Annotated in this window: 125 protein-coding genes and 1 tRNA gene (2 of these 126 running past the window's edge); 41 read left to right on the top strand and 85 right to left on the bottom strand. The window is 63.8% G+C overall.

Going from position 1 to position 108,196, the window contains the following annotated elements; translation table 11 throughout:
• The 10 genes from ACTJKX_RS03430 to ACTJKX_RS03385 all read right to left on the bottom strand — a co-directional run.
• A protein-coding gene (locus ACTJKX_RS03430; RefSeq protein WP_440724377.1) for a GMC family oxidoreductase crosses the window boundary here: on the bottom strand, positions 1–125 show its 5' end (the start). The gene continues 1,480 nt to the left of window position 1, outside the view; 125 of the gene's 1,605 nt are visible here — the first part of the coding sequence; its start codon is at positions 123–125; its stop codon lies beyond the left edge, outside the window.
• A gap of 66 nt (positions 126–191) precedes the next feature.
• Positions 192–1,052: a metallophosphoesterase gene (locus ACTJKX_RS03425; protein ID WP_311933215.1), complete on the bottom strand. Its 861-nt coding sequence runs from the start codon at positions 1,050–1,052 to the stop codon at positions 192–194.
• Positions 1,053–1,179: 127 nt separating this feature from the next.
• Complete coding sequence (locus ACTJKX_RS03420) at positions 1,180–1,734, bottom strand: hypothetical protein (protein WP_440724376.1); 555 nt, start codon at positions 1,732–1,734, stop codon at positions 1,180–1,182.
• 88 nt (positions 1,735–1,822) lie between these two features.
• On the bottom strand, positions 1,823–2,707 hold the full coding sequence (locus ACTJKX_RS03415; RefSeq protein WP_440724375.1) for a metallophosphoesterase: 885 nt from the start codon (positions 2,705–2,707) through the stop codon (positions 1,823–1,825).
• A gap of 218 nt (positions 2,708–2,925) precedes the next feature.
• Positions 2,926–4,311 carry a class II 3-deoxy-7-phosphoheptulonate synthase gene (locus ACTJKX_RS03410; RefSeq protein ID WP_440724374.1) on the bottom strand — a complete coding sequence of 462 codons (1,386 nt, stop codon included), beginning with the start codon at positions 4,309–4,311 and terminating at the stop codon, positions 2,926–2,928.
• Positions 4,312–4,568: 257 nt separating this feature from the next.
• Positions 4,569–5,771: a tetratricopeptide repeat protein gene (locus tag ACTJKX_RS03405; protein ID WP_311933219.1), complete on the bottom strand. Its 1,203-nt coding sequence runs from the start codon at positions 5,769–5,771 to the stop codon at positions 4,569–4,571.
• Between the two features lie 117 nt (positions 5,772–5,888).
• Positions 5,889–7,250, bottom strand: a complete 1,362-nt coding sequence (gene gor, locus ACTJKX_RS03400) for a glutathione-disulfide reductase (RefSeq protein WP_415082825.1) — start codon at positions 7,248–7,250, stop codon at positions 5,889–5,891.
• A 273-nt stretch (positions 7,251–7,523) separates the two neighbouring features.
• Positions 7,524–8,156, bottom strand: a complete 633-nt coding sequence (locus ACTJKX_RS03395) for a DUF2059 domain-containing protein (protein WP_440724373.1) — start codon at positions 8,154–8,156, stop codon at positions 7,524–7,526.
• Positions 8,157–8,173: 17 nt separating this feature from the next.
• Entirely contained in the window at positions 8,174–8,872 is a 699-nt protein-coding gene (gene rpiA / locus ACTJKX_RS03390; protein WP_440724372.1) for a ribose-5-phosphate isomerase RpiA, read from the bottom strand.
• Positions 8,873–9,117: 245 nt separating this feature from the next.
• Positions 9,118–9,471, bottom strand: a complete 354-nt coding sequence (locus ACTJKX_RS03385) for a hypothetical protein (protein ID WP_440724371.1) — start codon at positions 9,469–9,471, stop codon at positions 9,118–9,120.
• Between the two features lie 192 nt (positions 9,472–9,663).
• Between ACTJKX_RS03385 and gph the strand changes: the two genes are divergently transcribed.
• From gph to ACTJKX_RS03370, 3 genes are all read left to right on the top strand, one after another.
• Entirely contained in the window at positions 9,664–10,362 is a 699-nt protein-coding gene (gph, locus tag ACTJKX_RS03380; RefSeq protein ID WP_311933224.1) for a phosphoglycolate phosphatase, read from the top strand.
• 14 nt (positions 10,363–10,376) lie between these two features.
• Positions 10,377–10,451, top strand: a tRNA-Val gene (locus ACTJKX_RS03375).
• Between the two features lie 193 nt (positions 10,452–10,644).
• The gene (locus ACTJKX_RS03370; RefSeq protein WP_440724370.1) at positions 10,645–10,920 is read left to right on the top strand and encodes a hypothetical protein; all 276 of its coding nucleotides are present in this window, start codon (positions 10,645–10,647) and stop codon (positions 10,918–10,920) included.
• Positions 10,921–11,032: 112 nt separating this feature from the next.
• Here ACTJKX_RS03370 and ACTJKX_RS03365 read toward each other — a convergent pair whose 3' ends face one another.
• Positions 11,033–11,965, bottom strand: coding sequence for a DMT family transporter (locus tag ACTJKX_RS03365; RefSeq protein ID WP_440724369.1), 933 nt, complete (start codon positions 11,963–11,965; stop codon positions 11,033–11,035).
• A 96-nt stretch (positions 11,966–12,061) separates the two neighbouring features.
• On the opposite strand from ACTJKX_RS03365, the gene ACTJKX_RS03360 reads away from it, so the two are divergent.
• The 3 genes from ACTJKX_RS03360 (at position 12,062) to ACTJKX_RS03350 (ending at position 16,177) form a co-directional block, all read left to right on the top strand.
• Positions 12,062–12,685, top strand: coding sequence for a CGNR zinc finger domain-containing protein (locus ACTJKX_RS03360; protein WP_394309933.1), 624 nt, complete (start codon positions 12,062–12,064; stop codon positions 12,683–12,685).
• Between the two features lie 186 nt (positions 12,686–12,871).
• Positions 12,872–14,161 (top strand): glycerate kinase type-2 family protein, encoded by a 1,290-nt coding sequence (locus ACTJKX_RS03355; RefSeq protein WP_415082815.1) that lies wholly within the window; start codon positions 12,872–12,874, stop codon positions 14,159–14,161.
• 156 nt (positions 14,162–14,317) lie between these two features.
• Positions 14,318–16,177, top strand: coding sequence for an ABC transporter ATP-binding protein (locus tag ACTJKX_RS03350; RefSeq protein ID WP_394309936.1), 1,860 nt, complete (start codon positions 14,318–14,320; stop codon positions 16,175–16,177).
• 234 nt (positions 16,178–16,411) lie between these two features.
• On the opposite strand, the gene ACTJKX_RS03345 is transcribed toward ACTJKX_RS03350, so the two are convergent.
• From ACTJKX_RS03345 to ACTJKX_RS03280, 14 genes are all read right to left on the bottom strand, one after another.
• Positions 16,412–18,661 carry an MGH1-like glycoside hydrolase domain-containing protein gene (locus ACTJKX_RS03345; RefSeq protein WP_440724368.1) on the bottom strand — a complete coding sequence of 750 codons (2,250 nt, stop codon included), beginning with the start codon at positions 18,659–18,661 and terminating at the stop codon, positions 16,412–16,414.
• Positions 18,662–18,663: 2 nt separating this feature from the next.
• On the bottom strand, positions 18,664–19,719 hold the full coding sequence (locus ACTJKX_RS03340; RefSeq protein WP_440724367.1) for an ABC transporter ATP-binding protein: 1,056 nt from the start codon (positions 19,717–19,719) through the stop codon (positions 18,664–18,666).
• Positions 19,706–20,485 carry an ABC transporter permease gene (locus ACTJKX_RS03335; protein WP_149254489.1) on the bottom strand — a complete coding sequence of 260 codons (780 nt, stop codon included), beginning with the start codon at positions 20,483–20,485 and terminating at the stop codon, positions 19,706–19,708. Before ACTJKX_RS03335 ends, ACTJKX_RS03340 begins: the two co-directional genes overlap by 14 nt.
• A gap of 9 nt (positions 20,486–20,494) precedes the next feature.
• Entirely contained in the window at positions 20,495–21,262 is a 768-nt protein-coding gene (locus ACTJKX_RS03330; protein ID WP_311933884.1) for an ABC transporter permease, read from the bottom strand.
• Between the two features lie 408 nt (positions 21,263–21,670).
• Positions 21,671–22,735 (bottom strand): ABC transporter substrate-binding protein, encoded by a 1,065-nt coding sequence (locus ACTJKX_RS03325; protein WP_311933233.1) that lies wholly within the window; start codon positions 22,733–22,735, stop codon positions 21,671–21,673.
• A gap of 87 nt (positions 22,736–22,822) precedes the next feature.
• Positions 22,823–23,794 carry a PfkB family carbohydrate kinase gene (locus ACTJKX_RS03320; RefSeq protein ID WP_440724366.1) on the bottom strand — a complete coding sequence of 324 codons (972 nt, stop codon included), beginning with the start codon at positions 23,792–23,794 and terminating at the stop codon, positions 22,823–22,825.
• Positions 23,791–24,837, bottom strand: coding sequence for an ADP-ribosylglycohydrolase family protein (locus tag ACTJKX_RS03315; protein ID WP_440724365.1), 1,047 nt, complete (start codon positions 24,835–24,837; stop codon positions 23,791–23,793). Before ACTJKX_RS03315 ends, ACTJKX_RS03320 begins: the two co-directional genes overlap by 4 nt.
• 503 nt (positions 24,838–25,340) lie before the next feature.
• Positions 25,341–26,444, bottom strand: coding sequence for an autoinducer 2 ABC transporter substrate-binding protein (locus ACTJKX_RS03310; protein ID WP_311933236.1), 1,104 nt, complete (start codon positions 26,442–26,444; stop codon positions 25,341–25,343).
• 160 nt (positions 26,445–26,604) lie between these two features.
• A complete protein-coding gene (locus ACTJKX_RS03305; protein WP_440724364.1) occupies positions 26,605–27,576 on the bottom strand; it encodes an ABC transporter permease in 972 nt (323 codons plus the stop codon).
• A 9-nt stretch (positions 27,577–27,585) separates the two neighbouring features.
• On the bottom strand, positions 27,586–28,581 hold the full coding sequence (locus ACTJKX_RS03300) for an ABC transporter permease (RefSeq protein WP_440724363.1): 996 nt from the start codon (positions 28,579–28,581) through the stop codon (positions 27,586–27,588).
• Complete coding sequence (locus tag ACTJKX_RS03295; RefSeq protein ID WP_440724362.1) at positions 28,581–30,089, bottom strand: sugar ABC transporter ATP-binding protein; 1,509 nt, start codon at positions 30,087–30,089, stop codon at positions 28,581–28,583. The genes ACTJKX_RS03300 and ACTJKX_RS03295 overlap by 1 nt, the downstream gene beginning before the upstream one ends.
• 388 nt (positions 30,090–30,477) lie before the next feature.
• Positions 30,478–31,260, bottom strand: coding sequence for a DeoR/GlpR family DNA-binding transcription regulator (locus ACTJKX_RS03290; RefSeq protein WP_440724361.1), 783 nt, complete (start codon positions 31,258–31,260; stop codon positions 30,478–30,480).
• Between the two features lie 54 nt (positions 31,261–31,314).
• The gene (locus ACTJKX_RS03285; RefSeq protein WP_440724360.1) at positions 31,315–31,956 is read right to left on the bottom strand and encodes a class GN sortase; all 642 of its coding nucleotides are present in this window, start codon (positions 31,954–31,956) and stop codon (positions 31,315–31,317) included.
• Positions 31,953–34,208, bottom strand: coding sequence for a marine proteobacterial sortase target protein (locus ACTJKX_RS03280; RefSeq protein WP_394309951.1), 2,256 nt, complete (start codon positions 34,206–34,208; stop codon positions 31,953–31,955). Before ACTJKX_RS03280 ends, ACTJKX_RS03285 begins: the two co-directional genes overlap by 4 nt.
• 315 nt (positions 34,209–34,523) lie before the next feature.
• On the opposite strand from ACTJKX_RS03280, the gene ACTJKX_RS03275 reads away from it, so the two are divergent.
• Entirely contained in the window at positions 34,524–35,297 is a 774-nt protein-coding gene (locus ACTJKX_RS03275; RefSeq protein ID WP_440724506.1) for a helix-turn-helix domain-containing protein, read from the top strand.
• Between the two features lie 148 nt (positions 35,298–35,445).
• Here the strand turns inward: ACTJKX_RS03275 and ACTJKX_RS03270 are convergent, their stop codons facing one another.
• The gene (locus ACTJKX_RS03270; protein ID WP_440724359.1) at positions 35,446–35,841 is read right to left on the bottom strand and encodes a rhodanese-like domain-containing protein; all 396 of its coding nucleotides are present in this window, start codon (positions 35,839–35,841) and stop codon (positions 35,446–35,448) included.
• Between the two features lie 80 nt (positions 35,842–35,921).
• Positions 35,922–36,248, bottom strand: coding sequence for an ArsR/SmtB family transcription factor (locus tag ACTJKX_RS03265; protein ID WP_367623959.1), 327 nt, complete (start codon positions 36,246–36,248; stop codon positions 35,922–35,924).
• Positions 36,249–36,324: 76 nt separating this feature from the next.
• On the opposite strand from ACTJKX_RS03265, the gene ACTJKX_RS03260 reads away from it, so the two are divergent.
• Positions 36,325–37,071, top strand: a complete 747-nt coding sequence (locus ACTJKX_RS03260; protein WP_440724505.1) for a 3-oxoacyl-ACP reductase family protein — start codon at positions 36,325–36,327, stop codon at positions 37,069–37,071.
• A 182-nt stretch (positions 37,072–37,253) separates the two neighbouring features.
• Positions 37,254–37,838, top strand: a complete 585-nt coding sequence (locus tag ACTJKX_RS03255; protein WP_415082790.1) for a L,D-transpeptidase — start codon at positions 37,254–37,256, stop codon at positions 37,836–37,838.
• A 145-nt stretch (positions 37,839–37,983) separates the two neighbouring features.
• On the opposite strand, the gene ACTJKX_RS03250 is transcribed toward ACTJKX_RS03255, so the two are convergent.
• A complete protein-coding gene (locus tag ACTJKX_RS03250; protein ID WP_440724358.1) occupies positions 37,984–38,772 on the bottom strand; it encodes a 3-hydroxybutyrate dehydrogenase in 789 nt (262 codons plus the stop codon).
• Between the two features lie 279 nt (positions 38,773–39,051).
• On the opposite strand from ACTJKX_RS03250, the gene ACTJKX_RS03245 reads away from it, so the two are divergent.
• Complete coding sequence (locus ACTJKX_RS03245) at positions 39,052–39,795, top strand: acetoacetate decarboxylase (protein WP_311933247.1); 744 nt, start codon at positions 39,052–39,054, stop codon at positions 39,793–39,795.
• A gap of 129 nt (positions 39,796–39,924) precedes the next feature.
• On the top strand, positions 39,925–41,088 hold the full coding sequence (locus ACTJKX_RS03240) for a patatin-like phospholipase family protein (protein ID WP_311933248.1): 1,164 nt from the start codon (positions 39,925–39,927) through the stop codon (positions 41,086–41,088).
• 15 nt (positions 41,089–41,103) lie between these two features.
• On the opposite strand, the gene ACTJKX_RS03235 is transcribed toward ACTJKX_RS03240, so the two are convergent.
• The gene (locus ACTJKX_RS03235; protein WP_311933249.1) at positions 41,104–41,487 is read right to left on the bottom strand and encodes a DUF971 domain-containing protein; all 384 of its coding nucleotides are present in this window, start codon (positions 41,485–41,487) and stop codon (positions 41,104–41,106) included.
• 316 nt (positions 41,488–41,803) lie between these two features.
• Between ACTJKX_RS03235 and moaA the strand changes: the two genes are divergently transcribed.
• The 6 genes from moaA (at position 41,804) to ACTJKX_RS03205 (ending at position 47,296) form a co-directional block, all read left to right on the top strand.
• On the top strand, positions 41,804–42,811 hold the full coding sequence (gene moaA / locus ACTJKX_RS03230) for a GTP 3',8-cyclase MoaA (protein WP_311933891.1): 1,008 nt from the start codon (positions 41,804–41,806) through the stop codon (positions 42,809–42,811).
• 148 nt (positions 42,812–42,959) lie between these two features.
• Complete coding sequence (gene solA / locus ACTJKX_RS03225; RefSeq protein WP_440724357.1) at positions 42,960–44,090, top strand: N-methyl-L-tryptophan oxidase; 1,131 nt, start codon at positions 42,960–42,962, stop codon at positions 44,088–44,090.
• Between the two features lie 113 nt (positions 44,091–44,203).
• Positions 44,204–45,088 carry a DMT family transporter gene (locus ACTJKX_RS03220; RefSeq protein WP_311933251.1) on the top strand — a complete coding sequence of 295 codons (885 nt, stop codon included), beginning with the start codon at positions 44,204–44,206 and terminating at the stop codon, positions 45,086–45,088.
• The gene (locus ACTJKX_RS03215) at positions 45,088–46,017 is read left to right on the top strand and encodes a DMT family transporter (RefSeq protein ID WP_311933252.1); all 930 of its coding nucleotides are present in this window, start codon (positions 45,088–45,090) and stop codon (positions 46,015–46,017) included. Before ACTJKX_RS03220 ends, ACTJKX_RS03215 begins: the two co-directional genes overlap by 1 nt.
• 14 nt (positions 46,018–46,031) lie before the next feature.
• The gene (locus tag ACTJKX_RS03210) at positions 46,032–46,817 is read left to right on the top strand and encodes an enoyl-CoA hydratase-related protein (RefSeq protein WP_440724356.1); all 786 of its coding nucleotides are present in this window, start codon (positions 46,032–46,034) and stop codon (positions 46,815–46,817) included.
• A gap of 266 nt (positions 46,818–47,083) precedes the next feature.
• Positions 47,084–47,296 carry a hypothetical protein gene (locus ACTJKX_RS03205; RefSeq protein ID WP_311933254.1) on the top strand — a complete coding sequence of 71 codons (213 nt, stop codon included), beginning with the start codon at positions 47,084–47,086 and terminating at the stop codon, positions 47,294–47,296.
• Positions 47,297–47,583: 287 nt separating this feature from the next.
• Here ACTJKX_RS03205 and cml read toward each other — a convergent pair whose 3' ends face one another.
• From cml to cobS, 6 genes are all read right to left on the bottom strand, one after another.
• Positions 47,584–48,786 (bottom strand): CmlA/FloR family chloramphenicol efflux MFS transporter, encoded by a 1,203-nt coding sequence (cml, locus tag ACTJKX_RS03200; protein ID WP_440724355.1) that lies wholly within the window; start codon positions 48,784–48,786, stop codon positions 47,584–47,586.
• Between the two features lie 240 nt (positions 48,787–49,026).
• Positions 49,027–49,362 carry a hypothetical protein gene (locus ACTJKX_RS03195; RefSeq protein ID WP_440724354.1) on the bottom strand — a complete coding sequence of 112 codons (336 nt, stop codon included), beginning with the start codon at positions 49,360–49,362 and terminating at the stop codon, positions 49,027–49,029.
• 29 nt (positions 49,363–49,391) lie between these two features.
• Entirely contained in the window at positions 49,392–50,267 is an 876-nt protein-coding gene (locus ACTJKX_RS03190; protein ID WP_394309966.1) for an NAD(P)-dependent oxidoreductase, read from the bottom strand.
• Between the two features lie 166 nt (positions 50,268–50,433).
• Complete coding sequence (locus ACTJKX_RS03185; protein ID WP_440724353.1) at positions 50,434–51,219, bottom strand: transporter substrate-binding domain-containing protein; 786 nt, start codon at positions 51,217–51,219, stop codon at positions 50,434–50,436.
• Between the two features lie 82 nt (positions 51,220–51,301).
• A complete protein-coding gene (locus ACTJKX_RS03180; protein ID WP_440724352.1) occupies positions 51,302–51,550 on the bottom strand; it encodes a DUF1289 domain-containing protein in 249 nt (82 codons plus the stop codon).
• A gap of 35 nt (positions 51,551–51,585) precedes the next feature.
• A complete protein-coding gene (cobS, locus tag ACTJKX_RS03175; RefSeq protein WP_440724351.1) occupies positions 51,586–52,392 on the bottom strand; it encodes an adenosylcobinamide-GDP ribazoletransferase in 807 nt (268 codons plus the stop codon).
• A 186-nt stretch (positions 52,393–52,578) separates the two neighbouring features.
• Between cobS and cobT the strand changes: the two genes are divergently transcribed.
• The 3 genes from cobT (at position 52,579) to ACTJKX_RS03160 (ending at position 55,255) form a co-directional block, all read left to right on the top strand.
• Positions 52,579–53,604: a nicotinate-nucleotide--dimethylbenzimidazole phosphoribosyltransferase gene (gene cobT / locus ACTJKX_RS03170; protein WP_440724350.1), complete on the top strand. Its 1,026-nt coding sequence runs from the start codon at positions 52,579–52,581 to the stop codon at positions 53,602–53,604.
• 241 nt (positions 53,605–53,845) lie between these two features.
• On the top strand, positions 53,846–54,145 hold the full coding sequence (locus ACTJKX_RS03165) for a porin (RefSeq protein WP_068286944.1): 300 nt from the start codon (positions 53,846–53,848) through the stop codon (positions 54,143–54,145).
• 351 nt (positions 54,146–54,496) lie between these two features.
• The gene (locus ACTJKX_RS03160) at positions 54,497–55,255 is read left to right on the top strand and encodes an MBL fold metallo-hydrolase (RefSeq protein WP_394309971.1); all 759 of its coding nucleotides are present in this window, start codon (positions 54,497–54,499) and stop codon (positions 55,253–55,255) included.
• A 119-nt stretch (positions 55,256–55,374) separates the two neighbouring features.
• Here ACTJKX_RS03160 and ACTJKX_RS03155 read toward each other — a convergent pair whose 3' ends face one another.
• Together ACTJKX_RS03155 and dusA are read right to left on the bottom strand one after the other, a co-directional pair.
• Positions 55,375–55,977 (bottom strand): hypothetical protein, encoded by a 603-nt coding sequence (locus ACTJKX_RS03155; protein ID WP_440724349.1) that lies wholly within the window; start codon positions 55,975–55,977, stop codon positions 55,375–55,377.
• Between the two features lie 110 nt (positions 55,978–56,087).
• Complete coding sequence (dusA, locus tag ACTJKX_RS03150; RefSeq protein ID WP_440724348.1) at positions 56,088–57,044, bottom strand: tRNA dihydrouridine(20/20a) synthase DusA; 957 nt, start codon at positions 57,042–57,044, stop codon at positions 56,088–56,090.
• A 170-nt stretch (positions 57,045–57,214) separates the two neighbouring features.
• Between dusA and ACTJKX_RS03145 the strand changes: the two genes are divergently transcribed.
• On the top strand, positions 57,215–58,303 hold the full coding sequence (locus ACTJKX_RS03145) for an integrase (RefSeq protein ID WP_440724347.1): 1,089 nt from the start codon (positions 57,215–57,217) through the stop codon (positions 58,301–58,303).
• 74 nt (positions 58,304–58,377) lie between these two features.
• Here ACTJKX_RS03145 and ACTJKX_RS03140 read toward each other — a convergent pair whose 3' ends face one another.
• Both ACTJKX_RS03140 and ACTJKX_RS03135 read right to left on the bottom strand, forming a co-directional pair.
• Positions 58,378–59,325, bottom strand: coding sequence for a DUF4435 domain-containing protein (locus ACTJKX_RS03140; RefSeq protein ID WP_440724346.1), 948 nt, complete (start codon positions 59,323–59,325; stop codon positions 58,378–58,380).
• Positions 59,318–60,868 carry an AAA family ATPase gene (locus tag ACTJKX_RS03135; RefSeq protein WP_440724345.1) on the bottom strand — a complete coding sequence of 517 codons (1,551 nt, stop codon included), beginning with the start codon at positions 60,866–60,868 and terminating at the stop codon, positions 59,318–59,320. The genes ACTJKX_RS03140 and ACTJKX_RS03135 overlap by 8 nt, the downstream gene beginning before the upstream one ends.
• Before the next feature lie 214 nt (positions 60,869–61,082).
• Between ACTJKX_RS03135 and ACTJKX_RS03130 the strand changes: the two genes are divergently transcribed.
• Entirely contained in the window at positions 61,083–61,358 is a 276-nt protein-coding gene (locus tag ACTJKX_RS03130; protein WP_440724344.1) for a hypothetical protein, read from the top strand.
• A gap of 9 nt (positions 61,359–61,367) precedes the next feature.
• Positions 61,368–62,069 carry an SOS response-associated peptidase gene (locus tag ACTJKX_RS03125; protein ID WP_440724343.1) on the top strand — a complete coding sequence of 234 codons (702 nt, stop codon included), beginning with the start codon at positions 61,368–61,370 and terminating at the stop codon, positions 62,067–62,069.
• On the opposite strand, the gene ACTJKX_RS03120 is transcribed toward ACTJKX_RS03125, so the two are convergent.
• Both ACTJKX_RS03120 and ACTJKX_RS03115 read right to left on the bottom strand, forming a co-directional pair.
• The gene (locus ACTJKX_RS03120) at positions 62,066–62,278 is read right to left on the bottom strand and encodes a hypothetical protein (RefSeq protein ID WP_440724342.1); all 213 of its coding nucleotides are present in this window, start codon (positions 62,276–62,278) and stop codon (positions 62,066–62,068) included. The genes ACTJKX_RS03125 and ACTJKX_RS03120 overlap by 4 nt on opposite strands.
• Positions 62,278–62,595 (bottom strand): hypothetical protein, encoded by a 318-nt coding sequence (locus tag ACTJKX_RS03115; protein WP_440724341.1) that lies wholly within the window; start codon positions 62,593–62,595, stop codon positions 62,278–62,280. Before ACTJKX_RS03115 ends, ACTJKX_RS03120 begins: the two co-directional genes overlap by 1 nt.
• Before the next feature lie 455 nt (positions 62,596–63,050).
• Between ACTJKX_RS03115 and ACTJKX_RS03110 the strand changes: the two genes are divergently transcribed.
• Positions 63,051–63,266: a hypothetical protein gene (locus ACTJKX_RS03110; RefSeq protein ID WP_440724340.1), complete on the top strand. Its 216-nt coding sequence runs from the start codon at positions 63,051–63,053 to the stop codon at positions 63,264–63,266.
• Between the two features lie 126 nt (positions 63,267–63,392).
• Here ACTJKX_RS03110 and ACTJKX_RS03105 read toward each other — a convergent pair whose 3' ends face one another.
• The 16 genes from ACTJKX_RS03105 to ACTJKX_RS03030 all read right to left on the bottom strand — a co-directional run bounded on the left by ACTJKX_RS03105 (position 63,393) and on the right by ACTJKX_RS03030 (position 77,595).
• Positions 63,393–63,722 (bottom strand): hypothetical protein, encoded by a 330-nt coding sequence (locus ACTJKX_RS03105; RefSeq protein ID WP_440724339.1) that lies wholly within the window; start codon positions 63,720–63,722, stop codon positions 63,393–63,395.
• A 210-nt stretch (positions 63,723–63,932) separates the two neighbouring features.
• Entirely contained in the window at positions 63,933–64,286 is a 354-nt protein-coding gene (locus ACTJKX_RS03100; RefSeq protein WP_440724338.1) for a hypothetical protein, read from the bottom strand.
• Entirely contained in the window at positions 64,283–64,882 is a 600-nt protein-coding gene (locus ACTJKX_RS03095; protein WP_440724337.1) for a lysozyme, read from the bottom strand. Before ACTJKX_RS03095 ends, ACTJKX_RS03100 begins: the two co-directional genes overlap by 4 nt.
• Entirely contained in the window at positions 64,854–65,093 is a 240-nt protein-coding gene (locus ACTJKX_RS03090; protein ID WP_149251111.1) for a hypothetical protein, read from the bottom strand. The genes ACTJKX_RS03095 and ACTJKX_RS03090 overlap by 29 nt, the downstream gene beginning before the upstream one ends.
• A 37-nt stretch (positions 65,094–65,130) precedes the next feature.
• Positions 65,131–65,844 (bottom strand): hypothetical protein, encoded by a 714-nt coding sequence (locus ACTJKX_RS03085; RefSeq protein WP_440724336.1) that lies wholly within the window; start codon positions 65,842–65,844, stop codon positions 65,131–65,133.
• Entirely contained in the window at positions 65,841–68,555 is a 2,715-nt protein-coding gene (locus ACTJKX_RS03080) for a hypothetical protein (RefSeq protein WP_440724335.1), read from the bottom strand. Before ACTJKX_RS03080 ends, ACTJKX_RS03085 begins: the two co-directional genes overlap by 4 nt.
• Positions 68,552–68,917 (bottom strand): hypothetical protein, encoded by a 366-nt coding sequence (locus tag ACTJKX_RS03075; protein ID WP_440724334.1) that lies wholly within the window; start codon positions 68,915–68,917, stop codon positions 68,552–68,554. The genes ACTJKX_RS03080 and ACTJKX_RS03075 overlap by 4 nt, the downstream gene beginning before the upstream one ends.
• 99 nt (positions 68,918–69,016) lie before the next feature.
• Complete coding sequence (locus tag ACTJKX_RS03070; RefSeq protein WP_394308430.1) at positions 69,017–69,439, bottom strand: hypothetical protein; 423 nt, start codon at positions 69,437–69,439, stop codon at positions 69,017–69,019.
• Positions 69,440–69,444: 5 nt separating this feature from the next.
• Positions 69,445–69,909, bottom strand: coding sequence for a hypothetical protein (locus ACTJKX_RS03065; protein ID WP_440724333.1), 465 nt, complete (start codon positions 69,907–69,909; stop codon positions 69,445–69,447).
• 6 nt (positions 69,910–69,915) lie between these two features.
• Positions 69,916–70,287, bottom strand: a complete 372-nt coding sequence (locus tag ACTJKX_RS03060) for a hypothetical protein (protein ID WP_440724332.1) — start codon at positions 70,285–70,287, stop codon at positions 69,916–69,918.
• Positions 70,287–70,751, bottom strand: a complete 465-nt coding sequence (locus tag ACTJKX_RS03055) for a hypothetical protein (protein ID WP_440724331.1) — start codon at positions 70,749–70,751, stop codon at positions 70,287–70,289. The genes ACTJKX_RS03060 and ACTJKX_RS03055 overlap by 1 nt, the downstream gene beginning before the upstream one ends.
• Positions 70,744–73,212, bottom strand: a complete 2,469-nt coding sequence (locus ACTJKX_RS03050; RefSeq protein ID WP_440724330.1) for a phage tail protein — start codon at positions 73,210–73,212, stop codon at positions 70,744–70,746. The genes ACTJKX_RS03055 and ACTJKX_RS03050 overlap by 8 nt, the downstream gene beginning before the upstream one ends.
• Positions 73,212–73,619: a DUF6950 family protein gene (locus ACTJKX_RS03045; protein WP_440724329.1), complete on the bottom strand. Its 408-nt coding sequence runs from the start codon at positions 73,617–73,619 to the stop codon at positions 73,212–73,214. The genes ACTJKX_RS03050 and ACTJKX_RS03045 overlap by 1 nt, the downstream gene beginning before the upstream one ends.
• Before the next feature lie 42 nt (positions 73,620–73,661).
• Positions 73,662–74,279 carry a DUF2163 domain-containing protein gene (locus ACTJKX_RS03040; protein WP_440724328.1) on the bottom strand — a complete coding sequence of 206 codons (618 nt, stop codon included), beginning with the start codon at positions 74,277–74,279 and terminating at the stop codon, positions 73,662–73,664.
• The gene (locus tag ACTJKX_RS03035) at positions 74,279–74,929 is read right to left on the bottom strand and encodes a hypothetical protein (protein ID WP_440724327.1); all 651 of its coding nucleotides are present in this window, start codon (positions 74,927–74,929) and stop codon (positions 74,279–74,281) included. The genes ACTJKX_RS03040 and ACTJKX_RS03035 overlap by 1 nt, the downstream gene beginning before the upstream one ends.
• The gene (locus ACTJKX_RS03030) at positions 74,929–77,595 is read right to left on the bottom strand and encodes a tape measure protein (RefSeq protein WP_440724326.1); all 2,667 of its coding nucleotides are present in this window, start codon (positions 77,593–77,595) and stop codon (positions 74,929–74,931) included. Before ACTJKX_RS03030 ends, ACTJKX_RS03035 begins: the two co-directional genes overlap by 1 nt.
• A gap of 192 nt (positions 77,596–77,787) precedes the next feature.
• Between ACTJKX_RS03030 and ACTJKX_RS03025 the strand changes: the two genes are divergently transcribed.
• Positions 77,788–78,159, top strand: coding sequence for a hypothetical protein (locus ACTJKX_RS03025; protein WP_440724325.1), 372 nt, complete (start codon positions 77,788–77,790; stop codon positions 78,157–78,159).
• A 53-nt stretch (positions 78,160–78,212) separates the two neighbouring features.
• Here ACTJKX_RS03025 and ACTJKX_RS03020 read toward each other — a convergent pair whose 3' ends face one another.
• The 13 genes from ACTJKX_RS03020 to ACTJKX_RS02960 form a co-directional block, all read right to left on the bottom strand.
• On the bottom strand, positions 78,213–78,359 hold the full coding sequence (locus ACTJKX_RS03020) for a hypothetical protein (protein WP_440724324.1): 147 nt from the start codon (positions 78,357–78,359) through the stop codon (positions 78,213–78,215).
• Positions 78,359–78,766 carry a gene transfer agent family protein gene (locus ACTJKX_RS03015; protein ID WP_440724323.1) on the bottom strand — a complete coding sequence of 136 codons (408 nt, stop codon included), beginning with the start codon at positions 78,764–78,766 and terminating at the stop codon, positions 78,359–78,361. Before ACTJKX_RS03015 ends, ACTJKX_RS03020 begins: the two co-directional genes overlap by 1 nt.
• Positions 78,767–78,779: 13 nt before the next feature.
• A complete protein-coding gene (locus ACTJKX_RS03010) occupies positions 78,780–79,244 on the bottom strand; it encodes a phage tail tube protein (RefSeq protein WP_440724322.1) in 465 nt (154 codons plus the stop codon).
• Positions 79,245–79,292: 48 nt separating this feature from the next.
• The gene (locus ACTJKX_RS03005; RefSeq protein WP_440724321.1) at positions 79,293–79,691 is read right to left on the bottom strand and encodes a DUF3168 domain-containing protein; all 399 of its coding nucleotides are present in this window, start codon (positions 79,689–79,691) and stop codon (positions 79,293–79,295) included.
• Positions 79,684–80,184, bottom strand: a complete 501-nt coding sequence (locus ACTJKX_RS03000) for an HK97-gp10 family putative phage morphogenesis protein (protein ID WP_440724320.1) — start codon at positions 80,182–80,184, stop codon at positions 79,684–79,686. Before ACTJKX_RS03000 ends, ACTJKX_RS03005 begins: the two co-directional genes overlap by 8 nt.
• A gap of 99 nt (positions 80,185–80,283) precedes the next feature.
• Positions 80,284–80,646, bottom strand: a complete 363-nt coding sequence (locus ACTJKX_RS02995; protein WP_440724319.1) for a phage head completion protein — start codon at positions 80,644–80,646, stop codon at positions 80,284–80,286.
• The gene (locus tag ACTJKX_RS02990; protein WP_440724318.1) at positions 80,646–81,224 is read right to left on the bottom strand and encodes a head-tail connector protein; all 579 of its coding nucleotides are present in this window, start codon (positions 81,222–81,224) and stop codon (positions 80,646–80,648) included. The genes ACTJKX_RS02995 and ACTJKX_RS02990 overlap by 1 nt, the downstream gene beginning before the upstream one ends.
• Before the next feature lie 2 nt (positions 81,225–81,226).
• Positions 81,227–81,412: a hypothetical protein gene (locus tag ACTJKX_RS02985; protein ID WP_440724317.1), complete on the bottom strand. Its 186-nt coding sequence runs from the start codon at positions 81,410–81,412 to the stop codon at positions 81,227–81,229.
• A gap of 63 nt (positions 81,413–81,475) precedes the next feature.
• Complete coding sequence (locus ACTJKX_RS02980) at positions 81,476–82,897, bottom strand: phage major capsid protein (RefSeq protein ID WP_440724316.1); 1,422 nt, start codon at positions 82,895–82,897, stop codon at positions 81,476–81,478.
• Between the two features lie 24 nt (positions 82,898–82,921).
• A complete protein-coding gene (locus tag ACTJKX_RS02975) occupies positions 82,922–83,584 on the bottom strand; it encodes an HK97 family phage prohead protease (RefSeq protein ID WP_440724315.1) in 663 nt (220 codons plus the stop codon).
• Complete coding sequence (locus tag ACTJKX_RS02970; protein ID WP_440724314.1) at positions 83,581–84,822, bottom strand: phage portal protein; 1,242 nt, start codon at positions 84,820–84,822, stop codon at positions 83,581–83,583. Before ACTJKX_RS02970 ends, ACTJKX_RS02975 begins: the two co-directional genes overlap by 4 nt.
• Before the next feature lie 4 nt (positions 84,823–84,826).
• A complete protein-coding gene (locus ACTJKX_RS02965) occupies positions 84,827–86,515 on the bottom strand; it encodes a terminase large subunit (protein WP_440724313.1) in 1,689 nt (562 codons plus the stop codon).
• Positions 86,515–86,880: a hypothetical protein gene (locus ACTJKX_RS02960; protein WP_440724312.1), complete on the bottom strand. Its 366-nt coding sequence runs from the start codon at positions 86,878–86,880 to the stop codon at positions 86,515–86,517. Before ACTJKX_RS02960 ends, ACTJKX_RS02965 begins: the two co-directional genes overlap by 1 nt.
• Positions 86,881–87,150: 270 nt before the next feature.
• Between ACTJKX_RS02960 and ACTJKX_RS02955 the strand changes: the two genes are divergently transcribed.
• Positions 87,151–87,486, top strand: coding sequence for a hypothetical protein (locus tag ACTJKX_RS02955; protein ID WP_440724311.1), 336 nt, complete (start codon positions 87,151–87,153; stop codon positions 87,484–87,486).
• A 6-nt stretch (positions 87,487–87,492) separates the two neighbouring features.
• On the opposite strand, the gene ACTJKX_RS02950 is transcribed toward ACTJKX_RS02955, so the two are convergent.
• From ACTJKX_RS02950 to ACTJKX_RS02900, 11 genes are all read right to left on the bottom strand, one after another.
• Positions 87,493–87,822, bottom strand: a complete 330-nt coding sequence (locus ACTJKX_RS02950; RefSeq protein WP_440724310.1) for an HNH endonuclease — start codon at positions 87,820–87,822, stop codon at positions 87,493–87,495.
• Between the two features lie 429 nt (positions 87,823–88,251).
• Positions 88,252–88,857 carry a transcription termination/antitermination protein NusG gene (gene nusG, locus ACTJKX_RS02945; protein ID WP_440724309.1) on the bottom strand — a complete coding sequence of 202 codons (606 nt, stop codon included), beginning with the start codon at positions 88,855–88,857 and terminating at the stop codon, positions 88,252–88,254.
• Complete coding sequence (locus tag ACTJKX_RS02940; protein WP_440724308.1) at positions 88,854–89,801, bottom strand: helix-turn-helix domain-containing protein; 948 nt, start codon at positions 89,799–89,801, stop codon at positions 88,854–88,856. Before ACTJKX_RS02940 ends, nusG begins: the two co-directional genes overlap by 4 nt.
• On the bottom strand, positions 89,801–90,409 hold the full coding sequence (locus ACTJKX_RS02935) for a helix-turn-helix domain-containing protein (RefSeq protein WP_440724307.1): 609 nt from the start codon (positions 90,407–90,409) through the stop codon (positions 89,801–89,803). The genes ACTJKX_RS02940 and ACTJKX_RS02935 overlap by 1 nt, the downstream gene beginning before the upstream one ends.
• A complete protein-coding gene (locus ACTJKX_RS02930) occupies positions 90,409–92,025 on the bottom strand; it encodes a DNA cytosine methyltransferase (RefSeq protein ID WP_440724306.1) in 1,617 nt (538 codons plus the stop codon). Before ACTJKX_RS02930 ends, ACTJKX_RS02935 begins: the two co-directional genes overlap by 1 nt.
• A complete protein-coding gene (locus ACTJKX_RS02925) occupies positions 92,025–92,294 on the bottom strand; it encodes a hypothetical protein (RefSeq protein WP_440724305.1) in 270 nt (89 codons plus the stop codon). Before ACTJKX_RS02925 ends, ACTJKX_RS02930 begins: the two co-directional genes overlap by 1 nt.
• The gene (locus tag ACTJKX_RS02920; RefSeq protein WP_440724304.1) at positions 92,294–93,292 is read right to left on the bottom strand and encodes a DNA-methyltransferase; all 999 of its coding nucleotides are present in this window, start codon (positions 93,290–93,292) and stop codon (positions 92,294–92,296) included. The genes ACTJKX_RS02925 and ACTJKX_RS02920 overlap by 1 nt, the downstream gene beginning before the upstream one ends.
• A complete protein-coding gene (locus ACTJKX_RS02915; RefSeq protein ID WP_440724303.1) occupies positions 93,289–94,689 on the bottom strand; it encodes a helicase in 1,401 nt (466 codons plus the stop codon). The genes ACTJKX_RS02920 and ACTJKX_RS02915 overlap by 4 nt, the downstream gene beginning before the upstream one ends.
• A complete protein-coding gene (locus ACTJKX_RS02910) occupies positions 94,686–94,829 on the bottom strand; it encodes a hypothetical protein (protein ID WP_440724302.1) in 144 nt (47 codons plus the stop codon). The genes ACTJKX_RS02915 and ACTJKX_RS02910 overlap by 4 nt, the downstream gene beginning before the upstream one ends.
• On the bottom strand, positions 94,826–94,960 hold the full coding sequence (locus ACTJKX_RS02905) for a hypothetical protein (protein WP_256366744.1): 135 nt from the start codon (positions 94,958–94,960) through the stop codon (positions 94,826–94,828). Before ACTJKX_RS02905 ends, ACTJKX_RS02910 begins: the two co-directional genes overlap by 4 nt.
• On the bottom strand, positions 94,957–95,439 hold the full coding sequence (locus tag ACTJKX_RS02900; RefSeq protein ID WP_440724301.1) for a hypothetical protein: 483 nt from the start codon (positions 95,437–95,439) through the stop codon (positions 94,957–94,959). The genes ACTJKX_RS02905 and ACTJKX_RS02900 overlap by 4 nt, the downstream gene beginning before the upstream one ends.
• Before the next feature lie 85 nt (positions 95,440–95,524).
• Between ACTJKX_RS02900 and ACTJKX_RS02895 the strand changes: the two genes are divergently transcribed.
• The 10 genes from ACTJKX_RS02895 (at position 95,525) to ACTJKX_RS02850 (ending at position 100,087) form a co-directional block, all read left to right on the top strand.
• On the top strand, positions 95,525–95,785 hold the full coding sequence (locus tag ACTJKX_RS02895; protein ID WP_440724300.1) for a hypothetical protein: 261 nt from the start codon (positions 95,525–95,527) through the stop codon (positions 95,783–95,785).
• Between the two features lie 144 nt (positions 95,786–95,929).
• A complete protein-coding gene (locus ACTJKX_RS02890) occupies positions 95,930–96,772 on the top strand; it encodes a S24 family peptidase (RefSeq protein ID WP_440724299.1) in 843 nt (280 codons plus the stop codon).
• 101 nt (positions 96,773–96,873) lie between these two features.
• The gene (locus ACTJKX_RS02885; RefSeq protein ID WP_440724298.1) at positions 96,874–97,203 is read left to right on the top strand and encodes a hypothetical protein; all 330 of its coding nucleotides are present in this window, start codon (positions 96,874–96,876) and stop codon (positions 97,201–97,203) included.
• Positions 97,204–97,213: 10 nt separating this feature from the next.
• Positions 97,214–97,390 carry a hypothetical protein gene (locus ACTJKX_RS02880; protein ID WP_187829685.1) on the top strand — a complete coding sequence of 59 codons (177 nt, stop codon included), beginning with the start codon at positions 97,214–97,216 and terminating at the stop codon, positions 97,388–97,390.
• Positions 97,387–97,728, top strand: a complete 342-nt coding sequence (locus ACTJKX_RS02875; protein WP_440724297.1) for a hypothetical protein — start codon at positions 97,387–97,389, stop codon at positions 97,726–97,728. The genes ACTJKX_RS02880 and ACTJKX_RS02875 overlap by 4 nt, the downstream gene beginning before the upstream one ends.
• Positions 97,729–97,734: 6 nt before the next feature.
• The gene (locus ACTJKX_RS02870) at positions 97,735–97,980 is read left to right on the top strand and encodes a DUF2312 domain-containing protein (protein WP_440724296.1); all 246 of its coding nucleotides are present in this window, start codon (positions 97,735–97,737) and stop codon (positions 97,978–97,980) included.
• A gap of 3 nt (positions 97,981–97,983) precedes the next feature.
• Positions 97,984–98,271: a hypothetical protein gene (locus ACTJKX_RS02865; RefSeq protein ID WP_440724295.1), complete on the top strand. Its 288-nt coding sequence runs from the start codon at positions 97,984–97,986 to the stop codon at positions 98,269–98,271.
• A complete protein-coding gene (gene dnaN, locus ACTJKX_RS02860) occupies positions 98,271–99,407 on the top strand; it encodes a DNA polymerase III subunit beta (RefSeq protein WP_440724294.1) in 1,137 nt (378 codons plus the stop codon). The genes ACTJKX_RS02865 and dnaN overlap by 1 nt, the downstream gene beginning before the upstream one ends.
• Positions 99,400–99,687, top strand: a complete 288-nt coding sequence (locus ACTJKX_RS02855; RefSeq protein ID WP_440724293.1) for a hypothetical protein — start codon at positions 99,400–99,402, stop codon at positions 99,685–99,687. The genes dnaN and ACTJKX_RS02855 overlap by 8 nt, the downstream gene beginning before the upstream one ends.
• Before the next feature lies 1 nt (position 99,688).
• A complete protein-coding gene (locus ACTJKX_RS02850; RefSeq protein WP_440724292.1) occupies positions 99,689–100,087 on the top strand; it encodes a hypothetical protein in 399 nt (132 codons plus the stop codon).
• A gap of 2 nt (positions 100,088–100,089) precedes the next feature.
• Here ACTJKX_RS02850 and ACTJKX_RS02845 read toward each other — a convergent pair whose 3' ends face one another.
• The gene (locus tag ACTJKX_RS02845) at positions 100,090–100,335 is read right to left on the bottom strand and encodes a DUF982 domain-containing protein (RefSeq protein WP_440724291.1); all 246 of its coding nucleotides are present in this window, start codon (positions 100,333–100,335) and stop codon (positions 100,090–100,092) included.
• A gap of 65 nt (positions 100,336–100,400) precedes the next feature.
• Between ACTJKX_RS02845 and ACTJKX_RS02840 the strand changes: the two genes are divergently transcribed.
• Together ACTJKX_RS02840 and ACTJKX_RS02835 are read left to right on the top strand one after the other, a co-directional pair.
• On the top strand, positions 100,401–100,757 hold the full coding sequence (locus tag ACTJKX_RS02840) for an HNH endonuclease (RefSeq protein ID WP_440724290.1): 357 nt from the start codon (positions 100,401–100,403) through the stop codon (positions 100,755–100,757).
• A gap of 1 nt (position 100,758) precedes the next feature.
• Entirely contained in the window at positions 100,759–101,019 is a 261-nt protein-coding gene (locus ACTJKX_RS02835; RefSeq protein ID WP_440724289.1) for a pyocin activator PrtN family protein, read from the top strand.
• 239 nt (positions 101,020–101,258) lie between these two features.
• On the opposite strand, the gene ACTJKX_RS02830 is transcribed toward ACTJKX_RS02835, so the two are convergent.
• The gene (locus ACTJKX_RS02830) at positions 101,259–102,197 is read right to left on the bottom strand and encodes a LysR family transcriptional regulator (RefSeq protein ID WP_440724288.1); all 939 of its coding nucleotides are present in this window, start codon (positions 102,195–102,197) and stop codon (positions 101,259–101,261) included.
• A 115-nt stretch (positions 102,198–102,312) separates the two neighbouring features.
• Between ACTJKX_RS02830 and ACTJKX_RS02825 the strand changes: the two genes are divergently transcribed.
• The 3 genes from ACTJKX_RS02825 to ade all read left to right on the top strand — a co-directional run bounded on the left by ACTJKX_RS02825 (position 102,313) and on the right by ade (position 107,419).
• A complete protein-coding gene (locus ACTJKX_RS02825) occupies positions 102,313–104,109 on the top strand; it encodes an adenine deaminase (protein WP_440724287.1) in 1,797 nt (598 codons plus the stop codon).
• A 49-nt stretch (positions 104,110–104,158) separates the two neighbouring features.
• A complete protein-coding gene (locus ACTJKX_RS02820) occupies positions 104,159–105,562 on the top strand; it encodes an NCS2 family permease (protein WP_367623977.1) in 1,404 nt (467 codons plus the stop codon).
• Positions 105,563–105,628: 66 nt separating this feature from the next.
• The gene (gene ade / locus ACTJKX_RS02815; protein ID WP_440724504.1) at positions 105,629–107,419 is read left to right on the top strand and encodes an adenine deaminase; all 1,791 of its coding nucleotides are present in this window, start codon (positions 105,629–105,631) and stop codon (positions 107,417–107,419) included.
• Between the two features lie 24 nt (positions 107,420–107,443).
• On the opposite strand, the gene ACTJKX_RS02810 is transcribed toward ade, so the two are convergent.
• Positions 107,444–108,091, bottom strand: a complete 648-nt coding sequence (locus ACTJKX_RS02810; protein WP_440724286.1) for a glutathione S-transferase family protein — start codon at positions 108,089–108,091, stop codon at positions 107,444–107,446.
• 10 nt (positions 108,092–108,101) lie between these two features.
• Positions 108,102–108,196: the 3' portion of a Rieske 2Fe-2S domain-containing protein gene (locus ACTJKX_RS02805; RefSeq protein ID WP_440724285.1), read on the bottom strand. It continues 1,672 nt past the right edge of the window; the window shows 95 of its 1,767 coding nt (coding positions 1,673–1,767); its start codon lies off the right edge, out of view; the stop codon is at positions 108,102–108,104.

Raw genomic sequence — 108,196 nt, 5'->3', positions numbered from 1 at the left:
TTCATGCGGGCGGGGCCGGCTTCCAGCATCAGGACGCGCTGGCCAAGATCGCGCACGAGCCGCATGGCGGTGACGCAGCCCGACGAGCCGCCGCCGACGATGATGGTGTCGTAAGTCATGGCCATTCGAACCCGCCCCATTTGTCTGACGAGTTCGTTGTGTTTCACAACTTTAGCTGAAGTGCAAACGGATTAGACCGTCGGAGGCGCCCCTGCCCCCAGGGTGATCAGCACGATCTCGGGCGGCACGCCGAAGCGCACCGGCAGACCCGTCATGCCAAGGCCACCCGAGACGACGAGGTGGCGATCCCCCTCGACGATATGGCCATAGGCAAAGCGGTTGCCATAGCGCGAGGGCACATGAATGACCCCGACGCCAGGCAGGACCACCTGCCCGCCATGCGTATGGCCGCAGACCGTCAGGGCGACATGATCGGGCACGTCGACGAAGATGTCCGGTTCATGGGCCAGCAGGATCGCCGGGGCGGTGTCGCCCACCTTGGCAAGCGTACCCGGCAGATCGTCCAGGCCGTAATTGCCATCGCCGAGGCCGAGCAGCCAGAAGGGCCGTCCGTCCTTCTCGAGCCGCAACGCCGCATTCTCCATGACATGGATGCCATGGGCCTTGAAGGCACGGCGGACATTGTCGCCATCATGCCAGCCGATATCGTGATTGCCGAGCACGGCATGCACGCCGAGCGGCGCGCGCAGGATGGAAAGCGCCCTGGCGCATTCGGACATCGGCACGAAGGAACCGACGCCGAAGCGCCCCATGCCGGCCTCGTAGTCACCCGCCAGCAGCACGATGTCGGGTTTGAGGGCATTGGTGGTGTGGGCGATCTGCTCGATGTGGGCCGGGGTCATCCAGGGATTGATGGCATGGATGTCGGCAAGCACGGCAATGCGCAGCGTCGGTCCGCTTCTCCATTGGCGCGGTGCGACTTGGTACTGCGTCGCCAGCAACCGTCGTGGCTCGACCCCGAAGGCGTAGCCGCCGAACAGAAGAGGCGTGGCAAGGCCGGCCTTGAGGAGGAAATTGCGTCTGGAGAGCATGCGGAACCGTGGGGTATTTCAACGAATGGGCACATATTGACGCCTCTTTGTGGCGCTGCGGCAGCAATGATATGCAGAAGCCATGGAAAGAATGCGCAATCGCCATGCGCGAGCCAGACATAAATCGCTAAACGCCGGATCCGAACACCATCAATCTGTGATCCTTGTAGAGGGCGGGCGCGACATACCAGCCACGCCAACCGCGAGGGCGGAGGAGCAAAAGTATAACGTCGTCATCCTGAAACAAATCTCTGAATTCACTGGCTTTATTTGTCCTATTTCGATCGTCGTATCGTGACAGGCAGCTCTTCACACTCCAAAACATTTCGACTAGGACCTCCGACATCACGTCGAGATCGTTCAACCTGTCCATTACATCGAACAAGGATGCTTGAGTGAAAATCAGGTTTTCTCCCTGTCGCGGACGTAGCCCTTGATAGTCTGGAGATCGCTGCCTGAAGGGCACGAGCCTGCTTATCCTGTCCTCAGTTTTGCGTCTGTCATCGGGATTAACGGACGGCTCCTCCAGAACCTCGAACTCGGCGAAGAAGCACCCGGTGCCGGCGATGAAGGTTATTGGGCGACCTAATTTGAACATTGCCGGAACCAATGCGCGTACGTCGGCGGGCGTTGGATCGCGACACATATAGACACCAGCGCAGCCCAGCATGACAACGATCATGATCCTCGCCTTTAGAGACAGTCTTGTTTTGGCTCTCGTTTTTCGCGTTTTCATCATCGCTCGGGAATCCATAGCCATTTGCTCGAGACTAGGTCGCCCCTCCCAACGTGATCATCACGATCTCCGGCGGCACTCCTAAGCGTACCGGAAGACCGGTCATGCCGAGGCCACCCGAGACGACAAGGTGGCGGTTGTCTTCGACGATGTGGCCATAGGCGAAACGCCTGCCATAGCGGGAGGGCACGCCTCTCGGGCCATAGAACGGGAAACTGACCTGCCCGCCATGCGTGTGTCCGCACACCGTCAGGGCAACGCGGCGTTCGCGATCCAGATGCGGCAGCTCGGCAAAGATGTCGGGTTCATGGGCCAGCAGGATTGCCGGCGAGCCATCGCTCATCTGGGCCAGGGTGCCCGGCAGGTCGTCGAGCCTTCTGCGATGAATACCTCCCCACTGGTCTCCCAGGCCGAGCAGCCAGAATCCCCTCCCTTTCTTCTCCAGCCGGACCGCCTTGTTCTCCATGACGGGAATACCGAAAGCGGCGAAAGCGCGCCGGACATTGTCGCCGCCCCTGCCACGGCGTCCCAGATCGTGATTGCCGAGCACGGCATGCACGCCCAAAGGCGCCCGAAGCAGCGATAGCGCCTCGGCGCAATCCTCCATCGAGACATAGGAGCCGACACCATAGAGCGGCATGCTGGCCTCGTAGTCGCCGGCCAGCAGCACGATGTCGGGGTCGAGGGCGTTGGTGGCGCGCGCAATCCGCTCGATGTGGGCAGGGCTCATCCAGGGATTGATGGCGTGGATGTCGGCGAGCACGGCGATCCTGAGGACCAGTGCGGCAGGCCAATTGCCGGGCGAGATTTGGTAGCGTGTCGTCACGAGACGCTGCGGCTCGACGCCGAAGGCGTAGCCGCCGGACAGGAAAGGCGTGGCGAGGCCGGCTTTGAGCAGGAAACGGCGTCTGGACAGCATCGGGATCCACGGAGTTGCGTTGCTTGGCAAGGCAACCCTGCCCCATGGCTATGATGGGACAATCGCTGACAGATGCAGGATTGAAGGAAAGTCGGCGCAATCCCGGCTCGGGCCGGGAATGTCCTCTCGGTCAAAGCCTGAAAAGCCAAGAGGCGGGCCAACGGACCCGCCTCTCGACATATCGATTGTCCGATCGAGGGGAATGACGGCGCGCGCCGTCACTCTGCCGCGATGATGCTCGGCTTCACCTGGCCCGAGCGTTCCTTCTTGACCAGGTCCGCCACCATGAAGGCGACCTCGATGGCCTGCTCGGCATTGAGGCGCGGATCGCAATGGGTGTGGTAGCGATCGGCGAGATCGGCTTCGCTCACGGCACGGGCGCCGCCGGTGCATTCGGTGACGTTCTTGCCGGTCATCTCCAGATGCAGGCCGCCGGCATAGGTGCCTTCGGCCTGGTGCACGGCAAAGAAGCTCTTGATCTCGCCGGTGATCTGGTCGAACGGCCGGGTCTTGTAGCCGTTCGTCGCCTTCACCGTGTTGCCATGCATCGGATCGCAGGACCACACCACCGAACGGCCCTCGCGCTTCACGGCGCGGATGAGTTCGGGCAGATGCTGCTCGACCTTGTCATGGCCAAAGCGGGCGATCAGGGTCAGGCGGCCCGGCTCGTTTTCCGGGTTGAGGATGTCGATCAGCTTGATCAGTTCGTCGGGCTTGAGCGAGGGGCCGCATTTCAGGCCGATCGGGTTCTTGACGCCCCGGAAGAACTCGACATGGGCGTGGTCGAGCTGGCGCGTGCGGTCGCCGATCCAGACGAAATGGCCCGAGGTCGCATAGGGATCGCCCGAGGTGGAATCGATGCGGGTCATCGCCTGCTCATAGCCGAGCAGCAGGGCCTCGTGGCTGGTGTAGAAATCGGTGATGCGCATCTCCGGATGCAACTCCGGATCGATGCCGCAGGCGCGCATGAAGTCGAGCGTCTCGGTGATGCGCTCGGCCAGAGCCTGATATTTCGAGCTCTGCGGCGAGTCCTTGACGAAGCCGAGCATCCACTGATGCACATGGGCGAGATTGGCATAGCCGCCGCTGGCGAAGGCGCGCAGCAGGTTGAGCGTCGCCGCCGACTGGCGATAGGCTTCGAGCTGGCGCCGCGGATCGGGAATGCGGGCCTCGGCGGTGAATTCGGTGCCGTTGACGATGTCGCCGCGATAGACGGGCAGCTCGATCTCGCCGACTTTCTCGGTGGGCGCCGAGCGTGGCTTGGCGAACTGGCCGGCGATGCGGCCGACCTTCACCACCGGCGAGGACCCGGCGAAGGTGAGCACCACGGCCATCTGCAGGAAGACGCGGAAGAAGTCGCGGATATTGTCGGCGCCATGCTCGGCGAAGCTCTCGGCGCAATCACCGCCCTGGAGCAGGAAGGCCTCTCCGGCGGCAACCTTGGCGAGCTGGCGCTTGAGCTTGCGTGCTTCACCGGCAAAAACGAGCGGCGGGAAGGTCGCGAGCGTCGCCTCGACGTCGTTGAGAGCCTTTTCGTCGGGATAGACGGGCGACTGCTGGATCGGTCTGGAACGCCAGCTCTGCGGTGTCCAACGCTCGGACATGAGTATACTTCCTGTTCTCAGGGCGAACCGGCTATAGCCGCCCTGCACGACTATGATACTTTCACGAGGCCGGCGTTTTCCGGCGAAGGCCGGTTCTATACGCGTCCGGCCAATAGAAAACCAGCGTAAAGCCGTGGTTTTCAGTCTCGTTTACGAAATCTTCGAGGAGGTTGGGACCGTTTTTGCCGGATCGCTGGCCTTCAGCCGGCTCCTGGAAACGCGCCGTCGAATGAAGGGGGCGGCTGAATGGCGGATCTTCAATTCTCCCGCCCCGCCAGGATCTTGAGCGCCTTCAAGGTCTCGCGATTGAGCGTACCCTTGGTCTTGCCGCTGTAGAGGCCGCGGTCGACCAGGATCGACTGTACTTCCATGCGGGTATCCAGGCCCCAGGCCCCCCAGTGGTCGGTGAGCTGCTTGAAGCTGTAGTCGTTGCCGGCCGCGAGCGCCCGCATCAACCACAGGGCCGCCGCTTTGCCATCGGCCGGAATGCCGGTGCCATTGGCATAGGCAAAGGCAAGCCCCGCCATGCCGTCGGTGTTGCCGCGATCGGCAGCCAGGCGATAATAGGTGACCGATCTGGCTTCATCCTTGGGCACACCGTCGCCGCTGAGATAGGCATAGGCGATCTTCACCAGCGCATCGTCGTCGCCCTGGTCGGCGGCAGCCTGGAACAGGGCGATGGCTTTGGCGCCATCCTTCGGCACACCCTGCCCGCTCTGATAGGCCAGAGCGAGATTGCGGGCTCCCGCCGGATCGCCCTTGTCGGCCGCCTCCTGGAACTGCCGGGCCGCTTCCGCGAAATCCTGGGTGACGCCCTCGCCATCCCGATAGAGAAAGCCGAGATTGACATTGGCGGCGGCCAGCCCTGCCTCCGCCGCCTTCTTGTAGAGCGCCAGTGCCTCGACCGGATCGACCTTTACGCCGCGCCCGACCTGATATTGATAGGCCAGAGAATTGAGGCAGTCGGCATCGCCCTTGTCGGCGCACAGCTTGAACAGGCGGTTCGCCTCGGCGTCATTGCTCGGAATACCGACACCGTCACGTTCGCGCACCCCGGCCGAAAAGGCCGCGATCAGGCTGCCGAGATCGGCTGCCTTGCGATAGGCTTCGAGAGCGGCCCGATCATTGCCGAGCTTTTCCTGGGCACGCCCGAGCTGGAACTGAAAGCGCGCGACGGCGGGATAGCGGCCAGCGGCCTCCTCGCAGCGTGCCAGGGCCAGCGTACCGTCGAGCGCCTCCATGGCAACGCCATCCACGACTTTCTGGCTGTCCTCGGGACTTGCCGCGAGGCGATCACAGTCCGTAACGGCTTCTTCCGTCTGCGGCTGGACTGGCGCGGCGCGCAAGGGTGGGACATGCCGCCCATGAGGCGGGGTGAGATTGAGCGCCCAAGCCGCGTTCGCCAGCATGACCATGCCAGCGGCGACCGCGCCGAAAATCACCACAGGAGCCCGCATCATGCCCTCCCCGAAGCGCCTGCCCTGCCGCCTTCTGATGCGTAGCGGCCGGATATCCAAGCGGGGGAATCGCCGCTATCGCACGGCGCGCACTCTGCAGCCGGGTTGGTAAAGGCCGGCTTAGCGGACGGGCGTGCGCATCGTCACCAATTCCTCGGCCGCGCTTGGATGCAACGGCATCGTGGCATCGAAATCGGCCTTTGTCGCGCCCATCTTGACGCTGATCGCCAACAATTGGGCCATTTCGGCCGCCCCTTCGCCGACGATGTGCACACCAAGTATCTTATCCGTCACCTTGTCGACGACCAGCTTCATGAAGACACGGTCGCCGCTACCCGACAGGGTGGCCTTCATGGCCCGGAACGAGGTCTGGAAAATGGTGACGCCGCCCCCGCATTCGGCGCGCGCTTCTTCCTCGCTCAAGCCGACGGTACCGATTTCCGGGGTCGAGAACACGGCCGTCGGCACCAGGCGATGGTCGGCGAGCCAGGGCTTGTTGCCGAAGACGGTATCGGCAAAGGCATGCCCCTCGCGGATGGCGACGGGGGTGAGATTGATGCGATTGGTGACGTCGCCCACCGCCCAGATCCCGGGCGCCGTGGTGCGCGACTGGTCGTCGACCGCGATGGCGCCGGCAGTGTTGATTTCCACCCCGACCGTTTCGAGACCGAGACCCGCAGTATTGGGCTTGCGCCCCGTCGCCACCATGATCTCGCCGACGTGGCGCGTCTGGCCGTTGGTGAGGGTGACCCGCCGCCCGCCGGCCTTGTCCTCCTCGATGTGCTTGAGGTCCGTACGGATCAGGATCTCGATGCCGGCTGCACTCATCGCCTCGGTCAACACCCGGCGGACGTCGTCGTCGAAACCGCGCAGGATCGCCTCCCCGCGATAGACCAGGGTCACCTTCACGCCGAGCCTCTGCAGGAGGCAGGCGAACTCGACTGCGATGTAGCCGCCGCCGACGATGATCATCGTCTCCGGCAGGGCCGGCAGGTCGAAGACTTCGTTGGAGGTGATGGCGAACTCGACGCCCGGCACGTTCGGCTTGACCGGCGCCCCGCCGGTGGCGATCAGGATCCGGCCGGCGGTGAAGCTGCGTCCCCCATCGAGCTGCACGGTGTGCGGGGCGGTGATCACGGCACGACTCGGGAAAGTCGCTACCGACGATTTTTCCAGATTGGCCGAATAAGCCCGTTCCAGCCGGCTAATCTCGGCTTCTTTCGCGGCCACGAGCTTGGGCCAGGAAAATTCGGCCTCGGGCACCGTCCAGCCGAAGCCTGCAGCCTCACGGAACTCATCGGCGAAACGGCTGGCCAGCACATAGAGCTTCTTGGGCACGCAGCCACGAATGACACAGGTGCCGCCGACCCGGAACTCCTCGGCGATGGCTACCCGCGCGCCATGCGAAGCTGCGATACGGGCGGCGCGCACCCCACCGGATCCTGCGCCGATCACGAACAGATCATAGTCGAATTGCGACATGGTACAGCCTGATTTCCGGTGCCTCGAGGGCAAAAAAGAAGCCTAGGATTCGCCCGTCAACAAACGAATTGGTTTGGCTCAAGCTTTGTCATTGCCGGGCTTGACCCGGCAATCCAGTTCTTCCCCTCCAGGCTCGAGGAGGGCGTCCCTGGATGCCCGGGTCAAGCCCGGGCATGACAAAGGTCGCGTCAGTTATGTGCGCACAACGCCCTGAACGTAAGAAGCGGGATTGATGCGATCAATCCCGCTTCTTAACAAGTCCGGTATGCGGATTTATTGGGCGGGTTTGGCCGGAGCCTGTGCCTCGGCGGGAGCATCGGCCGGCGACGGGCCGAGCTTGCCGCCCTTCTTCTCCACCTCTTCGCGTACCCGCTTCATCACGCCGTCCTGCAGGTCCCTCGTCCAGCCCTGCACCACCGGCATCGAATCGCGCAGGATGATCTGCTGCTGGGTGGCGAGCTTCTTGCCGACCGGGCTCTCGTAGAACGTGATCAGCTGCTTGAGTTCGTCCTCGCTGAAACGCGTGGTGTAGAACTTGGCGAGGCTGTTATCGAGCTCGACCCGCTTCTTCATGAATTCGGGTACCAGCGAGATCGCGGCCTCGTTGATCAGCTGGCTGAGCTCGGGACGCTGGCCCGTATAGATGGTGGTGGCCTGCTGCAGATATTGCGGAATGATGTCGTCGAAACCGACGGTAAGGCCGGAAGCCTTGAGAAACTGCACGGCCGTCGCCAGCTGCTCGGGCGTGGGCTGGGCGGCGTTGCCAGTCGGCACCTCGGCCGTGGGCGCCGGCGTGGCATTCTGCGCCGAAGCCGGCAGCGCTGCGGCGCTTGCGAGCAGTCCGGCGACCATGGCGGCGGCCAAGACGCGAACCTGCCCACAAACATGGCGTTGACGAAGCATCATGGAACTCCCATCACAAATCAGGCTGGCCCGATGAAGCGGACTCCCGAAGAGCCGGCGACATAAGCGCCTTTGGCATATCCGAGAAACAGTCCGTGTTCGACGACACCGGGAATGGTGGACAGGCCCGCCGCCAGGGCAGCGGGATCGGGGATCTGTTGAAAGTGGCAATCAAGGATGTGGTGCCCGCCATCCGTGACGAAAACAAGGCCGTCAGGCTGATGACGCAGGCGCAATTCACCGGAAAGTCCGAGTTTTGCGGCAATACGTTCCACCGCTGCCCGGGTCGCACCGAAGCCGAAGGGAATGACCTCCACCGGCAGCGGGAAGCGCCCGAGCACGGGTACGACCTTGGATTCGTCGGCGATCACCAGCATCGAAGCCGCCGCCGCTGCGACGATCTTCTCGCGCAGCAACGCGCCGCCACCGCCCTTGATCAACCCGAGAGCCGGACCAATCTCGTCGGCGCCGTCGACGGCCAGATCGAGTTCGGGCGTCTCGTCGAGTGTGGTCAAGGGAATGCCCAGGCCCTTGGCCTGGTCATGGGTGAATTCGGAGGCCGGCACGCAAATGACATCGAGCCCGTCGCGCACCTTCTCGCCCAAAAGGTCGACGAAGTGCTTGGTCGTCGAGCCATGGCCCAGGCCCAGCCTCATGCCGCTTTCGACATGGGCGAGCGCGGCTCGGGCTGCTTCGCGCTTCATGTCGTCAGGGGTCATGGCAACCTTGTGCTGTTCGGGTTATCGGACGATGCGTCCCAAGCGGAGTTCGGTCTTTTACAGATTCCTCCTGATCGCGTCATGGGCGCGATCAGGAGGAATCTGCCTGGGATCAGGCGGCGGTTATAACGGCTTTGCCGCCGATTGCATCAGTTAAGTTTGAGAAGCAAGGGGCTAGACACAAGGAAAATCGGCCTCCCCCCTTAGCCCGGCGAGCCCACCCATGCGCCCATTGCGGCTTCTGCTTATTTCCCCGGCGGCGTGCAGATGACCTGATCCTTCCAGACATAGCACACGCTCATCGTCCCGGTACGCTGTTCCACCCGGAACACCGAACTCTCGCGCTCGTGGCTGGAGGCGATCAGCGTGTAGTCCCCGGGCTCCTGCTTGCCGGCCCCTTCACCGGCCGGGAAACAAAGGGTGACGCCGGTATTGTCCTCCTTGACCCCATATTGGCAGGCCCCCACCTCGCCGGTCAGCCGGTCGACCCGATAGATCCGGTTGAGGTCCTTTTGCGGGGCCGCCACGAAGACATAGTCGGCGGCAAGCACCGGACCGGCGGTAAGAAGGAGGGCTGCAAGGCCTAGCGAACGCTTCATGATGACTGGCTCGTCGTTTCCTCGGCAGAGCGCATTGTCCCGAATGCCTGGGGCGTCGTGTCACACGCCCTGGCGTGATCGAACCCGGTTACATTCGCATGGACGATACGATCCTAGCTCGAATCGTGAATTTTCGAATCTCCGCTTGCCACCCAGACATGGCATTTTCCAGACCAAGCCGGAAAGAACAGCATGATGCAGCCGCGGACGGCGATCTTCGACCTTGATGGAACGCTGGTGGACAGCGCCCCAGACCTGATGGGCACGCTGAACTTCATCCTGGCTCGCGAAGGGCTGCCCGCCTTGCCGCTCGAGAAGGCGCATAGTCTGGTGGGTGCCGGTGCCCGCGCCTTGCTGGAACGCGGCTTTGCCGTGTGTGGCTTGGCGGTCGAGCCGGCCCGCATGGATGTGCTCTTTGGTGATTTCCTCGATCATTATGGCAAACACCTGGCCGACAAGACGGTTGCCTTCGACGGCGTCGAGAAGGCCTTGAAGACATTGAAAGCGCGGGGCTGGATATTGGGCGTATGTACAAACAAGCCGACGGATCTTTCGGTCCGGCTACTGGAAGCCCTGAGGCTGGCCCCCTATTTCAGTGCGATCTGCGGACGCGACGCCTTCGCCTGGTTCAAGCCGGACCCCCGTCACCTCACCCTTTCCATCGAGGCCGCCGGCGGCGATCCCGCCCACGCCATCATGGTGGGTGACAGCAAGACCGACATCGACACGGCCTTGCGCGCCGGGTTGCCGTCGGTCTGCGTGGATTTCGGCTACACCGACATTCCCGCCACGCAGTTGGGGGCAACGCGCGTCATTTCGCATTTCGATCAACTGATTTCTGCGATCGATGCGATTACCGGCTTGACAGCGCAGCCGGCTTTATCCAAATAGGCGCTTCCCTTCGGGGGCGCGTAGCTCAGCGGGAGAGCACTCCCTTCACACGGGAGGGGTCACAGGTTCAATCCCTGTCGCGCCCACCATCCAAACTCCGCAAATTTATCCTCTGATGACCGTATTCGCCGTTCAGTGTTGAGACGCGGTGCGATGGATCAATTTGCGGGTCTGCGGCGATATACATCGTCATCCCATACGGAACTTTCTCCCTGCCCATGCGTTTGATCGAGCGTTTTCGATCAAATGCGTGTTTTCGTTTCATTTCGACAGGAGAGGCCCATGAGATTTCTTATTGCCGCCGCTATCGCCCTGGGCGCCACCTTCGCCCTCGCCACCCCATCCTCGGCCATGCCGGTGTCCCAGCCTGACAATCCTTCGCTGGTGCAGACCGTCAGGGACCGGACCTGCAACGCGCCGTCCCGCACAGCCCGCTGCAAATGGTATGGGATGCCCGGCGTGCATCGCGGGCCGCGCTGGCTGCGTCAACACGGCGGTGAAGGCTACCGGCATCGCCACCATCACCGCCGGAACTATCGCCACCATCGGCGCGCCTGATTTTTCCTGAGAACGCCGGCGAACCATCGCTGGGTGCAAGGCGCGCTTACCGGAATCGCGCCTTGCGTCAACTTTTGGTTCCAGGGCGCTTTTTCCTTCGCCACCACTGCCCTCAGTTCGTGACCGGCTTCAGCCGCGGCTTGGGTTCTGCCATGGCAAGGCCGGCTCCGGCCAACATCACCGCCATGCCGAGAAGGTCGAGCAGGCGAACCTGTTCGCCGAAGCAGATCATGCCGAGCAGTACGGCGATGATGGGAGACACGAACGCATAGGTCCCGGCGCGGGTGGCACCGATCTCCCTGAGAAGCGTCATGTAGATGGTGTAGCCGATCAGCGAGCCGAAGAGCACGAGGAACAGCCACCCCGCCCAGGCTGCCAAACCCCATTGGCCCGCCAAGGCGGGAATTGCTCCAGGCTCGCCGGCAAGCGACAGGGCCAGCAGCAGCAGGCCACCGAAGAGGGTAGTGGTGCCGGCCACGAAGGTCGAGGAATAGAGCCGCAGCAAGGGACGCGCGACCACCGAGCCCCAACCATAGGCCACGGCCGCCCACGACACCGCTGCCGCCCCGGCCAGGCGCAATGCCGCGCCCTCGCCCGCCGCGGCGGACCAGTTTCGAACCGCAGTCGGCCCGAACAGAATGGCCAGCCCTGCCATGCCGAGAAGCAGGGCACCGAAACGCCGCCGGTCGAAACTCTCTTCCCGCAGCCAGAGTGCAAAAGCCATCAGCGCTATCGGCGTCAATGACATTTCGAGCACGGCAGCCGTGCCCGAATCGACATGCGCCACGCCCCAGAACAGCGCCGCGTAACATAGCGTGATCATCAGCAGACTGGTGGCCGCAAGACGCGGCAGGTCCCGCCATGCCATCTGTGGCGGCCCTTCTCGCCAGGCGGCGAACCCCAGCAGCAGCACGCCGGCTGCGATGAAACGCGTTCCGGCGAACAGCAAAGGCGGCACCGCCTCCACGCCGGCCTTGATACCGATCCAGGTGGTTCCCCAGATCACGCAAAGAGCCAGGAACAGCAGTGTGGTGCGGCTAGGCATGTGGAACCTCTGTCGACTTGTTGTAACGGTTATATATCATTATAAGCGTTACAGTGCACGCTTGAGTTTGGAGCCCAGGCGCTGGAAAGTGCGAGGATGAGCCAGACCAGGACCATTGCCACCGCCCGCCTCGTCGGCGGACATCCGGCCTTGGATTTCGTCAACACGGTCGACGCCTGGCGCGACCGCTGGGGGCCGGACCTGCTCGTCGCTTATGGCGACCTCGTCACCTGGGCCGAACGGGTCGATCTGATCGATTCGGCCCTTTCGGCCCGCCTGCGGCACCAGGCCGATACCAAGTCTGCCGAGGCGGAGGCAGCCCTGACGCGGGCCCGGGCCCTCCGCACGACGTTGAGAAATCTCTTCCTCGCCGAAACCATGGACGAAGCGGGATGCGAGGAGGACGGTGTTCGCCTCAATGCCATGCTGCAGAACGCCAACCATCAGCGCGAACTGCGCCTGGTCGCCGGCTCCTTCGAATGGGGGTGGCGCGAGAGCGATAGTCTCGACGCCATCCTTCATCGCATCGCCTTCGCCGCGGCGGACCTGCTCACCAGTCGCAGTGACCGCCGCAATGTGCGGGAATGCCATGGCATCAATTGCGGCTGGCTCTTCCTCGACACCTCGCGGGGCGGACGCCGCCAATGGTGTTCGGAAGAGGCTTGCGGCACTCATATGCGCGTGCGCCGCTTCCGCGAGAAAGGCGGCTCGGACACCTGACCGCCTGTGGTTTTCAAAATTGCCGCCAATGGGCTGGCCTCGCTGCGCCTCCATGGGTTAAGGGACATGGCAAGCCATTGCCTGCCGCCGCCTGGTACCTCACCAGACGGCGGGAGGGCAGATGCAAGGAACAAGCATGGAGCGTTTCCTCGAACGCGCCTTGCCTCGAGGGAGCCCGAAGACGCAATGCCTGACCGTGCCGATGCCCGCCGCCAGACTCTCGACGCCATTTTCACGGGGGCGGTCGCCGCGTCCCATCCGGCTACCTTCCTGCCACAGCATCTGCCCGCGCCACCCAGCACAGGGCGTCTAATCCTGCTCGCCGCTGGCAAGGCGGCCGGCAGCATGGCAGAGATCGCCGAAGCCCATTACACCGCCCTCGGCATCCCGGCCGATCGCATCGACGGCGTCGCCGTGGCCCGGCATGGCTATGGCCGCCCGCTCAAGACCCTGCCCATGATCGAGGCCGGCCACCCTGTGCCGGACCAAGGCAGCATCGACGGCGCCGAGCGCGCGCTGGCGCTTGCAACTGCAGCCGGCGAGGATGATCTGGTGCTGGTTCTGCTCTCCGGCGGCGCCTCCGCCAATTGGGTGGCACCCGCCGGTGCACTGACCCTGGACGACAAGCGCGCCATCACCCGCCATCTTCTGCGCTCGGGTGCCGCGATCGGCGAGATCAATGTGCTGCGCAAGCGCCTGTCGCGCATCAAGGGTGGGCGCCTCGCCCAGGCCGCCTATCCCGCGCGCCTGCTCACCCTGGCCGTCTCGGACGTACCGGGCGATGATCCTGCCGTGATCGGCTCCGGCCCCACCGTGCCGGACCCCGTCAGCAATGCCCAGGCCCTTGCCATTGCCGAGCGCTTCAACACGCCTCTCGGTGCGGCCAGGGCCCTCTTCGAGGATGCCGGCAACGAGACACCCAAGCCGGGCGATGCCGTCTTTGCCAACAGCGAGTTTCGCATCGTCGTCACGCCCGGCGACATGATCGCGGCCGCGACCCGCCTTGCCGAGCAGCATGGCTACGAGCCCGTCGTGCTCGGCGCCAATGTCGAGGGCGAAGCCCGACAGGTCGCCGCCGACCAGGCGAGGCAGGCCCGCGCGCTGAAGGCTGCCGGCCGCCGCGCCGCGCTGATCTCCGGCGGAGAGCTGACGGTGACCATCACCGGCAAGGGACGCGGTGGCCCCAACCAGGAATTCAGCCTGGCCCTGGCCCTCGCCCTCGACGGCGAGACCGGCATCAGCGCGCTCGCCGCCGATACGGATGGCACCGATGGCGGCGGCGGCCTCGCCACCGACCCGGCCGGCGCCATCGTCGACGAGACCACGCTCGCCCGTGCCCGCGCGGCGGGAATCGATCCGGCTGCCTATCTCGCCGATAACGACTCGACCGGTTTCTTCGAAGCCATCGGCGATCTCGTCGCCCCCGGCCCGACCTTCACCAATGTCAACGACCTCCGGGTCATCCTGGTGGATTGAGGCGTTTACGGGAAAGGAAGATGCGGACGTGCCGTCCGCATTTTTGAAATATCCGTCCGCCGCCAAGAAGGCTGGCGCGACTCGTAATTTGACCTGAAACTCCTGCTTTGGTGTCGCCGCTAGCGATTCCAGCATTGTTTCAAGGTCATATTTTCGATGTTTGCGCGCTTATTCCGATTTCTCGAAAGCCGCATAGACATATTCGCCGCTTTCGACGAACACGACACGCCGCCCACCGGAGTGTGGCGTTTCATGTGGCATCACCTCAAGCCCGTGAAGGGCTGGCTCGCCGCCATCATGGCGATCGAGCTGGCCTTCAGCGGCGTGGAGGCCGGCATCTATCTGATGGTCGGCTGGTTCGTGGACCTGCTCAACAAGGGCTCGCCGCAGACCCTGCTGCACGACCACGGACTGCTTCTGGCCGGTGCCCTGTTCGTGATTCTGTTCCTGAGGCCGATTCTGTTTTTCGTGACCCAGGCCGTCACCAATCTGATCGTCGTGCCGCCGCTGACCAACCAGATCCGTTGGCGCAACCACATCTACACGCTTGGCCATTCCCTCACCTATTTCCAGAACGACTTTGCCGGGCGCCTGTCGGCACGCGTGATCCAGGCCGGGCAGTCGATCCGCTCGGCGATCATCGCGGTGATCGGCGACCTCTGGTATGCGCTGGTCTTCGCCGGGGTCACCATCGGCTTCTTCGGCTCGGTCGATGCCTGGCTGGTGCTGCCCGTCGTCCTCTGGCTGGCGGCCTATGCTGCACTGCTCTCCTTTTTCGTGCCGCGGGCCCTCAAGCGCTCGGAAGCCAATTCCCTCGGCCGTTCGACCACCACCGGGCGCATCGTCGATTCCTATACCAACATCCTCACCGTGAAGCTGTTCGCCCGCTCCGACCTCGAACGCTCGGCGGTGAAGGAGGCGCTCAAGCGTTGGAACCAGAGCTTCCTGGACCTGATGCGCCTGATCCTCGGCGCCAGTTTCGCGCTGCAGGTGCTCAACAGCCTGCTGCTGGTGGTGATCGCCGGTATGATCCTCCTGCTGTGGAGCCAGGGCAACATGACGGCCGGCGCCGGTGCGGCAGCCCTCACTCTGGTGCTTCGACTGATCCAGCTCTCGGGCTGGCTGATGTATCTGATCCGCGACGTCTTCGAGAATATCGGCGCGGTGCAGGAAAGCATGCTCACCATCGCCAAGCCGCATGACCTGGTCGACGCTCCCGATGCAGCCACGCTTTCGGTGCCGCGCGGAGAAATCGTGTTCGAGCATGTGCGCTTCGGCTATGGCGGAACGCAGCCGGTGTTCACGGATCTTTCGCTTACCATCCACCCCGGCGAGAAGGTCGGCATCGTCGGCCCGTCTGGCGCCGGCAAGTCGACGCTCGTCAACCTGCTGCTGCGCCTCTATGCGATCCAGTCGGGCCGGATCCTGATCGACGGGCAGGACATTGCCGGCGTCAGCCAGGACAGCCTGCGCCGGCAGATCGGTGTGGTGACACAGGACAATTCCCTGCTGCACCGTTCCATCCACGACAACATCGCCTATGGCCGCATGGAAGCGAATCGGGACGCCATCGAGGACGCCGCCCGGCAGGCCGCCGCGCATGACTTCATCGTCACGCTGGGGGATCAGGACGGCCGCGCCGGCTACGAATCGCGCGTGGGCGAGCGCGGCGTGAAGCTCTCGGGCGGACAGCGCCAGCGCATCACCATCGCCCGCGTACTGCTCAAGAATGCCCCGATCCTGGTGCTCGACGAGGCAACCTCCGCCCTCGATTCCGAGGTGGAGGCAACAATCCAGAGCCAGCTTCGCCGCCTGATGCATGACAAGACGGTGCTCGCGATCGCCCATCGCCTCTCGACCATCGCCGAACTCGATCGCCTGATCGTGCTCGATGGCGGCCGTATCGTCGAGCAGGGACGGCATGAGGAGCTTATCGAACGCGACGGCCTCTATGCCAGGCTGTGGCGACGCCAGTCCGGCGGCTTCCTGGCTTTGGAAGACAGTTCGGCTGCCTGAGTAAGCATACAATTTAGTACCTGGGGGTAGGTTCGTGGGTCGAGCGAGAGGATAGGGGACCGTAAAGGCTCGACATTTGTGCCCCCTCGCCCCGCTTGCGGGGAGAGGATTGAGGTGAGGGGCTACACAGAACTCACATTGCTCGCGCAGCGCTGCCCCTCATCCTCACCTTCTCCCCGTAAGAACGGGGCGAAGGGGTGGCCAGCGTCGCATTTCTTGGCCAGAATTAGCAGTCTATGAGCGAGATGCCTTATGCTTCACTCCCGCACGCCACCTCAGCTCAAAATCAGCCGCCTTAGCGCTCGCGGGAAGGTGAATCAGGATGCCGCCCTCCTCCGTGGTTGCGACCGCCTCGCCGTCGAGGCTCGCCCGGGGCTTCATGCCGGCATGGAGATGCGGGAAGCGCAGGAAGCATGCCCGCTCGAGCGGCGGCAGCCGCAATGACAGCATGCCGTCCATCATCGAAAGCTGGGAGATCCGTCCGGCGACATCGGTGTCCAGCACAGTGCGCTCGCCCTGGATCAGACTCAGGCGGCCCTGTGAAATGGCGAGGCGGACCGGCCCCAGTGGGCTTGCGAAGGGTCCCAACTCGCCCTCCCCGCCCGGATTGGCGATTTCCCAGCCATGCCAGGGCGTGACATCGGTCGCGGCGGCAATACCGAGCTTCGCCATCAACGCCCCCCAGCTGTAGAAGCGCTCGGTGTCGGGCTGGTCGAGCGGCTCACCCGTCTCGGCATTGTAGTTTTCAGGGCAGATACGCCGGCTTTCCCAGGCGGAACGGAACAGCGCAAAACTGCGCTGGGCCAGGGCCGAGGCCCTCTCGTCCAGCCCGTAGCGACGCAGCCCGTGATAGACGAGATAGTTGAAAGGCGGCCAGATCCGGCCACGCCAATAGGAATTGTCGCCGAAGGCGGGATCGGCGCGGCTGACGCCGGGAATGACCGGATCGCCGCCGAAGGCCGAGGGATCGTCGAGATGCTGGCATAGCCGGTCGACCTGCGCGGGCGTCGCGGCACCGGCAAGCATGGGATAGAAACTCGTCGGTGCCAGGCTCCTCACGAAGCCGCCGCCGCGCCGGCGATTGGCGAAGATGCCGCGATCGCCGTCCCATAAAGTCTCGCCAATGAGGTCTTTCGTGGCCTCGGAACGAACGGCATGGGCGGCCGCCGCCTCCTCGAGCCCCAGCTCCGCTGCCATCAAGGCGAGCATCTCGGCATCAAGGGCCAGCAGGCTGTTGAGGCCGACATCCCAGAGATCGAGCGTGCGCGTCGCCTTGTCGTAGCGGGCCTCGTCGTGGACCGGCGAATTGTCCATCGCCGATTCATTGCGCGCCCCGAAATGAGTGCCCTTGTAGAGCCCGTCGCCCATATCCGAGGTGCCGAAGGAGGCAAGCCCCGTCCCGCCCGGATCGCGTTCGCGCCACCACCAGGCATGGTTGCGTGCCAGCGTGGCATAGGCGCCCTCGATCAGGTCGCGGGCGCGAAGGCGCAGATAGAGCTGCCAGACCACGAAGCCACCGATGGGGCTCTGGCTGCGATCGACCCAGGCATCGCTGGCCGTGAGCAGGCAGGGCAGATTGCCCTGCGGCGTCGCGCCCGAAAACACGGCGGCGAGATTGTCGCGCGCCAGGCCGGCATCGAGCTCGCCGGCCATCAGGGCGGCATAGAACTGGTCGTTCAGCCAGACGCCAAAGCCGCCGAACTTCCCGAGGTCCCAATTGCGGCTGATGGCGGTGTAGGGGCGCTGGTTGATGCCGTCCCATACCGTGTTCCAGGCAACGACGTCGCGTAGCGCCGCCAAAGCGGCGGCGGGCTCGCCAACCGGTTGGGGCGGCACCATTTCGAGCCGCGCCAGCAGGGCCCGCGCCTGGGCGATGGCGAGATCCTGCCTGTCGGCCATCGCGAGCGCGAAGCGATTGTCGCGCATCATTTCCAGGTTGAAGCGCAGCACGAGGACGGGCGCGGCCTCGGCCCGGGAGCGGGTATGGAAATAGCCGTGCGTTTCGTAGTCCTGCACCGCATCGGCGAGACTAGCATGTCCAGTCACCTGGACAGGCGGCTCCTCGCTGACGAGCGCCGCGAAGCGATGCCCGACACGGATGACGGCAGCGCCCTGCGTTTCGTCGAAACGAACTTCCTCACCGCTGTCCGACGACAGGCAGAGATTGATCCAGAAGCGCAAACCCCATTCGCCGGCCTTGGCCGTCTGCCAGCTGCCGGTGAGGCTGAATGGATCGGGCTTGGCGTAACGCCAGTCGAGGGTGGTTCCGGCGTGGGAGAGTTGGAGCTCCACCAGCGAGGCATCGAGGGCGTGCCGCCCCAACGTGACGGCATCGCCCGGTTCGAACAGGCAGGCCTTGCCCGTGCTGGCTGCGAAGGCAAGCGGCGTGAGCCGAAGGCCGAGCGGCAGGAACACCATTTCGGCCGGCCGCGATGACCAGCTGTTCCAGGCGCGTTCGAGCGGAATATTGACGCTGACCGGCATTATCAGGCCTGCAACAGAACAGTGTTGGCCGGCGACCAGGCCAGCGTGATGGCCTGCCCGGGCGCGACAGCCGAGACCTCCCGATTCTGCGATAGGACCTTGATGTCACTGCCATCAGGCCCTTCGGCGATGAAGGTCGAGACCGCACCGGCATAGATGATCTCGCGTATCCGCGTGGCGAAGACATTATCGCCGCCGGGGTTTTCTCCCGGCGCCAGAAGCCGCATCTTCTCGGGCCGCACCGCCGCCGTGACCTTGCTGCCGGAGCCCGGCAGCCCATCGCTCGTATGGATGACGCCGCCGTCGATCGCGATGCCGTCGCCGGTCATCGTGCCCTCGAAGAAATTGGCGTCTCCCAGGAAGGAGGCGGCAAAACGCGTGCGCGGGCGCTCATAGATATCGAGCGGCGCGCCCTCCTGCACGATGCGCCCGCCATCGAGGATGGCCACCGTGTCCGACAGGGTCAGCGCCTCCTCCTGGTCATGGGTGACGAAAATGGTGGTGAGCCCGCTCTCGCGCTGGATGCGGCGCAGTTCGATCTGCATGTCCTGGCGCAGGCGCCGGTCGAGTGCGGACAGGGGTTCGTCCAGGAGCAGAACCTTCGGCTTGGTCACGATGGCACGGGCCAGCGCCACGCGCTGCTGCTGCCCGCCGGAAAGCTGCTTGGGCTTGCGCTGCTCGAAGCCGGTGAGATGCACCATCTCCAGTACCCGCGCCACCTCCTTGCGCGCCGCCTCGCCGCGAATGCCCTGGCGATTGAGCCCGAAGATGACATTGTCGAACACGCTCATATGTGGGAACAGTGCATAGGACTGGAACACCATGCCGACCTTGCGCTGCCACAGGGCCACCCCCGTGACGTCCTCGCCCCCGAACAGGATGCGCCCCTCATCCGGATCGACGAAGCCGCCGATGATGCGCAGCAGCGTGGTCTTGCCGGAGCCCGAGGGGCCGAGCAGGCTGGTGAACTCGCCCGCCTTGAAGGCGGTGCTCACCTTGTCGAGCACCCGCAAGGATCCGTAGCCCTTGCTGATCGAAGCGACTTCAACGCCGATCACGACTGCCTCCCAGATTGGACAATTGGGCGAAGATCAGCACGAGAACGGCCGAGACGCCGAGGAAGATGGCGGAGATCGCATTGATCTCCGGCGTGAAGCCCTTGCGGATCGAGGTGTAGATCTCGACCGGCAAGGTGGAGACGCCCGGCGTCGCCAGGAAATAGGAGACCACGAACTGGTCGAGCGAAACCGCAAAGGCGAATAGCAGGGCCGCGATGATGCTCGGTGCCAGCAAGGGCAGCGTCACCGCAAAGAAGGCATGGATTGGCGTCGAGCCCAGACTCATCGCCGCCTCCTCGAGATCGGCCCGCAATGTCTGCATGCCGGTGCCGACGATCAGCACGACATAGGGGATGGCCAAAGCGACATGGCCGATCAGCATGGCATGCAGGCCGCGCCCGATGCCCGTCCAGAAGAAGAACACCAGCATGGCGGTGCCGGTGATCAGCCAGGGAATGGCGATCGGCGGCAGCAGCAGCACCTTGAGCAGCGACTGCCCCCGGAAGGTGCGGCGGTTGAGGGCAAGCGAGGCCAGGGTACCGACAGCCGTCGCGATGACCGAAGTCGCCAACGCGATCATCAGGCTATTGTAGGTGGCCGAGAGCAGCGGCCCGTTCTCGGCGAGGACGCCGAACCAGTGGAAGGTCGGCTCGATCGGCAGGGTGTAGAGGGGTGAGGCGTTGAAGGCCATCGCCACCATCACCGCGATGGGCAGATAGAGGAAGACCAAAGTGGCGGCGAGGAAGGTGCGCCCGAGTGCAATCATGGCGCCCTCCTACGGCGTCGCGGCGCGGCCGGATAGCACGCGCGAGGAGACGGCGAAGATCGCGAGCACCACCGCCAGCATGGTGAAGGACAGGGCCGCGCCCAGCGGCCAGTTGAAAGCCGCGGTGAACTGGTCCTCGATCACCGTGCCCATGGTGACGCCGATGCGTCCGCCCAGGATGCGCGGCTCCATGAAGCTGCCGATCACCGGCACGAAGATCAGGATCGATCCGGAAATCAGGCCGGGCATGCAGAGCGGCAACAGGATCTTCCAGAACACCACCGGCGTGCGGGCACCGAGACTGCGCGCCGCCTCGATGGTCGAATCCTCGATCGCCGTGGCGGAGAGGTAGCAGGTCAGGATCATATAGGGCAGGTAGGCATGGACCAGGCCGATGATGATGGCCGGAAAGCTGTAGAGCAGCGACACCGACGGCGCGGCCGGCACGATCCAGTGCAGGGCATAATCGAGGATGCCCCCTTCCCTCAGCACCATGGTCCAGGAGAACACGCGCACGAGGCCGTTGGTCCAGAAGGGCAGGATGATGAGGAGAAACAGGATGTGCCTGGAGCGCCCGGCCGTCGCCCGCGCCAGGGCGATCGCGGCGGGAAGGCCGATCAGCGCGCACAGGCCCGTGGTCCACAGCCCGATCTGGATCGAGGTCCAGGCGACGTTGAACAGATAGGGCCGCTTGATGAAGGCGAGGTAGTTGTCGACGGTGTAGACCAGTGCCCGCCCCGGAACCGGCGAGCTCTTCAGGAAGCTGAAGAACAGCATGGCGCAAAGCGGCAGGAAGACGGCCAGCAGCAGCCAGCCATAGGCCGGCGTCAACAGGGCCGCCGTGGCCCAGCCCTGCCCCAGGCGCCTGCGGGGGCCTGACTTGCCGCCATCGGCTTTCGACACGATCTCCACTCGTCCCTCCCCTTGTCGCCGGCATCGCTCAGCCTGAAAGCGGCGATGCAGCAAGCGCCATGGACCCTTCCTGCGATTGCAAGACGGTAGCGAACGGCCCTTGTCCGATGTGACAAGGGCCTGCCGATCTGATTCACGCCAAGCCGCCAAACCCTTGACGTGAAAGTCTTTTCCACGAGGTTCCCGGCGGAACGAGGCCCGCCGCAACCCTGCGGAACTGATTCATTCGGACTGGCTACTTCCTTGAATCAGCGTCGCTTTCTTGAAGCCCTGCTATTTGGCGTAGAAGGCCTTCACTTCTTCCCACAGGTCGTTGAAGGCCTGGCGGCGATCATCCGGCAGGGCGGCCATGAAGGTGAGCTTCGGCAGGTAGTCGGCCTTGTGGATCTGCCGGTTGAGATCATCGGCCGGCAGCTTGTTCATGGCTCCCTCATTGGCGGAAGCCGGTGCGCCCGCTTCCTTCGCCCAGGTCAGGTAGAAGGTGGGGTCGATCATGTAGTTGAGGAATTTGAGCGCATCCTCTTTCTTGGTGCTCGACGTCGGCACAGCCAGGCTGTCGAGCCAGCCGATCGCCCCTTCCTTGGGCACGATGAATTCCACCGGCAATTTGTGCTGGCGGATGGAGCGCACCGCCGCGCCGGACCAGTAGACGGAGATGTCGAAGGAATTGGCGGCGAAGGCCTTGTTCCATTCGTCCTCGCTGGACCACATCAGCTTGACGTTCGGCTTCATCGCCTTGAGCACCTCGGTGATCTTGGCGAGGTCCTTGGGATCGTTGGCATCCTGGCCGGTCAGCAGGGCGCCGATGCCGACCGAGGTGACCGCATCGTCGAACAAGGCCAGCTTGCCGGCATATTTGGGGTCGGAGAAGATCGTCCAGCTGTCGGCGCTGATGCCCTGGCGCACAGCGAGGGAATTCATGCCCCAGAGCCAGGCCAGACCATAGGTCTTGCCGTCGGCCTTGAGATTGGCGTGATCCTTCAGCGCCGGCGCCAGGTCCTTGGCATTGGCGATGGTGGCGAGATCGACCGGATCGATCAGGCCTTCGGCCTGTGCCTGCTGGGTGCGGGCGCTGTTGATCAGCACCACGTCATAGGCACCCGGATTGGTGCGCAGCTTGGTCAGCATCTCCGGTTCGGAGTTGAAATAGTCATGCTTGACCGTGATGCCGGTCTGCTCGGCGAAAGCCTTGAGCGCGAAGGCCTCGTCGGTGCCGTAGCCCTTCCAGTTGAGCACGGTGATTTCCTTGGCCTGGGCGGAACCCGGGCGCGCCCACAAGCCGGCGACGGCCGCGGCTCCCAGGGCGGTAAAATGGCGGCGCGTGATCCGATATGTCATCTTTCCAATTCCCTTCGTCGATGGCGACATGCTGCTCTCGATTTTCTTATCATTGGTTGGGCGTTCGTGCCTGCGGGGGCATCCACCCTATCTTGTTGTTGTCCTCTCGGCCTCCTGTTCGGCCAGGAAGGCGTTCAGTTCGTCCGTATGGGGCGCGGTTGCCGGCCCCTTGCGGGTGACGGCAAGGGCAGCGGCGGCATTGGCGCGCTTCGCGGCCTCGGCTGCGGGATAGCCGGCCGCGAGCGCGGCGAGGAACACGCCGGTATGGGCATCTCCCGCTCCGGTGGCGTCGACCATGCGTACGGACGGTGCCGGAACCTGCAGGCCGGGCTCGCCGATGTCGCCCCCAAGCAGGAAGCACCCGGCCGGGCCATCCCTCAGGATCACCAGGGCGCCCGTCGACAGGCGATCGCGAACCCGCCTCGCCGCCTCCGTCCTATCGTCGCTTCCGGTGAGCAGACCGGCCTCGCGCCGGTTCAGGGTCAAGATATCGGCCCGTGCCAGCACCGCGGCGATGATGTCGGCTGGAATATCGGCGACCAGGGGACCGGGATCGATCATCACGGTGACGCTCACCGGCAAGCCGCCGATCCAATCGGCGATCACGGAGCCGAGCTGCGGGTAGCAGAGGTCATAGCCCGAAGCGAACAGGGCGTCGGCTGGACCCAGCTGCAGGGCGGAGAGCGGTTCTTGCCCCGGCCGCGCCTCGACGCCAGGGCTGGTGACGAAGGTGCGCTCGCCGTCCGGCTCGACCATCACGATGCAAAAGCCGCTGTCGCCATCAGCGCTCATCGGCATCAGTGCCTCGATGCCTTCGGCTGCCAGTTCGGCACGAATACGCTCGCCATAGGGACCATCGCCGTGCTGGCCGGCAAAGGCGGCCTTGAGCCCGTTGCGGGAAGCCGCCGTGAGGATGTTGAAGCCGCCTCCCGCGCTGATCGTCGCCTCGGACCCCAGCACGTCGCCGCCGCGCTGCGGCAAGCAGGGTACGTCGAGGCGGACATCGGCCAGGATGCTGCCCACGGACAGGAGACGAGTGGGAGGCGGCCTGGTGCTCATGCCGTCGCGGGCCCTTTCCCGGTGGGCGGCAGGATCGATGCCCTGCCTCGCAGCGCCAGCAGGCGATCCGCCAGGCCGACAAGATCGAGATCCGGATTGGCGGCTTCCAGGGCAGAGATCACCGGGGCCGGAAAGCCTTCGACGCCGTGGCAGGCGCCGGCGACTGCGCCGGCGATGGCGGCGACGGTATCGCAATCGCCACCCAGGCTCGCCGAAAGGCGGCAGATACGCCAGGGATCTTCGGGCGCCAGCGAGATGATGGCCATCGCCGCCGGCACGGCCTCCTGGGTGGCCACGCCGGTTCCGACGATGTCATAGATGAGCTTGAGGGCCTCGGCCTCGCCCTTGCCTCGTACCAGTTCGATCGCCCAGCGGATCCGCGCGGCGATATCGCCGCCGGCGAAATAGAAGCCGCGTTTCGCCCCATGCCGTGCACCCTCCACGGCGGCCTGCAGCGCCTCGTCGATGCTTGCGCCGTCGACAGCCGCGCTGACGGCGGCGGCAACGGCCGAGGCGCCGGCAAGGCCGATGGTGGTGTTGTGGGTGACATGGCCGGATTGGAAGACCGCATCGACCAGCGCCTCGACGGGACGCGCGGGGAAGACGATGCCGACCGGGGCAACGCGCATGGCCGCACCATTGGTCGCGCCGGTGCGCCCGGTCTCATCCGTCGGCATGCCTTCGGCGATCAGTGTCAGCGCCTTGCGGGTGGAGGGGCCGAGGAGATCGGCAGAGCCCGCCGCGATCATGCGGGTTTCCCAGGCCAGAAGTTCGTCGGCGAAACGCCTGGGATCGACATAGCCTTTACCCTCGACCAGGAGTTCGCCGAGGATGACGGCCTGGTCGGTATCGTCGGTCACCCGACCCGCCGGCATGCCACGGCTGATCGGGTTGTCGTCGGGCGCCGGTTCGAAGCGCTCGAGGATGCCGTAGCGTGCCGAGACGACGGAGCGCGGCATATATTGCGTGGGCATACCCAGGGCATCGCCGATCGCCAGGCCGACCAGCGCCCCCCGGGCTCGGCTTTGAGCGGAAACAGCCATGGTTGCCCTTTCGAGGAAGTGCCAAAAATTCGTTTGTGTACAAACGATCTTCCCGTGCAATTCGCCCCCTGTCAAGGGGCATCCGATCAGAGCGTTTTGCGATTTGGCGGTTACGCCAAGAATCGCAAAACGCGTCGAACCAAAGAGCTAGAGCAAACAAGCGTCTCCGTCTCAACGCGCTTTGCTCTAGGTAGCCGGATACTGCTTTCTCCACACCGATTCCGGATCGGCGTCAAAGGAAAAGCCGGGATTTCTCCCGGCCTTCTGCTTGTTTGAACACTGGGCGACAATCCGATTCGGGAAAGACGCCTACAGCGTTGATGCGGTTCACATAAGTGCCTTCGAGATTGCACAACCTTTGTCATTGCCGGGCTTGACCCGGCAATCCAGCTTCCTGGTCGGCAACACGCGGCTCCTGGATAGCCGGGTCAAGCCCGGCTATGACAAAATGGGGCGTTTTCTCCCCCACGTGAACTGCTTTGGCTTACAGCCTTGATCCTTCGTCAGAAATCGAACTTGTCGATGTTCTCTTTCGTGAAGACGAAGGGCGAGCCAAGCAGGACTTCCGAACCGTTGATCACGTTGAGCTCGCCGAGCTTGCCGGCCTTGACCTTGGTGTCGCCGGGCTTGAGCGAACCATCGGCCGTGGCGCGCAGGACCTGCATGGCGGCATAGCCGAGATCGACCGGATTCCACAGCACCACGGATTTCACGCAATCCTTGGCGACATAGGGCTTCATGGCATTGGGCGTGGCCAGCCCGATCACCGCCACCTTGCCGCACTGGCCGGCCTGGGTCACCGCCTCGGCCGAAGCGGGCGTGGCGACGCTGGTCATGCCGAAGATGCCCTTGAGATCCGAGCCATATTTGTTGATCAGCGTGGTAGCCTGCGAGAAGGACAGCGCATTGTCCTCCTGCGCTTCCACCGTCTCCAGGAGCTTCAGCTTGGGATGGCATTTGGCGGCATAGGCTGCCATCTCGGCGATCCAGCGAGCCTGGTTGGGCGTGGTGAAGGTGGAGGTGACGATGGCAACGCCCGCATCCTCGCCGCTCTCCTTGACCATGTTGTCGACCATGGCCTTGGCGATGCCGTTGAACTCGGCCTGGTTCACGAACCACTGGCGGGAATCCGGGGTGGAATTGGCGTCATAGCCGACGACGTTGATGCCCTTGGACAGCGCCTTCTTCAGCACGGGTGCGATCGCGACCGGATCGTTGGCGGCATAGAGAATGCCGTCGACGCCGGAGGTGATGTAGTTGTCGATGAAGGTGATCTGCTCGTCGATATTGGCCTTGGTCGGGCCGTCGGTCTTGGCATCGACGTTGCCGAGTTCCTTGGCCGCATCGGCGATGCCCTTGGAGGTGGCGTTGAAATAGCCGATGCCGATGAGCTTGGGCACGTCGACCACCTTGATCGGCTTGCCCTTGCGGTCGGGTGCGCCGGTGACGGCACCGCCGTCATAGGGCTTGCTGGTCGCGCTGGCCGGCGTGGCGTCGCAGGCGAGCGGATTGGTGGGCAGGTCGTCGCCGCCGGTCCAGGCCGAGGCGGCATGCGCCAGGCCCACCAGGGACACGCTCAGGGCGAGAGCCAGGGATATACGGATCATGGTCTTCCTCCACAGTTCGCCGGTCTTGTACCGGCTGCCATTGCCGTCCCCGCTGCCGGAGAAACCGATTCCGCAACGAGGGCCAGATCGTTGAAATTGAACGCCTTACGCCAAAACATCCCCTTCGAGCGGGAGCACTGCCCCCGCCGAAAGATCTTCGTCATGCCGGCCGCCTGCGGCCGGCGATGCGGCTCAGCAGGGGAACCAGGTTGCTGAGCAGCACGGTGAGGATCAGGGCCGTACCGATCAGGATGATGGTGCTGTCACCCTTGTAGCCCTGCAGCAGCAGGCCGTTCTTCAAAGCCTGCATCAGAGCAAGGCCGAGCACGGTGCCGATGATGGTGCCGCGCCCGCCGAAGATGCTGGTGCCCCCCAGCACCACCGCCGTGATGGCATCGAGCTCCCAGCCCGACCCCATGTCCGAGCGCGTGGTGGTGACGCGGGAGACGAAAATCACGCCGGCCAGCGAAGCACACAGGCCCGAGGCGCCGTAGATCAGGATCTTGGTGCGGTCGACCGCGATGCCCGAGAAGCGCGCGGCAATCTCGTTGGAGCCGATCGCATAGGTAGCACGGCCGAACACGGTCAGGCCAAGCACGCAGGCCGCCACGATCGCCGCCAGCACGAGCAGCCAGACCTGCACCGGCACGTCGAGCACCTGCCCCTGCCCCAGCACCAGGAACCAGTCGGGATAGCCGCGCACGGACCGGGCCTGGCTGATGCCCTCCGCCAGGCCGCGATAGAGGGCGAGCGTGGCCAGTGTGGCAATCAGGGGCGGCACCTTGAAGCGGGTGATGATCAGCCCATTGACGACGCCGCACAACGTGCCGAGCGCCAGAGCCAGCACGATGGCGACCGGCAGCGGCAGGCCGAGATTCTGCCAGAGCACGCCGAGCACGATGGCGACCACGCCGACGATCGAGCCGACGGAGAGGTCGATGCCGCCGGTGACGATGACGAAGGTCATCGCCAAGGCAATCAGGCCGATCTCCGTCATCAGCCGGGCCTGGTTGAGGAGGTTGTCGACGGTGAGGAACCTGTCGGAGGATTGCGCCAGGAAGACGAGCACGACCACCAGCAGTAAAGCCAGGATGGCCTCGTGGCGGAGCAGAAGCGAGCGCCAGTTCATCATGCCCTCCCCTCAAACCATGCGATGGCGGCGGACCATGTCCACCAGCACCGTGACGAGGATGAGTACGCCGACGATCGCCTGCTTCCAGAACACCAGCACGTTGGAATAGGGCATGAAGGTCAAAGCCGAGGTGATGGTGGCGAACAGCATGGCCGCCAGGGTCGAGCCGATCACCGTGCCGGTGCCGCCGAGGATGGAGACGCCGCCGATCACGGCGGCGGTGATGACGGTGAGCTCGAGACCGGGCGGCACGGTCGACTGGATCACCTGCAGCTGCGTGGCGAAGAGCAGTGCCGCCAGACCCGCGAAGAAGCCGTGAATGGCGAAGACCGCAACGGTCACCGGCTTGGCGGGAATGCCGGCTGCGCGGGCGGCTTCGGGATTGCCGCCGACCGCATAAATCGAACGCCCGAAGGCCGAATAGCGCATCCAGAAGGCGACGGCCGCCGTCAGCACCACCATGATGACGATGGGCGAGCGCACGCCGAACCAGCTCATCTGCGCGATCAGGAAGTCGGGCGGCAGATTGTTGATCCAGTTGCCGCTGGTCGCCAGGATCAGCCCGCCCTTGAGGATCGAGAGCATGCCGAGCGTGACCACGATGGAGGGGATGCTGGCATAGGCGACCAGCAGGCCGACAAAGGCATTGATGGCGATGCCCACCAGCACCGGCACCAGCCAGGCGATCCACACGGGATAGCCCTTGGTCGCCAGCGTGCCGGCGATGGTGGCGAGCACGCCGATCAGCGAGCCGATGGAAACATCGATGTGGCCGGAGATGATCACCATGGCCATGCCGATGGCGGCCACGGCGATATAGGCATTGCCGGCGAAGATGGCGTTCAGGTTGCTGGCGCCGAGAAAGCGCGGATTGTAGAGGCCGATGGCTGCGATCAGCACAACGAGCGCGCCGAGCACCACCATCTCCTGTCCGAGCCCGCCAAAGAGGCGCGCCAGGGGGCTACGCGAGGGCACGAGGGCGGAAGAGGATGCAGTTTCGCCCATCAGGCGGCTCCCTGCAGGGGTTGGGCATTGGTCATGGCGGCGCCGACGGCATCGGGCGTCGCCCGGGCACGGTCGAATTCGGCAACGATGCGCCCGCCATTGATGACGAGGACGCGATCGCTCATGCCGAGCACCTCCGGCAGTTCGCTCGATATCATCAGGATGGCGACGCCCTGCTGCACCAGCCGCCCCATCAGCGCATAGATCTCGGCCTTGGCGCCGACATCGATGCCACGGGTCGGCTCGTCCATGATCAGGATACGCGGATTGGCCTCCAGCCACTTGGCCAGCACGACCTTCTGCTGGTTGCCGCCGGAGAGCTGGCCGACGACCTGCTCGGGGCCGCGGGTGCGGATGCCCAGGCGCTTGATCGCCTCGACCGAACGGCGAACTTCGTCGCCGAAACGGATGGCGAAGCCGTTCGACATCTTGTCGAGTACCGCCATCGAGACGTTCTCCCGGATGGTCATCGGCCGCACCAGGCCCTGGGAGCCGCGATCCTCGGGCACATAGGCGATACCAAGGTCGCGCGCCTTGCGCGGGCCGTCGATCACCACCTTGCTGCCATCGACCAGAATCTCGCCGGCGCCGGCCGGCGTGATGCCGAAGATGGTCAGCGCCAGTTCCGTGCGCCCTGAGCCGATCAGGCCGGCGAGGCCCAGGATCTCGCCGGCCCTGAGGCTCAGCGAGACGTTCTGCACCTTGCGGCCGTAGCTGACGTCGCGCAGTTCGAGCGCGACCTCGCCGAACGAGGCCTCCACTTTCGGGAAGAGCTGCTCGATCGAACGACCAACCATCATCGAGACGAGCGAGGCCTCGGTCACCTCGGAAATGTCGCGCGTACCGATATAGCTGCCGTCGCGCAGCACCGTGACCCGGTCCGCCAGCTCGAAGATCTCGGGCATGCGGTGGGAAACGTAGATGATTGCGACGCCGCGCTCGCGCAGCTTCTTGACCACGCTCATCAGGCGGCGGACGTCGGCCTCGACCAACGCGGCCGTCGGCTCGTCCATGATCAGCAGGCGGGCGTCCTGCGACAGCGCCTTGGCGATCTCGACCCGCTGGCGATTGGCCACGGAGAGGGTACCGACCTTGGCATCCACGTCGAGATCATGGCTGTCGAGGGAATCCAGGAGCTGCCGTGCCCTGAAGCGCATCGCGCTCCAATCCAGCCCGCCCCACTTTTGACGGGGGGCATTGCCCAGAAAAATGTTCTCCGCCACCGTCAATTCCGGGAACAGCAGCAATTCCTGATAGACGGTGGCGACACCATGGCGGCGCGCGTGGCGCGGAGAGGTGAAACGGACAATCTCGCCGCCGACCGTCAGCGTGCCCGTATCCGGCTGGTGCACGCCGGCGATCACCTTGATCAGGGTCGACTTGCCGGCGCCGTTCTCGCCGAGCAGGGCATGGACCTCGCCCGGGCGCACGTCGAAATTGACGTCGCGCAGCACCTTCACCCCGGAAAAGGATTTGGAGATGTCGCGGAGGCTGACGACGGCTGTCATGGCGCCCTCCGAACGACGGCCGCCCTGGAGCGACCCAGGCGTGATCGAAAGGCTTGCCCGGTGGTGATCGCCATCCGGCCGACCCACGTCTCCCCCATGTCAGCGCCTTTCCTCACGCTTTTTTGTAAGACATATCGCCCAACTAGATCAAAAATCATCTTTCAGCAAGCGGGATACAGCATCATGTGCAATAATTAACTCACGCATGATCTAGAATCGTCACTCTCGCAATAGCCGGATTTCAGAGAGAGACTAGCATTATCCGTTATATTTCAATATTTGGAGGCACCTCGGCAACGGGGCGGCGCCGCCTGGCGTCGCCAACACATGCAAAGGCCTGAGCGCCAATTCGATTGATCTTAATCATAAAGACCAGGACGCGGTCACGTCAGACCGCATCGGGCGAGAGAGAAACGATCCGGATCGTGATGCCGGCATTCTCGAGCATCTTGGCATCCCGATCCGACAAGCCATCATCGGTGATAAGCACGCCCACCCGGGAAAGCGGCAAGGCGACGCTGCGCGCACGGATGGCAAATTTCCGGCTGTCCGCCAGCACGACGACCTGATCGGCATTGGCGCTGAGATCGATGATGGTACGCACCAGCAGGGGATGGGATTCCAATAGCCCATCCCGTCCGATGCCCTGGGCACCGAGAAAGAACTTCGATGCATAGAACGGCGGCGCCGGCGCCGTGGGATGGATGATGCCGGGCTCGCGGTGCAATTCGCCTCCCGCAACCGTCAGGCTGCAGCTGCCGCGGTCGCTGAGAAAGGCGATCAGGGGCATGGAATTAGTATAGAGGCGCACATTGCGATGCGCGAGCTTCGCGCCGAGATAGAAACAGGTGGAGCCGCCATGGATGATGATGGAATCGCCATCGCGCACCAGCGTCGCCGCTTCCTCCGCGATCGCCTGCTTGGCTTCCACGGCGAGATCGCGATTTTCGTCATAAGGCTTGGCCGCATGACGGCCGGGCGCGGCCGACCCGTCGAGCGCCGCGATACCGCCATAGACCTTCTGGGCCTTGCCGGACTGGTCGAGCTTGTCGATATCCCGGCGGATGGTGGCAGCCGACACGCCCAATTGCCCCTGCAGGTCACGCACAGTGAGGAAGGGACGCTTGCCCAGAACCTCGATGATCCGGTTCTGACGGTTCAGTTCGCTCAAGGCTCGCTCCCATTGGACGTTTCGTGAGCAAACTAGATCATGGCGAACGCAGCTTCAATCGATCTTCCTCATACCTTCCTGCACCATCTCGGCGTAAACGAGATAACGCAGGGGGCCGCTGGCGACGGCATTGAACGGCCAGCAGGTTGCCAATACGAGGTGGCGGCCGGGCGCAGCGGGGTCGATGCCCGAACCATCCCAGCGGCGTATGTCGTGGCCGGTGACACGATAGCGAGCCGTGATGCCTTCGCGGTTGGTGATCTTGATCTCGTCGCCAAGCCGCATTTCGCCGAGGAAGGCGAAATGGGTATCGCGATGGGCGGCATAGACAGCGGTGCCCTCCTCCCCGGCCGCCGGCGTACCGGCGACATGAGCCGGCCCGAACGCCAAGGCCTGTCCGCTTGCTCCCTCCAATGCCACCGCGCTCTTGCCGAGGCGAGGTACCTCGATGCGGGCGGCCGGATAGGTATCCAGCCAGGACCAGGGCTTGACGATCGCGCCGCTGGCGACGGACTGGTCGAAGGCCCGGTCGAGCAGGATCTGGGCCAGGAAGGCCTTGGCGTGGATCCACGCCCCCTGCCCGGCCAGGACCAAGCCGGCGCAGAACAACCCACCCACGACCAGCATCCGCAGCTTGGCTGGCAAGGAAGCTCCCGCCGCTGCGGGCGGGAGCCTTTCGAGTTTGAGCGCGATCATGCCACAGCCCTACGCCGGCGGGTGAGGAAGCCGAAGCCAAGGCCGCCGGCGAGCAGCAGGCCGCCGATGATCAGGCGCAGTTCGGCGTCGGTGGCGGTCTGCGGCAGGCTGATCGCGCGCGAGGCATCGATCGTCTGCACCTTCCTGCCATCGAGATCGAGCAGGGCCTGGCGCTGCTCGCGGTCTGCAACCGTCTCGCCCTTGATGCCGAACACCTTGTCGAAGTCCCAGCCGGCCGGCAGGTTGAGCGGCACGTCGGAACGGGACAGGCGCACGCCGCGGGGGCGGACCGGGGTCTTGTCCACCGCCACCAGGCTGGTGAGGCGGGTGACGAGGTGATGATCGAGGGCGAGCGCCAGGATGCGCTTGTCGGCATCCTCGCGGCTGATCTGGCGCAGCGTCTGCGCCACTTCGGTGTCGTCGATCTTGCGGCGCGCCCACAGCTTGGAGATGCCGGCTCCCTCGGCGGCGCCGGCAACCGGCAGCGAGATGGACCAGCCCTTGCCGTCAATGAGGCCGCGCACCTCAACATTGCCCGCGAGTTGCTTGACTTTGGCCGCCAGCACCAGGGTCTCGCCATGATAGAGGTCGGGCAGGATGCGCGGCGTCACGTCAGCCGAACCGGCCGAGATGGCGACGTCGACATTGGTCATCGCCGGGCTTTCCAGCTTGTCGACCAGTTGCTTCATGCGCTCCTGCACCTGCTCGACCGAGCCGATCTGCATGAAGGCGCCGCCGCCGAGCTCAGCCGCGCGGGTCATCAGGTAGGCATTCGGCGCCGAGCCGATACCGACCATGAAGACACGGGAGCGACCGCGATGCGAGGCGATGGCATCGAACAGTTCCTGCTCGTTGTCGATGCCGCCGTCGGTGATGAACACCACTTGGCGCAGGAAGCCCTTTTTGTCGGCATGGTCGTCCTTGAGGGCCTCCAGCATGGGGGCAACCATCATGGTGCCGCCATTGGCCTGGAGCCGCGAGACATAGTCCTGGGCCCGCGCAATGTTCTCGGGCGTGGCCTGCAGTGTGCCACCGAAGAGATTGGTGAAGGTGTCGTCGAAGCGGATGACGTTGAAGCGGTCCGATGGTGTCAGGCGGCCGAGAGCATAGGCAAGGCTTGCCCGGGCCTGCTCGATCGAGGTGCCGCCCATCGAGCCGGAATTGTCGATCACGAAGGTGACGTCACGTGGACGCTGGTCGGCTTGCGCGCTCCTGAGGCTGGGCGGCGTGACATAGGCAATCAGATAATCGTCACTGCCGACCTTTTCACGGAACAGGCCGACGCCCGGCGTCTGGCTGGGCTGGGCAGACCAGGTCAATTCGAAATCTCGGTCAGCCGGCACCGATCCCGAGGCCAGTTCGATATGGCGGGCCTGGGGGCCCTTGTCGGTGATCTTAATGGGATGAAAGGCACTCTTCACGTCGCCCAGCGCAAAGCCGGCGTCGAGATCGATGCGGATCTGCACGGGATTGACCGGCGCATTCTCGCGCGGATCGAGAACGGGCGCCTGCGGCACCTGGCTCGAGGCCGGAGCCGGCGTGACGGCGCCCCAGCCCGACTTGTCCTGGAAGGTCACGGTCTGAGCGGAGCCGGCGCCGATCCCGCTCGGCGAGAAGCGCGGCGCCACCACCAGCGGCACGCGGAGGGAGAAGGTGTTGTCGGCCTGACGCACCGGTTCCTGATATTCGATCTGGATCACCACCGTGTCCCCGGGGCCGATATTGGCGATCGAGTTCATGAACATGTTCGGCCGTTGCTGCTCGACCAGCGCCGCCTTCTTGCCTTCGGCCTTGGCGCGCTCATAGACGAGCTTGGCCTGCTGCTTTTTCTTGATGTCCGCCACGACGACGCGCTGGCCGATCACCATCTTCATGGTGTCGACTGCGGCACCGTCGGGCAGCGGGAAGACATAGATGCCCTCGACCCAGGATTTGCTCGGATTGTGGAACATCTGGGTCAGCGTGGCGCGGATTGTGGGGCCGCTGACGTTGAGCTGGACATCGGTGGCCGTCCTGACGGCCTCGACATAGCTGCCGGGATCGTCCGTGCGCATGAGCAGGGATCCCGCCTTGACATCGTCGACGGTGATGCGCGGAGCGGCATAGGCGCCCACCACGAAGATGAGGAAGGTTGCAAGGACCAGCACCACCATGAGGAAACGTTCGGCCAACGCAATCAGCGCGGCGCGAGCGATGCCGGAATGAGGGTGCCGTCGTCTGCCGGTTTGGCGGCCGGCAACCGCTTGGTTCATGTGCATGTCGTCCTCGGTTGAACGCTTTCTGGCCTCAGTTGGCCTGGTTCCGTTCTGCTCCCGCGAGGACCGTGCGTACGAGCTTCATTAACTGCGTTTGTTAGGCATAAACCGTCACAAATCGCCTTGCCGGCTGTGGACTCCTGCGGCAATGTCCGGTTTTGTACGTGATTGTGCGCAGAGCTATGTCGGCGCCTCCGAGCAAAGCGCGCTCATGTCTGAACGCACTCTGCTCTAAAGCTTTGTTTTAACGCATTTTCCTCATCGAAAAGTCGATCGACTCTTCGATGAGGAAAATGCTTTTGCAGGACCGGTATCTTGACGTCCGACAGCGAGTTTTCCAGCGAACAAGCCCACCAGATCACGATCGCGGTGCGCGAGGCTCTGGCGCGTCGGCGCATTTCGCGCCAGAGCCTCGCCGAAAAGGCCAAGATCAGCCTGTCGACCCTGGAGAAGGCCCTTTCCGGGCGGCGCCCCTTCACGCTCGCCACCGTCATTCGCCTGGAGGAAGCCCTCGGCACCGACCTGCGCCATGCCGATTACGCTCCCGCCCCGGCTGCCATCCAGGGTGGCGGCACGGCGCCGGAACATCTGGGTTCCTACACCAAGGCGGCCGTGTCCTGGCTCACCGGCAATTACCTCACTCTGCGCCCCTCCTTCGGCGAGGCCGGAGCGGTGTTTGCCTATCGCACCGAGATCACCTGGAGCGACAGCGTCTCCCGCCTGATCTTCCGCGAGGCCGAGCGCCTCGACACCGGCTTCAACCAGCAGGGCGAGGTCTCGGTGCCGAACCAGTCCGGCCATGTCTATCTGGTGACGTCGATCAGCGGGCAATACCGGGTGGCAGTGGTCGGCCGCCCCATGAATACCGGTGAGATGTACGGCATCCTCACTTCGCTGCGTGCCGGGCGTGGCACGCAGCTCACGCCCGTATCAGCCGCCATTGCCCTGGTACCGATTCCTCCCGGCCGCGAGGCCGACCTCTCCTTCGGCAGGATCGGCCCGTCGCATCGTCACTATGGCGCGTATCGCGAGCATCTCGATCGCGTGACGGCGGAGGAGTTCGCGCTGTTCAAGCCAGGGCCGTAGAGCCGAGATTGACGCCCAATGAAGTTACCGGCTTGCAGGATATTTGACCGCCTCTTCCTGGGACCGCCAGCATCCTGCTGGCTCTTGGAAACGCGGCGCTTATTCGAAACAAAGAGCCAGCAGGATGCTGGCGGTCCCAGGAATGCCTTCACCCGTCCGCGAAAGCCAGGCCTTCGTCGGCCCAGCCCGTCAGGCCTCCGATCATGACCTTCACCGGACGGCCGAGCCGGGCAAGCTTGAGGGCCGCCTGGTCGGCCCCGTTGCAGTGCGGGCCAGCGCAGTAGACCACGAAAAGGGTACCGTCAGGCCACTGCGCCATGCGCCCGGCATCGATCTGGCGATGCGGCAGATGAAGGGCACCCGGAACGTGCCGGCGGCGGAAGGTCTCCGACGAACCGACGACATGCAGCAGCACAAAATCCTGCTCTCCGGAGGCAAGCGCCTGGGCCACGTCCGAGCAATCGGTCTCGACCGACAGCCGGCGCTCGAAATGGGCAATGGCAAGGTGGGATGGGGCCGCGGGAATGGCGCTGACCAGGCTCATGATCGTCTCCTCATGCTTGGATGCGATCCTGATAGGCCATGCCTGCCGCTGCAGGGAACTGGCGCGACTGCCAGTCTACGTCAAGATCTGGCCAAAGCCACCTCCGCCGCAACCAGAGCCAGCAAGCCGGGAAAGCGCGTCTCGATGTCCTGGCGGCGCAGGCTGGCGGCCCGGCTGTTGCCGCGATCGAAATGCCAGATCAGGCCCGCCTCGCGCAGCACGCGGAAATGATGGGTCAGCGTCGCCTTGCTGACCTCGAAGCCGAAGGAGGCGCAATGCCGCGCCGTACCGTCAGGTGCCTCAATCAGTTCGGCGATCACGCGGCGGCGCAGCGGGTCGGCCAGCGCCGCCAGCAATTTGCCGAACTGCATTTCTTCCGGCTCGGGATGGCCTTCGCGATCGGCCATGGATAACCTCCAAGGTAAGCCTTGCATCATACCTATGCGATCTGCTAGGTAAGGCTAATATCTTACCAAGGAGGCCATCATGATCAAGACCCTGTCGGGCAAGGTTGCCATCGTGACCGGAGGGAGCCGCGGGATCGGCGCCGCCATTGCCCTGCGGCTGGCGGAATCGGGCGCCGATATCGCGATCACCTATGCGAGCCGGGCCGACAGCGCCGAAGCGGTCGCGCAGCAAATCCGGGCCGCGGGCCAGCGTGCCCTGGCGATCAAGGCCGACAGCGCCGATGCAGCCGCCGTTCGCAGTGCCGTGGACCAGGCCGCCGCCGCGTTCGGCCGCCTCGACATCCTCGTCAACAATGCCGGCATCTTCACCGGCGGCACGGTGGAACAGGTCACCCTCGAAGATTTCGACCGCATCATCGCCGCCAATCTGCGCGGCGCCTTCGTCGCCTCCCAGGCGGCCGCCGCCCATATGGGGGAAGGCGGACGCATCGTCTCCATCGGCTCCAATCTGGTCGGCCGGGTCGGGCGCGCCGGCATCGGCCTCTACGTCATGAGCAAGGCGGCCCTGACCGGTCTCAGCCAGGCCATGGCCCGGGATCTCGGCCCGCGCGGCATCACCGTCAACATCGTCCATCCCGGCCCGACCGATACCGACATGAACCCTGCCACCACCGAACGCGCCGATCAGGCCCGGGCGGCGATGGCGATCCCCAAATATGGCGAGCCCGGGCAGATCGCCGGCCTGGTCGCCTGGCTGGCAAGTCCGGAAGCGCAATACGCCACGGGCGGCACCTATACCATCGATGGCGGCACCAATGCTTGAGATGCCTGGTGTCAATACGCACAGCGTGCTTCGGTCAAGTGTTGTTGAGAGGACACAGGCTTTGATTTTCGCGTGAAGACTAGCGATCGACAGTCGTCTGCCAGTTGAAGAATCCGAAGATCGAGGCTTTGTTCATTCAAGGGGGATCGAAGAATTTCGATCAAACCATTCGGGGCTTCAACATGCGTCGTCTTTTGACCGGCCTGGTCTTGGTGTCGAGCTTGGGCATTGCCTCAAGCTCGGCCAACGCCGCCAGTATTTTCGAGAAATTGTTCGGCACCTCGCGCCAGCCCGCCAATGCCGGCGCGGTTGCCGCCGTCTCGCCGATTCCGCGCGAGGTCGTGACCTATAGCGGCCGCGAAAGGCCCGGCACCATCGTGATCAATTCGCAGGAACGCCGGCTTTATCTCGTGCTCGACGACGGCACCGCCCTGCGCTACGGCGTCGGTGTCGGCCGCCGGGGCTTCGAATGGGGTGGTGTGCATCGCATCTCGCGCAAGGCGGAGTGGCCGGGCTGGACCCCGCCGCCGCAGATGCGCAAGCGCCGGCCGGACCTGCCCGCCTATATGGAGGGCGGCATCCAGAATCCGCTCGGAGCGCGTGCGATGTATCTGGGCTCGACCCTTTACCGCATCCACGGCTCCAATGAGCCGCAGACCATCGGCCAAGCGGTCTCGTCGGGCTGCATCCGCATGACCAACGACGACGTCACCGACCTCTATGACCGCGTGAAGGTCGGCACCCGGGTCGTGGTCGTCCGCGGCTGAGGCACGTGTCATCCCGGACGCGCTGCATCACGCAGTGATGCGGCGCAGATCCGCGACCGCGCTCGAACAGAACGCCTTTCTTGTCTTGCGGTCCCCGTCTGGGAAGGGTCGCTGCGGGCCGCATCTCGCACAGGATGACCTATCGCTATTGCGCCGTCCAGCCCCCGTCGACCGGCAGGGTGGTGCCGGTGATCTGCCTGGCGGCATCACTGCACAGGAAAACCGCGACGGCCGCAATTTCGTCGACCGTGACGAACTCCTTGGTCGGCTGCGCCGCCAGCAGCACATCATGCTTGACCTGTTCCTCGGTCAGTCCGCGCGCTTTCATCGTATCGGGAATCTGCTTTTCCACCAGCGGCGTCCAGACATAGCCGGGCGCGATGGCGTTGACCGTGATGCCGTGCTCGGCAACCTCGAGGGCCACCGTCTTGATCAGGCCGGTAACGCCGTGCTTGGCGGCGACATAGGCAGACTTGAACGGCGAGGCCACGAGCGCATGCGCCGAAGACGTATTGATGATGCGGCCCCATCTGCGCTGCTTCATGCCGGGAAGCGCTGCCTTGATGGCATAGAAGGAAGCGATCAGGTTGATGCGGGTGATGGCTTCCCACTTGTCGTCCGGAAACTCGTCGATCGGGGCGACGTGCTGGATGCCCGCATTGTTGACCAAGATGTCCAGAGTGCCGAAAACCTCCTCGGCCTCGTGGATCATGGCGGTGATTTCGGCCCCAACCATCATGTTCGCGCCGCTGTAGCGGCACTTCACGCCAAAATCCTTTTCGATGCCGGCCCGCTCGCGCTCGATGGCATCGGCGTCGCCGAAACCGTTGATGGTGACGTTGGCCCCTTCGGCCGCCAGGGCTCGGGCAACGGCGAGGCCGATGCCGCTGGTCGAGCCGGTGACCAGGGCATTGCGGGAGGAGAGTTGGGCCATGTTCATCTCGTCAGGCAGGAGGTGGGAAGGTGCGGCGGACAGGACCGCCGGCCCGGAAGCTGGCATGGCCAGATGTCGCCCTTATTACACCGGCCTTCGGCTCCCAGAGCGCCTTGCAACGAGACGGGATCACCCAGAATAGCAAAGACGCTCGGGGACGATGAGTGGGGGCGAACAGGCGTTCAGGCATGAACGCGCTTTGCTCCAGCGGACATGGACCTGTCATGCTGCCATGCAACATAAGCCGAGATCCTCCCCGCTTTTCATGAAGGACATCCCGTGGATCAAGCCGAAGTCGTCAAGCGCGCCTATGCGATGCCGCTGACCAATCCCTCCTTCCCGCCTGGCCCCTACCGCTTCTTCGACCGCGAATACATCATCATCACCTACCGCACGACGCGCGAGGCGCTGGAAGCGGTGGTGCCCGCCCCGCTCGAGATCGACGAGCCGCTGGTGAAATACGAATTCATCCGCATGCCCGATTCGACCGGCTTCGGCGATTATACCGAGACCGGACAGGTCATTCCGGTGCGATTCAAGGGCCAGCACGGCGCCTATGTCCATTCGATGTATCTAGACGACGATGCCCCCATCGCCGGTGGCCGCGAATTGTGGGGCTTTCCCAAGAAGCTGGCGACACCCAAGATCGTGCATGAGGGCGAAGTCATCGTCGGCACGCTTCATTACGGCAGCGTGCTCTGCGCCACCGGGACCATGGGCTACAAGCATCGCCTCGCCGACCGGCAGGCCGTGCTGGATTCGCTCGGCGCGCCCAACTTCCTCATCAAGATCATCCCGCATGTCGACGGGTCGCCGCGGATCTGCGAACTCGTGCGCTATCACCTCACCGACGTGACGCTCAAGGAAGCCTGGACGGCCCCGGCCGCGCTGGAGCTGCACGCCCATGTCATGGCCGATGTCAGCCGCCTGCCGGTGCTGGAGGTCGTCTCGGCCGTGCATTTCGTCGCCGACCTCACGCTCGGGCTCGGCGAGGTGGTGCACGACTATCTCGCCGCCCGCTGACCCAGCCTAGAGCAAAGCGCGTTCAAGCGTGAACGCTTTTTTACTCTAAGTCTTTGGTTCAACGCGTCTTTGCGATTCTTGGTGATTCCACCAAATCGCAAAACGCTATGCCTGACCGGAGTTTCCACCGTGCTCGAACGCAATAGAGACAAGGCCGCGCGCGCCACCATCGAGGAGATCTCGGCACAATATGATCGCATCGCCCTGGTGTTCCAGGGCGGCGGCGCGCTTGGTGCCTACCAGGCCGGCGTCTACGAGGCGCTGGCCAATGCCGGCTGCGAACCGAATTGGCTTTCGGGTGTGTCCATCGGCGCCATCAACGCCTCCATCATCGCCGGCAACGAGCCACGCCACCGGCTGCAGCGGCTGGAGCAGTTCTGGCAGACGATCTCCGGCCGCAAGATCTGGGCCTATACGCCGGAAGGCGATCTGTTTCGCGACATCCGCAACCGCACCAGCTCCTGGATCACCATGTCACAGGGCCAGCCCGGTTTCTTCAAGCCACGCCTGCCCAATCCCTGGCTGGAGCTTCCGGGCGCTGAAGGGGCCACCAGCTTCTACGACACCTCGGACCTGAAGCGGACGCTGGAAGAGGTTGTCGACTTCGACATCCTCAACGATGGCCGCAAGCGCCTGAGCGTCGGCGCCGTCAATGTGCGCACCGGCAATTTCGTCTATTTCGACACGGACGAGGTCCGCATCGGCCCCGAGCACATCATGGCCTCGGGCGCCCTGCCGCCAGCCTTTCCCGCCATCCGCATCGAGGGTGAATATTATTGGGACGGCGGCATCGTCTCCAACACACCGCTGCAATATCTGCTCGATCAGGAGGAGGAGCGCAGCTCGCTGGTGTTCCAGGTCGATCTCTTCAGCGCCCGCGGCACCCTGCCCCGCAGCATGCCGGACGTACTGTCGCGCCACAAGGACATCATGTATTCGAGCCGGACGCGCCAGAACACCGACAATTTCCGGCGCATCCACGGCATCAAGACCCATCTGATCGATGCGCTGAAGCGCGTGCCCAAGGATTTGCTGACGCGGGACGAACAGGCGCTCATCGACAGCCACGCCAAGCTCGGCCTCGTCAACATCGTGCACCTGATCTACCAGCACAAGAACTACGAGGGCCACGCCAAGGACTATGAATTCTCCGGCACCTCGATGCGCGAGCATTGGGACATGGGGCTGGAGGACACCCAGCGCACGCTACGCCATCGCCAATGGCTGCTGCCTCCCGTGGACGCCGAGGGCGGCATGGCCATTCACGACCTCCATCGCGAGGACCCAACCTGAGGGAAGCGGGGCTGCTCAGCGCTGCCCCGGCCTTTCGCGCGTCAGGCCCTTTTCCTTGAGGTCGGCAAGATAGGAGGCCCAGCGGCTCTCCTTCTCCCGGCCGAGTTCCGCCAGATAGGTCCAGGTATAGAGCCCGGTATTGTGCATGTCGTCGAAGGAAATGCGTACGGCATAATTGCCGACCGGATCGAGGCTGAGGATCGCCACGTTGATCTTGCCGCCCACCGTCTTGCGCTCGGCGGCACTGTGCCCCTGCACCTCGGCACTCGGCGACATCACGCGCAGCATCTCGGCACTGAACACATGGGACTGGCCGTCGTCGAAACTCACGGTCAGGGTCTTCTTGTCCTTGGACAGGCGCAATTCGGTCGGCCAGGCCTTCGCGACGTCTCCGCTCACGGCATCTTCCCTTTTCTGTTCTGATCGCCACATAAGGAGAAGGCGGATGCTGCGCAAGCCGCAAAGCCAAACCGATGCTGTTTGAGCATTCGGCTCGGACTCTGCGACATAATGGCAATTTGCCTAGACTATCATTGGTGTTTGGGGCCTCGTCGGCTTAGAAGAATACCAAAGGGGACATGCCCCTAAAGCGTCTTTCGATGCGGCGGTTCGTTGATCTCGCCGCAAAGACGCGTCGAAACAGAGAGCGGGGGTGGAGCGGCTTTGCTCAAGAACGCCTTGCCCCGGGAGTGTGGACGTGCTGGATGATCATGCAATGGCGGACATGCCGCCGATGATCGACCCTTTCGGGCGCGCGATCAATTATCTGCGTGTTTCCGTAACGGACCGCTGCGATTTTCGCTGCGTCTATTGCATGTCCGAGGACATGACCTTCCTGCCCAAGAAGGACCTGCTCACCCTCGAGGAACTCGACAGGCTGTGCAGCGCCTTCATCGCCAAGGGCGTGCGCAAGCTGCGCTTCACTGGCGGCGAACCGCTGGTGCGTCGCGATATCATGACGCTGTTCCGCTCGATCTCGCGCCATCTCGACAGCGGTCGGCTCGACGAGCTCACCGTGACCACCAACGGCTCGCAGCTCGCCCGCTATGCTGCTGAACTCAAGGATTGTGGCGTCAAGCGCATCAATGTCTCCCTCGATACGCTCGATCCGGCTGCCTTCAAGGCGATCACCCGCTGGGGCGATTTCGCCAAGGTCATGGATGGCATCGACAAGGCTCAGGAAGCGGGCCTTGCTGTGAAGATCAACGCCGTCGCGATCAAGGGCATGACGGAAAACGAAGCGGTCGGCCTGATCGAATGGGCCCATGGCCGCGGCATGGACCTCACCTTCATCGAAGTGATGCCGATGGGCGACGTCACCGGGCACCGGGTCGACCAGTATCTGCCGCTTTCGGTGCTGCGCGCCCAGCTCCTCGACAGCTACACGCTGGACGACATTCCCTATAATACGGGCGGCCCCGCCCGGTATGTGCGGGTGCGCGAGACCGGCGGGCGCCTCGGCTTCATCACGCCGATGACCCATAATTTCTGCGAGAGCTGCAACCGGGTGCGCGTCACCTGCACCGGCACGCTCTACATGTGCCTGGGCCAGGAAGACGCCGCCGACCTGCGGGCTCCCCTGCGCGCCTCCGAGGCCAACGATCTGCTCAACGCAGCCATCGACCGTGCCATCACTCGCAAGCCCAAGGGACATGACTTCGTCATCGATCGGCGCACCAGGCAGCCCGCGGTTAGCCGGCATATGAGCGTGACGGGGGGATGATGGAGCGCGGACATCTCAGCGACATGAAGACATGTCGCGATGTCCGCTCTTGGAAACGCTATGCCCGCAGGCGAGGAAGGGCGGACAGGATGTCCGCGCTCCCAGGGGTTGAAGACTCGGTCGGTTTGCCTTCCACTTGCCTCCCATAATGTCCAAGACCTTTGATGTGATCGTCGCCGGCATTGGCGGCATGGGATCGGCCGCCTGCTATCAGCTCGCCAAGCGGGGCGTGCGTGTGCTCGGCCTCGAGAAATTCGAAATCGGCCATGCGATGGGTTCCTCGCACGGGCTGACGCGCATCCTGCGCCTCGCCTATTTCGAGGGAGAGGCCTATGTGCCGCTGGTGCAACGGGCCCGCGAATTGTGGATCGAGACCGGCAAGCTCACCGGCGAGCCGCTTTTCTTCGAGGTCGGCGCACTCGATATCGCTCATGAAGGCAGCGGCATCGTCGAGAAGGCGCTCGAAGCCAGCCAGGCCCATGGCCTGGAGCACGAATTGCTCGATCGCGATGCCATCGAGGCGCGCTACCCCTTCACGCTCGATCGCAATCATGTCGGCCTCTACCAGCCCCAGTCCGGCTTCGTGGCCTCCGAGCGTGCCATCCTCGCCCATACGGCGCTCGCCTTGCACCACGGTGCCGAGATTCACGGCTGCGAAGCCATGCTGGGCTGGGAGCCGACAGCGGGCGGCGGCGTGCGCGTGACGACAGACCAGGGCAGCTACGAAGCCGGCAGGCTCATCCTGTCGCCCGGCGCCTGGATCGGGGAGCTCGTGCCCACGCTCAAGCCCTCGACCGAGGTGGTGCTGCAGACACTCGGCTGGTTTGCCCCTGCCCGGCCCTCCCTGTTCGACCTCTCCCATTTCCCGGTTTTCACGCTCGAAGCCGACGAGGGGCATTTCTACGGCTTCCCGCTCTGGCAGCATCCCGGATTCAAGCTCGGCTCGCCGCATTATGGCGGCGAAGCCTATGATCCCGATACGCCCAGCCGTGACCCCTCGCCCCGGCACCGCGAGCAATTGCGGGCCTGCCTCGCCAAGCACATTCCGGGCGCCAATGGCGACCTGCTCGGCCTCAAGGCCTGCATGTATACGATGACGCCCGACGAGCATTTCATCATCGATACCCTGCCCGGCCACGAACAAGTCATCGTCGCCTCCCCCTGCTCGGGCCATGGCTACAAATTCGCCAGCGCCATCGGCGAAGCTCTCGCCGAACTCGCTACCACGGGCAGCAGCCGCTTCGACCTCGGCATGTTCGGCCTCTCGCGCTTTTCTTGAGTTCTGCTCGGTTTGTCTTTGCCAAATCGTCAAGCAAAGTATAGGTAAGTATTATTCTCTTACCTTCCTGATTGCCCGCTGCCCGCCGGCGGCGATCTTTTGATTGCGCCTCCATGCCGCCCGCACAATCGCATTGGTCCGGAATCGTCGCGATGGTTCTCGCGACAGGGTTGTTCGTCGTCAGCGACAGCCTGATGAAGCTCACGGCGCAGGGTTTGCAGCCCTTCCAGGTCCTGTTCATGCGCGGTTTCTTCGGGCTGATGTCCTGCGGCCTCCTGCTGGTCGCGACCGGACAGCTTCGCCAGCTCGGCGGCGCCCTGCATTGGCGAGCCATCTTGCGCGCCCTGCTCGAAGCAACGGCCACCTTCTTCTACATGGCGGCGCTCTCCGCCATGCCGATCGCCGATGCGATCGCCATCGGCCAGACCGCACCGCTGCTGGTCATCATCGCCATGGCCGTCATCTTCCGCGAGCGCATCGGCGCCGTCCGCCTCGTCCTGGTCTGCACCGGTTTCCTCGGCGCCCTCTTGGTGGCACAGCCCGGCGGCTCGGGTCTCTCGCCCGCCGCGATCTACGCCTTCCTGACCGCCATGATGGTGGCGACACGGGACCTGCTCACCCGCGGTACGCCGTCCACCATTCCAACCTTCGTCGTCCTGACCACCACGACCGTCGTGCTGACGCTCGCCACCGGCTGTGCCACCCTGATCCATGAGAGCTGGATGCCACCTTCGTTCGATCAATGGCTGACCATGGCCGCATCCGGCTTCATCGTCACGCTCGGCCAGATGGCGATTTTCCTGAGCTACCGCCGAGCGCCGGCCGGGATCGTGGCGCCCTACTACTACAGCTTCACCGTCTGGGCGGTGATCGGCGGCTTCCTGGTCTGGGGCGAGGTGCCGAACGGGCTCGCCATCACCGGCATGGCGATGATCGTGGCCAGCGGGCTTGCTTTGCTCTTCGTCAGATCGAGGCGCAGGCAGGAAGCCATCGCCTGATGACCACGGTTGCGTTTACCCAGGCCGATCTCGGTCGCCAACGGGCCAATCAGCGCGGCATCGTCCTGATGATCGCTGCGATGGCCTGCTTCGTGGTGAACGATTCCGTCGCCAAGCTCGCCACGGCGCGCATGCCCGTCAGCGAGGTGATCGCCATTCGCGGCGTCTTTGCGACGGCCTTCGTGCTCACGCTCATCCTGGCCAGCGGCCTTCAGCGCCATTTCCGCCTGATCTGGCAATGGCGAGTCGCCGCGCGCGGCGGCATGGAGAGCGTGGTCGCCTTCGCCTCCATTCTCGGCCTCAGCCATGTCCCGCTCGGCATCGCCACCGCCATCGGCCAGATCGCGCCGATCCTGCTGCTGGCCTTGTCGGCGCTGCTGCTCAAGGAGAAGGTCGACGCTAGGCGGTGGGTGGCCGTGTTCGTCTGTTTCGCCGGCGTGATCCTGGTGGCCCGCCCGAGCACGCAAGGCCTGAATCTCTATGTCCTGGCCACCTTGGCCTGCGCCGTGCTGGCGGCGCTGCGCGATCTCGTCACCCACCGCATCGGCGCCAGCGTGCCGACCCTGCTGGTGACACTCGGCACAACGACCATCGTCTCCCTGGCCGGCTTTGCCGGTTCGGCGCTATCCGAATGGCAGCCGCTCCATCTTGCCGACCTCTCGCTCCTGATGCTGGGCGGCCTGAGCCTGGTCGGCGGGCATGCCCTGGTCATCGCCGCCTATCGCGGCACCGATGTCTCGGTCGTCAGCCCGTTCCGCTATTCGGCCATCGCGCTTTCGGTCCTGGCTGGGCTTGCGGTCTTCGGCGATTTACCCGATGTGTGGGCGGGCGCCGGCATGATATTGATCATCCTGAGCGGCCTTTATGCTGCCGGCCGCGAAATGCGGCGCCGGCGCGCCATCGAGGCGGCGCTGGAAAAAGGTGTTTGAACAGGGAGTACGGCATGAGCGAGCTGGTGGTGGAGAATGCGGGCTCGGTACGCACCCTGACGCTGAACCGGCCGGCAAAGCTCAATGCCTTCACGGCGAGCCTCCACGCCGAACTCCGCACGGCCCTTTCAGCGGCAATCACCGATGATGACGTCAAGGTGATCGTGCTCACCGGCGAAGGGCGCGCCTTTTCCTCGGGCCAGGACCTCACCGAGGACCTGCCGCGCGACAGCCGCGGCGGCATCGATCTCGGCCCTGCCCTGGAACGGGACTACAATCCTCTGATCAAGCAGATCGTCACCTCTCCCAAGCCGACCATTGCAGCCCTCAACGGGCCGGCTGTCGGCGCGTCCATGAACATCGCCCTGGCCTGCGACATCGTGCTGGCGTCGCGATCGGCGACCCTGCAGGAAGCCTTCGCCAAGATCGCCCTCATCCCCGATGCCGGCGGCACCTGGCTGCTGCCGCGCCTGATCGGTCCCAAGCGGGCTCTCGCCCTCATGCTGACGGCCGAACCGGTGCCGGCGGAGGAGGCCCTGCGCATGGGCCTCGTCTACAAGCTCTATGAGGATGTCAGCTTCCGCGACGACGTCGCGGCCTTTGCTGCCAAGCTCGCCCTGGGCCCGGCCCTGGCTTTCCGCATGATCCGCGAGGCGGTGCTGGCCAGCGCCGACAACGATCTCGATGCCCAACTGGCCCTGGAAGCCGCGTTGCAACGCAAGACCGGCGCCTCGCATGATTTTGCCGAAGGCGTCGCGGCCTTCCTGGCCAAGCGGGCGCCGCTGTTCCAGGGGCGCTGACGAGGCGTTCCGCGTTTCGGTGGAGCACGAAGGCGTGTCGAAACAAGGAATTTGAGCAAAGAAGTTCACGCATGAACGCACTTTGCTCTACAGCGTCGGACTCGATTTCGGAATCGAGTTCCACGCTGTAGGTTATTGTTGTCGCCTCGCCTTTGCCGAAAACCGGCGTCCACTTTTCGGCGCGATGCTCTAGAATTGCACTTTCTTAACGTGAAATCGTCGGCATTCCGGCCGAGAATGCAACAAGGCTAAGTTGAGGATCTGATTTGTTTCGTTCACGCTGGATCTGGCTGGTGCTGGCCGCCATACTCGGGATCGCCGCCATCTATGTCAGTAGCAATCCCGAAATGGCGAGCCGCTATGCCCAGGCGCAACGCGACGCGGCCTTGAGCGCCGATACCAAACAGACCGTGATGCTGCTGATTGCCCTGGCGGTCGGCGGCTATCTCGCCTGGTTCTTCCTCATTCGCAAGGAGTGAGCGCGCGGCACCCTGAGCCAAGGACGCACGAAAAACAGGCGCCACAAAAACGAAACCCCGCCATTGCTGACGGGGTTGCCTTGCGACAAAGACCAGGATCAAACCCGAAGGCGAAGCACCGGCCCATTCATTTCGATCGACCCATCCCCCAGTACATCCGTGGTAGGACTGTCTTTCGATCAGGCATGCGGCGCGTCCGCCGAATCACCCTTGAGTTCTTATATAGGGAGCCTTTGTGACGGGAACAAGACGGGCTGTAGTAAAAAGCTTCAGCTCGCAGATGCATTTCAAACGTCAGCCTCCACGAGCCCTCCAGATTTTGCGCTGGCAAGCAGGAGAACCAGGCCCGCCATGCCTGCGGCATAGGCGACCAACGGCCACGCGGTATCCCCGGGCAGAACCAGGACGACCAAGGTGCCGCCAATGCTGACCATCAGGCTCTGCACACAGAAATAGAGCGCAACCGCGGCGCCGGCGATGTCATCGAAGCCCTCGAGCGCGCCATTGGCCGCGACGCCACCGGCGAGGACGATGCCGACGGCGATCACCCACATCGGCGCAAGGAAGCTCCACCAGGACGGCACGCTCATGGTCTCGCCCACAGCGAGCAAGCCGGCGCCAGCCAGGATCGTCCCCATCGCCCGCTTGAGACAACCCAGGCGCCCCCAGCGCCCGATGCGGCCGGGCACGAAGCGCGTTGCGAGCATCATCGCCAGGGCGGCCGTGGCGAAGGCAAGGCTGAAGGCCAGGGGCGAATAGCCGGCCCTGTCGATCAGCACCCGCGGCGCGGTGGAGAAGAAGACGAAGAAGCTCCCCATCGCCGTGCCGAAGCCTGCCGTATAGGTCCAGAACGCATAACTGCCGAGAACCGTGATGGCAGGGCGCCGGGCGAGTTCCTGTGGCGTTTGCCGGGTCTCGGGCCAGCGCCATGCTGCATGGACGAGGGCGCCCGTCATCAGCAGCCCAAGCGTGACGAAGATCGCCCGCCAGCCAAAATGATCGGCGATGAGTGCCCCCGCGACCGGTCCCAGGGCCGGCACGAATGCCAGCATGGCGCTGAACAGGCTGTAGATTATGGCGCCCTCGGGACGTTCGGCATAGACATCCCGCACCGTGGCGAAGGTCGCCACCAGGCAGGCGGAAGCGCCGGCTGCCTGCAGGAAGCGCAGGGCCAGGAAGATGACGGCGTTCGAACTGGCTGCAAGTCCCAGAGAAGCGAAGAGGAACACGACCGCACCGCCGATCAGGATCGGCCGGCGGCCGACACGGTCGGACAAGGGCCCGAAGATGATCTGTCCCACCCCGAGCATCACCATATAGAGGCTGAGGGTCAGCTGGACCAGCGACGCGCTGGTACCCAGCGCTGCCGGCATGATGGGCACGATGGGCAGATAGATATCCATGGCCAGGGAAGCGAGGATATCGAAGGGGGCCATCAGCAGCAGGGCCGACGGCAGGCAATGACCCCAGACGGGGTTTTTGGCAGGCATGACAAAACATCCGCTCAAATGAAAACATTCGGCGGCGGTCTGCCTCTTCAGTGCAAAACCGGACGGGATCGGACAGAACGCCGCAACAACATCGACATGTCGTTGCGGCCTAGCGGTCCGACGATTTGAGGCCCTTCATGTCCGGCTCCTGTCAAACGGATGAAACGAGGCCTTTACCAAAATGCCGACGGACGAACAATCCTCGGCAGTCAGGATCCCTGTCAGGCCCCGCCCCCTCACTCAGGATTGCGTGCCTTCCAAATCGGAGACGAGGCGCAGATAACCGCCGCGATAGTCCCCGAAATCGGTCAGTTGCGCATCAACCGACTGGCTCGCAGTCTGGCATCGCCCCACCCAACTGCGTACGCCGGCGACATCCTCGGTCGTCGTCTCCAGCTCGGCGTCGATATGGCGCTGGAGGAAAGCGGTAAGGGCCGCGACGGCCTCGTCAAACCCCGATGCCGTTGCCAGCATCAGGCTTTCATACAGCTTGCGCTCTTCCTCGTCGGTCTCGGCATTGTAGTCCGGCTCGCCATCGAAACCCGGCGGCGAGCCCATATCCTCGAGGGTCTTCATTAGGTGCGGCTTTCCCATCATCGCCTGATTCAGCTGCGCGGCTTTTCGAGCCGGGCGACGAGGCTGCAAGTATCCCAGCGCCGGCCGCCCATGGCCTGGACCTCGGCATAGAACTGGTCGACCAGGGCCGTCACCGGCAACTGGGCACCGTTCGCCCGGGCCGTATCGAGGCAGATGCCCAGATCCTTGCGCATCCAGTCGACGGCGAAACCGAAATCGAACTTGCCTTCCTGCATCGGCTTCCAACGGTTCTCCATCTGCCAGGATTGCGCGGCCCCCTTCGAGATCACGCCGATCACCTTCTCGAGGTCGAGCCCAGCCTTGTTGGCGAAATGGACGCCCTCGGATAGGCCCTGCACCAGCCCGGCGATGCAGATCTGATTGACCATCTTGGTCAGCTGCCCGGCACCCGAAGGTCCCATGAGTTGGCAAGCTTTGGCATAGTGGGCAATCACCGGTTCGGCCCGGGCGTAGACATCGGCATCGCCGCCGCACATCACCCCGAGCGCACCGTTCTCGGCGCCGGCCTGCCCGCCGGAAACCGGGGCGTCGATGAAGCCGAGGCCGAGCTTGCCGGCCGCTTCATACAGTTCGCGCGCGACCTCGGCGGAAGCGGTGGTGTGGTCGACGAAGATGGCGCCCTTCTTCATGCCGGAAAAGGCGCCTTGCGGCCCAGTCGTCACCGAGCGCAAATCATCGTCATTGCCCACGCAGGCAAAGACGATGTCGGCATCCTTGGCTGCCTCGGCCGGGGTCGGCGCGGAGGCGTTGCCGTATTTCTCTACCCAGGCCTGCGCCTTGGCGGGCGTACGATTGTAGACGGTAACCTGATGGCCACCCTTTACGGTCAGATGGCCCGCCATCGGAAAGCCCATCACGCCGAGACCGAGAAACGCCACTTTCATCGCAAGAACTCCTTTATCCCAGCGCTTCTAGAGCAAAGCGCGTTCAAGCGTGAACGCTTATTTGCTCCGGCTCCGTGTTCCCAAGCCAATCCAAAGGATCGGCTAAGGCGTCTTTGCGACTCTGGGGCTTCCACCAAATCGCAAAACGCTTGAGCAGCTGCAGGGCTTAATAGATCGAGAAGGGGAAATATTTGTCGTTGATCGTCTTGTAGGTACCATCAGCAACGATATCGGCAATCGCCTTGTTGAGCTTTTCAGCAAGATCCACATCGCTCTTGCGCAAGGCAATCCCCTCGCCCTCCCCGAAGAACCTGGCATATTTCGCAAGGTCGACATCGGCCTTCAGTTCACAGCAGGTGCTTTCGGGCTTGCCCAGCCAGTCGGCCAGCATCAGCTTGTCGGCAAGCACGGCATCGAGGCGCCCGGTCACAAGATCGGCATTGGCCTCGCTTTGGCTGCCATAAAGCTTGATCTGGGCCCCTCCTGCCTGGATCTCCGCCTGCAGGAAGGAAGCCTGCACCGTATTGGCCACGACGCCGACCACCCTGTCCTTCAGTCCCGCCGCATCCCAGGTGGCGATCTTGCTGTCCTTGCGCGCCACAAAGCTCGTCGGCCGGTCGTAATAGCGGTTGGTGAAGGCGACCTGGCGTCGCCGCTCCGGCGTGATCGACATGGAGGAGACGATGGCGTCGACCTTGCCGGCGTTCAAGGATGGAATCAGGGCATCCCAATCGAGGACTTCGAAACTGCAGGTCGCATCCATTTTCCGGCAGAGCGCCCTGGCGATATCGACATCGAAGCCGATGGGCTGATCCTTGGCATCGAGCTGGTTGAAGGGCGGATAGCCGCCCTCGGTGGCGATGCGGATCGATTTCCACTCCCTTGCCGAGGCCGAGCCGCCGGTGAAGGCGGCGAAAGCTGCAGCCAAGATGAGAGCGCCGATCCGAATCATGCCATCTCCTCGATGCTTCCCCAAAGTGCCCGGCGATTTGGTGCAACCGCCCACAGGAAGTTCAGCCATTCAAATGTGGCATTCATACGCGATTGCGCCGCCCGGTCCGTCGCCGCGCCGCCATCAAGGCGTCGAAAGCATCGCGGGCGGCTTGCAAGGCCGGCGTTTGCGCAAACCGATCCGGCAATCTCGCCATCAGCACCAGGCGATCCTCCTCGCTCATCTCCACCCAGCGGCCGATTTCCAGGCTGGTGCGTCCGCAACCGATGCAGAAGCCGCTCGCCGCATCGATGCGGCAAATGGCGACGCAAGGTGTGGAGGTGATCTGCATGGCGTTCACAATCCGGCTAGCGAGGTATCAATAATTTAGACATGCCAGCCCAGAGGCGCCAGAGCACCTGCCAGGATTGCCATTTCGGCGAGCATCACGGCAGCACCGCAGACATCGCCGGTCTGCCCGCCAATCTGCCGCTCCGCCAGCCGCGTGACAGCATAGGCCGCCGCAAGCCCCGCCAGGGGTGCGAGAACCGACATGAAATGGCCGGTTCCGGCCCAGGCCAGCAAGGCAGTTACGGCCATGGCAGGGATGGCGCCGGAACGCCAGGCATGGCCGGTCAAGCGGCCTGCCGAGGCACCGGCACCATCCGGACGGGCCGGTCCCAGCAGAACCAGCGGCAACAGCCCCAGGATGCGGGAAGTGGCGACGGCAGCGGCCAGAACCAGGCCCGTACGCCAGACATCGCCGATCGCCGTCAGCAACGCGGCGAGCAGCGACACCCGGGCGGCGAGAGCCAGCATCAGCGCGGTCGCTCCATACGCACCGATGCGCGAATCACGCATGATCTCCAGCTTGCGCTCGAGCGTGCCGCCACCGCCGAAACCATCGGCGACATCGGCAAGCCCGTCCTCATGCATGGCACCGGTCATCACCGCCACGGCGGCTATCGCGAAAATCGCGGCAACCGTCGCTGGCAGACCGACAAGATGGGCGAGGACCAGCACGACGGCCGCCGCGAGACCAAGCACGGTGCCCGCCAGCGGTGTCACCGGCGCCAGCCTTTCCATGTCGGGCCGGCCATGCGGATCGACCTCGAAGGATAGGACGGGCACCGGCAGGCGCGACCAGAAGCGCAGAGCCTGCGGAACGCTGGCGAGAAAGGGCGAATGCATCATGACGACAACCTGCATGCCATGCTGGCCCCCATCAAATCAACGGTGCGACGGGCTCGCTCGCCCCTGCTCCTGCCTGCTCCCCCGTGTCGAGACCGGGGCATCAACCGTCGTCACGCGACCTTTCCGCCGCGCGGTCATCGGTCTATAAGCGCGGCAAATCATCTCTCCCACATTGGAAACATCCCAATGGCTTTTGCCGGCACCGCCCTGCCCTTCGACGACATCCGCGAGCTCGCCCGCAGCATGCCCGCCCTCGACGCCAACGCCGTGGCGGGGGTGAGGCAGCGCGACGGTCAATTGACCAAGCCGCCGGGCAGCCTCGGCCGGCTGGAGACCATCGTCGAATGGCTCGCCGCCGTCCAGGCCACGGCGTCTCCCACCGTCTCGCGCCCGCTGGTGGCGATCTTTGCCGGCAATCACGGCGTGGTCGCCCGCGGTGTTTCGCCCTATCCGCAGGAAGTCACGCGCCAGATGCTGGAGAATTTCGCCGCCGGGGGCGCCGCGATCAACCAGATCTGCTCGACCTTCGACATCGGCCTCAAGGTTTTCGACCTCGCCCTCGACATCCCCACCGGCGACATCACCTGCGAGGCAGCGCTCGACGAAAAGGCCTGTGCGGCCACCATGGCCTTCGGCATGGAGGCGGTCTCCGGCGGCATCGACCTGCTGGCCCTGGGGGAGATGGGCATCGGCAATACCACCATCGCCGCCGCCATCTATCATGCCCTCTATGGTGGGGAGGCTGCCCATTGGGTCGGTCGCGGCACGGGTGTCGACGATGCCGGCCTGGCTCGCAAGATCGCAGCCGTCTCGGCCGCGGTCGAATTCCACCGCAGCCATCTCAAGGACCCGCTTGAAGTGCTTCGGCGCCTGGGCGGCCGCGAAATCGCGGCGATGGCCGGCGCCATCCTGGCGGCCCGCAGCCAGCGCGTGCCCGTGGTGCTGGACGGTTATGTCGTCTGCGCCGCCGCGGCCATTCTCCACGCCATGGATCCTGCCTTGCTGGACCATTGCGTCGCCGGACATGTCTCCGCCGAGGGGGCTCATGGCGATGTACTGGTTCGCCTCGGCAAGAAGCCGCTGCTTGATCTCAACATGCGACTCGGCGAAGCATCCGGCGCGGCCCTGGCGATATCCCTCATCAAGGCGGCTCTTGCCTGCCATACCGGCATGGCGACCTTCGCGCAGGCGGGCGTCACCGACAAGGCTTGAGCTGCGCTCGTTGGTACAAACGGGGCGTTGCGACGACTGGATGTAACAAACCGTTATATCTCGTGTTCGAACCGCGAAAGCTTTGCCGCGAAGTGGTCACGATCGGGCGCTAGGCCTGACTCGCTGCCAAAGTCGGGTATGTTTCGGCAAAAATGCCTGCTTTGCTCTAACTTTTGTTTCGACGCGTCTTTACGATTTCCGGGTGATCCACCCGATCGCCAGGCGCTTTAGGAGCCTATTCATGTTCAGGACGATCAGTGCTGCCATCGCCGTGCTTGCCTTTACGGCGCCTGGCTTTGCCGGCGAGAAAACGGATCCCCGCTGCAGCCAATATGGCGAAGGGTTCGCTTATTCGGCCGATACCGGCATGTGCATCAGGGTCGGCGGCGAATTCAGGGCCGATTACGGGTTCAGGAAGCAGAGCGGCCTCGGCCAGCAGAGCGGCTTTGGCTCCACTGTCAAGGGCCATGTCGATGCGCGCGGCAACAGCGATCTCGGCCCGTTTCGCATCGTGGTCGAACCGACCGCCCGCAAGTTCTGAACCAGGCAGCTTTCCCGATCGAATCGCGAAGCTCGATCGGGCGGAAGCCGCAGGATCTCAGGTGCTTGCGATGCTTCACCCCCGTTCGCTTTGTGCGTTTTCGCACAGACAGTTTTGGCATTTCGTGAGCCGGCGGCTCCTGGCTCATTCTCGCCGGTTTTGCTTGCTTTCTTTGAGTTGAAGTTCCGGGACTTTTCGGTTCATACCGGTGGGTGACTTGACGCACATCATCCGGTTGAAGCCTCGCCGATCCTGCGAGGCTTGTTATCGAAATAGAACAGACTTCGGCATGAGGCAGATCCTTTTCCGCTCCCTCCAATTCGCGGCGCCCCGGCGGCAGGAGGCCCTGCCATGCGCGTGACGGTGGTCGGCTGTGGCGATGCCTTCGGATCGGGAGGACGGTTCAACACCGCCAGTTTGGTCGAGATCGAGGATCCGCAGGAGGGCCGTACCGTCTGCCTGCTGGATTGCGGTGCGACGACGATGACGGCGCTCGGCGCCATGGGCATCGATCCCGACCAGATCGACCTGATCATGCTGACTCACCTGCATGGCGATCATTTCGGCGGCATCCCCTTCCTGCTGCTCGATGCCCAATGGGTGCGCAAGCGCACTCGTTCGCTGCGCATCATCGGCCCTCCCGGCACGATCGAGCGCCTCTCCACCACCATCGAGGCACTGTTCGCCGGCGCCACCATGGAGACGCCCTGGAGCTTTGCCTGGAGCGTGGAGGAAATGGCACCGGGGACGCAGCGCGACGCCCAGGGCTTCACCATCCGTACCGTCGAGGTGGTCCATCCCTGCGGCGCGCCGGCCACGGCGGTGCGGCTGGAAGGCGGCGGCAAGGTCTTCGTGCATTCCGGCGACACCGAATGGACCGAGGTCCTGCCCGAGATCGCCGACGGCGCCGACCTGCTCTTCCTCGAATGCTTCGCCATCGAGGAGACGCCGCCCCATCTCGACTATAATCGCCTGCTCGCCCGCCGCGGCGACTTCAACGCCAAACGCGTGGTGCTCACCCATATGGGCCCGACCATGCTGGCCTATCGCGACAAGGTCGACCGCAGCCTGTTCGACCTTGCCGAGGACGGCATGGTGATCGAGGTCTAGCGGCTCCTCCCGGAGCGCGGACATCTTGTCCGCTCTTGTAGAGACATTGTCGGTTGGCAAGAAGAGCGGACATCGCGACATGTCTTCATGGCGCTGAGATGTCCGCGCTCCTACTGTCGTCACATCGGCGGCGCAGCACCGTTCTGCCCGGTGGCCACGCTGTTGGTCCGCCAATCCTTGCCATCGGGCTGAGCGACAACGAAAACGGCGATCCCCGGCTTGATGATCGTCCGCTCGGCCGCGTTGAACTGCACGATGGGGACCTCAGGCGGGATCACGATCTTGCGGCTGCCGCCGGGAAAGGTGAGCGTGACCTCCCGTCCCGCCGCGGTCGAGACGACCTCGCCGCCCACCGTGCCGTTGGTCATGCGCGCGCCCGGCTGGGAATCCCAGTCCCGCTCGCCCTCGCCGCTCTTGACGCCCGGCGGGAAGACATGGACCTCCAGCGACTTGCCCGAGCCGTCCGCCTGGGGGATCTGCGCCGTGCCGATGAAGCTGCCGGCATGGATGGCTTCGACGCTGATGGGCGCGACCAGTCGGGCCTTCCAGTCAGGTGTGAGATGGATCGCAACGCTCTGGCCGTCCGAGGTCTTGAGGCTGAGCCCCTTGCCGTCCAGCGCCTCGATCGTGCCGCGGAAGATCTTGCGCGGCGCCTCCTGCGCCTGGGCCGGGAGGATGAAGGCGAGCGCCAGCAAGCCGGCAAGCCGATAGGGTTTCGTCATGATGCAAACTCCGCGCCCCCGCGACGCAACAGCGTCCCCGATGACGCAGCATAGCGCTCGGGCGGGACGAGGCGATTCACTTTGGCGGGAGCGGTACGCGATCGGCCGGATCAGGCCGCCTTGGCCTCGATGGCACGGCGGACATGGGCAGCTGCCTCGAACAGCACCTCGAGCCCGGCGCCGGGCTTGACCGCCTCGGTGGCGAGATGGCGCCGGTAGAGCCGCGCGCCCGGCCGGCCCGGGAAGAGGCCGATCATGTGGCGGGTGATCGAGCTCAACCGCACGCCCTCAGCCAGCCTCGCTTCGATATAGGGCGCCATCGCCTCGATCGCCTCGAAACCGTCGGTGACGGGCGCGGCCACGCCGAACAAGGTCGGATCGACGGCCAGCAGGATCTCGGGGTTCTGATAGGCCTCGCGCCCGACCATGACGCCATCGAGACGGGCCCGATGCGTGCCCCACTCCTCGACGGCCTTGATGCCACCATTGATGGAGATGTTGAGATCAGGGTTGGCTTCCTTCAGCCGGTAGACGCGGCCATAATCGAGCGGCGGCACGTCGCGGTTTTCCTTGGGGCTCAGCCCCTTCAGCCACGCCTTGCGCGCATGCACGATCAAAGCGTCGACGCCAGCGGCCCGGACGGCCACGGTGATGCGATCGAGCGCCGCCTCGGGATCCTGCTCGTCGATGCCGATGCGGCACTTGACGGTGACGGGCAGGTCGACCGCGGCCTTCATGGCGGCGACGCACTCACCCACCAGTTCCGGCTCCGCCATCAGGCAGGCGCCGAACCGCCCTTCCTGCACGCGGTCGGACGGGCAGCCGACATTGAGGTTGATCTCGTCATAGCCGAAATCGGCGCAGATGCGGGCCGCGGTGGCCAGGTCCTTCGGGTTGGAGCCGCCAAGCTGCACGGCAATGGGATGTTCCTCGCCGGAGAACCCGAGCAGACGCTGCCGGTCGCCATGGATCACGGCACCAGTGGTCACCATCTCGGTATAAAGCAAGGCCTTCGCCGAGAGAATGCGATGGAAGAACCGGCAATGACGATCCGTCCAGTCCATCATAGGCGCAACAGCAAAAGCGTGATCGGGTAAAACGCCCAAAATGCTATACTCCATCGACAGTTACGGAAAAACGCCGCTGCCGATCCCTGTAAGATTTGTTGCCATTTCCGGCCATTCGGGGTATCCGGTACAACAGATGTTGTCCCAAATTCTCCCATGTTGTACCACCTATGGCAACCATCGTTCCTCGGAAACGCAAGGATGGCTCCATCGCCTACCTTGCGCAGATATCCCTAAAGAAAAACGGGAAATTTATCCACCGGGAGGCGCGGACTTTTGACCGCAAGCCGGCCGCGAAGGCTTGGATCGAGAAACGCGAGAAGGAACTCGCCGAGCCGGGTGGAGTGGAACGCGCCAAGATCAAAGAGCATACGCTCGGAGACGCCATCGACAAATACACGGCTGAGAGTCTGAAAGCCATCGGCCGCACAAAGGCGCAAGTGCTGAGAGCAATCAAGGATTTCGACATCGGGGCCTTAGCGTGCTCCGAGATCAAGAGCACCGACATCGTCGAGCTGGCGACGCAGCTCAAGGCCGGGCGCAGCCCTCAGACCGTTGCCAACTACCTCTCTCACCTGTCCGCCGTCTTCGCCATCGCCAAGCCTGCTTGGGGGTACGATCTCGACCACCAGGCGGTGAAGGATGCCTTCAAGGTAACAAAGCGCCTTGGCATCACCTCGAAGTCTCGCGAGCGGGATCGCCGGCCGACGCTCGACGAGCTGAACAAGCTCATGCGCCACTTCACCGATCGCAGCGCCAGGCGCACGACATCGGCTCCGATGACACGGATTATCGCATTCGCGATCTTCTCCACCCGGCGCCAGGAAGAAATCGCGACCATTCGTTGGGCCGACCTCGACGAGGCAGGGAAGCGCATTCTTGTGCGCGACATGAAAAACCCGGGCGAGAAGATCGGCAACGACACCTGGTGCGATCTGCCCGATCCTGCTCTCGATATTATCAAGGCGATGCCCCGCTCCGCCGAGGAGATCTTTCCGTATAAGGCAGATGCTATCAGCGCCGGCTTCACCAGGGCATGCAAGTTTCTAGGGATCGAAGATCTGCATTTCCACGACCTGCGCCACGATGGCGTCAGCCGGCTCTTCGAGTTGGGCATGAATATTCCGCACGCGGCCGCTGTCTCCGGCCATCGATCATGGAGTTCGCTGCAACGCTATACCCACATCCGGCAAACCGGGGACAAATATGCCGATTGGACCTGGATTGCCACTGTTGTCGCCGAGGTGAAGCCGCCCTAGTAGTGAGTATATTGCACTGCAACTCCGAGCGCGTCGCCAACACAGTGTCTGCTCAAGAGTTTAAAACATAACATTCAGCCGCGATTGCCTTCGTTGGCAGCTTTTGCGAACTCCGCCAAGCCCTTAGGAATTGCAGAACGGGCCGCCATCGTTCCGATATTGATTTGCGAGAATCTGGTGCGGGTTACAGGCGACAAACTCGCGGTGAGGGCAGTCAGCCGATCAATGCGCTCACGAGCCAGAAGCTCGAGCCATCTGAAAAAAAACATCAGTGAAAACTTGCCCCGAAACCGCATAGGCGGATCCATCAACTCGAAATCTGCACGGAGGCCGTCACTGAACTGTGCATGTGATTTGATAGCTGCCTCTATCGCCTTTTCGACCGGCGGATCCAATTCCGCGACGCCATCTAACGATACCGCTACAATCTTATTGATTTTGTCAGGAACAGAGTTCGCCAAATCGGACCCCAATTTCTTGCCACAATACAAATAGAAATTAAGATCGCACGTTACCGAAAGAAATTCTCTGTATACTTTAGAAAATTGCCTTATAATTTCCTCTCTCGCCTCAGGGAATCCGTGGCATTGCAGCTCGTCCTTAAGAAGTTCTTCGAGCACTTCTTCATTAACGAGGTAGTTCTCAATCGAGTAAGCTTCGCACATAAAAATATCGGTACCTAATTCGGCACCCGCACTATCGTCAAAATCACGATCTATATAGAAATATACTCCATCAGCAAGATCGTCTGTATCGCGCTGTACAGATGACCGCAAGCTTAATACATTTCTCTTGCCGTTACAGACGAAAGGTTCAAATGAGATCTTGGAGTCTATTCGCTTTATCCAGTGCATATATGCTGTTACATCGTCCTTTCCCTCGAAGACGAATATTAGTCGTTGAGGTATTTTTTGACGCAAATTAATCAACTGGATTTTTAAAGCTGCCGACGTTTCGCGGGCCTTTTTCGCGCGCTCGACCAAGTCGTCCGGAACATTCGATTTAGAAGATATTTTACTCATCCAAGTCCGGCTCTTCTTCGTTCGTATCGTAGCGAGTGGCGGTCGAGCTAAGCTCGGATTTCATCGAACGCGCATAGGGTTCAAGTTCATTATCAAATATGAAAGGAGAGTGCGTAATTGCAATCACCTGCCTACAACGTGGAGCACTTAAAAAATCCACGATTAACTGCCGCTGCCAGTCGATTGACAGCGAAAGCTCCGGCTCATCGATTAGGACAACTTTCTCCTTCTCATACAAGAACAGCTTCGCAAATAAAGAGATCATTTGCTTCTCACCAGAAGAGAGTGAGTTCAGCGGAATCTTTCGATTCAGATGCATATGCTCGACATATACCGATAGATTGGTCCTATTCAAGAAAAGCATTTTAGCATCAGGGTCGATTATGAGATCCTTTGCATAATCTTCTCCATCCGAACTCACCTCTATCCTAGCCAGATACTTGTTACAAATATTAACAAATTCCTCGACCATAACCTCGATATTTCTGGTCGCCTGAATAGAGACGTTCAATTTACTTAGAAAGTAAGTTAGGAATTTATTTGCATCTCTGGATATACCTTTCCCACTATATATCTTCTCGATATTCGGAATTGATACTTCATAGGGGCCGATGCGCCTCCCTCCCGCCTTTAAACGCGAGAAATATAGCTCCAGCTCGTCGGATGAAGGAATTCGCTGATGTGAAACCTGAAAATGTTCGAATGTACCATCGAGCATCTCATTTATTATGTCGGCACTAATCTGCCTGTAGCTCAGGCTTGAGCTGGCAAGCAGGATCTGATTCAGCTCAGAGAGGCGCTCGCCAATATCGGACAAACCGAAATGCACATCACCTGAAAAAAGCCCGGAATCATTGAAGGTGAGGCGCGTACGACGGTTTCGAGCATGCAATGACCGAGACCGTATGCCTAATTGTTCTTCCTTCTCGCTAAGCGGCAATTCGATTCTTCTGTACGTCGGAAGATATACTAAGTCGATATCCGCCATAGCGGTTGATATAATTTGCCGCAATATACTTATATTAGGGCTCATTTCGTAGTATATTTTACGAAGACGCTCGCACTCCGCAATTGCAGCACGCCTATTATAGTCATTTTTCTTAACTATCGAGTTAAATACCTGATAGTCTTCCCACGCGTCATTTGCATCCCGGTCCGTGTCCGAAATTTTCTCTATAAAGGAAACCAATTTAGCGGGATCAGTCTCACATAGTCTCGCAAAATGAACAATCTCAGAGTTGTCAATTGCGTAGGCTAATTGCTCTACGTCTACATGTGTGAGGACGAGTTCATCTTCCACGTTTCTTAGGCGACATCGAATTATTTCGAAATCCAGATCCCGTAGCCTTGCGAACTGGCATCGCAAAAATGCATCCAGTGCAGCCATTAGGGTTGTTTTTCCCGACCCATTTCTCGCAATGACGATTGTGGCGGCATGTTCGGAGGCAAGGCTTATTGTCCGATACCCGTATAAGCCTTCGATAGTGAAGGCGCGTATCAGCGATTCCCTCCCTCCACGACCCGTTACCTTTCGTGCTGCCATCGTGTTCGTCGCCTTTAGTAATTTAGGCAGACATGCTGCCGAGACCGTATCGATTTATATAGTAGTGTTACGTCGGCGGAGTTATACTTACAAGTCGCTTGTCTCTTGAGCGGCTTCAATGCCCGTTCCGACAAACCAGTGTGGAAAGCCCTCTTGAAACTGCTATGGTTTTCGCCCGTGTCGGAACACTAAACTTTGTGTTTAGGAGGGCGGAATGGCCGACCAGCAGCGACCACCGATGCCAGGACCAGGGCGAGAGCTTGATATCTCCGATCGCATACCGGAATGCGAAGAGGCTATGGAGCCGGCCTTTCTGGCCGTGATCGATGAAGCCGTCGCTGCCGGCTGGTCAAAGGTCGAGGCCGCCATCGCCTTGAGCAGCCTCGCCGATCACTGCATGCTGGGCGTGAAATGCAACGAGGAGCTCGAGGCGCAGCTCGATCAGCTGATACCCGGCCGCAAGCGCCCGCCCCGCGAAATTCCATTCTGAGGAGCAGCCATGTGCGGCCGCGTACACCAATCCGGGCCGGAGCTGCCCGGCCTCTTCTCCGAAATGGGCGCCACCGAGGAGACGATCGCTGCCGCCTGGCGTGCGCACTACAACGGGTCGCCGCGCCAGTTCCTATGGGTGATCCGCCGCGAGCCCGGCACCAATCGCTATGTCCATGACTTGTTGCAATGGGGGCTGATGCCAAGCTGGGTGAAGGACCCCAACGACTGGCCTTACCCCATCAATGCGCGCGGCGAGGATCTGACGGCCAAACCGAGCTTCCGAGGCGCCTACAAGAGCCGGCGCTGCCTGATCCCGGTCGACGCCTTCTTTGAGTGGATGAAGATCCTCGAGGATGGCAAGCCGATCAAGAAGGGCACGAAGAAACAGCCCTACGCCATCGCCATGAAGGATCGCTCCAAATTCGCCCTTGGCGGCCTTTGGGAGAGCTGGACGGACAAGGCCACGCAGGAGATTCGGCGCACCTTTACTATCGTCACCTGCGCGCCGAACAGCCTGGTCGGCCAGATCCATGATCGGATGCCGCTCATCCTGCACCCGAAGGACTATGATCGCTGGCTCGCCAACATCGAGCCCGATCCGCGCGACCTGATCGTGCCCTTCCCGGCCGAGCTGATGGATATGTGGCCGATCTCCACCAAGGTGAATTCACCGGCCTATAACGAGCCCGATATCCTCGATCCAATCTAGCCATCGCGCGACTTGCGGATCACCCTTGTTCCCTGCTGCAGGGTGATGTTCAAACGCGGGTTCTCGCTTATGGCCTCGTCGAAGGCGAAACTCGCCACGGAGAATTTCTTGGCTGCGGCCAGAGTCTGAACGATGCTCATGCCGCGATCATCCCACTCCTGCACGCAGAAGTGCATGCCTTCGGGATTGCAAATGAAGGAGAGGGCCATCAGTGCGCCCTCCCCGCCTCGCCCGACCGGAACTCCTTCACCGCCTTGCCGATCGCCCGGATGACATCCGGCGTCGGATAGGGGCGCATCTTGATCGCGTCACCGGTCGGATCCTTGGCCGGGCCATTCGAAAGCACGGGCAGGATGCAGAATTCGCCATCCCCGATGAGGCCGGCATGGTCGGCCCCGACACCGAAACGATAGGCCGGAAACGACCGGTTGAGGAAGTCTTCCAGCTGCTCCCGGCATGACTTCACCTGGCCGTGCCGCAGCACGATGAGGAAATCCATATCCATCTTGAATGCCTCGGTTTGCATCGCCTGTTCTCCCTTTATGATGAGAACAAAAAATGAACGAATTGAGGCGACGCGTCAATTTCCACGGTGCCGGCATTTCGAGGGGGCCGCGGGGACAGTTTGCGGCAGATGACGTATCACGTTCGAATTACGCCCTACCTCCACAGTTCACTTCGTGGCGCAATGATGCGTCGCAGGCAACCCCTTGGCCCGGCGTCCGACAGCGCCGGGTTTTTCTCGGCGCTCGCAGAAGTTGGGGAACAAACCGTTCACATCTTCGTTGACAACTATTGACATACGCGACAGCCCGACTTCCCGGCGCGCCGCCGTAGGCAATTATTCCGGGAGAATGACGTAAGGTCAGTATCGACAACCACCGCCTAATCTGTAGGTTGGTTTGGAGAGTCACGTCGCGTCAGGGCGTGCGCGCCCGCTCGGTGCCAGCATAGGGCCGATCACACCCGAGGATAACGCCCATGCTTCCTGTCTTTTGCAGGTTCAATCGAGCCTACGACAATCACGTGATCGCAATCAACGTCTCGCAAATTTGCTTTCTTGAGTCCGACGGCAATTCGACCACGATCTTCTTCAGCGATAGCCATTTTGTCGTGGTCGCTGGCGATCTTGATCGCGTGCAGAGCAAGATCGAGGATAGTACCCGATCTGCGGTAATATCGTCTTTGGCGGCATAAGCCTCATCCGGTGCGACTTTAGGTTGCATCGCATGGGAACGCCGGTATTTTTAGGCGCGGCGTAGCTCTACGCTGCGGCAACCAACTTGCCCGGCCACCTCCATGCGGCCGGGCCTTCTCTTTGTTTCAGCGAGGCCCGGCACTACGACCCGGCTGCTTGTCATCGATCAGGCGATCGAGCTTGGCCTCGATCCGTCGCGTCGTCTCGACAAAGGCGAGCATGGTCGTCTCGGCCTTCGCGAACCGCTCGCGGATCTCCCCGCCATTGTCCTTCAGCTTGCCGATCTCGATCTCGAGCTTGATGTTACGCTCCTCGATCATGTTGACGCGGCTGTTAAGCTGGCTCGACCACCAGACGACGCCACCCGTCTGGACAAGCAGGGTGATCACGAGGGCAACCGGAATTTTCTTGTCCACGACCCAATGCTCTTTCTCGCTCGCAGATTGGTCATTCATGGCCTTGCCTCCTTCGCACAGGCGGGATCGGCCGGCGCCGCGTAGCAGTGCCGAAGCTGCTCATACCAGCGTCGCGACCGTGTCAGTCGGTCGTTTGCGGCTGCCGTCGAGCCAAGCGCCTGCGCTGCCAGCAAGCGGGCATCCTGGCCTTCATGGATCGCCGGCACCGGGACTGGCGCCATCAGCAACGGCGCCGGCGGGAGCCCTCGCTCAAGGGGCGGGGTTGAGCGCGCGCAGGCGGCGCACATCATCAGCGTCGAGAGCGCAGCGAGCATCCGGCCGAGCGGCCAAGGCCTTCTGATAATCATCGATCCTGTCCCGGTTTTCGGCGACGGCCCGCTCGGCCGCGCGGGTTTCATCCTCGGCGATGCCGGCCAGGGCGGAGGCGATGGCCAGATCCGTCTTGGTGGTGGCAAGCTCGGCCTTCAGGGCGGCGACATTGTCGAGCCTCGCCTGCTCGTGACGGCCGCTGCTGTAGCCGTAGAAATAGGCGGCGATCACGATACCGATCGCCGCGACGGCTCGGCCGAGGCCGGTCGAGAGGAAGGCCAGGGCCATGCTCATGGCTGCAGCCCCGACACGCAGAGTTCGGCCTCGCCGATTCGGGAGGCGTCGCCCATCTCGCGCCGGTTCACCAGGCCGATCACCATGCGCCCGCCCGCCTTGTTGTAGGCGGTTGCCGCGATGCAGCTGGCCTGATACTGCCCCGCCCGGCCGAGGCGTGCCGCCGTCGAGTTGCAGGCCGTGCCGACGCCGGCATTCCAGCCGAGCGAGATCATCATCGCCTGCCAGGCCAGCGGCCGCTTCTCGAAACCGTCGATACAGACCTTGAGGCCGGGATAGAACTCGTCGCCGAGCCGGCGCTTCAGGCGCCGGTCGCAGCCGGCCGGCGTCTCGACCATGCCGGCCCTGACGTTCTGCGTGTCGCCGTCGCAGATCGTCCAGCGCGGCGGCCGGGCAATGCGATCGAAATAGGCGCGCAGCTCGCGCCCCTCCCAGGGCTTGATCAGCGTATCGGCCGCCAGCGCCACGGCGGCGGGCGCGGCATCCCCGCCCGGCTGCTTCACATAGAGGACGCCGCCAATCGTGGTCGCCGTGGCCAGCACGGCGGCGATGGCAGCGGAGGCGCGCTTAGTCGGCCTGATCTTTTGGACCGGCATCGGAAACTCCCTTTTGTGCGAGGAAACGGGCAAACAGGGCCGCGCCGACCGTGAGGCCGGTCAGCGCGGCGAAGAGGCGATCGGGGATCGGCAGATAGGGCGCGAGTAGCGGCAGGGCCGCCTCGAGGCCGGAGAGCACGGCGGCGAGCAGCAGCAGGCGCACGCTCCAGGCATGGCGCAGCACTGCGCGCCAATTGGGGACGAGCTTCATGTCGGGAGATCTCGGAGTGTTGCGAGGAGAAGGGCCGTCAGGCCAGCGGGAACGACACGGCGACCAGGGCGCGACCGCTTGCCGTCTTCGACGGCGTCGAGGTGATCGTCTTGGAGCCGGTCGCGTTGAAGGTCCCGCGCGCTCCCGAATGCAGAGCGACAGACGACGCATCCTCGGTCGCGTCGAAGTCCTCGGTCACATTGGCAGTCCAGGTGACGCTGCCGGCGCCCGCCGTGGTGAAGCCCTGAAAAACATAGGCCACGGCAACATCATTGGCGGTGGTGGTCAAAGCCACACTAAGACCGCCGGCGGCCCCGTTGGAGTTCGCGCCGGCAGTGTCCGTCGGCGTGGTCGACGCGATATCCGGCAGGATCCATGCCGCGACCGCCTTGTTCTGTCCGCCTGACCCGCTGCTATAGTTGCAGATAACATCCGCCGTGGTCGGGCTGCCGCGCGGCGGCACCGCGATCAGAAACAGCGCGCCCCTGAAGGAATTACTGGAAATCGTCTGCACCAGAGACGTTCCGGCGATACCGTTCCACGTCACCGAGCTGAAGCTTTGGCTACTGGAGGTAATGCTGACGCCTGCCCCGACCAGCAGATACAGCGTCTTGCTGGACGCCGGCACCGTGATCGGCAGCGAGTAGGTCGTCACGGCCGGCGAGTCGAACTTGCCGCCATGCGCCAGCAGCTGGGCCGGCACGGGCGGCAGGGCGGAATTCGCCTTCACGAAACCGAGCCCGAACCTCATGCCGCCAGATCCCCGACCAGCACCCACTCGTCGGAGCCACGCTTGTAGAGCGTCGCCCCGGAATATTGCCCCGTGAGCTTCAGCTTGCCGCCCGCCGAACGGATGGTGACGCCGGCATCGGCGGCGATCGTCGTCTGGCCGGCGCCGAACTGCGACAGGTCGATCCGGCTGTTGACGGGGAAGGCGACGGTCGCATTCGCCGGGATGGTCAGCGTATTGGGGCCCGCATTGTTCATCTCGACGATCTTGCCCTTGTCGGCGAGTGCCAGGGTGTAGGCCGTGCCGGTCTGCGTGTTGATGCCGACTTGCTCGCCCGCCTTCTCATAAGCCGAGAGCGCGGCCGGCTGCACGGCCGTGTCGGCCTTGGCGCCCTGCGCTGCCGTGGCGAAATCGGTCGAAGCCGACAGGGCGGCCGTGCCGAGCGTCGCCCATTCCGTCGCCGTCGCGCCGGCATTGGTGCGCAGCACCTGCAGGGCCGCGCCGACCGCAGTCAGGCCGGTGCCGCCATTCGCGACGGCGAGCGTGCCGGTGATATGCGTGGTCAGCCCGACCTTGCCCCAGGACGGCGCCACGCCGACGCCGCCGGAGCGCAGCACGTTGCCGCCCGCCACGTCGGCGAGCTTGGCGAGCGTGGTGGTGCTGTCGGCGTAGAGCAGGTCGCCGATGGCAAAGCCGGCGCTCAATCCCGAGAGCGCCTTGGGAGGAATGCTCACGGCGTTGGAAAGCAGCCAGCTGCCGCCGCAGACATCCCATTCCGTCCCGCCGCGATTGATGAGTTCGACATCCTCGCCAGGCCGCAGCGTCAGCGAGGTGTTGGCGCTGCCCAGGCCGGCAGGCGGGCAATAGATGAAGTCGCTACCCTGCCGCACGAGCGTGACGTTCGCCGTGCCGTGGTTGAACACCCGGATGGTCGGGCCGGCCACGCCGGCCCCCCAGGCGCCGCCGACCGGCAGCATGATGTTGAAGGCCGTGGTGGCGCTGGCCTGCACCGCCTTGCCGTGATCGGCCGCCGTAAGGGTGAGGTTCGCGTTGGCAAAGACGAAGCCCGCGAAATTGCCGAGCGCCGGCACGCCATTGAGCTGATAGGCCCGACCGCTGGGAATGTTGAGGCCGCTGGTGTCAAATCGCCCGAACAGCGTCGCCCCGTTCATGGTGCAGAACTCATGGGCCGGCGCCTGATAGGCGATGCGGTCCATGGCGCCGCCGGCGAGGATCTGCCCCCAGACAGCGGTCGCGCTGGTCGCTGCCGGATAATTGATCGTAGAGATTCGAAGGAACGAATTTGCCCGACCGGTGCGCAGTTGCGCCATCGACGAACCACTGTCGCCGGTATCGTTGTTCTGGAAGTTGATGCCGGACAGGCCGGCGAACACGGCGGTCAGGGTCAGGCCGCCACCGACGGGATCCCACGTCGCCGTACCGCCCGGGCGCTTGATCAGCTTGCCGGTCGCGCCGTCGAATACAACGATTTCGCCGGCAGCCGCTCCCGCCGGTCCGACCACGTCACCGGCCCCGGTGCCGTCGGCGCCCTTCTGCGCGAACAACTCCCAATAGGTCGTGTTGGTAACGGCCTGGTTCGTATGGGCCACCTTGCAGCGATAGGAGGAACCTCCGCTCGTCACGAGGTCGTTGACGACATAGGCCGTCGCGCTCGACCACGCGCCCTTCGGCGTCAGGCCGGCCGGGCCGGTGCTGCCCGTGTCGCCCTTCGGCAAGGTCAGGTTGAGCGTCTGGTTCGGCGCCGTTCCGGTGATGGTGGCGCCGGCACTGGCGCCGCTCGCCACGGTGCCGATCGCCAGCGTGTTGGCGGGGCCGGTATCGCCCTTGGGGATCGTCAGGTTGAGCGTCTGGTTCGGCGAGGCGCCCGTGATGGTGGCCGCCGCCGGCCCCGTCGACACCGTGCCGATCGCGAGCGTGTTGGCCGGCCCGGCATTGCCCTGCGGCCCCTTGATGTTGCCCTGGGGAGCGCCCCAGGCTCCGGCCGACTTCTTGTAGAGGTCGCCATTGCTGGTGTTGATATAGGCCGCGCCATCGACGCCAAGGCCGACGGCTGGCGCCCCCGCCCCCATCAGGATCTGATCGCCGGAGCGCGCCACCAGCTGCCACTGCGCGGCCGCCGTCGTCGGCGTGTTGCCGGTGTTGGCGTCGACCCGGGACAGCCAGGACGAACCGTTATAGGTGACCAGATCCTGCTTGGCATAGGTGGTGCCGGCCGCCCAATCGCCGCGCGCGTTCCACGGCAGCACGGTCGCGGCCGGCGAGATGCCCCAGGCGCCATTGTCGCGCCGATACTCGATCGGCGGGCTTTCGTCATAGTCGCGGTAGAGATCGCCATCGACGCCGATATCGTTCGACGGCGGCCCGTTGCCGGTGAACCAGACCGAGGCCGGCGTGAAGCGGGCGCGGATCGCCTGCACCGCCTGCATGGTGGCGATGGCGACGCTGTCCTTGTCCGGATCGACGGCGACCCAGCCCTGAACGCCGGTCACGGCAGCCGGCAGCGGGTGCAGCAGCGTCAGGGCATTGTCGACGGTCGCATCGGCCGCAACCGGCACCTGCGCGAAGATGCCGCCGCCCATGTCGACGATCAGCCAGGCGCCTTCCGTGACCGTCGGCGCCAGGCCGTCGCCCTTCATCGGGTTGCCGGCGATCGCCGCGGCCGTGGAGCCGGCCGTGCAGGTGACGGTGACGGCGAGAATGAGATTGCTCATCGCGAAATTCCCAGATCGGACAGGACGGTTTCGAGGGCGGCAGGTGTCGCAGCCGCGCGGACCAGGCTCTTGGCGGCAAGGCGCTGTTGCTCCACCTCTGCGAGCGCCTCGGCGTTTGCGGCGGACTTGGCCAGGATCGTCTCGGCGATGAAGTCGACGAAATCGCCTCGCGCATCGGCCTCGGCGCAGATCAGCGGGCCAGGCCCCTTACCCGCGATCACGTCTCGCGCCTCCTCGACCTTGCGGCGATAGAGATCGCCGAACTGGCAGAGCCGGCCGATCTCCGGCCCGAAATGCCGGTCGACGAGACCTTCCGCCTCGGTCCGCCTCGCAGCCATGTCAGGGAAAAGGGTGAGCTTCATGATGGCTCCATGAAAAAACCGCCCCGAAGGGCGGCGAGGAAATCGGCTAAAAAATTAGCGATTACAATGTGTTAAGCGGTGATTTCAAGCTGGAGGAAATCAGTCCGCCGCGACAGCGAGGACCTGCCCCCGCCAAGGCTGGTAGGGCCATGGCCCCACAGCCTCGATCGCATAGGCGTGCGGCTCGCTGGACACGATCTCGATGTCGGTTCCGTCCGCAATGCCGAAGGCGCTGCCGTCCATGCGGATTTCCCAGCCGGCCGGAACGCCCTGCAGCATCGCCGTGTCGACGCCGTCGGCGACGATCTGGCCGGCCGTCAGCGCGATCTGCGCGATCGGCCGATCCTTGACCTGGCCATCGTCGACATAGCGCTTGTCCGGATCGGCCGATGTCTCGCTGACCTCGATGAAGGCGGCGCCATTGGCGCGCATATGGTCGACCAGTTCTGGCCGATAGACCATGATGACGTGCGTGATCATGCCCGGTGCAAAGCCAAGCGGCCCCATATATTCAATGATCATGGATTTTACCCTGCTGGAATGCCGAACACCGCATAGGTGAGCTGGCCGGAGAAGGAGAAGCAGCTGCGAGCCTGCAGGCCCGTGCGCGTCACGGTCGCGTCGACCGAGTTGATGTCGTTGTAGGTCGCCATATAGGTGCAGGCCATGATGGCCTCGCCTGCCCAGGTCGGCCCATAGGGGCCGATCGGCGGATCGGACTGGTAGAAGCGATAGCCGTTGGCGCTATAGGCCGCGATCAGGGCGAAGGGGATATATCCCATGTCCGGCCAGGTCAGCAGAGTCTGGAAGTTCCGCCCCTGCGCGCCGCTATAGGCGACCGATCCGCTATAGGCGAGCCGCGTGACAGCATAGTCGGCGTCGAACACGATCTGCGCCCAGGTCGCCGCGTCGATATCGACGCCCGGCAACACGATGCGGAATTGCGGCTTGCCGTCACTGGGCCGGAAGCCGAAACGCGCCCTTTGCACCATGGATCCTCAGCTCGGCATGTTCACGGCGACGACGACATAGGTCAGCCAGACCGTCGTGCCGGTATTCTTGAAGGTGAGATTGGTGGTGGATGGCTTGCAGGTCACCAGTGCCTGCGCGTAGCCCCATTTGCGGAAAGGCACGAGGCTGTAACCGGCGCCCTCCGAACTCTGCATGTCGACCGCCGGCACCGCCTCGAGGGTGACGCCGAACGGCACGACGATCGTACCGCTGAGCTGCAGCCGCCCGGCCATGATCACCTTGGCGGTGACATTGTCGGTATCGATCAGCATGTCGTCGGTGGCGCCGGTACCGGCATCGAAGCCGGGCTTCGACACCCGAAACCGCGCAGGATTGGTCGACATCAGGACGCGCAGCATCAGGCCGGCACCGCAACGGGGATCTTCCAGATGAAATAGACCGCGCTCGCCGGCACGGCCGGTGATGCCGCCGATTGACTGGAGCCAACCGGGAAGCCCACGCGAAAGAAATCGAGACCGACATGAACGCGAAGCGGCGTGAAATAAGCCTGCTCCACATAGTTTCCCTTGCACCAGGGATCATCCTGCATCGTGCCGATGGCGCTCTCGTAGCGCACGGAAACGAAGGGGATGTAGGGTAAGGCCGGAAAGTCGACGCGCTTCTGCAGGCTTGAGGATGGGCCGAGACCTGTCACGCGGCCGACCTGGTGCAAGTTCTCGATGCGCGACCAGTCCGAGCGGAACGCCCATTTGAGATTGTCGGCGGGATCGGCCGTGCGGGCATCGAAGCCCGGCAGCGTCACGAACACACCATAGGCGCCGTTGCCGTCGGCGCCCAGGATCATGCGGCAGACGTCAGTCATAGATCTCGATCCGGGGATTGGAGCCGGGACGGAAGAAGATCTTGTTGCCGATGTTCATGTCGCCGGAGACGTTGAGCGCCCCGGTGTTGATGCTGAGATCAGCCAGCGCGTTGATGATGATGTGATCGGCCGTGAGCTGGAACGACGAGACCGTGCCGTCATTATAGGCCTTCAGGCCGGCGATCTTGCCGTCGACATCGAGCGTCACCATCCATGTCGCCGAGAGCTTGCCGTCGACGCTCGCCACGGCCTGCGACACGGTCTGGATCGCAGCCGTGTTGCCGTTCGCCGTGGCGCTCACCGTATCGATGCGCTGCGACAGGGCGCCGTCGGCATTGGCGCGGGCCGTCGCTTCCTGCGCGATCTGCGCCTGGATATCCTCGCCGACCTGCGCCTCGAGGATATCGACCTTCGTCGCCAGGGCTTCCGTCGCGCTCACCTGCAGCCGGATCTGGCTGGTGAAGGAGGCGCGGGCATTGGTATCCTGCACGTGGTTCGAGGTTTCCTGCGTGAAGGACTGCGTCGCCTCCTCGATCGTCGCCAGCGCCAGATAGCGGATCGGCACGATCGGCTTGAAGGCATCCTTGGCCGACTGGGCCAGGTCGTCGAAATTGATCGAGCCGGGCGGCAGCTGCGACTGGCCGACCTGCACGCCCACCCATGTGGTCCACGTGGTCGGCCGCACGGGCGTGGTGGCGATCGTGGCGCGGAACTCGTATTGATCCCCTGCCCCGACCGTGTCGAAGACGTAGGCGCCATCTTCCGGGCTGTCGTCGCGCAGGCGCGTCGCCGCCACGGCATTGATGCGCCGATATTCGATGATCACCGCGTCGACGGTCGGATCGGCAACCGGCGTCCATGTCAGCTTGACGGCCGGCCGCTGCGCACCCGATTCCGCGTCGATCATGATCGCCTCGGCCGAGAAGCTCGACACGGTCGACATATAGCCGGGATCGCCGGGCGCGCCGCCCGGGATCTCGATCGGCTTCTCATCCGAGGAAGACCAGGCATAGATCTGGTAGTTTACTTCGCGCAGGGCGACCGTGATGCTGTCGTCGAGATTGAGCTGGCGCGTCATCACCCGGAACAGCTTCGTCCAGCCATAGCGGGCCGACTGCCAGGTGATCCAGTCGCCGGGATCGAGGAACAGCAGGTGATTGCCGAGGGTGAAGGTGCCGTTCGCCTGCGCCCTGGTTTCGCGCAGCCGCGCCGTCCCGATGCGCTGCGCCTGCGTGCCGCTGGGCACCGCAGCGAGATCGAGCGAGACGCGCAGGGGCTCGCCATCCTCCGCCCGGGCCGAGGCCGAAATGATCGGCGGATAGGAATTGGCCTGGTAGCCGGCGGCCGGATCGACAAACTGGCCGTACACCTCGTTGGTCCGCTCCGTGCGCGACAGGCCCAGGCTGAAGCGCTGTTCCGGCCCGACCCGGAAATCGGCATCGGTGATGGTGACGACGCTGACCTGTGCCGCGCCGGCCAGAAGCCCGAACGCACCCTGATACTCGATCAGGTACCCGGCCATGGTCTGGATCACCGGCTCGATCAGCGAGCGGAAATCGGCATCCTCTGCCACCAGCACATAGGCGCAGCGATAACGCGGCTCGGTACCGCCTGCCGTCAGGGCCACCGTCTCGTCGCAGACATTGGCGGCCGCGATCCATGTCGAGGCGATCAAATCATAAGACGGAATGCCCGGGCCCAGAACGACCTGCCCCTCGGCCACGATGCCGGAAAGGAAGTTGTAGCCATGGATGGCGCCGTTCTCGGTCCATTGCCAGGTGGCGGGATCATTGAGCCGATGCAGGCCGGTGCCGCCCGCCGTGCTATCCTTGCGCACGTCGTAGCAGCGATAGCCACGCATCTGCCAGGTGAACTCCGGCGGGCCGGAGGCGAACTGGTCCGGATCATAGATCAGCGTCACCGCGGCGTAGCACATGCCGGCGAAGCGATCGTTCATCGTCAGCCGGCTCGCCGAATTGGCGACGGTAATCGCATCCGCCGCCTGGCCCGGCCGTCCGTCATGGAAGCGCACCCGAGCAAAGCCGCCATAGCCCTCGATCGAATAGGTGGTCATGCCGTTACCGTCGGTCGACAGCTGCGTCAGCGTCTTCTTCTTGCCGCCGATCCAGACCGCCTCCAGCCCGTCGCACCAGCCTTCCGACAGGATGTAGACCAGCTCCAGCCGCTTGTTTTCCTCGCCCGAGGTCTGGAAGAAGGCCAGATGCCCGCGCGTGGCGATGCGGCCGAACACGACCTGCCGGCCGACATCGGAGCCCAGTTGCAGATTTAGCTGCACGCCGGACGGCGTCGCCTTGGGCTTCGGCGCCAGCAGCTTCTGCAGGGCCGACAGGCCGAGCGAAAGGCCGATTCCGAGCAACGCCCGGCCGATCGAGAAGCCGCCGACACTGAGCGAGCCGATGAAGCCTATGACGGCCGAGACGGCTGAAGCGATGAACCCCATCAGCCGACCCGCCAGGCGTGCAGCGCCGTCCAGAGCGGATTGATCTGGATGCCTGCCGGCGCCTTGCAGAGGATGCCGTCGCCGACCACCACGCCGAGCGCGATGCCGTCATCGGCCACGATGCTGACGATGTCGCCGCGCTGGGCCATCGCCGGGATCACCCGCTCGCAGATTGCATCCATGGCGCCCTCGAGGTCGCGGAAGCCCTTGCCGCGGATGCGCTTCATGGCGCCGGCCGCCGTCTTGTAGCGGCCGCGGTGCTCGCCATAGGGATCTTCCCCGGTGACGGCCCGCATGGCGTCCATCGCCATCAGGAAACAATCCGAGGCGCCCCATGCGAAAGGCGCGGCCATATGCGGGGCGAGCGCCGCGTACAGGGCGCTTTCCCAGCCTTCCAGACGTGTCATGAAGGAATTCCCTTGAAGGGCGTCAGCGTGCCCGGGTGCGAGCTATCGCGCCCGGCGAGGCGTGACGCGGCCCCACCAGATTTCGGCGGTGGCGGTCGATTGCAGGTAACGCAGCGAACCGTCATTCGGATCGAGCGTGCGCTGATCGGCATCGGAGCGACGCCGCCAGCCGGAGCGGCCCATGTCCAGCGCGCGGCTTTCGACATGGGCCTCGAGATAGGCTTCGCCGGGGCTGGCGTCGCCGATCGCGCCCTCGCCCTTGCTCTCGACGTGGTCGATCGTGTCGATATAGCCGCGATACACGGTTTCCACCGACAGCAGCGCGTAGCTGTCCGGATCGAGATAGGCCCGGGCCATGGTGACGGGACGGCCGCGATAGATCTCGTTCTCGATCGAGGCGAGCATGTTCATCGGCAGCTCGGCCGAGGCGTTGAGGCGGATATTCATCGGCACGGCCGTGCCGTCCGAAACGCCGCCGATCGCGTCGACCTGAAACAGCGAACCGGCGCCCTTATAGGTGACGCCGTTATAGGTGAACGTCCCCTCGCCGGAGAAAAAGCCGTACAGGCCCGACGGGAAGTCGAACAGCAGGAGATCGGCCCTGGCGACGCGCCCGGCCTTGAGCGCGTCGAGCAGCGCCTGCGAAATGACGCGGGCCATCAGTACAGCCTCTGAATGCCGGTGAAGGTCACGGGCTTGCGCGACAGCTCGGCCGAGGCATCGGGCGCCGTGGCGGGATCGAGGATCATTTCACAGACCGGCCTGGCGAAGTTCACCGTGGCGCCGATCGAGAACAGGCTCGTGTTCACGGCCGGCGACAAGGTGACCGACGCCGTGCCGTTGCCGGCTGCGACGACAGGCTCCATGATCCGGTAGAGCCCATATTTGCCGTTCTGCACCAGGCCGAGCAGATCGCCCGCCCCCATCACGAAGCCGGCCGGCAGGCCGATGATCGAGATCCCGGTCGCCGACACGGCCGAAGCCTGCGCGGTCCCGTCGAAGGCGCCGCCCGAAGCCCGGCTCATGCCCGCGAAGCCGCCCGGATAGGCGCCCGGACAGACCTGCAGCGGACTATGGCCGAGGAATGTGCGCAGCGCGCCGTTGAGGCTGTCCAGCCAGGCGCGCCACGGCCGCCGCTCGGCCATGCTGAGCGGCTTCGTCGTGTAGTCGCAGCGCCACCGCGGCGGCGCCAGCTGGATCGCCTGCGTAGCGCCGGAATTGAGCATCGCAGCCGCCTCCGTCCGGATCAGGCGCATGGTATCGGTCGCCTGGCAGCCGGCCGGCATTGCACGGGGATAGGTGATTGCCATCAGAGAGACCCCCGCTTGCGGGCATTGAGGACCAGGCTCGGAACCTCCTGCCGGATCTGCTGGCGCATCACCTGCATTTCCCGGCGCAAGGCCGGGATGGCGTCGGCGGAGGCGCCGCGAGCGTCGAAGCTCATCGGCATATTCAGGACGAGACCGGGCGCTGCCGCAGCGCCGACCGCGGACACCTTGAAGCTCGTCGGCAAGCCGGCGCCCACAAAACCGCCATTGGCGAAGCCAGGGAGGCCACGCCGCAAACGCTCAAGGTTCGCAACGCCGATCCGCTTGGTTGCCTGCTGATCGAAAACATACTCATCCCGGTGAACGATGCCTGCAGGCTGGTACTTGCCACCTGCCCCGGTGTAGCCGCCGCCAGAAAAGCCCCCCAGAAGCCCCCCAAACAAACCGCCGAGCAGTCCGCCGCTTTTGCTGCTTCCGCCAAACAGCCCAGCGAGCGGCCCCTCACCCAACAGGGCAGCCTGGAGCACAAGGCGGATGAGGCTTTTCAACACATCCTCCAGGGCTCCCTTCAGATCCTTGGAGCCGTCGATCAGGCCGGTGAGACCATCCACTGCCAGATTTGCGAACTCCCGCTGGGCGTCGATCATTTCATCGAATTTCTTTTGAGCCGCCTCTCGCGCAACAGCAGATTCAGCATATTTTCGAGCTTCAGCCTCCAGCGACGCCACCACCTGCGGCGTCAGGGCAATTCCGGATTGCGTTGCTTCGTTGAGCAACTCCTGGCGCTTGGCGAGATACTCAGTCTGGTAGGCTGTCTGAGTAAGTGCCGCCCCCTTTAGTTTCAGGCCATCGATATCCTGCTGGTTCTTCTTGATGATCTCATCCAGCGTCTGCTTACGCCGTTCGTCCGCCGTCAGGTCGCCCGCCGCGACACGCGTGTCATTGGCGCGGCGCCGAGCGTACGCGATCGCATCGTCGACCGTGCGGCCGCCCCCAAGGATCGAAGGGTTGGCATTGATCGATTTCTGACTGATCAGTCCCTGCAAGGGCGTGCCGGGCGCCGCCTTCAGCACCTTCGCAGCGTCGCCGGCTCCGAGGAAATGCGACAGCTGCAAAGCCGCCTCATTGACCGATACGCCAGCCTTCTGGAGAACAGCGGCATTTTCAGCTGCATACTTCTCGATAAGGTCTCGCGAGATGTTGCCATCCTTGCGGAGATCGAGAATGGCGTCGCGCCCCATGCTTTCCGCTTGCTGCGGGTAGTATTTGCGGAACAGGGCGATCCAGGTGCTTTCGATGAACTGCCCGACGCCGGTTGCCGTGCTATTTGGGTTCTTCGCACGCGGATCGCCGCCGCTCTCGGCTTTCACCACCCGATCGACGTAGGATTTAACGATCGCCTCGGTGGCCTGTACGCCAGCGCGAAGCGAGTATTCGCGCTCAGCCTGCGCCCGGGCAGCATCCTGAAGAGCGAAGCCCGTCAGCTTCGTCCCCGCCTTCTTCATCGCCTCGACGATGTCGTCGGTCGCTTTGGCGATCTCCGCTTCCTTGGTGGACAGGCCGGCATCGCGGGAGCGCTTGTCAAGCATGTCCTGCACCGGATTGGCATGCCCGCTGGTGCCTCGGGTGCGTGCCGCCTCGCGCAGCAACTCCTGCTGCAGATCGGTGATCTTCTGGACGGTGGCCAGCTCTTCCTTCTTGACGCTGGCAACCTTCTCGGCCTCCTTCAGCCGATCCCGTTCGGCCTGCAAGGCGCTGCGCAGGCCAGCGAGGAAATCCTCGCTGGCGCCGGCAGCCTGTTCCGCCTGAATTTGCTTCTCGATCTCAGCGATATTGTCGCGGATGAGCTGCGGCGCCTTCAGGGTCGCCTCGTCGTCGAAAGCCTGGCGCTTCTTCTGCGCATCCTCATAGGCCTGGGAGACGCCGTCGATTTTCTTGGCGAGATCGGCCATCGCAGCGGCAACGCTGTTGGCGGCCTCCTCGCCACCCACCATGGTCGCCACCCATTTGGTGGTGGCCGTGTCGAGATCGGTCCAAGCCTGCGACAAGGTCGGCACCGTGCCGTCGGCAAGCGCTTCGATCTCGGGCTTGGCAGCGACGATAGCCTTGAACACGCGATCGGACGTCAATTGTCCTGCCGCTGCCAAGCCGCGCAGTTCGTTGGCGGAAACGCCGAACTCTCGTGCAATCGACCGGATCAGCGGGCTCTGTGTACCGAGCGATTCCATGATGGAGTTGAATTCGTCGCCACGCAGCACGCCGGAGCCGAGGGCCTGGCCGAGCTGCGTGATTGTCCCCTTTGCCGCGTCCGCGCTGACGCCGGCAAGAGACAGTGCCTGCGCGACAGCCTGCGTCGCATCGGCCGCAGAGCTGTTCGCCTGCCCCAGGGACTGGGAAACGCCAAGCATTTTCACGTAGAGATCGGAAGTCGCCTCAAGCTCGGAATGCGCCTTGAGTGCAACCGACGAGACCCTGCTCTGCTCGTCGCCAATGTTGCGAACCGCAATGCCGGCCGTCTTCAACCGGTTGCCGATGGCGTTCCAGCGATCGCCGTAGTTCACCACGCCGGCGCCGGCAGCCGCGACGGCGGCCGTGATGATACCGACCAGCCCTGTCGTGCTACGAAGGCTCTGCGCCAGCCCGCTGAACGATCGCGACATGCCCGACGCGTCGAAGCCGCGCGCCATGGATTTGTTGCCACGCTCCATGCTGCTATCGATCTGCTGCGACAACTTCTTGAAGCGCTGATCGATGGCTGAAGCCTGCCGGTCGGTCTGCGACTTGGCCTTGGCGAGCGCATTTTCATATTTCTTCGTGCTCGCCTCAAGTGTAACGATGAGGCGTTCAACATCTGTAGGCATCGCTGGGGGACCATGACTAGGAGAATTGCGCTAATTGCGATGATGCTCGCGCTTGCGGCATGCACTAAGGAAGTCAAACCCGAGGAAGCTATTTCGTCGGTTGGGCCAATGCCCCTTGATTACAAGGCCCAGATAATTGCGAACGCGAAGAGCAATTATTTCGACCCTTATTCGATACGAAGCGCCGAGATCAGCAAGCCTGTTCCGGCGAAGAACGAATTATATGGGAAGTACGCTTGGGTGGTTTGCGTCAAAGCAAATGCCAAGAACCGCTTCGGCGCCTATGTCGGCCAGCAACTGGATGGCTACGTCTTTCAAGACGGGAAGATCACGCAGAAATCCGGCCACCCTGAAACCTATTGCGATGGCAAACCTTTCGAGGCATTCCCCGAACTTGAGAGCATCAAGTAATACTCGACACTCCGGCGGCCCTCGATCAGGGGTCGCTCTCGGTGCAACTGCATCTAGATCATTGAGGCAGCGGCCTCAAATTCAGCATCGCTCATATCCGCGACACCCTCCTCCCCGGTTTTCGACGCGATGAAGGCCGACCAGCAGCAATTGAACTGCCATAGGCTCATCGCACCAACTTCCGCCGGGGAAAAACCCATCACGGCTCCGGCGCCGTAGAATTCGGAGAAGCGGAGCTTTCCGTTTCGGCGAGGCCGGGCTCCGCCGTCCCGTCCGCCTGGTCTTTTCCCGGCTGGTCATCCTCGACGCCCCAAAGGGCGGCAGCAAGAATGGACTGGGCCGGCAGCAGGCCTTCCATCAGAGGGCGAGCCGGATAGACATAGCGCTCCACCATCCGAAGGGCCGCAGTGGGCTCAAGGCCGCCGCCGATCAGGCCGAGGCGGATGGTTTGCCGGAGATCCGCCTCGCGCCAGGTGCCGTTCCGCATCCTCTGCAACAAGGCCAGCGGGCCGCAGTCCGCCTTTTCCTGCAGCTCCTCGAGCTGGCCGAGCGGAAGGGCAAAGGTGTATCGCCCGTCCGCCCAAGTGAATGTCGTCTTGCAATCCATGGATCACCAGCGATCAGGGGGCAATCTGGATGCTGCTCGGCACCAATTCACCGTTCCCTTGCAGGTCGATGGTGACCTGGAAGAGCTCGCCCCTCTGCGCCTGGAACTGCATTTTCACATGCGCACTGCCGGCGTACCGCTTGTCGGGGGTGCCCGCCCCCGTGCCAGCGCCGACGATTTCGAAGCGGATGTTGACGGGTGCCGAAGAGAAGGTGACTTTCTCATAAAGCTCCAAGCTTTCCTTCGCCAGCACACCCTGAAACTGCATCGACCACGACATCGTCGTGACCCCGGTCTCATCCCAGATGGCCGCATCGGGGTCATTGCAATCCGGCACGGCCGTCGAATTGGTCGACTTGTCGATGGTCAAGCTCGCCTGCGTGAACCCGCAGGGCGCGACAAATACCTCCGGCGTCGCGCCATCGCCAATCATGAGGCGGCCCTTGCCATAGGAGTACGTTTGGGGACGAGCCATCATGGCCTCCTTTGAAAAGCCGGCTCGGCCGGCGTTGCGAAGTGGATAGGATCAGCGCGCGCCGATCAGCGCGCGGAAGGTAATCACCGCGTGCGTGGTGACGCCGTCGGGATCAGCAAGATAATTGGTGCTGCGATGCTCGATCAGGTGGAAATACCAGGCCGGCCCTAGATCGAGCTCGGCGCCGTGGAGGCTGGAATGAACCTCGCTGGCGATCCGCTTCGCCTCGACCTGGCCAACAGCCCGCGACCAGACATGCAGGGTAATGAAGGCCTCGACACCGTCGATGCAATCGGCGCTGTCGTCGACTATCTGGACTTCGCCCAGGCCAATATAGGGGAAGGCGACGTCCTGTGGTGGCCGGTCATAGACCCGGTTGGCGACCGAGGGGCAATCGACCTTGAGGCGGTTGTAGACAACGCCCTGCAAGGCGAGGGAAGGATCAGCCATTCGCCCCCTCCTTTATGGCCTTGGACGCGGCGCGCGAGACGCGGGATTTCGCCCGCTTCCGCAGGGCGCGGTAGGCGGGATAGAAGAAGGGTTGCGCCGGCGTGCCCGGGTTTTGCGCTCCCTCGAACATCCCGCCCGCTTCATGCGGCGAAGTGCCGAACTCGACGAATGCCGCGTAATACGCATCCTTGTCGCCGGCATGGACTACGACGGTGAGATCGGGATCGCCGCCCTGCCCGCTGCCGACGCCGCGCACATTGGCATTGTCGGGCGTATGGCCCCCGAAGCTGTAACCGATGCTATTGGCGAGGGCTCCCGTCCGCTTCGGCGCCAGGCGTTTCTGCAGCGCGACGATCTCCTCTGCGCTTTGCTGCAGCGCCTTTCGCATCGCGGCCCGGGGCTTGCCCTGGATCGCCTGCAGCTTCTTCAGCAACCTGTCGCGGTTTTGCATGGCCATCGGCGAGAACTCCGGCCGCGCGAGCGGCGGCGGCATGGGCGTGAGGGATCAGAAGCGAGTGGCCGGCCTTGTAGGCGACGCAGGCGCGCGGGTTCGGCCGATAGTCGAAATCGGCGATGAAGACGACGCGAGGCATCAGATCGCCACTCCCATTTCGAGATCAAACTCGATCTCGGCATTGTCGGTGCGCGGCCGTGCCGCGCGGATCTGCGCGACCTGGCCCTTGTAGGGGCCGGCGACGAACACGGCGCGATCGGCCTCCGTGACCGCTGTCGTGACGCTGTCGCGCAGCACGGTGATGACGGCCCGCTGGCTGGCCTGCGGCCGCCCAGCCTCGACCGGCTCCGCCCCGAACCGCGGCGGCAGCAACAGCCCGCACCAGCGCGAGCCGAGGTCGAGAGGATCATCCCAGCCCTGCGTGACATTGCCGTACCCATCGTCATGCGCCGCCTGGCGCTCGAAACGGATGCGGTGATTTCTCTTGCCGGCGCCGAGCATCAGACCGTCCAGACGCGATAGGGCGAGAGGAGATTCGAGACGGCGAACGGCAGCTCGGTCTGGTCGTTCTTTCCGACAGCCTCACGCGCGACATACCATTGCCCAACGAGCAGCAGCACGGCCTGCCGGATCGGCGCCGGGATCTCCGAATAACCCGCCGTGAAGCGGACGCGCACGGTTTCCGGGCCATCGAGCGTGACCGGCCATGACTTTCCAGGGGCCGGGCGCAGCTCGGTATCGGCGAAACGGTAATCGGCCGGCGCGAGCGCCTGTTCGTTGCCGCTGTCGTCGAGATAGAGCACCGCCGTGACGGCCGAGACCGGACGCAATGGCAGGGACAGCCATGGCACCCGATAGCCGCCGAGACGCTGGCAGAAGCCGGCGAAGCGAGCTTCAAAACCCTGTTCGCGCACGGCCCGGCCGAGCCAGCCGTCGGGCGCATCGATCCAGACGAAAGCCGCCTCGATCAGCCCCGCGATATAGGCGTCATCCTCGGTGTGCTCGACGCGAAGATGCTTCTTCGCGTCGTCAACCGTGATGCCCGGCTCCACTGCCGGCGTCACGACGGAAAGCCGCATGATCAGGCTCCGGCCTTCTGGCCTTTGTTGGCGAGCGGCGCCTCGGCCTTGTTTTTCGGCGCGGGCTTGGCCTTGGACAGGACGCCGCTGCGGAGCAGATGCGCAACATCGGCCGGGTCGGCCTCGCGCTCATCTCCTGGCATGTAGAACTTGTCGCCCTGGTGTTGACGCTTGACTGTGAACTTCATGGCTTCCTCCTTCGGCTCATAGAGCGGGCGGCTTCAGCCGCCCGCCTTGATCAGCCGACCCGATCAGGGACCAGCAGGCGGAGCGACGTTGCCGAACACGAAGGACTCCGGCCGGTACACAGCCAGAGCCAGACGCTCCTCGGCGAGGATCGTCACCAAGTTCTTGATGAAGTCGTCATTGACGTAGCCGGTCTCCACGCGAGCATCCCAGCGATCGAAGAGCTGGGCACCGAGCTTGAATGCGCCGGTCAGGAACTTGCCGACGGTCATCGCCTGGGTCGTCACCACGGGCAGGCCCCACAGCGTCGGGGAGAGCGTCCCCTGCGGATTGCCGATGATGTAGCGCCCCTCGCCGTCCTTCGTGAGCTCGATGCTCGTCCAGTCGATGGGGTTCAGGACATGGCCGGTCGCGGGATATTCGGCCAGCACTGCCTGCAGCATGGCGATACGCAGGATATCGATGCTGGTCGGCGTGGCGGGCATCGTGGCCCCGCCCGGCACGGCGAATGCCGTCGCCTGCGGAATGATGCCGTTCAAGTTCTGGCCAGTGCCATCGCCATTGAGGAGCTGGTTTTCCTCGACGAAGCCAAGGCCATAGAACAGGCGCTGATCGATGATCGAGCGGATCTGGCTGATGTCGTCGAGCACCTGCTTCGACGCCTTCATCCAGTGCGCGATCACCTTGGCGCTGGTGGTGCTCAACGCGAACTTGATGTCCGATTCCGGCTTGGTCGCGCCTTCAGCGACCGGCGCCGCGCTGTTGGTGAAGCCGGTCTCCTTCACATACTCCAGCGTGTTGCCGTCCATGCGGCCGGGAGAGATCAGATCGCGCACGGTCAGGCGGCGCTGCGGCAGCGCGAGGATTCCCGGAAGCCGGGTCGGCTCGATCGCGGCGCCGACGGAGCCCGCAGCATTGCTGATCGCCGAGGTGAGGGTCGCCTTGATCCTCATGTCGGCGCCGCGGGCCTGCTTGGAGAAGCCGCTCTCCTGAAACGCCTTGAAACCATCGCTCTCGACGAACTGCTCGCCGATGGACTTCTCGGCATCGCTCCCGCCGAGATCGGCCGCATCGAGCTTCTGCTCCATCTGAGCGACACGCTCGGTCAAGCCGTTCATCTTGATGAGCGCCTCGTCGGCCTTCTCCTTGAGGGAGTTCGCCAGCGTTTCGCCCGTCTTGGCCTTGCCGATGGCCTCCTCGGCAATCGCCTTCACGGCATCGATCGCTTGCTTGTGCTCGGTCTTGATCTCGGCAGCGAGTTCGGCGACCGACTTCCCGCTGAGATCGGGCGCCTCGAAAAAGATGCGCGGGCCGTACCCGGATGCCAGGCGCGCAATGCTGCCGGCACCGATAGCGACCATGGGCAGAAGGCCAGCCCAGTGGGCAGGCTGGACGGCGCCAACGGATGCATATGCACCGGTCGACACGAAGATGCAGGCAGCAGCCGACATCGCCACCGCAAGCAGCGTGAGAATATTCCTATACATGAGATTGTCCTCTGATAAGGGAGATTAGCCGCGCAGAGCCCGAAGGAACGCGGCCGCATCGTTCGCCTTCTCGCCCTCGGACTCTCTCCGAATGGCCTTGGCATAGCCGACAGAGGCGATCTGTACGGCCATGCTCTTCGGGACGCCTGCCTCGCGCAGGATGTCCTCGAAATCCTTCACCGGCATGGGATCTCCATCCCGCAGACGGCGGGCGAATTCGTCCATGCGTTCCGATTTGATGCTCTCGATGCGCGCCCGGCGATTGGCCGGAAACGACACGGGCGAGATCTCGTAGAGATCGAGTTTCTTGAGGAGGCGCACATTGCCCTCCTGATCGGTGTCCTGTTCGCGGTATCCGATCGAGAGGCCGCCGATCGCCTTGGCTTTCATGAGAGCATGGACCTCGCGGGCCTTCTGCACGTCAAGGATCAGCCGCCCCTTGCCCCAAAGGCCCTTGGCATCCTCGGCAAGATCCTCCCAAACACCAATCGGCTGATCGGGATTGTGCTGCCAAAGCATCAGGACGCTCGACCCCTCGCGCTTATGGCGCGCCAGGCTCTCGACGAACGCGCCCGGCAGCACCTTCTCGCCATAGCTGTCGACGTTGCCGAAAATCGAGCCGTACCCCTCGAAGGTACCATCCTCGCCAAGATCCTTGACCTTCAGCGCGAAATCTTTGGTCTTCATTGGGCGGCCCCTTCTTCTCTTAAAGCCTGGCGCAGTGCTTCCCGGTCGATTTCCGCAATCGGAACGTTCTGCATCTGCATGCGCGGGACGTCGCCACCTTCGACAGCGGGAAGATTTTCGAGGGCGCGCACCTCGTTGATGGTCATGGCGCCGATCGCGGTCATTTGCTGGTAGAAGCGCGCCCGACCAGAGCTGTCACCCCGGAGAAGGCCCTCGATGTTGAATTCGATGCTGACCCCAGCCGCGCGATCATCCGGCGACAGAAGTTGCTGCATCAAGGCCGCCTCGATCCGGCGAAGCCGGCGCCGCAATGTGAATTTGACGAAGCCAAGCACCTGCTGCTCAAGCCCCGTTCCCCAACTGGTCGATTTCTCCGTATGTCCGACCATGAAGGGCGGCACGCCGAACCAGCGGCAGATATCCTCGACGCCGAAACCGCGAGACTGCAGCATCTGCGCATCTTCGGGATCGATAGCGAGAGACTGCCATTCCGAGCCGCCTTCCAGCACGAACGGCCGGCCTGCGTTGATGGCACCGGCAAATTTTTCTGCGAGCTTTTCCTCGACGACCGTGCGCTGCGGATCTGTCAGGAACTTCGCAAATTTCAGCACGCCGGAGGGGCGCAGGCCGTTCTTGAATGTAGAGGATGCCGCCCGATCGATTGCCAATGCCAGACCGAGGGACTGGCGTGCATAGGTCAGGGTCGATAAGCCGCCTTGCGGCGAGCCTCCGAAGCCGCGAATGTGCAGGATATCGGCACCAGCCGAAACGCCGCTCTTTCCGTCAAGCGACCAGCTATATTCGAGCTTGCCAGCGGAGGCTCTACGAACCGAGACGGCATCCGGTTGCATCGGCATGAGAGAGCTGACGGCGCCAGCCGATCGCATGATCCTGGCATAGGCATTCCCGCGCAGTTCGACACTCGCGCTCATGAACTCCCAAAAATCGAGCGCCGTTTGATAGGTATTCGGCGCGTCGTGCAGAACACGATAGAGAGGATGGTCCTTCGCAACTATCCGGTTACCGGCCGCATCCGTCCGATAGACGTTGAGAGGAAGAGACCCGATCGAACCTGCAAGTAAGTTGACGCAGGCCCAAACTGCCGACAGGCCGAGCGCCGATGCCGTGCCAACCCGTTCGCCCGAATAGGAGGAAGGCAGATCCCAAGTTTCTGGCTGCGTCAGCCGCGGCCGCTCGACAATATCATCCTTGCGGCGCAGCCAGTTGAGTAGCTTCACGGTGTCACCCCAAGCTCGCGATGAAACTGTCGATGTTCCCGCTGGAGGCTTCCGGATTGCGGGCCATCAGCGTAAATGCGTTGAACGTGGCGATCAGCGGGTCGATCTTGGCCTTGCCTGCCGTCTCTTTGGTTATGAGGACAGCATTACCCTTCTGCTCGACCTTCGCGTTCGCCACGCACCAGGTCATGAGATCCTGCCCGCAATGCCAAAGCGTGCCGTCCTTCAGCTTTCGCTCCATGCCCCACACGGCAGACGAAAGCCTGAAGCCCTGGCTGACGGCAACAACCGGGCCGCCATGCTCGGCTGTATGAACGCCGCGCGCAGCCAACGCGTCGACCATCGCCGCGACGCCGAACGGATCGAAGCCGACGCCGTTCGCTTCCGGTAGGAGCCCCGACTGATGCAGGCGCTCGATGACGTCAGCGACCTCGAGGATATCCTGCGTGGCATGCTCACAGAGCGTGAAGGTTCCCTCTTTTTCGAGATCCCGCAGCTTGGGAACGATTTCCTCGCGCAGATCATAGACCTCGCTATGTCCCCAGGCGTGGTTCCACAGCAGCCAGTCGCGCGTTTCACGATCGCGGCCGATGACAGCAAGGCCGAGGAGATCGTCGAGGCCTCCGCCGTCGATGCCCGCGACCACTACCTCGCTGCGGGCGAGTAGCTCGTCGAGTGTCAGGCCCTCGATCGCAGCGCCAAGCCAGTAATCGACACCACGCCAACGATCGCCGTGCTGGCCGATGCCGATCTCCACGTTGAAATGCTGCGAGGCCAGCAGAGCGAGCTTTTCGGCCCCTCCAGTCTTGGCCTTGGTCAGTTCGTCGCGGAGGAAGGCCTCATCAACCGACCGGTTGAGATTCGGATTGACCATCCCCCAGGTTTTCGGGTCCTGCCAGCCGCCATCCTTGGTGAGCCCCACCGGCAGCTCATAGAGCACCGGCAGCAACGGGAGATCGAGTTCACCGGCCCTGACCTGTCGGGCGATCGACAGCTCATCCTTGAACACGCCAGAAGGCGGGTCCTTCGACTGCGTCGTGATCTGCAGCATGAAGCCGTCAGGACGCGCCGCCAAGGAACCACGGATCTCGACGAAGATGTCGGCCGCCTTCGACTTCTTGGCGAACACATGCGTTTCGTCGATCAGGATGTAGGTCGCCTTCGAACCCGTGATGACGTCGGCATCGGCGGCCTTGATCGCGATCACCGCCAGCGAGATCCGATGCGTGATCGTGCGCTGATGGGTTTGAGGGTGGAAGATCTTCGACAGCTCCGGATCGAGCCGGATGATCCCGGAGGCCTGCTTGAAGGCGATTTCGGCGATCTTCTTCGTCGGCGCGATCAGCAGGAGTTCGGCTTCAGGCCTCCGATTCATGATCGCGGCCGTCACCATGAGCGCGGCCGCGATGCTGGATTTCCCGTTCTTCTTGGGGATCATCAAGAAGAATTCGCGGATCATCCGCCGCTGCGCGGCCTGGTCGTAGGAGCCGAACAGCGCCCGGACGAAATCAAAGACCCATTTGCCGCAGGCCTCGCCATAGGTCGGCGTGCCGATGATGTCGGGAACGCGCAGGCGCTTGAAGATGCGCAGCGCCTTCGCCGCCTGGTCTTCGAAGAGAGGAAGATCCGGGACGAGAGGCAGGCCGGCGACGATCCGATCTTCCCAGTCCGGGCAGGCCGTGCGCCATGCCATCAGTTCAGCCTGAGATCGTCACCCCAGCCGGTATCCTGGCCGGCCGTCTCGGCGTCGAGCGCAGCCTGCTCCTTCTTCCCGAGCTTGGGAGCCTTCTTCTTCTGCTCCGGTTGCGGATGGTAGAACTGATGCTGACCGAGCAGCAGATCGTTGCGCTCCATCAGCTTCCGGAATTCCTTCATGGCCGATACGCTGCCGCCCATGGCCTTGGTCCAGAGGCGATCCGCCAGCGTGCCATCGAGGCGGGCGCGGGCATCATCCCGAACCTTCAGCTCCCGAAAATAATTCTTGCGCAGCGTGGGCGCCGTGATGCCGAGAGCCTGGGCAATGCGCTCATTGCTCCAGCCCATAGCCAGTAACATCATGACTTTGCTACGGTTTTTCTGCGTGGCGATATGCTGCGGGCGGCCCCGCTTGCCCCAGTTGTCAGGAATGGGGTCGCCAAGCAGATCGAAATTCTCTGCCACGAGAAAAAAATCTCCAAATGAGAGGGACGGCGGTACGGGGCTTGGCGGCCTTCCAGACTTTCGATACCCCCCTGCCGTTGCGTCAGGGGTCGACCCCGATCGATCCGATTGACCGGTCGACCAGGCGCCTTTTATGAATTGAAGATTGAGGCCGGCTGGGGAGCCAACATGCAAACGTCGAACTTCTGGATTGTGATAGCTGTCGCCTCACCCCTCTCGGCATGCGGGTTATCGCATAAATCCGCTAGTCCAGAAGAGATCGCAGCCTACATGGAGTGGAACAATTGCACGCGGATGGCAGCGGCATCCCGAATACATGCCAAGGGAACCAACGAGAAGATCGCGGCCGAAGCCATTTCCTCTTGTGCCAAGCAGGAAGCCAAGTACCTTGCCGCTTCCAACACACCATCAAACTCAGACCTGCTCGCTCAGCTCAAGAAGATACGTCAAAGCGACTTGGCCGAAATTGTTAAAGACCTGAGAGCCGGTCGCCCTAACCGCTGACGAGTATCAGACCTGTCCTCTTGCCCTGGCCTTGCGTGCGGCTGCCGTCTTGGCCTGGTGGCAGGCGAAGCAGAGAAGCCGCACGTTGTTGCGGTCGAGATCGGCGCCGCCATCGCGACGCTCGTGGATGTGGTCACCGATGATCCGATTACCGGAGCGGCAGACCTGGCCGCTGGGCAGCACGGCCTCGCAGTATGGGCCACGCTCCCGCTTGATCGAGGCTACGAGGTCGCGCCACTCCTTCGTCAGGTAGAACCTGTCGGCGAGCTTGGGCGGCGTGGAGAGCAGCGGAGGCGGCGAGCGAAGCGAGGGCTTCAGAGCTGTAAGCTTGGCCATGGCCTTCCTTCTGGAGCCCGAGCAAACTCGGCGAACTCATGCTATTGTGCGGCGCTCTTCGTTGCATCGGTGGCGCAAATGTTACGTCCAAGCACCAAGGATATCGTGATCTACTCAGCGATCGTTACGATCGGAACGAACGTATGGGACTTGGTTTCGCAATGGGACCAACTCAAAGATCACATCCTGCGGCACGTGATAGAAACCACCGTTTCGTGCGCCGTTGGGCTCGGCATCGTACTTTTGCTATTGAACGTGATCGTCGGTCGACCAAGCCGGCAGAAGTAGCCATGCCCTATGACATGAAAAAGCCCGGCAGCTTGCGCTCCGGGCCATAAACATCCATCGGGGTGAAGCGGCTATCCCGTCACCTGGGGCCATAACACGCGGCATACGCACAGCGGTAGAGGGCTCGTCCTGTATCGAGGGCTAGCTTGCGGCCTTGAGTTTGTCAAGAGGCACTCGCTCGAAATACTCGCGTCCGAACAGCTCGATCGCCACAGTGACCTTGTCGCCCTCCTTCACGCTCTGTTTTTCCACAATCTTCCCCGGCAAGGTCCCGATGATCTGGACATGCTGGCCGGCGTTGAACACCGTTTCCCTGCCGATCAGTTGATCGAACAGACCAGCGTCAACGGCCATCATCAGATCCTCGATCTGCTCGGGCAGGAACACGGCCGGTGCGCCGTCGCTATAGAGGATCGCGTCAACATCCTCGACCTGCCTGATATCCCAACACGACAGCTTCCCGCTCATGCCGACGAAGAGATACCGCGGGAAGAGATCGCGCCAACTGCCGACCTTAACCTCTTCGGTAACACGGCCCTTGGGTGTCAGGACGCGGCGACGCTTCATGCGCTCCAGCCTGAACTGAGGGCGGAAGGTCGCGAAGCCTCGCCGCTGCAGCGCTGCCTCCACCATCGTTCGCCGCTTGGCATCGGGCTGATGATCCTCGCCATCCCGCAATGGGGCCAAGCCGCCACCGCCGACCGCGACATAGACGACATGCCAGTGGGTTACAGCCTGCCCGCTCATGCCGCATCCTCGGTGTTGCCGCGCTGCTTCGGCGGGAAAAGGCTGTCGAAATAGGCGCCGTGGGCCTTGTGCAGCGCCGAGAAGACCGAGAAGCGCCGCTCCGGGTCTTTCCCTTCGAACCGGCACCAGGCGAGCCAGGCATCGGTCTCTTTGCGGACGAAGAACTTCCCGCCTGTCCGCTCCGTCGGCTTCATCGTCGCCTGCCGGGCAACAGCCTCCCAACGCCGCTCCGTCAGGTAGGTCGCGATGCTCGGCCGCTTGCGCCGTTCGGCATCGATCGCCGCGAAGAAGGCTGGCGCATGCTTCACCGCCTGCTCGATCTCATCGGCAGACAAGGCCCCAAGCGCCAGGCGACCCCGCTGCAGGCTCTCGGTCGGGCCAGGGTTCGCGATCTTCACAATCTTTTGGAAAATCGTTTCGAGTGCGCGCGCTTCTTCTTCTTCCTTCCCTGATGGATCAAATTGACGGTTCAGTGATAACGGGGGGCTCACGGTGAGCCCCCTATGGGGTTCACACAGAGCCCCATCAGGCTCAGCCTGAGCCCCCTGATGGGGTTCACTGTGAACCCCATCAGCAATGTCCTCCTCGCTTTCGGAAGCGCCGATCTCATCCACGATGATGATCGAGCACGTTGTGCCAGAGATGGTCATCTCCGGCTCCGGCGGGCCCATCCAGGCGATATCCAGCGCATAGATGTTGGACTTCTGGCGCCTGCCCTCGCCCGCCCGCTCATGCTTCGTCATGGCGCCGAGCTTGACGAGATCGGCAAGGCGACGCTTCACCGTGGCCTCGGACAGGCCGGTATCGGCGCAGATCGTCGAGACGGACGGCCAGCACAGGCCGGCCGCATCGGCGAAGTTCGACAGGCTGATCAGCACCATCTTGGCGGCCGTATCGATGCCGCGCACCCTGCGGAGCGCCCAAGTGACATGCTCGATACCCATCAGGCCGCACCCTTCCTAGCCATGAGGCAGGCCTCATAGGCCGCGTCGACCCAGCACTCCAAGGGCGCTCCGTCTCCGATTGCTGCCTCGATCGCATCGATCATCGGCGCGAGCTTTCCCACATGATGAAGAACCGTGGTGTGGTCGCGCCCGTCGAGCCTCCGGCCGATCTCTGGCAGCGATTGCATGGTCAGATGATGTGCCAGAGCCATGACGACGGCGCGCGGCTCGACCACCTTCGTGAGACGGCGCCTCCCGAGAATGTCGGCCTGGCGCACGCCCCAGCGCATGGCGACCGCACGCAGGATATCCGCGATAAGAATGCGGGCCGGCGCGGCGCCGGGTTGCCGTACCGGGACCTCCCTATACTGCGAGACCGCATCAGGACCGGCCTCAAGCGCGGCCGGTGTGAGCGATTGCAAGCCCGCGATCAGCAGGAGCCGCTCCGGCGCGCGCAGCGACATCGGTCGAGCCAGCTTCGACACAACGGCAGACGGGCGGTCCGCATGAAGCTCGACAACCGCCTTACGGCCCGCCATCAAGCGAGCGCGGATGGCGCGATGATCGGTGATCTTGATCTCGGATGGATCAATGGCGAGCGCAGTCATTATTCCGCCGCCTCCTGTACAATGCGAAGATCGGCGCAATTGGCCGAGACAAGCGCCGCCGCGACGGGCGGGCAGACGGAATTGCCGCAACAGCGGACAACGATTTTTGCAGTGAAGGGCCGGCCGTCGGCATCGGCCTCGATCTGATAGCTGTCGGGGAAACCTTGAGCCCGGAACAGCTCCCGTCCCGAGAACATGCGCATGCCGATATCGGCGATCTCGTAGGCCTCGCCGGCAACCATCACGAGGCCGAAGCGATCCTCGGCCGTTGCCGTGTGCAGGGGAATGTTGACGGGCTGCCCGATCGCCGTTCGATAGTACTTGATCAGGAAGGCCCGCACCTCGGCCAGGTGCCCGCCGCCGGCACAGATGGTCGGCGTCGGCTTGTCCAGACTCTGGCCGCGCCGGTCGCTGCCATGGAGCGAGATCAGATGAGCAGCGGTGAGCGCCTGCGTGCATCCCTTCCCCACGATCGTGGAAAGTGGCGTCCGCACATCGTGGCCGACCATGCCGGTGTTGTGCTGGTTGAGGAAGGCGGCAACCAACGCCGTCTTGCCGCCACCACCCGCCATGATCGTCCCGACAGGCGCCGAGGCCGGGGAACCGACCGAAGCCCCGAACTGGCGCTGCAGGTGCACAGCGAGCATGGCGTTCTGGTCTTTGGTCGAGGCGCAGATGGTATGCATCGGCCTGGTGGCACTGCGATTGCCGCCGCCCTGCTGGGCATAGGAGACGATCGGGGTGACGAACCCGTCTGCCATTTCGACGACGTAGGCATTTTCGTCATTGATGGCATAGCGCCATGTCCCCTTGCCGATCCGCGCCATCGTGTCATCGGCCAGGGGCCGCTTGCAGCCGAGCTTCCTGGCTTCCTCCTTCGTCAGGAAGATCGATGGACACGGCCGCCACCAGTCGATGATCTCAGCCGCCGTTCGCCACGGCAGGAGCTTGCCGGCCTTCACCGGCAGGCTTTCCGGGTCGCCATGCGTCGGCTGCGGCCAAACGATCTTGCGGCCGTCACGCCTGGCGATCAGGAACAGGCGTTTCCGCGTCGTCGGCGTGCCGTAGTCGCAGGCTCGCAATTCGCGATGCTCGACCTTGTAGCCGAGCCGGCGAAGCTCGCCGGTCCAGCGCGCGAAGGTCTGCCCCTTGCGATCCGGGCACGGCCGGCCTTCGGCCGTAAGCGGCCCCCAGTCGCGGAATTCCTCGACGTTTTCGAGCATGATCACGCGCGGCCGGGCGCGCTTGGCCCAATGCACCACCACCCAGGCGAGATCCCGGATATTGCGCTTGAGCGGCTTGCCCCCCTTGGCCTTGGAATGGTGCTTGCAGTCGGGCGAGGCCCAGAGCAGGCCGACGCGGCGATGCCCGACATGGTCGAGCGGGTCGACCTGCCAGACATTGCGCTGCAGATGCAGCGTGCGCGGATGGTTCACCGCATGCATGCGGATGGCATCGGCATCATGGTTGACGGCGATGTCGGGCGAGCGGCCGAGCGCCATCTCGATGCCGAGCGACGCGCCGCCGCCGCCCGCGAACAGGTCGACGATCAGCTCGTCGGCGTCGAATTCCAGGGGCGCGGCCGTGCCGAGGCCGGAGAGGAGATCGACCAGCATCAGGCCGCCCTCCCCGTCTTCACGATCTGCGCCCGGCCCAGATCCGTGATCCGGATCCGGTTCGGCCCGGCGGGCTCGACCATGCCGAGCGTCATCAGGCGCGCCCAGGTCGCGCTGCCGATCGCCTCGACGAGCTGATCGCCGTAATAGGTGCCGACGATCTCGCCGGCTGCGAGCACGGTGCCGGTCTTCGTGAAGGCGCCCGAGCCGGTGCGATCGGCGAGGCCCTTGAGCGCATAGCGCTGCGTCTTGCTGAGAGAGACCGCCATCACGCGACCCTCTCGAACATGTCGGCCGGCGCCCTGACGACAGCCTCGGCGATGTTCTTCACGGCCTGACGGAAATAGCTGGGCTTCAGCTCGAAACCGATGCCGCGGCGGCCCATCTTCACCGCGCTGTAGACTTCGCTGCCGATGCCGAGGAACGGCGTCAGCACCACGTCGCCGGGGTTCGACCACAGATCGATGCAGCGCTCGATCACGTCGAGCTGCAGCGGCGAGATATGCTGTTCGTCCTTCTCGTCGCGGGCCGTGCGGTACTGCAGGGTGTTGGTCTGGTCGATATCCATCCAGACCGGCGAGGCGTAGCGCTGCCACACCCGAACCGATACCCATTGCTCGAACGGCCAGGGCTGGCCGCCATCGGCCCGCAACTCTGCCGAATGCCGGTCATAGGCCTCGCGCGAGATATCGAGATCCGTGCCGCTGAAGGTCTCGAACCCGCCCGAGATCGGCTCCGGATTGTCGCCGGGCTTGCGGAAGGAGACGATGTAGTCGGCTAGCCCCTGCCCGCTGATCGCGCTGTCCTTCACCACCTGCTTGTGCAGCAGGCGGATCGACTTCGTGCGCTGCTGGGCGATGACGGGATCTTTCCAGATGCAGACCTCGGAATGGAAGATCCAGCCGGCATCCTCATAGGCCCGGATGATCTCGCCCCGGAAATCCCGCATGCCGATGGCGCCGTGCCGGATCTTCGACATCGGCAGCTGCATGCAATGCACCGAATGCAGCCGGCCTGGCATCGTCACCCGATAGAGCTGCTGGATCAGGAAGGCATAGTGCTCCCAGAACGTCGCACCCTCGCTGTTGGAAAGGTCGCGGTCGAAATTCGAGAACTTGTAGAGCCCCTCGAAGGGCGGCGAATGCACGCCGAAATGCACGCTGTCGGCCGGGATCGCCCGGATCAGCTCGCACGAGTCGCCCTGGTAAATCGCATAGTCGGATGTAACGACCTGCTCGACGGCGCAAATGGATGCGGCCTGTTTCATGCTGCTGCTCCCAGCCAGGAAGGGAGCGCAACGGGCGTCGCCGGATTGTAGGCCGGCACGGCACGGGTCGTTCCCCTGATTTCGGTGGAGGAAAGGTCGGCCATGTGGCGGACCATGGCGGCGGCCATGCGCTCGGCATCGGCCTCCTTGCGGCGGAAATTGGCGACGACGGCCCCTTCGGTCTCCGCCGCGATGAAATGCGCCGTCACGGGCTTGTCCTGCCCGAAGCGCCAGAAGCGGCGCACGGCCTGGTAGATCTGCTCGTAGCTGTCATTCAGCCCCACGAAGCCGGTATCGGCGCAGTGCTGCCAGTTCATGCCGAAACCGGCGACGCCAGGCTTCGTCACCAGCACCCGGATCCGGCCCTCGCTGAAGTCGAGAAGCTTGCGCTCCTTCACCTCGTCGAGGTCGGAACCCTTGGTTTCGACCGCGCCGGGAATGGCCGCCGTCAGGGCGGCGCTCTCGGCATTGAGGTTGCACCACCACACGAAAGGCCGGTCGCGCGGCGTCAGCGAAGCCGCCAGGGCAACGCGATCGGCGACCGTTGCCCGGCGGGCGGCGAGCCGCTCCTGCAGGGTGTTCGCCTGCATGGGGAAGAGCGTCCCCATCTCCATGCACGGAGCCCAGGCCGCTGCGACAGTGTGCTGGATCTGCTCAAGGGGCGGCAGCCGATAACCGTCATCGGCATAGCCGAGGTCGGACGGCTTGCGTATCAGCACGGCCCAGGAGGCCATCCACTGCCAGAATGCGGCCTCGGCATGGCCCTTCAGGCGCCATTTCTGGGTGTCGCCGCCGTCATGCGTGAAGAAGGTCGCCAGCATGTCGGTGTAGGACATCACCCCCAGGAATTCGGCATGGTTGCCGAGTTCCATGAAATCGTTGGGAGCCGGTGTCGCCGTCGCCGCAAGCCGGAACGGGATCTGCGCGCAGGCCGCGATCAGCCGGTTGCGGAAATGCCCGTCGGTCGATTTGAGGATCGAGCTTTCGTCGAGGATCACCCCGCCGAAATGCGAGAAGTCGAAATGCTCGATCTTCTGGTAGTTGGTGATCGACGTCCCGGCCGTGACCTCCGCCTGCGAGCGGACATGGCGACCGCCAAGCCCGAATTTCCGGCCCTCGCGCACCATCTGGGCCGTGACGGCCAGGGGCGCGAGATGGAGCACATCCCGTCCGGTGAACCGGTGCACGGCATCGGCCCAGGCCAGTTCCATCAGGCTCTTGCCGAGGCCCGTGCCGGCGAACAGCGCGGCTCGGCCGCGGCGAAGCAGCCAGCGCGTGATGTCCCGCTGGAAGGCGAACATCACGGCGGGAAGCTCGGCCGGGTCGGCGATGCCGGTCGCCGGATCGCGGACGCGCTTGGCCTCGAGGAAGCGGTGATAGCCTGCGAGGTCGTTCATTGGCGCCCCCGCCAGGCTTCCCAGCAGCCGTAGAGAATGGCGGCGAGGGGCGCGGCGATGATCAGCGCCAGTATCAGGGCGGTGAACACGAGAAAACCGCAGGCGACGAGCCAGAGCAGGAAAAGCAGCGTTGCGATCATGACCGCCTCCGCTTGCGCAGGGCGCGATTGACAGCGCCCTCTGCGGCCCAGACGACGGCGCAGGCCAGGGTGAAGGCGATCGGCAGCGCGAAGGGCAGCACGATGAGGAAGATCTGATCGCCTTCCCTCATGCCGCACCGCCTGCCACCACGGAGAGGCGGCGCTTGGCGACGGTCAGCTCGCGTTCCAGCGTGGCGATATTGGCAAGGCCGCCCTTCGCCTCCCCGGGCGTCACCTTGCCGTCGGCAAGCGCGTCGCTCATGCCGGCCGTGACCTTGCTGGCGGCGCCGGCCACGCTGACGAGATCGCCGACGAAGTCGCGTGATCCCGGCTCGTCGCCGCCCTCCTCGGCGATCGGCGTGAGCCGGTGGCCGGTCAAGCCCGCCATCATCCGCGTGAAGGCCGGCTGTTGGCAGTTGAATTCCAGCACGCCGACAGCCCAGGCCGGGATCACGTCGGGATAGGCGTCGCCCTGCCAGCGGCTGATCTGGCCATCGGAGGCGCCGGTAAGGCTCTTCACCGTGGCCGCCCCGCCGCAGGCCAATACGAGGGCCCGGGTGGCGGCCTTGATCATGGCCATCAGGCCATCAGGCAAAGCGATAGTGGTCACGAAAAACACTCCTGTGTTTTTTCGGTGCGAAAACAGGTGGCTGATGAGAAAAGCTGAGGCGTCAGATCAACGGAGGCGCCCGGACATGGCGAAGGCGAAACAGACGCGGATCGAACGGAATTTCTTCCGCATGTTCGATGCCGCCATGGCGAGGATCGAGGAGAGCCGGCATCAGGCGGCCCTCTCGGAAACGGAAAGAGCCGCCGAGGCGGAGGCGGACGCCTCGGCGGCAGCCCGGCCCTGTGTGTCAACGACAGGGGTCGGGGAGAAAGGTCGGGAGACGCTGTCGGGCCAAGGAACGCCCTCAGGCCAATTATCCGCGAACCACAACATCGCGCGCTCATAGCGGCCGGTTGTGAGATCGCTGCCTGCGCGCAGTCGATCGATGATCTTGCCATCTCCGAACACAAGCGTTGCCACTCGCGAACCACTCAGCCCGCGAGCGCTTGCATAGGCGTCCGAAACACACAGTATGGATTGGATCAGCGTCATGGACGCGAATATGCGATATGTTTACCGCACCGTCAACGGTAAACTTACCGATGAGCATCCGCAGGAAATGCGGTTACAATACCGCATCATGCTAGATACGCTCGCTGACCGCATTCGACATCGCCTTGACCGACTTGGCAAAACTGCCAGGGCCGCCTCCCTTGAGGCGGGGCTTAGCGATGCGTTTATCCGCAATATCCTTACGCACAAGTCGACCAATCCGCGAAGCGATACCATCGGCCAGATAGCAGCGGTGCTAAAGACCACCGTGCCATGGCTTCAACACGGGGAAGGCCCAGAGGAACTCGACCAAGAGGAAGCGACGACGATTGGCGTTCCCATGATGGGGTATATTGGCGCCGGCGCAGAAATCTTGCCAGATTTCGAGCAAGTCCCTCCTGAAGGCCTCTACACCGTCGATCTCCCGTTTGCGGTCCCTCCCGGCCTTATTGGCTTTGAAATCAAGGGAGATTCCATGCTCCCGCGATACGATGAGGGCGACGTCATTCTTGTCTATGCGCAGCAGCAAAGAGCCGCCGACAACTTTCTAGGCGAGGAGGTTGCGGTACGCACTGGCGACGAGCGGCGGTATCTCAAGCGCCTCATGCGCGGGCAACTCCCCGGCCATTTCAATCTTGAAAGCTGGAACGCCCGAACGATCGAGAATGTGCGCCTGCATTGGATTGGAGAAATCTACCTGACGGTTAGATCGGGACAGCTTCGCCGCATCGCACAGCGGGAACGTGCCAATGCAACCAGGCAAAGGAACATTCGCGCTGCCGAAACCAGGGGTATGGATGAGCTACCGCTTGACGTCGCATCTAAGCGAAAACCCATGTAAGGTATTTTTATCTCATTCCTTGTTGACGCGGTAAGTTTATCGCGGTATTTAAACTCCATCGCAACCGGCGATACCGCCCTCCCATGCGATGGAGAACCCCAATGCCTGCAGTTGCTACCGGCGCCGCCGTGCGCCCTGCCTCCCGCACCCTCGACGCCAAGCGCGCCACCCATGACGGCTATATCTGGCCCCGCGCCCGCCACCACATGACCGACGGCATCGCCATCCGCGACCGGATGGCCGAGGATGCCCGCGCCTTTGAAGAACTGCGCGGCGATTTCGAAGGCATCAGCGAGCGCTATTTCTGGTCGAAGGGCTGGACCCCCGAGCAGGTCGAGGAACACGGCGCCGCCGTGATCGAGGAAGTCACCTCCGCCCCCATCAGCCGTACCAGCCCGCTCTTTCCCAGCGAGCGCTCCCGCGCGGCCTGAGCCCAGGCCGATGCACCAGACGGCCTATGAGATCGCGCTCTATGTCGTGCTCAAAGGCAGCGACGACATGGAGCGCCTGCGCAGCACCCTGCGCCGCGCCACCTTCACCAGCGACGAGATCGAGCGCCACCTCCCGGCCGCCCTCGCCGCTGCCCCTTCCCTCAAGGCGAGGATGAACCGGCCATGACATTCAAAGGCCCCGCGCCCTCGCCCGAGGAAATCGAGCGCTTCTTCTCTGCGCTTAGGGACCCGAAGCCCATCTATGACGAACTCACCAAGCGCGGCATCGTCTTTACCGTCTTGGAAGGCGGCCAGGTCGTCGCAGGCCAGGATCTATCCTGGCTCTATGAGTGCGACTGTGATGGCGATGATCCGAGCGATCGGGCCATCACCTCGTATTTCCACTTCGAAGAGGCCGCCGCCCGCCTGAACCGCGGCGAAGCCCTCGAAGCCCTCATTCACATCGAACGCGCCATCCCGGCCCTCGACGGGCTGCACGATGCCGTTCGCAAGCTCCAAAGGTAACCGACCATGCCCGGTATCGTTTCCGTCGCCCCCGACCAGCTGAAATCCATCATCGAGCGCATCGAGCGCCTCGAGGAAGACAAGAAGGCCATCGCCGACGACATCAAGGAAGTCTATGGCGAGGCCAAGGCCACCGGTTTCGACCCCGGCATCCTTCGCAAGATCGTTAGCCTGCGCAAGAAGCCAGCCGCGGAGCGCTCCGAGGAAGACGCCATTCTCGAACTCTACCTCCAAGCCCTCGGCATGGAGTGATCGATGACGCGCCTTGTCGAGTTTTTCCGGACCGAAGACGGCGAGCCCTGGGGCTTGTTCGTCTACGGCCATGTCGACCCGGCCTCCGTTGCCAACGAGCTTCAGCAGACTTTCCAGCAGCATCGAGACCTCGGCGAGGTCGACGAGGAATGGGACGGCTGGGCCGTCGATCCCGGCGAGATCCGCCAATACTGGATGTACCAGAGGGAAGACGCCCCCGAAGACGCCTCTTTCTATTGGTGCGAAGCCGGCATGGCCGGCGCCATCTCCGTCACAGGAATTCGCTTCTAATGCCAGCCACCATCACCATGGAGCGGGGAAGCCTTTGGGCTGCCCTGCAGGCGGTCTCACGCATCATCGACCGCAAGAACACCATCCCGATCCTCGGCAACGTGCTGATCGTCGCCGACATCGGATCCGTCACGATCACCTCGACCAATCTCGACATGCGGATCGAGGCGACCGTGCCGGCCGATGGCGATGCCTTCGCGCTGACGGTGCCGGCCGGCGCCATCAGCGATATCGTGCGTAAGTTCGACGACGGCGCGCAGGTCAGCATGACGGCCGAGGATACCCGCGTCATCGTCCGCTCCGGCCGCAGCCGCTTCACCCTGCTCACCCTGCCGGCGCTCGACTATCCCTCCATGCAGCCGCAGGAGTGGCGCCGCGAATTCTCAATGCCGGCCGCCGCGCTTCAGCAGCTGCTGACGACCGTCGATTTCGCGATCTCGACCGAGGAAACGCGCTACTACCTCAACGGCATCTATCTCCACGCCGTAGACGATGCCGGCACCGCCGTGCTGCGCGCCGTGGCGACCGACGGGCATCGCCTGGCGCGCGATCAGGTCGAGGCTCCGGCCGATGCCGTCGGCATGCCGGGCATCATCGTCCCCACCGGCTTCGTCGCCGAGGCCTCCAGATTCCTGTCGTCGCTGAAGACGGCCGGCGACGTGAGGCTCGAAATCGCCGAGACGATGATCCGGCTTTCGGCCGCCAATACCGTCCTGCAATCCAAGCTGGTTGACGGCACGTTTCCCGATTATGCCCGCGTCATCCCTCGCGACAACGGCCTGACGCTCGCGGCGGCGCGCGCCGAACTGGCGGCCGCCGTCGATCGGGTCTCCGCCATCGGCTCCGCCGCGAAGAGCCGCGAGATCGAACTGGCGCTGGAGGCGGACAAGGTGAACCTCTCGTGCCGCTCGATCGATGTCGGCGACGGCGGCGACGAGCTGGATGCGACCTTCGACGGCGCCGAGCCGATGAGGATCTACGTCAATTCCCGCTACCTGCTCGACATCCTGGCCCATTGCCCCGGCGACCAGGTGCTGATGCGCGTCAGCGATCCGATGTCCCCCTTCCTGTTCGAACCCTCGGCCGGCGCCGCCGCGCAGTTCGTGCTCATGCCGATGAGGAAGACCAATGGCTAGCAACTACATCGTCCAGGCGGTCGGCTCGACCGTCATGCTCACCGTCACGGCGCCCGGGCCGGCCTGGCCGCCACGGTATGAGCAGTTCTACCTCTCCGTCGCCCAAGCGCGCAACATCGCGGCCGACATGATCGAGGCCGCCGATAAGGCAGACGCCAACCCTGATCGCGCCGCCACCCTGCGCAGCGAAATTACCCGCCTTGTCGACGAACTCAACAGCCTCGAAGGCTCCGGCAGCAAGACATGCGTCGTGGGCATCGATTTCGGCAAGGAGCCCTGACATGTCTGACATCACCGTCACCGCGCGCGCCCTGGTCGAGATCCTCGAAGCCGCTGATCGCGAGAACGGCGAGCCTATGGCCAGCACCCTGCCGCTCGCGCCCGGCTTGGAACCGGACTGGAAACTGCCCGTTCCGATCCGCCTCCTCCGCGAGTTGCAGGTCGCCCTGCGCAATGGCGGCCAGGGGCCGCGCTGGCGTCACCTCAAGCGAGGATCGATCTGTGTCGAGATCGGCAACGGCACCGTGCAGGCGGCCCGCCCCCTGATCGAGGGCGATCGCGTCAAGGTCTACCGCGAAGAGGCCGACGGACGGATCTGGGTTCGCCACTTCCTCGAATTCACCGACGGCCGTTTCGAGCGGCTGCCGGCCGATGCTTCGCTGCCGGAGGCGGCGCCATGACCTCATTGCATCACATACATGCCGGCCTCGTCGCAGGCCTCGACAAAGGCCGCGCGAGCCATCTCAGCAGGTATTTCTCCCTCAAGCGCATCCAGGCAGGCCTGACGCGCGGCGAAGTAGGCTTCGCCCTCGTCGACAGGCCAGTTCATCAGCAGGACGCGCGCCGCCTCCTGCGTCGTCGCCACAATGCGGAATTGGCCGATGCCGGTCTCGAACCTCACCGGGCTGCTGAAGGGTTTGGGGTCCATGGCACACCTCCGGCGCTCAAACTGCGCTGGGGCTTGGCGGTTCCGGCGATCGGCGGGAGGGCGAAATGACCTCCCGCCGCGACCGCATCCGCGAGAAGATCCTCGCCCGTACGGTCGAGGCACCGCCGCCGCCAGGGCTCGGCCTCACCACGTCCTGCAGACTCTGGACGGGGCCGACTTCCGGCGACAGCGGTCGCGGCGCCGGCTATGGCCGCATGAGCCTAGACGGCGGAACCGTCGCGCCGCATATCGCCTACTTCGTCGTGGAACACGGGCCGATCCCGCCGCGCAAGCAACTCGACCATCTCTGCCGGCGACGCCTCTGCGTCATCCATACCGAGATGGTGACACACAAGCTCAACCAGAAACGCCGCGACGCCGCCCGTCGCGCAATTACCTGCGATCCTGCGGAGGCCGCCTAAGATGAACACTGCATTTCTTCTGCTGGCCCAATACGATGGCCTTGCCGTGATCCCGGCCGAGCGAGTGTGCCGGGATTACTTCTCCCACCTGACGCCCGACAAGTTCCTACGGAAGGTCAGCGCAGGCGAGATCAAGATCCCTCTCGTCCGGATCGAGGCAAGCCAGAAGTCCGCAAAGGGTGTTCACCTGCAGGATTTGGCCGATTATCTCGATGCCAGACGCAAGGCAGCGCAGCGCGAGGCTGATCAACTTCACCGATAATTCCGGGACAACAAAAGTTCAACATCGAAGCCGAGGCGCCGCTAACTAGCTGGCGCCTTTCTCTTTTTCGCTTCAGTCGGTCAAATCCATCATCGGGGCGATGGAAAAGTCTCTGTCCAACATGCTGCTTTCGTTGCTCTTTTGCGCTCGCAACGCCCATCAGGAGGGCATCGGGCCGCAGAGCGCCTGAGGCTCTTACAGCATTTTCCTGTCTTTTCAAAGAGTTGATCGGCCCATCGTCAGCCGACGCGCTCGACATAATAGCGAGGAACCCGCCCCTTTTCCCGGTCGCGATAGAAATCAGCGCAGAAATCGGCAAAGGCCCGGAAGCGGCGCGAGACGTGCCGGCGCCGGGAATAGATCAGGTTGATCGCCGTCTCCGGCGAACGCCAGTGCGGCAGCACGGGCGCAAGCAGGCCGTGCTCGCATTCGGTTTCGACGAAGAAGCCGGGCAGATAGGCAATGCCCTCGCCGGCCACCGCGAAATATTTGAGGGTCCAGTAGTCGTTGGTCATGCAGCTCACCGGCGGCAGGATGTCGGTCTCCGCGCCTTGCGCGTCGGCAAGGTACCAGGATTGCGGGCGGGTGGGCTGGCGGAAGATCAGGCCGCGATGGCGGGCGAGATCCTCGGTCGTTTCAGGCAGGCCGTGGCGCTCGAGATAATCGGGGCTGGCATAGAGCCCGTAGGAGGCCGTCGCCAGGCGGCGGCTGACATAGTCGATCTCGGACGGCTCACCCCAATGAAAGATGCCGTCGAGGGCGAGTTCGGTGACATCCGAGAAGGGCTGGCGCGAGGTGAGGAACATCACGTCGAGCACCACCTGCGGATAGTTCTGGCGGAAGGCGAACAGCAGTTCGGAGGTGATGGTGGTGCCGAACTCGCCGGTGGAGCCGACCCGCAGCGTGCCGGCCACCTCGTGGCGCATCTCGGCCATGGCCGTCGCCGCATCCTCGCAGCTCGCCTGGATGCGGCGGGCATGGCGCAGCAATTCGGAGCCGGCATCGGTGACATGCAGGTGATGGCCCTCGCGCACGAAGAGCTCGACGCCGAACTCGTCCTCGAGCTGGCGGATGCGATGGCTGAGCGTCGATTTGGGCAGGCGGTGCAGCCGGGCGGCGGCGGAGATCGAGCGGGCATCCGCGACTTTCACGAAGCAATCGATGATGGAAAGATCCATGCCGGCCTCAATTTCGTTCAAAGAATTGGACGATCAGTTCATCGGATAGCCTAATTCGGCCAGTTGTGTAAACGATGCTCTGCCGGAATACTCCCCCCAATCCAGGGAGGTTTCAGTGACGGATATACGGGAATTCATTCGCGCCGCGTCGGGCCACGGCGCCAAGGCGAGCCTGGCGGTTCGCGGCGGCCGGCTGGTCAATGTGGTGTCGGAGGAGATCTACAAGGCCGACATCGCCATTCTCGGCGACCGCATCATCGCCGTCGGCGACATCGCCGATCATATCGGCTCCGAGACCGAGATCGTCGATGCCAGCGGCAAATATCTCTGCCCGGGCATGATCGACGGCCATCTGCATGTCGAATGCTCCAAGCTCTCGATCACCAGCTTCGCCAAGGCCGTCGTGCCGCTCGGCACCACCTCGATCGTCACCGGCCTCGACCAGATCATCGTGGTGGGCGGCCCCGCCGCCGCCCGCGAATTCCTCGACGAGGCGCGCCAGACGCCGCTGAAAGTGTTCTGGGGCGCGCCCTGCAAGACGCCCTACACCATGCCCCGCTCCACCGTCGGGCATTATTTCGGCCCGCAGGACCACCTCGCCACCCATCACTGGCCCGAATGCGTCGGCATCTGGGAGACGGTGCGCGAATTCATCCAGGAAGAGGATGCCGACGTGCTCAAGGCGATCGAGATCGCCGAGGCCAGCCGCCTGCCTTTGCTCGGCTGCTGCCCGATGACGCGCGGCGCCCGGCTCGACGCTTATCAGCAGGCCCGCGTGCGCGCCGACCATGAGAGCTATACGCCCGAGGAGATGCTGGAGAAGCTGCGCGCCGGCATGCATGTGGTGGTGCGCGAATCCTCGATCTCGCATTTCCTCTCCGACAATCTGCGCATCGTCACCGAAATGGGCGTGAAGGCCCTGCGCCGCATCAGCTTCTGCACCGACGACGTCGTCGCCAGCGACATCCTGGCGCGCGGCCATCTCGACAACATGGTGCGCATGGCGATCGCCATGGGCATCTCGCCGATGGCGGCGATCCAGATGGCGACGATCAACGGCGCCGATGCCCTGAGGATCGACGACAAGGTCGGCTCGATCTCGCCGGGGCGGGCCGCCGACATCCTGCTGGTCAACGATTTGCGCGACTTCAAGATCGAAGCGGTGATCGCCAAGGGCGCCCTGGCGGCACGCGACGGCAGGATGGCCGTCGATCTCGCGCCGCCGCCGCGTAGCGAGGCGCTGCTGCACTCGATCAAGCTCGAACCGGTCAAGCCCGAGGAGATCGTGGTGCCCATCACCGGCGCCGGCGACAGTGCCGACGTGCTGGCGATCGCGGTCACGCCCGAGAAGATCTTCGTGCGCACGCGGCGCGACGTGACGCTGCCGGTGAGGGACGGGCGTGTGCAAGCCGATATCGGCCAGGACGTGCAGTACATCATCGTGGTCGAGCGCTACGGCAAGACGCGCAACCGCCCCGTTGCCTTCACTTCGGGCTTCGGCCTGAAGGCCGGCGCCATGGCCAGCTCCACCGCGCCCGACGACAACAACATCATCTGCATCGGCACCAATCCAGAAGACATGGCCGTTGCCATCAACCATCTCATCGCCAACCAGGGCGGCCAGGTGGTGGTGCGCGACGGCAAGGTGCTCGAATTCCTGCATCTGCCGATCGGCGGCATCGTGGCGGATATCGAGCCTCAGGCAATGGCCGAGAAGGAATTGCGGCTCGACGACGCGGTGCGGAGCCTGGGCTGCGACCTGCCCTGGCCGTTCATGTACATGTTCGTGCTGCAGATCACGGCGATTCCCGATTACGCGATCACCGATCTCGGCGTGGTCGATTGCGTGAATTTGAAGGTGATCTCACCAATGATCCAAGCGACGGGCAACGACATCGGGGCAGCGGCATAGACGGCCCCTGCCCAGCTCCATAACGACAATAATCCTGAGGGGAAGAGAAATGGGCTATCAAACCGATGTCGAGGCAAGGGGAGCGGGCCAGGGCCAATCCTGGCTCGCCGCCGCGCTCGACCGCTATTTCCGGATATCGCACTTCGGATCGACGGTTCGCACCGAGATCCTGGCCGGGCTGACGACCTTCCTGGCGGCTTCCTACGTCATCGTCGTCAATCCCGCGATCCTGCTGCCGGCCGGCATTCCGTTCTCGGCCGGCGTCACCGCCACCGTGCTGGTCAGCTTCATCGGCAGCTGCGCCATGGGCCTCTATGCCCGCAGCCCGATCCTGGTGGCGCCCGGCATGGGCATCAACGCGCTCTTTACCTATACGATGGTGCTCGGCGCCAAGGTGCCGCTGGAGATCGCGCTCGGCTGCGTGTTGTGGGCTGGCGTGCTCTTCACCATCATGGCGATCCTCGACCTGCGCACGGCGGTGATCGAGGCGATACCGGCCGACTTGCGCTATGGCATCGCCTGCGGCATCGGCCTGTTCATCGCCCTGATCGGCCTGGTCAACGCCAAGTTCATCGTCTCGAATGCCGACACCATCGTCGGGCTCACCCATTTCTCGCCGGTGACGCTCACCTTCATCGCCGGTTTCATCGTCACGGTGGCGCTGGTGGTGCGCCGCCTGCCCGGCGCCATGATGCTCGGCATGATCATCACCACCCTTCTCGCCATCCCGATCGGGCGCTGGTGGGGCGATGGCGCCGCCTTCAATGCCGGCACGCCGGACCTGCACACGCTGGTCAACTGGAGCGGGCTGACCGCCGCCCCCGATTTCAGCTTCGTCGGCAAGATCGATCTTCTCGGTGCCCTGCAATTTGCCTATGCGCCCTTCATCTTCGTGTTCCTGTTCACGAATTTCGTCGAGGCGCTGTCGACCTTCCTCGGCCTGGCCGAAGCCGCCGACCTCAAGGACGAGAACGGCATGCCGCGCAACGTCAAGCAGTCGATGCATGTCGACGCGGTCGCCGCCCTGATCTCGGCGCCGCTCGGCACCAGCCCGGCCACGGTCTATCTGGAATCGGGCGCCGGCATCGCCCAGGGCGGCCGTACGGGCCTGGTCGCGCTGGTCTCGGGCCTGCTCTTCCTGCCCTTCCTGTTCCTGTCGCCGCTGCTGTCGCTGGTGCCGGCGATCGCCACGGCGCCGGTGCTGATCCTCACCGGCCTGTTCATGTCCGAACCGATGGGCCGCATCCAATGGTCGAGCATGGAGGACGCCATCCCGGCCTTCCTCGCCATCGTGCTGATCCCCCTCACCTTCTCGATCACGCTCGGCCTGTCGCTCGCGGTCATCGCCTATGTCCTGCTCAAGCTTCTCGCCGGCAAGCCGGGCGAAGTGAGGCCGGTGATGTGGTTCGTGGCGGTGCTCGCGGCCATGCTGGTCTTGCAGGTGCAGGCCTGACGATCCGCGCGGGCGGGTGCCTCGATGCCCGCCCGTCTCTTCTTCGAACTGAAAGGACAGCAGGACATGCTGAAGCCCTGGTCTGAAATCGCGCCCCGGCTGGTCGACGTCGCCATGGGCCGCACGCCGGCCGATCTGGTCATCCGCAACGGGCGCTGGGTGAACGTCTATTCCGGCGAGATCGTACCGGAAACCGATGTCGCTATTTCGGCCGGGCGCTTTGCCTATGTCGGGCCGGATGCCGGCCACGCCATCGGGCCTGAGACCAGGGTCGTCGACGCCGCCGGCCGCTATCTCGTACCAGGCCTGTGCGACGGGCACATGCATGTCGAGAGCGGCCTGGTCACGGTGACCGAGTTCGCGCGCGCCGTCATCCCGCACGGCACCACCACCATGTTCATCGATCCACACGAGATCGCCAATGTGCTGGGCCTGCCCGGCGTCAAACTGATGAACGACGAGGCGCAAAGCCTGCCGATCAACATCCTGGTGCAAGTGCCGAGCTGCGTGCCGAGCGCGCCCGGGCTGGAGCGCGCCGGTGCCGAACTCAGCGCCGATGACGTCAAGCAGGCCCTGTCCTGGCCCAATATCATCGGCCTCGGCGAGATGATGAATTTCCCTGGCGTCGCCTCGAACGATGCCAAGATGCTGGCGGAGATCGCAGCGACCCAGGCGGCCCGCCTCACCGTGGGCGGCCACTATGCCTCCACCGATCTCGGCCGCGCCTTCCATGCCTATGCGGCTGGCGGCCCGGCCGACGATCACGAGGGCACCACCGTGGACGACGCCATCGCCCGGGTGCGCCAGGGCATGCGCGCCATGCTGCGCCTCGGCTCGGCCTGGTACGACGTCGCCGCGCAGGTCAAGGCGATCACCGAGCGCGGCCTCGATCCGCGCAACTTCATCCTGTGCACCGACGACAGCCATTCCGGCACGCTCGTCAATGACGGCCATATGAACCGGGTGGTGCGCCATGCCATCGCCCAGGGCCTGAAGCCCGTCACCGCCATCCAGATGGCGACGCTCAACACCGCGCAGCATTTCGGCCTCGAACGCGAGCTCGGTTCGATCGCGCCGGGTCGCCGCGCCGATCTCATCATCAGCTCCGACCTTGCGGCCCTTCCCATCGAGATGGTGTTCGCCCGCGGAGAGCTGCTGGCCGAGCATGGGGCGCTGACGGCGGAGATCCCGCGCTACGCCTATCCGGACAGTGCCTGCAATACGGTTCGGCTCGGCAAGCGCCTGGAGGCCGGGGATTTCGACATCGCCGCGCCCGGCACCTCCGAGGTCACGGCCCGGGTGATCGGCGTGGTCGAGAACCAGGCGCCCACCAAGGCGCTGGAAAGGACGCTGCCGGTCGAGGACGGCATCGTCGGCATGGACAGGGCCAATGATGTCTGCCAGATCGCCCTGGTCGAGCGCCACCGCGCCACCGGTGAGGTGGTCAACGCCTTCGTGTCCGGCTTCGGCTACACCAGGGACTGCGCCATGGCCTCCACCGTGGCGCATGACAGCCATCACATGATCGTGGTGGGCACCAACAAAAGCGATATGGCGCTGGCTGCCAACCGGCTCGGAGAGGTCGGCGGCGGCATCGTGATGATCAGCGAGGGCCGCGAACTCGCTTTGGTCGAACTGCCCGTGGCCGGGCTGATGTCGGACGAGCGGGCCGAGATCGTGGCCGGCAAGGCGGGCCGGCTGGTCGAGGCGATGCGCGCCTGCGGCTGCACGCTCAACAACGCCTATATGCAGCACTCGCTGCTGGCGCTGGTGGTCATCCCGGAGCTGCGCATCTCCGACAAGGGCCTGATCGACGTGACCCGATTCGCCAAGACCTCGGTGCTGGTGGAGGGGTGACGCAAACCGAAAGCGACGTGCCGGTCACGCCGCTTTCGCCGGGCCGGCGGGAAAGACGCCGGACATCACCGAAAAGCCCTTGATGCGCTTGACCCGATCGGCCCAGCGGCGGATCGCCGGATAGTCCTGGCGGGGAATGCCGCCCTCCTCCGACAGCATCACATAGGGAAAGCAGGTAATGTCGGCGATGGTCGGCTGGGGCGCGCTGCACAGCCAGTCGCGCTTTTCCTGCTCGCCGAACCACAAATGCTCGTCAAGGATGCGGAACAGGCGGTGGGCGCCGGCCCGCGCCGCCTCGACGTCGAGCTCGTAGAACAGGCCATCATGCAGCCGCGCCGCCGAAGCCGTGGCGGTGATGCCGTCGGCGAAGGCCAGCCACTGGCTGATCTCGCCGAGCAAGGCCGGATTATCGCGCGGATACCAGCTGCCCCCAGCATCATATTGGGTAGCGAGATAGACCAGGATGGCCTGGGCGTCGCGCAGCACCAGCCCGTCATCGTCGATCACCGGCAATTGGCCGAGCGGATTGATCCTGAGGAACCAGTCCGACTTGTGCTCGCGGCCGGGATAGAAATCGACCGGCACGGTTTCATAGGGGATACCCAGGATGCCCATCAGCAGGCGCAGCTTGTAGCAATTGCCCGAGAGTTCGTAGTCGTAGAGTTTGATCACGGCTTTAGTCCTACAGATCGAGAATGAGGCGGGCCGACTTGGCACGCGAGACGCAGGTCATGATCTTGGTGCCCGACTTCTTCTCGGCCTCGGTGAGATAGACGT

Origin of the sequence: Labrys sp. 22185, assembly GCF_052045555.1 — a bacterium.
Taxonomy (GTDB): domain Bacteria; phylum Pseudomonadota; class Alphaproteobacteria; order Rhizobiales; family Labraceae; genus Labrys; species Labrys neptuniae.
Note: the sequence above shows the minus strand (reverse complement) of the source record. Positions and strands in the feature narration are given on the sequence as shown.

Excerpts from the sequence above, each read along its gene's own strand:
- ACTJKX_RS03425 (WP_311933215.1), bottom strand. The coding sequence starts at position 1,052 with ATGCTCTCCAGACGCAATTTCCTCCTCAAGGCCGGCCTTGCCACGCCT.
- ACTJKX_RS03420 (WP_440724376.1), bottom strand. The coding sequence starts at position 1,734 with ATGATCGTTGTCATGCTGGGCTGCGCTGGTGTCTATATGTGTCGCGAT.
- ACTJKX_RS03415 (WP_440724375.1), bottom strand. The coding sequence starts at position 2,707 with ATGCTGTCCAGACGCCGTTTCCTGCTCAAAGCCGGCCTCGCCACGCCT.
- ACTJKX_RS03410 (WP_440724374.1), bottom strand. The coding sequence starts at position 4,311 with ATGTCCGAGCGTTGGACACCGCAGAGCTGGCGTTCCAGACCGATCCAG.
- ACTJKX_RS03405 (WP_311933219.1), bottom strand. The coding sequence starts at position 5,771 with ATGATGCGGGCTCCTGTGGTGATTTTCGGCGCGGTCGCCGCTGGCATG.
- gor (WP_415082825.1), bottom strand. The coding sequence starts at position 7,250 with ATGTCGCAATTCGACTATGATCTGTTCGTGATCGGCGCAGGATCCGGT.
- ACTJKX_RS03395 (WP_440724373.1), bottom strand. The coding sequence starts at position 8,156 with ATGATGCTTCGTCAACGCCATGTTTGTGGGCAGGTTCGCGTCTTGGCC.
- rpiA (WP_440724372.1), bottom strand. The coding sequence starts at position 8,872 with ATGACCCCTGACGACATGAAGCGCGAAGCAGCCCGAGCCGCGCTCGCC.
- ACTJKX_RS03385 (WP_440724371.1), bottom strand. The coding sequence starts at position 9,471 with ATGAAGCGTTCGCTAGGCCTTGCAGCCCTCCTTCTTACCGCCGGTCCG.
- gph (WP_311933224.1), top strand. The coding sequence starts at position 9,664 with ATGATGCAGCCGCGGACGGCGATCTTCGACCTTGATGGAACGCTGGTG.
- ACTJKX_RS03370 (WP_440724370.1), top strand. The coding sequence starts at position 10,645 with ATGAGATTTCTTATTGCCGCCGCTATCGCCCTGGGCGCCACCTTCGCC.
- ACTJKX_RS03365 (WP_440724369.1), bottom strand. The coding sequence starts at position 11,965 with ATGCCTAGCCGCACCACACTGCTGTTCCTGGCTCTTTGCGTGATCTGG.
- ACTJKX_RS03360 (WP_394309933.1), top strand. The coding sequence starts at position 12,062 with ATGAGCCAGACCAGGACCATTGCCACCGCCCGCCTCGTCGGCGGACAT.
- ACTJKX_RS03355 (WP_415082815.1), top strand. The coding sequence starts at position 12,872 with ATGCCTGACCGTGCCGATGCCCGCCGCCAGACTCTCGACGCCATTTTC.
- ACTJKX_RS03350 (WP_394309936.1), top strand. The coding sequence starts at position 14,318 with ATGTTTGCGCGCTTATTCCGATTTCTCGAAAGCCGCATAGACATATTC.
- ACTJKX_RS03345 (WP_440724368.1), bottom strand. The coding sequence starts at position 18,661 with ATGCCGGTCAGCGTCAATATTCCGCTCGAACGCGCCTGGAACAGCTGG.
- ACTJKX_RS03335 (WP_149254489.1), bottom strand. The coding sequence starts at position 20,485 with ATGATTGCACTCGGGCGCACCTTCCTCGCCGCCACTTTGGTCTTCCTC.
- ACTJKX_RS03330 (WP_311933884.1), bottom strand. The coding sequence starts at position 21,262 with ATGCTGTTCTTCAGCTTCCTGAAGAGCTCGCCGGTTCCGGGGCGGGCA.
- ACTJKX_RS03325 (WP_311933233.1), bottom strand. The coding sequence starts at position 22,735 with ATGACATATCGGATCACGCGCCGCCATTTTACCGCCCTGGGAGCCGCG.
- ACTJKX_RS03320 (WP_440724366.1), bottom strand. The coding sequence starts at position 23,794 with ATGAGCACCAGGCCGCCTCCCACTCGTCTCCTGTCCGTGGGCAGCATC.
- ACTJKX_RS03315 (WP_440724365.1), bottom strand. The coding sequence starts at position 24,837 with ATGGCTGTTTCCGCTCAAAGCCGAGCCCGGGGGGCGCTGGTCGGCCTG.
- ACTJKX_RS03310 (WP_311933236.1), bottom strand. The coding sequence starts at position 26,444 with ATGATCCGTATATCCCTGGCTCTCGCCCTGAGCGTGTCCCTGGTGGGC.
- ACTJKX_RS03305 (WP_440724364.1), bottom strand. The coding sequence starts at position 27,576 with ATGATGAACTGGCGCTCGCTTCTGCTCCGCCACGAGGCCATCCTGGCT.
- ACTJKX_RS03300 (WP_440724363.1), bottom strand. The coding sequence starts at position 28,581 with ATGGGCGAAACTGCATCCTCTTCCGCCCTCGTGCCCTCGCGTAGCCCC.
- ACTJKX_RS03295 (WP_440724362.1), bottom strand. The coding sequence starts at position 30,089 with ATGACAGCCGTCGTCAGCCTCCGCGACATCTCCAAATCCTTTTCCGGG.
- ACTJKX_RS03285 (WP_440724360.1), bottom strand. The coding sequence starts at position 31,956 with ATGATCGCGCTCAAACTCGAAAGGCTCCCGCCCGCAGCGGCGGGAGCT.
- ACTJKX_RS03280 (WP_394309951.1), bottom strand. The coding sequence starts at position 34,208 with ATGAACCAAGCGGTTGCCGGCCGCCAAACCGGCAGACGACGGCACCCT.
- ACTJKX_RS03270 (WP_440724359.1), bottom strand. The coding sequence starts at position 35,841 with ATGAGCCTGGTCAGCGCCATTCCCGCGGCCCCATCCCACCTTGCCATT.
- ACTJKX_RS03265 (WP_367623959.1), bottom strand. The coding sequence starts at position 36,248 with ATGGCCGATCGCGAAGGCCATCCCGAGCCGGAAGAAATGCAGTTCGGC.
- ACTJKX_RS03255 (WP_415082790.1), top strand. The coding sequence starts at position 37,254 with ATGCGTCGTCTTTTGACCGGCCTGGTCTTGGTGTCGAGCTTGGGCATT.
- ACTJKX_RS03250 (WP_440724358.1), bottom strand. The coding sequence starts at position 38,772 with ATGGCCCAACTCTCCTCCCGCAATGCCCTGGTCACCGGCTCGACCAGC.
- moaA (WP_311933891.1), top strand. The coding sequence starts at position 41,804 with ATGGCGGACATGCCGCCGATGATCGACCCTTTCGGGCGCGCGATCAAT.
- solA (WP_440724357.1), top strand. The coding sequence starts at position 42,960 with ATGTCCAAGACCTTTGATGTGATCGTCGCCGGCATTGGCGGCATGGGA.
- ACTJKX_RS03220 (WP_311933251.1), top strand. The coding sequence starts at position 44,204 with ATGCCGCCCGCACAATCGCATTGGTCCGGAATCGTCGCGATGGTTCTC.
- ACTJKX_RS03215 (WP_311933252.1), top strand. The coding sequence starts at position 45,088 with ATGACCACGGTTGCGTTTACCCAGGCCGATCTCGGTCGCCAACGGGCC.
- ACTJKX_RS03210 (WP_440724356.1), top strand. The coding sequence starts at position 46,032 with ATGAGCGAGCTGGTGGTGGAGAATGCGGGCTCGGTACGCACCCTGACG.
- cml (WP_440724355.1), bottom strand. The coding sequence starts at position 48,786 with ATGCCTGCCAAAAACCCCGTCTGGGGTCATTGCCTGCCGTCGGCCCTG.
- ACTJKX_RS03195 (WP_440724354.1), bottom strand. The coding sequence starts at position 49,362 with ATGAAGACCCTCGAGGATATGGGCTCGCCGCCGGGTTTCGATGGCGAG.
- ACTJKX_RS03190 (WP_394309966.1), bottom strand. The coding sequence starts at position 50,267 with ATGAAAGTGGCGTTTCTCGGTCTCGGCGTGATGGGCTTTCCGATGGCG.
- ACTJKX_RS03185 (WP_440724353.1), bottom strand. The coding sequence starts at position 51,219 with ATGATTCGGATCGGCGCTCTCATCTTGGCTGCAGCTTTCGCCGCCTTC.
- ACTJKX_RS03180 (WP_440724352.1), bottom strand. The coding sequence starts at position 51,550 with ATGCAGATCACCTCCACACCTTGCGTCGCCATTTGCCGCATCGATGCG.
- cobS (WP_440724351.1), bottom strand. The coding sequence starts at position 52,392 with ATGATGCATTCGCCCTTTCTCGCCAGCGTTCCGCAGGCTCTGCGCTTC.
- cobT (WP_440724350.1), top strand. The coding sequence starts at position 52,579 with ATGGCTTTTGCCGGCACCGCCCTGCCCTTCGACGACATCCGCGAGCTC.
- ACTJKX_RS03165 (WP_068286944.1), top strand. The coding sequence starts at position 53,846 with ATGTTCAGGACGATCAGTGCTGCCATCGCCGTGCTTGCCTTTACGGCG.
- ACTJKX_RS03160 (WP_394309971.1), top strand. The coding sequence starts at position 54,497 with ATGCGCGTGACGGTGGTCGGCTGTGGCGATGCCTTCGGATCGGGAGGA.
- ACTJKX_RS03155 (WP_440724349.1), bottom strand. The coding sequence starts at position 55,977 with ATGACGAAACCCTATCGGCTTGCCGGCTTGCTGGCGCTCGCCTTCATC.
- dusA (WP_440724348.1), bottom strand. The coding sequence starts at position 57,044 with ATGATGGACTGGACGGATCGTCATTGCCGGTTCTTCCATCGCATTCTC.
- ACTJKX_RS03145 (WP_440724347.1), top strand. The coding sequence starts at position 57,215 with ATGGCAACCATCGTTCCTCGGAAACGCAAGGATGGCTCCATCGCCTAC.
- ACTJKX_RS03140 (WP_440724346.1), bottom strand. The coding sequence starts at position 59,325 with ATGAGTAAAATATCTTCTAAATCGAATGTTCCGGACGACTTGGTCGAG.
- ACTJKX_RS03135 (WP_440724345.1), bottom strand. The coding sequence starts at position 60,868 with ATGGCAGCACGAAAGGTAACGGGTCGTGGAGGGAGGGAATCGCTGATA.
- ACTJKX_RS03130 (WP_440724344.1), top strand. The coding sequence starts at position 61,083 with ATGGCCGACCAGCAGCGACCACCGATGCCAGGACCAGGGCGAGAGCTT.
- ACTJKX_RS03125 (WP_440724343.1), top strand. The coding sequence starts at position 61,368 with ATGTGCGGCCGCGTACACCAATCCGGGCCGGAGCTGCCCGGCCTCTTC.
- ACTJKX_RS03120 (WP_440724342.1), bottom strand. The coding sequence starts at position 62,278 with ATGGCCCTCTCCTTCATTTGCAATCCCGAAGGCATGCACTTCTGCGTG.
- ACTJKX_RS03115 (WP_440724341.1), bottom strand. The coding sequence starts at position 62,595 with ATGCAAACCGAGGCATTCAAGATGGATATGGATTTCCTCATCGTGCTG.
- ACTJKX_RS03110 (WP_440724340.1), top strand. The coding sequence starts at position 63,051 with ATGCTTCCTGTCTTTTGCAGGTTCAATCGAGCCTACGACAATCACGTG.
- ACTJKX_RS03105 (WP_440724339.1), bottom strand. The coding sequence starts at position 63,722 with ATGAATGACCAATCTGCGAGCGAGAAAGAGCATTGGGTCGTGGACAAG.
- ACTJKX_RS03100 (WP_440724338.1), bottom strand. The coding sequence starts at position 64,286 with ATGAGCATGGCCCTGGCCTTCCTCTCGACCGGCCTCGGCCGAGCCGTC.
- ACTJKX_RS03095 (WP_440724337.1), bottom strand. The coding sequence starts at position 64,882 with ATGCCGGTCCAAAAGATCAGGCCGACTAAGCGCGCCTCCGCTGCCATC.
- ACTJKX_RS03090 (WP_149251111.1), bottom strand. The coding sequence starts at position 65,093 with ATGAAGCTCGTCCCCAATTGGCGCGCAGTGCTGCGCCATGCCTGGAGC.
- ACTJKX_RS03085 (WP_440724336.1), bottom strand. The coding sequence starts at position 65,844 with ATGAGGTTCGGGCTCGGTTTCGTGAAGGCGAATTCCGCCCTGCCGCCC.
- ACTJKX_RS03080 (WP_440724335.1), bottom strand. The coding sequence starts at position 68,555 with ATGAGCAATCTCATTCTCGCCGTCACCGTCACCTGCACGGCCGGCTCC.
- ACTJKX_RS03075 (WP_440724334.1), bottom strand. The coding sequence starts at position 68,917 with ATGAAGCTCACCCTTTTCCCTGACATGGCTGCGAGGCGGACCGAGGCG.
- ACTJKX_RS03070 (WP_394308430.1), bottom strand. The coding sequence starts at position 69,439 with ATGATCATTGAATATATGGGGCCGCTTGGCTTTGCACCGGGCATGATC.
- ACTJKX_RS03065 (WP_440724333.1), bottom strand. The coding sequence starts at position 69,909 with ATGGTGCAAAGGGCGCGTTTCGGCTTCCGGCCCAGTGACGGCAAGCCG.
- ACTJKX_RS03060 (WP_440724332.1), bottom strand. The coding sequence starts at position 70,287 with ATGCTGCGCGTCCTGATGTCGACCAATCCTGCGCGGTTTCGGGTGTCG.
- ACTJKX_RS03055 (WP_440724331.1), bottom strand. The coding sequence starts at position 70,751 with ATGACTGACGTCTGCCGCATGATCCTGGGCGCCGACGGCAACGGCGCC.
- ACTJKX_RS03050 (WP_440724330.1), bottom strand. The coding sequence starts at position 73,212 with ATGGGGTTCATCGCTTCAGCCGTCTCGGCCGTCATAGGCTTCATCGGC.
- ACTJKX_RS03045 (WP_440724329.1), bottom strand. The coding sequence starts at position 73,619 with ATGACACGTCTGGAAGGCTGGGAAAGCGCCCTGTACGCGGCGCTCGCC.
- ACTJKX_RS03040 (WP_440724328.1), bottom strand. The coding sequence starts at position 74,279 with ATGGCCCGCGTCATTTCGCAGGCGCTGCTCGACGCGCTCAAGGCCGGG.
- ACTJKX_RS03035 (WP_440724327.1), bottom strand. The coding sequence starts at position 74,929 with ATGGCAATCACCTATCCCCGTGCAATGCCGGCCGGCTGCCAGGCGACC.
- ACTJKX_RS03030 (WP_440724326.1), bottom strand. The coding sequence starts at position 77,595 with ATGGAGCGTGGCAACAAATCCATGGCGCGCGGCTTCGACGCGTCGGGC.
- ACTJKX_RS03025 (WP_440724325.1), top strand. The coding sequence starts at position 77,788 with ATGATGCTCGCGCTTGCGGCATGCACTAAGGAAGTCAAACCCGAGGAA.
- ACTJKX_RS03020 (WP_440724324.1), bottom strand. The coding sequence starts at position 78,359 with ATGGGTTTTTCCCCGGCGGAAGTTGGTGCGATGAGCCTATGGCAGTTC.
- ACTJKX_RS03015 (WP_440724323.1), bottom strand. The coding sequence starts at position 78,766 with ATGGATTGCAAGACGACATTCACTTGGGCGGACGGGCGATACACCTTT.
- ACTJKX_RS03010 (WP_440724322.1), bottom strand. The coding sequence starts at position 79,244 with ATGATGGCTCGTCCCCAAACGTACTCCTATGGCAAGGGCCGCCTCATG.
- ACTJKX_RS03005 (WP_440724321.1), bottom strand. The coding sequence starts at position 79,691 with ATGGCTGATCCTTCCCTCGCCTTGCAGGGCGTTGTCTACAACCGCCTC.
- ACTJKX_RS03000 (WP_440724320.1), bottom strand. The coding sequence starts at position 80,184 with ATGCCGCCGCCGCTCGCGCGGCCGGAGTTCTCGCCGATGGCCATGCAA.
- ACTJKX_RS02995 (WP_440724319.1), bottom strand. The coding sequence starts at position 80,646 with ATGCTCGGCGCCGGCAAGAGAAATCACCGCATCCGTTTCGAGCGCCAG.
- ACTJKX_RS02990 (WP_440724318.1), bottom strand. The coding sequence starts at position 81,224 with ATGCGGCTTTCCGTCGTGACGCCGGCAGTGGAGCCGGGCATCACGGTT.
- ACTJKX_RS02985 (WP_440724317.1), bottom strand. The coding sequence starts at position 81,412 with ATGAAGTTCACAGTCAAGCGTCAACACCAGGGCGACAAGTTCTACATG.
- ACTJKX_RS02980 (WP_440724316.1), bottom strand. The coding sequence starts at position 82,897 with ATGTATAGGAATATTCTCACGCTGCTTGCGGTGGCGATGTCGGCTGCT.
- ACTJKX_RS02975 (WP_440724315.1), bottom strand. The coding sequence starts at position 83,584 with ATGAAGACCAAAGATTTCGCGCTGAAGGTCAAGGATCTTGGCGAGGAT.
- ACTJKX_RS02965 (WP_440724313.1), bottom strand. The coding sequence starts at position 86,515 with ATGGCATGGCGCACGGCCTGCCCGGACTGGGAAGATCGGATCGTCGCC.
- ACTJKX_RS02960 (WP_440724312.1), bottom strand. The coding sequence starts at position 86,880 with ATGATGTTACTGGCTATGGGCTGGAGCAATGAGCGCATTGCCCAGGCT.
- ACTJKX_RS02955 (WP_440724311.1), top strand. The coding sequence starts at position 87,151 with ATGCAAACGTCGAACTTCTGGATTGTGATAGCTGTCGCCTCACCCCTC.
- ACTJKX_RS02950 (WP_440724310.1), bottom strand. The coding sequence starts at position 87,822 with ATGGCCAAGCTTACAGCTCTGAAGCCCTCGCTTCGCTCGCCGCCTCCG.
- nusG (WP_440724309.1), bottom strand. The coding sequence starts at position 88,857 with ATGAGCGGGCAGGCTGTAACCCACTGGCATGTCGTCTATGTCGCGGTC.
- ACTJKX_RS02940 (WP_440724308.1), bottom strand. The coding sequence starts at position 89,801 with ATGGGTATCGAGCATGTCACTTGGGCGCTCCGCAGGGTGCGCGGCATC.
- ACTJKX_RS02935 (WP_440724307.1), bottom strand. The coding sequence starts at position 90,409 with ATGACTGCGCTCGCCATTGATCCATCCGAGATCAAGATCACCGATCAT.
- ACTJKX_RS02930 (WP_440724306.1), bottom strand. The coding sequence starts at position 92,025 with ATGCTGGTCGATCTCCTCTCCGGCCTCGGCACGGCCGCGCCCCTGGAA.
- ACTJKX_RS02925 (WP_440724305.1), bottom strand. The coding sequence starts at position 92,294 with ATGGCGGTCTCTCTCAGCAAGACGCAGCGCTATGCGCTCAAGGGCCTC.
- ACTJKX_RS02920 (WP_440724304.1), bottom strand. The coding sequence starts at position 93,292 with ATGAAACAGGCCGCATCCATTTGCGCCGTCGAGCAGGTCGTTACATCC.
- ACTJKX_RS02915 (WP_440724303.1), bottom strand. The coding sequence starts at position 94,689 with ATGAACGACCTCGCAGGCTATCACCGCTTCCTCGAGGCCAAGCGCGTC.
- ACTJKX_RS02910 (WP_440724302.1), bottom strand. The coding sequence starts at position 94,829 with ATGATCGCAACGCTGCTTTTCCTGCTCTGGCTCGTCGCCTGCGGTTTT.
- ACTJKX_RS02905 (WP_256366744.1), bottom strand. The coding sequence starts at position 94,960 with ATGAGGGAAGGCGATCAGATCTTCCTCATCGTGCTGCCCTTCGCGCTG.
- ACTJKX_RS02895 (WP_440724300.1), top strand. The coding sequence starts at position 95,525 with ATGGCGAAGGCGAAACAGACGCGGATCGAACGGAATTTCTTCCGCATG.
- ACTJKX_RS02890 (WP_440724299.1), top strand. The coding sequence starts at position 95,930 with ATGGACGCGAATATGCGATATGTTTACCGCACCGTCAACGGTAAACTT.
- ACTJKX_RS02885 (WP_440724298.1), top strand. The coding sequence starts at position 96,874 with ATGCCTGCAGTTGCTACCGGCGCCGCCGTGCGCCCTGCCTCCCGCACC.
- ACTJKX_RS02880 (WP_187829685.1), top strand. The coding sequence starts at position 97,214 with ATGCACCAGACGGCCTATGAGATCGCGCTCTATGTCGTGCTCAAAGGC.
- ACTJKX_RS02875 (WP_440724297.1), top strand. The coding sequence starts at position 97,387 with ATGACATTCAAAGGCCCCGCGCCCTCGCCCGAGGAAATCGAGCGCTTC.
- ACTJKX_RS02870 (WP_440724296.1), top strand. The coding sequence starts at position 97,735 with ATGCCCGGTATCGTTTCCGTCGCCCCCGACCAGCTGAAATCCATCATC.
- ACTJKX_RS02865 (WP_440724295.1), top strand. The coding sequence starts at position 97,984 with ATGACGCGCCTTGTCGAGTTTTTCCGGACCGAAGACGGCGAGCCCTGG.
- dnaN (WP_440724294.1), top strand. The coding sequence starts at position 98,271 with ATGCCAGCCACCATCACCATGGAGCGGGGAAGCCTTTGGGCTGCCCTG.
- ACTJKX_RS02855 (WP_440724293.1), top strand. The coding sequence starts at position 99,400 with ATGGCTAGCAACTACATCGTCCAGGCGGTCGGCTCGACCGTCATGCTC.
- ACTJKX_RS02850 (WP_440724292.1), top strand. The coding sequence starts at position 99,689 with ATGTCTGACATCACCGTCACCGCGCGCGCCCTGGTCGAGATCCTCGAA.
- ACTJKX_RS02845 (WP_440724291.1), bottom strand. The coding sequence starts at position 100,335 with ATGGACCCCAAACCCTTCAGCAGCCCGGTGAGGTTCGAGACCGGCATC.
- ACTJKX_RS02840 (WP_440724290.1), top strand. The coding sequence starts at position 100,401 with ATGACCTCCCGCCGCGACCGCATCCGCGAGAAGATCCTCGCCCGTACG.
- ACTJKX_RS02835 (WP_440724289.1), top strand. The coding sequence starts at position 100,759 with ATGAACACTGCATTTCTTCTGCTGGCCCAATACGATGGCCTTGCCGTG.
- ACTJKX_RS02830 (WP_440724288.1), bottom strand. The coding sequence starts at position 102,197 with ATGGATCTTTCCATCATCGATTGCTTCGTGAAAGTCGCGGATGCCCGC.
- ACTJKX_RS02820 (WP_367623977.1), top strand. The coding sequence starts at position 104,159 with ATGGGCTATCAAACCGATGTCGAGGCAAGGGGAGCGGGCCAGGGCCAA.
- ade (WP_440724504.1), top strand. The coding sequence starts at position 105,629 with ATGCTGAAGCCCTGGTCTGAAATCGCGCCCCGGCTGGTCGACGTCGCC.